General features: G+C 67.8%; 103 protein-coding genes, 1 pseudogene and 2 riboswitches. Of the genes and pseudogenes, 57 read left to right on the top strand and 47 right to left on the bottom strand.

Translation table 11 applies throughout. The features are described from left to right. A partial coding sequence (locus tag FFS08_RS15600) for an acetamidase/formamidase family protein (protein ID WP_212742027.1) occupies positions 1–1,296 on the top strand: 1,296 nt, incomplete at its 5' end. A 12-nt stretch (positions 1,297–1,308) separates the two neighbouring features. Here the strand turns inward: FFS08_RS15600 and ychF are convergent. After that, complete coding sequence (gene ychF / locus FFS08_RS15595; protein WP_137863181.1) at positions 1,309–2,406, bottom strand: redox-regulated ATPase YchF; 1,098 nt, start codon at positions 2,404–2,406, stop codon at positions 1,309–1,311. 124 nt (positions 2,407–2,530) lie between these two features. Here ychF and FFS08_RS15590 point away from each other — a divergent pair, with 124 nt between their 5' ends. The 3 genes from FFS08_RS15590 to FFS08_RS15580 all read left to right on the top strand — a co-directional run bounded on the left by FFS08_RS15590 (position 2,531) and on the right by FFS08_RS15580 (position 5,654). Continuing rightward, on the top strand, positions 2,531–3,103 hold the full coding sequence (locus FFS08_RS15590) for a hypothetical protein (protein WP_137863180.1): 573 nt from the start codon (positions 2,531–2,533) through the stop codon (positions 3,101–3,103). A gap of 236 nt (positions 3,104–3,339) precedes the next feature. After that, positions 3,340–4,362, top strand: coding sequence for a hypothetical protein (locus FFS08_RS15585; RefSeq protein WP_137863179.1), 1,023 nt, complete (start codon positions 3,340–3,342; stop codon positions 4,360–4,362). A 104-nt stretch (positions 4,363–4,466) separates the two neighbouring features. Then, positions 4,467–5,654 carry a JmjC domain-containing protein gene (locus FFS08_RS15580; RefSeq protein ID WP_137863178.1) on the top strand — a complete coding sequence of 396 codons (1,188 nt, stop codon included), beginning with the start codon at positions 4,467–4,469 and terminating at the stop codon, positions 5,652–5,654. Between the two features lie 344 nt (positions 5,655–5,998). On the opposite strand, the gene FFS08_RS15575 is transcribed toward FFS08_RS15580, so the two are convergent. The 6 genes from FFS08_RS15575 to FFS08_RS15550 all read right to left on the bottom strand — a co-directional run bounded on the left by FFS08_RS15575 (position 5,999) and on the right by FFS08_RS15550 (position 9,981). Then, positions 5,999–6,763 (bottom strand): hypothetical protein, encoded by a 765-nt coding sequence (locus FFS08_RS15575; protein ID WP_137863177.1) that lies wholly within the window; start codon positions 6,761–6,763, stop codon positions 5,999–6,001. Between the two features lie 13 nt (positions 6,764–6,776). Then, positions 6,777–7,346: an aminoacyl-tRNA hydrolase gene (gene pth / locus FFS08_RS15570; protein WP_137863176.1), complete on the bottom strand. Its 570-nt coding sequence runs from the start codon at positions 7,344–7,346 to the stop codon at positions 6,777–6,779. An 81-nt stretch (positions 7,347–7,427) separates the two neighbouring features. Further along, the gene (locus FFS08_RS15565) at positions 7,428–8,045 is read right to left on the bottom strand and encodes a 50S ribosomal protein L25/general stress protein Ctc (protein ID WP_137863175.1); all 618 of its coding nucleotides are present in this window, start codon (positions 8,043–8,045) and stop codon (positions 7,428–7,430) included. Between the two features lie 147 nt (positions 8,046–8,192). Beyond that, a complete protein-coding gene (locus tag FFS08_RS15560) occupies positions 8,193–8,675 on the bottom strand; it encodes an SRPBCC family protein (RefSeq protein WP_137863174.1) in 483 nt (160 codons plus the stop codon). Next, entirely contained in the window at positions 8,672–9,004 is a 333-nt protein-coding gene (locus FFS08_RS15555) for an ArsR/SmtB family transcription factor (protein ID WP_137863173.1), read from the bottom strand. Before FFS08_RS15555 ends, FFS08_RS15560 begins: the two co-directional genes overlap by 4 nt. A 92-nt stretch (positions 9,005–9,096) precedes the next feature. Next, positions 9,097–9,981 (bottom strand): TraB/GumN family protein, encoded by an 885-nt coding sequence (locus FFS08_RS15550; RefSeq protein ID WP_249341113.1) that lies wholly within the window; start codon positions 9,979–9,981, stop codon positions 9,097–9,099. 151 nt (positions 9,982–10,132) lie between these two features. On the opposite strand from FFS08_RS15550, the gene FFS08_RS15545 reads away from it, so the two are divergent. The 5 genes from FFS08_RS15545 to FFS08_RS15525 all read left to right on the top strand — a co-directional run bounded on the left by FFS08_RS15545 (position 10,133) and on the right by FFS08_RS15525 (position 16,935). Then, positions 10,133–10,999 carry a glycine--tRNA ligase subunit alpha gene (locus tag FFS08_RS15545; protein WP_137863190.1) on the top strand — a complete coding sequence of 289 codons (867 nt, stop codon included), beginning with the start codon at positions 10,133–10,135 and terminating at the stop codon, positions 10,997–10,999. Continuing rightward, the gene (gene glyS / locus FFS08_RS15540; RefSeq protein WP_137863171.1) at positions 10,996–13,155 is read left to right on the top strand and encodes a glycine--tRNA ligase subunit beta; all 2,160 of its coding nucleotides are present in this window, start codon (positions 10,996–10,998) and stop codon (positions 13,153–13,155) included. The genes FFS08_RS15545 and glyS overlap by 4 nt, the downstream gene beginning before the upstream one ends. Continuing rightward, on the top strand, positions 13,152–13,625 hold the full coding sequence (locus FFS08_RS15535) for a hypothetical protein (RefSeq protein ID WP_137863170.1): 474 nt from the start codon (positions 13,152–13,154) through the stop codon (positions 13,623–13,625). The genes glyS and FFS08_RS15535 overlap by 4 nt, the downstream gene beginning before the upstream one ends. 137 nt (positions 13,626–13,762) lie before the next feature. Beyond that, positions 13,763–16,426, top strand: a complete 2,664-nt coding sequence (gene ppdK / locus FFS08_RS15530) for a pyruvate, phosphate dikinase (RefSeq protein WP_137863169.1) — start codon at positions 13,763–13,765, stop codon at positions 16,424–16,426. Continuing rightward, positions 16,423–16,935 carry a hypothetical protein gene (locus FFS08_RS15525; protein WP_249341112.1) on the top strand — a complete coding sequence of 171 codons (513 nt, stop codon included), beginning with the start codon at positions 16,423–16,425 and terminating at the stop codon, positions 16,933–16,935. Before ppdK ends, FFS08_RS15525 begins: the two co-directional genes overlap by 4 nt. Positions 16,936–17,017: 82 nt before the next feature. Here FFS08_RS15525 and FFS08_RS15520 read toward each other — a convergent pair whose 3' ends face one another. The 9 genes from FFS08_RS15520 to FFS08_RS15480 form a co-directional block, all read right to left on the bottom strand. Next, complete coding sequence (locus FFS08_RS15520; protein WP_137863168.1) at positions 17,018–17,533, bottom strand: helix-hairpin-helix domain-containing protein; 516 nt, start codon at positions 17,531–17,533, stop codon at positions 17,018–17,020. Between the two features lie 12 nt (positions 17,534–17,545). After that, positions 17,546–18,073, bottom strand: a complete 528-nt coding sequence (locus FFS08_RS15515; RefSeq protein ID WP_137863167.1) for a hypothetical protein — start codon at positions 18,071–18,073, stop codon at positions 17,546–17,548. Between the two features lie 66 nt (positions 18,074–18,139). Beyond that, the gene (locus tag FFS08_RS15510; RefSeq protein WP_137863166.1) at positions 18,140–19,144 is read right to left on the bottom strand and encodes a type II secretion system F family protein; all 1,005 of its coding nucleotides are present in this window, start codon (positions 19,142–19,144) and stop codon (positions 18,140–18,142) included. A 4-nt stretch (positions 19,145–19,148) separates the two neighbouring features. Next, positions 19,149–20,129 (bottom strand): type II secretion system F family protein, encoded by a 981-nt coding sequence (locus FFS08_RS15505; RefSeq protein WP_137863165.1) that lies wholly within the window; start codon positions 20,127–20,129, stop codon positions 19,149–19,151. A gap of 51 nt (positions 20,130–20,180) precedes the next feature. Beyond that, the gene (locus FFS08_RS15500; RefSeq protein WP_137863164.1) at positions 20,181–21,473 is read right to left on the bottom strand and encodes a CpaE/TadZ family protein; all 1,293 of its coding nucleotides are present in this window, start codon (positions 21,471–21,473) and stop codon (positions 20,181–20,183) included. Next, a complete protein-coding gene (locus FFS08_RS15495; RefSeq protein ID WP_331483265.1) occupies positions 21,470–22,093 on the bottom strand; it encodes a CpaD family pilus assembly protein in 624 nt (207 codons plus the stop codon). Before FFS08_RS15495 ends, FFS08_RS15500 begins: the two co-directional genes overlap by 4 nt. 28 nt (positions 22,094–22,121) lie before the next feature. Continuing rightward, positions 22,122–23,843 (bottom strand): type II and III secretion system protein family protein, encoded by a 1,722-nt coding sequence (locus tag FFS08_RS15490; RefSeq protein WP_137863162.1) that lies wholly within the window; start codon positions 23,841–23,843, stop codon positions 22,122–22,124. Between the two features lies 1 nt (position 23,844). Beyond that, a complete protein-coding gene (gene cpaB, locus FFS08_RS15485; RefSeq protein WP_137863161.1) occupies positions 23,845–24,879 on the bottom strand; it encodes a Flp pilus assembly protein CpaB in 1,035 nt (344 codons plus the stop codon). Positions 24,880–24,940: 61 nt separating this feature from the next. Continuing rightward, complete coding sequence (locus FFS08_RS15480) at positions 24,941–25,414, bottom strand: A24 family peptidase (RefSeq protein WP_137863160.1); 474 nt, start codon at positions 25,412–25,414, stop codon at positions 24,941–24,943. 50 nt (positions 25,415–25,464) lie between these two features. On the opposite strand from FFS08_RS15480, the gene FFS08_RS15475 reads away from it, so the two are divergent. The 3 genes from FFS08_RS15475 to FFS08_RS15465 are packed head-to-tail and all read left to right on the top strand — an operon-like array spanning position 25,465 to position 27,696. Next, positions 25,465–26,409 carry an alpha/beta fold hydrolase gene (locus FFS08_RS15475; RefSeq protein WP_137863159.1) on the top strand — a complete coding sequence of 315 codons (945 nt, stop codon included), beginning with the start codon at positions 25,465–25,467 and terminating at the stop codon, positions 26,407–26,409. Beyond that, positions 26,409–27,488, top strand: a complete 1,080-nt coding sequence (locus FFS08_RS15470) for an NAD(P)/FAD-dependent oxidoreductase (RefSeq protein ID WP_137863158.1) — start codon at positions 26,409–26,411, stop codon at positions 27,486–27,488. Before FFS08_RS15475 ends, FFS08_RS15470 begins: the two co-directional genes overlap by 1 nt. 34 nt (positions 27,489–27,522) lie before the next feature. Beyond that, positions 27,523–27,696, top strand: a complete 174-nt coding sequence (locus tag FFS08_RS15465) for a YegP family protein (RefSeq protein WP_137863157.1) — start codon at positions 27,523–27,525, stop codon at positions 27,694–27,696. A gap of 466 nt (positions 27,697–28,162) precedes the next feature. On the opposite strand, the gene manD is transcribed toward FFS08_RS15465, so the two are convergent. Then, positions 28,163–29,374 (bottom strand): D-mannonate dehydratase ManD, encoded by a 1,212-nt coding sequence (gene manD, locus FFS08_RS15460; RefSeq protein WP_137863156.1) that lies wholly within the window; start codon positions 29,372–29,374, stop codon positions 28,163–28,165. Positions 29,375–29,461: 87 nt separating this feature from the next. Here manD and FFS08_RS15455 point away from each other — a divergent pair, with 87 nt between their 5' ends. The 4 genes from FFS08_RS15455 to FFS08_RS15440 all read left to right on the top strand — a co-directional run bounded on the left by FFS08_RS15455 (position 29,462) and on the right by FFS08_RS15440 (position 36,807). Next, positions 29,462–30,232, top strand: a complete 771-nt coding sequence (locus tag FFS08_RS15455; RefSeq protein ID WP_137863155.1) for a FadR/GntR family transcriptional regulator — start codon at positions 29,462–29,464, stop codon at positions 30,230–30,232. A gap of 367 nt (positions 30,233–30,599) precedes the next feature. Continuing rightward, the gene (locus FFS08_RS15450) at positions 30,600–32,480 is read left to right on the top strand and encodes a hypothetical protein (protein ID WP_212742026.1); all 1,881 of its coding nucleotides are present in this window, start codon (positions 30,600–30,602) and stop codon (positions 32,478–32,480) included. A 116-nt stretch (positions 32,481–32,596) separates the two neighbouring features. Beyond that, positions 32,597–35,503 (top strand): TonB-dependent receptor, encoded by a 2,907-nt coding sequence (locus FFS08_RS15445; protein WP_137863154.1) that lies wholly within the window; start codon positions 32,597–32,599, stop codon positions 35,501–35,503. A 197-nt stretch (positions 35,504–35,700) separates the two neighbouring features. Beyond that, positions 35,701–36,807 carry an alginate lyase family protein gene (locus FFS08_RS15440; RefSeq protein ID WP_171012637.1) on the top strand — a complete coding sequence of 369 codons (1,107 nt, stop codon included), beginning with the start codon at positions 35,701–35,703 and terminating at the stop codon, positions 36,805–36,807. A gap of 39 nt (positions 36,808–36,846) precedes the next feature. Here FFS08_RS15440 and FFS08_RS15435 read toward each other — a convergent pair whose 3' ends face one another. Both FFS08_RS15435 and FFS08_RS15430 read right to left on the bottom strand, forming a co-directional pair. Then, complete coding sequence (locus tag FFS08_RS15435; RefSeq protein ID WP_137863152.1) at positions 36,847–37,788, bottom strand: DUF4861 family protein; 942 nt, start codon at positions 37,786–37,788, stop codon at positions 36,847–36,849. A gap of 9 nt (positions 37,789–37,797) precedes the next feature. Next, positions 37,798–38,973, bottom strand: a complete 1,176-nt coding sequence (locus tag FFS08_RS15430) for a glycoside hydrolase family 88/105 protein (RefSeq protein WP_249341111.1) — start codon at positions 38,971–38,973, stop codon at positions 37,798–37,800. A 187-nt stretch (positions 38,974–39,160) separates the two neighbouring features. Between FFS08_RS15430 and FFS08_RS15425 the strand changes: the two genes are divergently transcribed. Together FFS08_RS15425 and FFS08_RS15420 are read left to right on the top strand one after the other, a co-directional pair. Continuing rightward, positions 39,161–39,583 (top strand): acyl-CoA thioesterase, encoded by a 423-nt coding sequence (locus FFS08_RS15425; RefSeq protein WP_137863151.1) that lies wholly within the window; start codon positions 39,161–39,163, stop codon positions 39,581–39,583. 41 nt (positions 39,584–39,624) lie between these two features. Beyond that, on the top strand, positions 39,625–39,978 hold the full coding sequence (locus FFS08_RS15420; RefSeq protein WP_137863150.1) for an STAS/SEC14 domain-containing protein: 354 nt from the start codon (positions 39,625–39,627) through the stop codon (positions 39,976–39,978). A gap of 63 nt (positions 39,979–40,041) precedes the next feature. On the opposite strand, the gene FFS08_RS15415 is transcribed toward FFS08_RS15420, so the two are convergent. Next, the gene (locus FFS08_RS15415) at positions 40,042–40,812 is read right to left on the bottom strand and encodes an alpha/beta hydrolase (RefSeq protein WP_137863149.1); all 771 of its coding nucleotides are present in this window, start codon (positions 40,810–40,812) and stop codon (positions 40,042–40,044) included. A gap of 146 nt (positions 40,813–40,958) precedes the next feature. Between FFS08_RS15415 and FFS08_RS15410 the strand changes: the two genes are divergently transcribed. The 16 genes from FFS08_RS15410 to FFS08_RS15335 all read left to right on the top strand — a co-directional run bounded on the left by FFS08_RS15410 (position 40,959) and on the right by FFS08_RS15335 (position 54,606). Next, the gene (locus FFS08_RS15410; RefSeq protein ID WP_137863148.1) at positions 40,959–41,408 is read left to right on the top strand and encodes a MarR family winged helix-turn-helix transcriptional regulator; all 450 of its coding nucleotides are present in this window, start codon (positions 40,959–40,961) and stop codon (positions 41,406–41,408) included. A gap of 136 nt (positions 41,409–41,544) precedes the next feature. Beyond that, complete coding sequence (locus FFS08_RS24245; protein WP_137863147.1) at positions 41,545–41,877, top strand: winged helix-turn-helix domain-containing protein; 333 nt, start codon at positions 41,545–41,547, stop codon at positions 41,875–41,877. Positions 41,878–41,991: 114 nt separating this feature from the next. Beyond that, positions 41,992–42,600 carry an outer membrane protein gene (locus FFS08_RS15400; protein WP_137863146.1) on the top strand — a complete coding sequence of 203 codons (609 nt, stop codon included), beginning with the start codon at positions 41,992–41,994 and terminating at the stop codon, positions 42,598–42,600. Positions 42,601–42,782: 182 nt separating this feature from the next. Then, on the top strand, positions 42,783–43,448 hold the full coding sequence (locus FFS08_RS15395; RefSeq protein WP_212742025.1) for a response regulator transcription factor: 666 nt from the start codon (positions 42,783–42,785) through the stop codon (positions 43,446–43,448). Next, positions 43,445–44,782, top strand: coding sequence for a sensor histidine kinase (locus FFS08_RS15390; RefSeq protein WP_137863144.1), 1,338 nt, complete (start codon positions 43,445–43,447; stop codon positions 44,780–44,782). Before FFS08_RS15395 ends, FFS08_RS15390 begins: the two co-directional genes overlap by 4 nt. A gap of 56 nt (positions 44,783–44,838) precedes the next feature. Further along, a complete protein-coding gene (locus tag FFS08_RS15385; protein WP_137863143.1) occupies positions 44,839–45,222 on the top strand; it encodes a hypothetical protein in 384 nt (127 codons plus the stop codon). 82 nt (positions 45,223–45,304) lie between these two features. Further along, a complete protein-coding gene (locus tag FFS08_RS15380; protein ID WP_137863142.1) occupies positions 45,305–45,760 on the top strand; it encodes a BA14K family protein in 456 nt (151 codons plus the stop codon). A gap of 24 nt (positions 45,761–45,784) precedes the next feature. After that, entirely contained in the window at positions 45,785–46,456 is a 672-nt protein-coding gene (locus tag FFS08_RS15375) for a TapB family protein (RefSeq protein ID WP_137863141.1), read from the top strand. Between the two features lie 100 nt (positions 46,457–46,556). Next, positions 46,557–47,540, top strand: coding sequence for a polysaccharide deacetylase family protein (locus tag FFS08_RS15370; RefSeq protein ID WP_137863140.1), 984 nt, complete (start codon positions 46,557–46,559; stop codon positions 47,538–47,540). After that, the gene (locus tag FFS08_RS15365) at positions 47,537–48,091 is read left to right on the top strand and encodes a GNAT family N-acetyltransferase (RefSeq protein WP_249341110.1); all 555 of its coding nucleotides are present in this window, start codon (positions 47,537–47,539) and stop codon (positions 48,089–48,091) included. Before FFS08_RS15370 ends, FFS08_RS15365 begins: the two co-directional genes overlap by 4 nt. Then, positions 48,091–49,239, top strand: coding sequence for a serine hydrolase domain-containing protein (locus FFS08_RS15360; protein ID WP_171012636.1), 1,149 nt, complete (start codon positions 48,091–48,093; stop codon positions 49,237–49,239). The genes FFS08_RS15365 and FFS08_RS15360 overlap by 1 nt, the downstream gene beginning before the upstream one ends. An 11-nt stretch (positions 49,240–49,250) precedes the next feature. Further along, entirely contained in the window at positions 49,251–50,447 is a 1,197-nt protein-coding gene (locus FFS08_RS15355; RefSeq protein ID WP_171012635.1) for a serine hydrolase domain-containing protein, read from the top strand. A 380-nt stretch (positions 50,448–50,827) separates the two neighbouring features. After that, on the top strand, positions 50,828–51,634 hold the full coding sequence (locus FFS08_RS15350) for an alpha/beta fold hydrolase (protein ID WP_137863136.1): 807 nt from the start codon (positions 50,828–50,830) through the stop codon (positions 51,632–51,634). Further along, a complete protein-coding gene (locus FFS08_RS15345; RefSeq protein ID WP_137863135.1) occupies positions 51,634–52,815 on the top strand; it encodes a lipid-transfer protein in 1,182 nt (393 codons plus the stop codon). Before FFS08_RS15350 ends, FFS08_RS15345 begins: the two co-directional genes overlap by 1 nt. Then, positions 52,815–53,642, top strand: a complete 828-nt coding sequence (locus FFS08_RS15340; protein ID WP_171012634.1) for an SDR family NAD(P)-dependent oxidoreductase — start codon at positions 52,815–52,817, stop codon at positions 53,640–53,642. The genes FFS08_RS15345 and FFS08_RS15340 overlap by 1 nt, the downstream gene beginning before the upstream one ends. 13 nt (positions 53,643–53,655) lie before the next feature. Beyond that, a complete protein-coding gene (locus FFS08_RS15335) occupies positions 53,656–54,606 on the top strand; it encodes an alpha/beta hydrolase (RefSeq protein ID WP_137863133.1) in 951 nt (316 codons plus the stop codon). A 329-nt stretch (positions 54,607–54,935) separates the two neighbouring features. On the opposite strand, the gene FFS08_RS15330 is transcribed toward FFS08_RS15335, so the two are convergent. The 3 genes from FFS08_RS15330 to FFS08_RS15320 form a co-directional block, all read right to left on the bottom strand. Then, positions 54,936–56,294: an MFS transporter gene (locus tag FFS08_RS15330; protein WP_171012633.1), complete on the bottom strand. Its 1,359-nt coding sequence runs from the start codon at positions 56,292–56,294 to the stop codon at positions 54,936–54,938. A 61-nt stretch (positions 56,295–56,355) separates the two neighbouring features. After that, complete coding sequence (locus tag FFS08_RS15325) at positions 56,356–57,315, bottom strand: CE1 family esterase (protein ID WP_137863131.1); 960 nt, start codon at positions 57,313–57,315, stop codon at positions 56,356–56,358. A gap of 49 nt (positions 57,316–57,364) precedes the next feature. Next, the gene (locus FFS08_RS15320; protein WP_137863130.1) at positions 57,365–57,700 is read right to left on the bottom strand and encodes a hypothetical protein; all 336 of its coding nucleotides are present in this window, start codon (positions 57,698–57,700) and stop codon (positions 57,365–57,367) included. A 155-nt stretch (positions 57,701–57,855) separates the two neighbouring features. Here FFS08_RS15320 and FFS08_RS15315 point away from each other — a divergent pair, with 155 nt between their 5' ends. From FFS08_RS15315 to FFS08_RS15295, 5 genes are all read left to right on the top strand, one after another. After that, positions 57,856–59,496, top strand: a complete 1,641-nt coding sequence (locus FFS08_RS15315; protein WP_137863129.1) for an AMP-binding protein — start codon at positions 57,856–57,858, stop codon at positions 59,494–59,496. 105 nt (positions 59,497–59,601) lie between these two features. Then, entirely contained in the window at positions 59,602–61,809 is a 2,208-nt protein-coding gene (locus FFS08_RS15310) for a TonB-dependent receptor (RefSeq protein ID WP_137863128.1), read from the top strand. 143 nt (positions 61,810–61,952) lie between these two features. Further along, positions 61,953–62,651, top strand: a complete 699-nt coding sequence (locus FFS08_RS15305; RefSeq protein ID WP_137863127.1) for a TetR/AcrR family transcriptional regulator — start codon at positions 61,953–61,955, stop codon at positions 62,649–62,651. A gap of 140 nt (positions 62,652–62,791) precedes the next feature. Continuing rightward, the gene (locus FFS08_RS15300; protein ID WP_137863126.1) at positions 62,792–65,245 is read left to right on the top strand and encodes a beta-mannosidase; all 2,454 of its coding nucleotides are present in this window, start codon (positions 62,792–62,794) and stop codon (positions 65,243–65,245) included. Next, complete coding sequence (locus FFS08_RS15295) at positions 65,245–66,453, top strand: serine hydrolase domain-containing protein (RefSeq protein ID WP_137863125.1); 1,209 nt, start codon at positions 65,245–65,247, stop codon at positions 66,451–66,453. The genes FFS08_RS15300 and FFS08_RS15295 overlap by 1 nt, the downstream gene beginning before the upstream one ends. Before the next feature lie 29 nt (positions 66,454–66,482). Here the strand turns inward: FFS08_RS15295 and rnhA are convergent, their stop codons facing one another. From rnhA to ispH, 3 genes are all read right to left on the bottom strand, one after another. Next, positions 66,483–66,920, bottom strand: coding sequence for a ribonuclease HI (gene rnhA, locus FFS08_RS15290; RefSeq protein WP_137863124.1), 438 nt, complete (start codon positions 66,918–66,920; stop codon positions 66,483–66,485). Further along, positions 66,920–67,888: a homoserine kinase gene (gene thrB / locus FFS08_RS15285; protein ID WP_137863186.1), complete on the bottom strand. Its 969-nt coding sequence runs from the start codon at positions 67,886–67,888 to the stop codon at positions 66,920–66,922. The genes rnhA and thrB overlap by 1 nt, the downstream gene beginning before the upstream one ends. 99 nt (positions 67,889–67,987) lie before the next feature. Further along, entirely contained in the window at positions 67,988–68,941 is a 954-nt protein-coding gene (gene ispH, locus FFS08_RS15280; RefSeq protein WP_137863123.1) for a 4-hydroxy-3-methylbut-2-enyl diphosphate reductase, read from the bottom strand. Between the two features lie 107 nt (positions 68,942–69,048). On the opposite strand from ispH, the gene FFS08_RS15275 reads away from it, so the two are divergent. From FFS08_RS15275 to FFS08_RS15250, 6 genes are all read left to right on the top strand, one after another. Further along, positions 69,049–69,696: a hypothetical protein gene (locus FFS08_RS15275; protein WP_171012632.1), complete on the top strand. Its 648-nt coding sequence runs from the start codon at positions 69,049–69,051 to the stop codon at positions 69,694–69,696. 83 nt (positions 69,697–69,779) lie between these two features. Further along, positions 69,780–69,872, top strand: a riboswitch (glycine riboswitch). Between the two features lies 1 nt (position 69,873). Continuing rightward, positions 69,874–69,963, top strand: a riboswitch (glycine riboswitch). A 68-nt stretch (positions 69,964–70,031) separates the two neighbouring features. After that, positions 70,032–71,195 carry a glycine cleavage system aminomethyltransferase GcvT gene (gene gcvT, locus FFS08_RS15270; protein WP_137863122.1) on the top strand — a complete coding sequence of 388 codons (1,164 nt, stop codon included), beginning with the start codon at positions 70,032–70,034 and terminating at the stop codon, positions 71,193–71,195. Then, entirely contained in the window at positions 71,195–71,566 is a 372-nt protein-coding gene (gcvH, locus tag FFS08_RS15265) for a glycine cleavage system protein GcvH (protein WP_137863121.1), read from the top strand. Before gcvT ends, gcvH begins: the two co-directional genes overlap by 1 nt. 161 nt (positions 71,567–71,727) lie before the next feature. Then, positions 71,728–73,086 carry an aminomethyl-transferring glycine dehydrogenase subunit GcvPA gene (gcvPA, locus tag FFS08_RS15260; RefSeq protein ID WP_137863120.1) on the top strand — a complete coding sequence of 453 codons (1,359 nt, stop codon included), beginning with the start codon at positions 71,728–71,730 and terminating at the stop codon, positions 73,084–73,086. Then, the gene (gene gcvPB, locus FFS08_RS15255) at positions 73,083–74,657 is read left to right on the top strand and encodes an aminomethyl-transferring glycine dehydrogenase subunit GcvPB (RefSeq protein ID WP_137863119.1); all 1,575 of its coding nucleotides are present in this window, start codon (positions 73,083–73,085) and stop codon (positions 74,655–74,657) included. Before gcvPA ends, gcvPB begins: the two co-directional genes overlap by 4 nt. Positions 74,658–75,008: 351 nt before the next feature. Next, positions 75,009–75,353, top strand: a complete 345-nt coding sequence (locus FFS08_RS15250; RefSeq protein WP_137863118.1) for a phage tail protein — start codon at positions 75,009–75,011, stop codon at positions 75,351–75,353. A 38-nt stretch (positions 75,354–75,391) separates the two neighbouring features. On the opposite strand, the gene FFS08_RS15245 is transcribed toward FFS08_RS15250, so the two are convergent. Further along, positions 75,392–75,865, bottom strand: a complete 474-nt coding sequence (locus tag FFS08_RS15245; protein ID WP_137863117.1) for a methyltransferase family protein — start codon at positions 75,863–75,865, stop codon at positions 75,392–75,394. A gap of 132 nt (positions 75,866–75,997) precedes the next feature. Here FFS08_RS15245 and FFS08_RS15240 point away from each other — a divergent pair, with 132 nt between their 5' ends. Both FFS08_RS15240 and FFS08_RS15235 read left to right on the top strand, forming a co-directional pair. After that, positions 75,998–76,516: a CcdC protein domain-containing protein gene (locus tag FFS08_RS15240; RefSeq protein ID WP_137863116.1), complete on the top strand. Its 519-nt coding sequence runs from the start codon at positions 75,998–76,000 to the stop codon at positions 76,514–76,516. Beyond that, a complete protein-coding gene (locus FFS08_RS15235) occupies positions 76,513–77,094 on the top strand; it encodes a DUF938 domain-containing protein (protein ID WP_137863115.1) in 582 nt (193 codons plus the stop codon). The genes FFS08_RS15240 and FFS08_RS15235 overlap by 4 nt, the downstream gene beginning before the upstream one ends. Positions 77,095–77,408: 314 nt before the next feature. Here FFS08_RS15235 and FFS08_RS15230 read toward each other — a convergent pair whose 3' ends face one another. Then, positions 77,409–78,317: a DMT family transporter gene (locus FFS08_RS15230; RefSeq protein WP_137863114.1), complete on the bottom strand. Its 909-nt coding sequence runs from the start codon at positions 78,315–78,317 to the stop codon at positions 77,409–77,411. A gap of 39 nt (positions 78,318–78,356) precedes the next feature. Continuing rightward, positions 78,357–79,016 carry a hypothetical protein gene (locus FFS08_RS15225; RefSeq protein ID WP_137863113.1) on the bottom strand — a complete coding sequence of 220 codons (660 nt, stop codon included), beginning with the start codon at positions 79,014–79,016 and terminating at the stop codon, positions 78,357–78,359. Positions 79,017–79,221: 205 nt separating this feature from the next. Between FFS08_RS15225 and FFS08_RS15220 the strand changes: the two genes are divergently transcribed. After that, positions 79,222–80,757, top strand: a complete 1,536-nt coding sequence (locus tag FFS08_RS15220; RefSeq protein WP_137863112.1) for an aminoacyl--tRNA ligase-related protein — start codon at positions 79,222–79,224, stop codon at positions 80,755–80,757. A gap of 60 nt (positions 80,758–80,817) precedes the next feature. Further along, a complete protein-coding gene (locus tag FFS08_RS15215) occupies positions 80,818–81,420 on the top strand; it encodes a TIGR02466 family protein (RefSeq protein WP_137863111.1) in 603 nt (200 codons plus the stop codon). A gap of 117 nt (positions 81,421–81,537) precedes the next feature. Here the strand turns inward: FFS08_RS15215 and FFS08_RS23560 are convergent, their stop codons facing one another. The 3 genes from FFS08_RS23560 to glpD are packed head-to-tail and all read right to left on the bottom strand — an operon-like array spanning position 81,538 to position 83,707. After that, a complete protein-coding gene (locus FFS08_RS23560) occupies positions 81,538–81,870 on the bottom strand; it encodes a PilZ domain-containing protein (protein WP_171012631.1) in 333 nt (110 codons plus the stop codon). 59 nt (positions 81,871–81,929) lie between these two features. Further along, positions 81,930–82,259 (bottom strand): hypothetical protein, encoded by a 330-nt coding sequence (locus FFS08_RS23555; RefSeq protein WP_171012630.1) that lies wholly within the window; start codon positions 82,257–82,259, stop codon positions 81,930–81,932. Then, positions 82,256–83,707: a glycerol-3-phosphate dehydrogenase gene (gene glpD, locus FFS08_RS15205; protein WP_137863109.1), complete on the bottom strand. Its 1,452-nt coding sequence runs from the start codon at positions 83,705–83,707 to the stop codon at positions 82,256–82,258. Before glpD ends, FFS08_RS23555 begins: the two co-directional genes overlap by 4 nt. A 54-nt stretch (positions 83,708–83,761) precedes the next feature. On the opposite strand from glpD, the gene rnr reads away from it, so the two are divergent. Together rnr and FFS08_RS15195 are read left to right on the top strand one after the other, a co-directional pair. Beyond that, positions 83,762–85,993: a ribonuclease R gene (gene rnr, locus FFS08_RS15200; RefSeq protein ID WP_137863108.1), complete on the top strand. Its 2,232-nt coding sequence runs from the start codon at positions 83,762–83,764 to the stop codon at positions 85,991–85,993. 142 nt (positions 85,994–86,135) lie between these two features. After that, on the top strand, positions 86,136–86,453 hold the full coding sequence (locus tag FFS08_RS15195; protein ID WP_137863107.1) for a hypothetical protein: 318 nt from the start codon (positions 86,136–86,138) through the stop codon (positions 86,451–86,453). On the opposite strand, the gene FFS08_RS15190 is transcribed toward FFS08_RS15195, so the two are convergent. Together FFS08_RS15190 and FFS08_RS15185 are read right to left on the bottom strand one after the other, a co-directional pair. Beyond that, positions 86,454–87,623 (bottom strand): saccharopine dehydrogenase family protein, encoded by a 1,170-nt coding sequence (locus FFS08_RS15190; RefSeq protein ID WP_137863106.1) that lies wholly within the window; start codon positions 87,621–87,623, stop codon positions 86,454–86,456. Positions 87,624–87,817: 194 nt separating this feature from the next. Continuing rightward, positions 87,818–88,255, bottom strand: coding sequence for a MarR family winged helix-turn-helix transcriptional regulator (locus FFS08_RS15185; RefSeq protein WP_137863105.1), 438 nt, complete (start codon positions 88,253–88,255; stop codon positions 87,818–87,820). A gap of 139 nt (positions 88,256–88,394) precedes the next feature. Here FFS08_RS15185 and FFS08_RS15180 point away from each other — a divergent pair, with 139 nt between their 5' ends. After that, positions 88,395–88,820, top strand: coding sequence for an organic hydroperoxide resistance protein (locus FFS08_RS15180; protein WP_137863104.1), 426 nt, complete (start codon positions 88,395–88,397; stop codon positions 88,818–88,820). Positions 88,821–89,192: 372 nt separating this feature from the next. Here the strand turns inward: FFS08_RS15180 and FFS08_RS15175 are convergent, their stop codons facing one another. Together FFS08_RS15175 and FFS08_RS15170 are read right to left on the bottom strand one after the other, a co-directional pair. Continuing rightward, positions 89,193–90,884 carry a carbamoyltransferase family protein gene (locus FFS08_RS15175; RefSeq protein ID WP_137863103.1) on the bottom strand — a complete coding sequence of 564 codons (1,692 nt, stop codon included), beginning with the start codon at positions 90,882–90,884 and terminating at the stop codon, positions 89,193–89,195. A gap of 100 nt (positions 90,885–90,984) precedes the next feature. Beyond that, positions 90,985–92,784, bottom strand: a complete 1,800-nt coding sequence (locus FFS08_RS15170; protein ID WP_137863102.1) for an ABC transporter transmembrane domain-containing protein — start codon at positions 92,782–92,784, stop codon at positions 90,985–90,987. A gap of 272 nt (positions 92,785–93,056) precedes the next feature. Here FFS08_RS15170 and FFS08_RS15165 point away from each other — a divergent pair, with 272 nt between their 5' ends. After that, positions 93,057–94,304, top strand: coding sequence for a polyhydroxyalkanoate depolymerase (locus FFS08_RS15165; RefSeq protein WP_137863101.1), 1,248 nt, complete (start codon positions 93,057–93,059; stop codon positions 94,302–94,304). A gap of 41 nt (positions 94,305–94,345) precedes the next feature. On the opposite strand, the gene FFS08_RS15160 is transcribed toward FFS08_RS15165, so the two are convergent. Together FFS08_RS15160 and FFS08_RS15155 are read right to left on the bottom strand one after the other, a co-directional pair. Continuing rightward, on the bottom strand, positions 94,346–94,798 hold the full coding sequence (locus FFS08_RS15160) for a YkvA family protein (protein WP_331483263.1): 453 nt from the start codon (positions 94,796–94,798) through the stop codon (positions 94,346–94,348). 35 nt (positions 94,799–94,833) lie between these two features. Then, the gene (locus tag FFS08_RS15155) at positions 94,834–95,784 is read right to left on the bottom strand and encodes a glucokinase (protein ID WP_137863100.1); all 951 of its coding nucleotides are present in this window, start codon (positions 95,782–95,784) and stop codon (positions 94,834–94,836) included. A gap of 242 nt (positions 95,785–96,026) precedes the next feature. Between FFS08_RS15155 and FFS08_RS15150 the strand changes: the two genes are divergently transcribed. Next, entirely contained in the window at positions 96,027–96,506 is a 480-nt protein-coding gene (locus FFS08_RS15150; RefSeq protein ID WP_137863099.1) for a hypothetical protein, read from the top strand. A gap of 341 nt (positions 96,507–96,847) precedes the next feature. Here FFS08_RS15150 and FFS08_RS15145 read toward each other — a convergent pair whose 3' ends face one another. The 3 genes from FFS08_RS15145 to FFS08_RS15135 form a co-directional block, all read right to left on the bottom strand. Then, complete coding sequence (locus tag FFS08_RS15145; protein WP_137863098.1) at positions 96,848–98,026, bottom strand: acetyl-CoA C-acyltransferase; 1,179 nt, start codon at positions 98,024–98,026, stop codon at positions 96,848–96,850. A 24-nt stretch (positions 98,027–98,050) separates the two neighbouring features. Beyond that, a complete protein-coding gene (locus FFS08_RS15140) occupies positions 98,051–98,500 on the bottom strand; it encodes a MaoC family dehydratase (RefSeq protein ID WP_137863183.1) in 450 nt (149 codons plus the stop codon). A gap of 178 nt (positions 98,501–98,678) precedes the next feature. Further along, complete coding sequence (locus FFS08_RS15135; protein WP_137863097.1) at positions 98,679–99,290, bottom strand: helix-turn-helix transcriptional regulator; 612 nt, start codon at positions 99,288–99,290, stop codon at positions 98,679–98,681. 102 nt (positions 99,291–99,392) lie between these two features. On the opposite strand from FFS08_RS15135, the gene FFS08_RS15130 reads away from it, so the two are divergent. Then, the gene (locus FFS08_RS15130) at positions 99,393–99,875 is read left to right on the top strand and encodes a hypothetical protein (protein ID WP_137863096.1); all 483 of its coding nucleotides are present in this window, start codon (positions 99,393–99,395) and stop codon (positions 99,873–99,875) included. 4 nt (positions 99,876–99,879) lie between these two features. Here the strand turns inward: FFS08_RS15130 and FFS08_RS15125 are convergent, their stop codons facing one another. From FFS08_RS15125 to FFS08_RS23550, 6 genes are read right to left on the bottom strand one after another with little or no spacing between them, the layout of a single operon-like run. Beyond that, positions 99,880–100,257: a VOC family protein gene (locus FFS08_RS15125; RefSeq protein WP_078103511.1), complete on the bottom strand. Its 378-nt coding sequence runs from the start codon at positions 100,255–100,257 to the stop codon at positions 99,880–99,882. 16 nt (positions 100,258–100,273) lie between these two features. Further along, positions 100,274–101,422, bottom strand: coding sequence for a mechanosensitive ion channel family protein (locus FFS08_RS15120; protein ID WP_137863095.1), 1,149 nt, complete (start codon positions 101,420–101,422; stop codon positions 100,274–100,276). Next, entirely contained in the window at positions 101,419–102,450 is a 1,032-nt protein-coding gene (locus tag FFS08_RS15115) for a DNA topoisomerase IB (RefSeq protein WP_249341109.1), read from the bottom strand. The genes FFS08_RS15120 and FFS08_RS15115 overlap by 4 nt, the downstream gene beginning before the upstream one ends. A gap of 59 nt (positions 102,451–102,509) precedes the next feature. After that, positions 102,510–103,568 carry an acyltransferase family protein gene (locus FFS08_RS15110; protein ID WP_249341108.1) on the bottom strand — a complete coding sequence of 353 codons (1,059 nt, stop codon included), beginning with the start codon at positions 103,566–103,568 and terminating at the stop codon, positions 102,510–102,512. A gap of 41 nt (positions 103,569–103,609) precedes the next feature. Continuing rightward, positions 103,610–104,962 carry a putative O-glycosylation ligase, exosortase A system-associated gene (locus FFS08_RS15105; protein ID WP_137863093.1) on the bottom strand — a complete coding sequence of 451 codons (1,353 nt, stop codon included), beginning with the start codon at positions 104,960–104,962 and terminating at the stop codon, positions 103,610–103,612. Beyond that, entirely contained in the window at positions 104,955–105,107 is a 153-nt protein-coding gene (locus tag FFS08_RS23550; protein WP_171012629.1) for a hypothetical protein, read from the bottom strand. The genes FFS08_RS15105 and FFS08_RS23550 overlap by 8 nt, the downstream gene beginning before the upstream one ends. Before the next feature lie 87 nt (positions 105,108–105,194). Here FFS08_RS23550 and FFS08_RS15100 point away from each other — a divergent pair, with 87 nt between their 5' ends. Together FFS08_RS15100 and FFS08_RS15095 are read left to right on the top strand one after the other, a co-directional pair. Further along, positions 105,195–106,439 (top strand): TIGR04063 family PEP-CTERM/XrtA system glycosyltransferase, encoded by a 1,245-nt coding sequence (locus FFS08_RS15100; RefSeq protein ID WP_137863092.1) that lies wholly within the window; start codon positions 105,195–105,197, stop codon positions 106,437–106,439. Further along, positions 106,436–106,940 (top strand): annotated as a pseudogene (locus FFS08_RS15095) (hypothetical protein); the annotation flags it as partial. The gene FFS08_RS15100 and the pseudogene FFS08_RS15095, both read left to right, overlap by 4 nt.

Genomic DNA, 106,940 nt, shown 5'->3' with positions numbered 1-106,940 from the left:
GCGCTGGCATGCGCGGCGCCGATGGCGGCACAGGCGCAGACGGCGCAGCTTGCCGGGCGCTGGATCGTCACCGTCGACTATTTCGGCACGCCGACCATCTGGACGCTCGACATCGCGCAGGACGGCAACCGGATCAGCGGCGACCTGACCGGCGACGTGCTCACCGGCACGGTAAAGGGCAACGAGATCCGCTTCCTCGCCAAGGACAAGGTGGGCGGATCGGAGGACGTGACTGCCCGGCTCGCGAACGGGCGGATCGCCGGCGAGATGATCCTGATCGACGGCGCGGAGCAGGCACGCATGCCGCATCGCCTCAGCTTCACCGCCGAGCGCGCGCCGCAGCCGAGCGGCGGGCCGCCGCGCCGGCATGAATTCGTCCCCGAGCGCTTCTATCGCGAGTTCTCGGCGTTCAATCCGCCGGTGCTGCACGTCAATCCGGGTGACACGATCCACACCGCGACGATCGACGCCGCCGGCATCGACGCCAAGGGCGTGCGCCGCGCCGCGCCCGGCAACCCGCAGACCGGGCCCTTCTATATCGACGGCGCCATGCCCGGCGACACCCTGGTCGTGCGCATCCGCCGGCTCCGGCTCAACCGCGACACGGCGATCAGCACCAACGGTATGACCGAGCGCGGGCAGGACGCACGCACCGCGGTGCGCATGGCCGGGCTCGGCAAGCCGGTCACCTGGCGGCTCGACCGCGACAAGGGCATCGCCACGCCCGAGGCGCCGGGCGATGCGCTCAAGGGCTATTGGGTGCCGGTCCGGCCGATGCTGGGCGGCATCGGCGTGGCGGTCGATCCGAGCTCCGCCGCGCCCGGATCGGGCGATGTCGGCCGGTTCGGCGGCAACATGGACTTCAACGAGATGGGCGAGGGGACGACCGTCTACTTCCCCGTCGCCGTGCCGGGCGCCTTGCTCTATTTCGGCGACGGCCATGCGCTGCAGGGCGATGGCGAGACCACCGGCGACGCGCTCGAGACTTCGATGGACGTGGAGGTCGAAGTCGACCTGGTCCGCGGCAAGCGTGCCGGCCAGGTCCGCATCGAAACGCCGACCCATATCGTCGCGATCGGCCTGGACGGCTCGCTCGACGCGTCGTTCCGCAGCGCCTCTTCGAGCATGTTCGCCTGGCTCGCCGCGGACTATGGCCTTGCCCCGGCGGACATCGCGCAGATCTTCGGCACTGCCGCCGAATATCGGGTGAGCGCGGTGCCGGGCCGCGCCGCGGGGATCGTGCTGAAGATCCCCAAGGCGCGCCTTGCCACGCTGCCGGGTGCCCCGAAGCCGTGAGGCCGGGCGGCCTCAGCTGTGCAGGAAGTGCATCACGTCGCCGTCCTTGACGACATAGGCCTTGCCCTCGGCGCGCAGCTTGCCCGCTTCGCGCGCCCGTGCTTCGCCGCCCAGCGCGACATAATCGTCGTACGCGATCGTCTCGGCGCGGATGAAGCCCTTCTCGAAGTCGCTGTGGATCACGCCCGCCGCCTCGGGCGCGCTGGCGCCGGCATGCACGGTCCAGGCACGCGCCTCCTTGGGGCCGACGGTGAAGAAGGTCAGCAGGTGGAGCAGCTTGTAGCCGGCGCGGATCACGCGGGCGAGGCCGGTCTCCTCCAGCCCCAGCTCGGCCAGGAACTCGCCGCGATCCTCCACCGGCATGGTCGCGATCTCGGCCTCGATCGCCGCCGAGACGACCACCGCCTCGGCGCCTTCGGCCCCGGCCTTCTCGAACACCCGGGCCGAGAAGGCGTTGCCGTTTGCCGCATCTTCCTCGTTGACGTTGCACACGTAGAGGACGGGCTTGGAAGTGAGCAGCTGCGCCTGGCGGAAGATGCGCTCCTCGTCCACGTCCTTGGGCTGGGTCAGCCGCGCCGGCTTGCCGTCGCGCAGCAGGTCGAGCGCCTGGCCGAGCACGCTGGCCGCCGCCTTGGCCTCCTTGTCGCCCTGCGCCGCCTTCTTCTGGAAATTGGGCACTCGCTTCTCGAGGCTTTCGAGGTCCGAGAGCATCAGCTCGGTCTCCACCGTCTCGGCATCGGCAATCGGATCGACCTTGTTGTCGACGTGCTGGATGTCGTCATTCTCGAAGCAGCGCAGCACGTGGACGATCGCGTCCACCTCGCGGATGTTGCCGAGGAACTGGTTGCCCAGGCCCTCGCCCTTGCTGGCGCCGCGCACCAGCCCGGCGATGTCGACGAAGCCCAGCTGCGTCTCGATGATCTTCTGCGAGCTCGCGATCTCGGCAAGCTTGGTCAGCCGCGCGTCCGGCACCGCGACGTTGCCGACGTTCGGCTCGATCGTGCAGAAGGGATAATTGGCCGCCTGCGCCGCCGCCGTCTCGGTCAGTGCGTTGAAGAGCGTGGACTTGCCGACGTTCGGAAGCCCGACGATGCCGCAGCGGAAACCCATGTGAAGCCTGTTCCAATGTATTGGGAAAGGCGCCCCGATAGAGGCAAAGCGCCGCTTTTGCCAGCGCGTTGACTTGGGAAAGCTGCGTGGCAGAGTGCCGCGGCAAAGAGAGGGGAGAGAAGCAATGATCCGTATCGGGAACCTCGCCGCGGCCGGCCTGGTGCTCGCGCTCGGCCTTTCGGCCTGCGACGACAGTGCCGCCAACAAGAAGGCGAACGAGGAAGCCGCCGCCCGCGCCGCCAATGCCGAGAAGGCGCAGAAGCTCAAGGACAGCGTCGAGCATAATTTCGACTGCCTCGCGGCGCTGCGCTGGCAGAAGGCGGCAATCACCGCCGCCGCGGGCGACGCCAAGCTGTACGAGGATTTCTATCGCGGGAAGCTGGAGACGGCGCTCGGCGACCAGACCCTGCCGGCGGGCGAGGACGGCGCCCCGGCGCTGTCGAAGGCGACCATCCAGCAATATGCCGACTGGGCCTATCCGAAGACGGTCGAGGCCAAGTTCCGCGCGGGCAAGGACGCCAATGGCGACGGCACGCTCTCTGACGTCGAGCGCAGCGGCCGCGGATTCAACACGGTCGGCCAGTGCGTCCAGTTCGTCGCCGAGATGGGCCAGGGGCCGCTGGCGGGCAAGGACAAGGTGGCGCGCATGTTCAAGATCGAGGCGCTCCGCAAGTCGCTGAAGGACAAGGAGGCCTGATCCGCGCTGCGGCCGCCCGTGGCTCTCCGGCGACTGGCGGTTGCGGGTTGCGGCCCGCCGCTCCGTCCCCGCGAGGGAAGCAAGGGGGAACCGCGAGGCGCGGTTTCGCCTTCCCAGGCCCTCAAAACGCCGTATTGGAGCGGGATTAGCCGGTCCGCCCGGCTTGACTGAGGGCCGTTCATCTGGGGTACAGGGGTGAGCCCTTTCGGTGCCCGCGTGTATTTGAGGAGCAGGGAATGATTCGCCGTCACATGTTCATGAGCGCGCTCGTCGCGACGGTTGCGCTGTCGGGCTGCGGTGGCGGCAAGGGCTCCAGCGCCACGCCGACCCCGACCGGTACGCCCACCCCGACGCCGACCGCGTCGCCCACCTATGCGGCCTTCCCGCTGGCCGGCCCGGCCGAGTTCAACACTTATAATGCCGCGATCAGCTACACCGGCGATCCGAGCAGCGGCGCGGTCACTCTCGGCGCGGCCAGCACCGAAGCGTTGATCCCGACGCCGGCGGCCCGCGTGCGCCTCGCCACCGACACGGCGGTCGCCACCGGCACCTATGTGATGCGCGAGAATACCGAGGAGTCGCGCTTCTGCGTGCCGACCGGCCAGACCTGCACTTCGACCCTGGTCACCCCCTCGGCAGTGGGCAATCCCGAATTCATCTTCCGCACCAACGACGCGACCACCGCCGGCAAGTTCGCCCAGGTCGAGTTCCTGAACAATGTCGTCAAGGACACCTCGACCAACACCGCAGCGCTGGCGCTGAGCCGGGTGAGCTATGCCAATTGGTGGCGCGGCGATTCGACCACCGGCCAGAAGCGCCTCACCTATACCGCTTGGGGTTATCCGACCACTTATGCCGACATGCCGACCACCGGCACCGTCAGCTACGGCACGCTGACCGTCACCGGGCGCCTGGTGAGTGTCGTCGGCGCCACCACCACGGTCAACCAGGTCACCGGCGCGGTGCTCATGAGCACCAACTTTGCCACCGGCGCCGTCACCATGACGCTGACGCTGTCGACGATCCCGGCCGGCGGCGGCGCGGCAGTCACCTACGGCACCTTCACGGCCCAGGGCGCAATCCCGGTCGGCCAGAACCAGTGGACCGGCAGCTTCGTCACCGGCAGCCCGCTCTCGGGCACGCTGGCGGGCGGCTTCTTCGGCTCGCAGGGCGAGCAGGCCGGCGTGGTCTTCTCGGCCACCGGCACCTTCGGCGGCGCCCAGCAGAGCCTGATCGGCGTGGTCGTCGGCAAGAAGTAAGCCTTTACCGGGCAACCTTCGCGCGGCGCCGCTTCCCCTCGGGGAGGCGGCGCCGTTCGTTTGCGGGATCGACAAGCGCCGCCCGCTGCCGCTAGCGTGGACCGGTGGACCTTGCCGAGCTGATCGCGCCGCTGGCGCCCGAGCAATTCCTTGCCGACCATTGGGGGCGCAGGCCGGTCCATATTCCCGCGCCGCCGGGGAGCGACCGGCAGGCCGTGATCGGTTGGGCGCGGCTCAACCAGCTGCTCGCCGTGCGGACCCATTGGGGGCCCGAGCACATCAAGCTGCTGCTGAACAGCGCCCCGGTCTCGCCCGATTTCTACATGGACCAGGTGCCCGGCCGCGGCGGCATGCGCCGGCTCGCCGATCCCGCCAAGGTCGAGATGTTCCTGGCGATGGGCGCCAGTCTGGTCGCCGATGCGGTGGAGGAAGTCGCTCCCGAGATCCGCGCGCTCACCGATGCGCTGGCCCGGCGGTTCGCGGCGCGAGTGGAAGCGAATCTCTATTGCTCGTTCCAGGGGGTGCAGGCCTTTGCCTCGCATTGCGATCTGCACGAGGTATTCGCGATCCACTGCGTCGGCGAGAAGCGCTGGCGGATCTACGCCAACCGTGCCGAGAATCCGCTCGCGCCGCTGGAAGGCGACGATGCCCAGGCACGGATCGATGCCGCCAAGGGGCCGGTGCTGATGGACGTCACGCTGCGGCCCGGCGACGTGCTCTACATCCCGCGCGGCTATTTCCACGATGCATTGGCGAGTTCCGCCGAATCGCTCCACCTGACGATCGGCATCGCGCCGCATTCGGGCAAGCTGTTGTTCGAGCTGCTGGAGGAGATGGCGATCCGCGAGCCGGCCTTCCGCGCCTATCTTGCCGATGCGCGCGAAGGCGGCGGTGCGGCGCTTGCGGACCAGCTCGCGTCGCTGGGCGCGCGGCTTTCCGAACTGGCGCGCAGCCGGGCGCTGCTCGAGGAAGTGGCGGTCCGGCAGCGGCGGCTCGCCGCGCCGGGCCGGGTGCTGGCGTTGCCCGAGCGGCCGCTGCTCGATTTCTATGCGCGCACCGATCGCGCCGGCACGGTTGCCTGGCTCGATAAGGGCGCGGTGCTGCGAGCCGGCGGCGGCGAGCAGGCGCTTGGTCCCGTCGCCGACGCGGCGGAATATGTGCTCGATCGCCCGGCGGTGAGCGCGCAGGAGGTGCGGGCCCGCTTTGCCCATCATCCGGCGGACGAGGTGGACGCGCTGCTTGCGCTGCTCATCCGGCTGGGGCTGGTTCAGCCCTATCGGCCGGCGCTCTAGGTTGAGAACCCAAACAAGTATCTGATTTTCCGCCATCATCCCGGCCTTTAGCCGGGATCCCGCTCCTTCCTCCGCCGGCAAGGCAGCGGGACCCCGGCGCAAGGCCGGGGTGGCGATGGAAGGAATATGAGTCCTCAACCTAGGGCCCCAGGTTGGGGACTCATATTCCTTCAATCGTCATCCCCGCGCAGGCGGGGATCCGGAGTTATGCGTGGAGCGGGTGCGGCACGTCCTGCCCTCTTCGGACAGCGTTCGCATGATGGCGCCGGTATCCCCTGCTACCCTGGACCCCCGCCTGCGCGGGGATGGCGGAGGAAAATCAGATACTTGTTTGGGTTCTCGACCTAGCGGCCCGCGCCGCAGCTCGGCACACGCTCCGCTCCGGCATCGGCGGCACCCGGGCCGTCCTCGAGCCGGAAGGACAAGGGGCGTAGGTTCGGGTTGGCAGCCACCGCTGCAGCGAGATCCTGCTGTGATGCCGGCCACCAGCCTTCGAATGCGACACCCATGCCGCGCAAGGTTCCGGCGGAGGGGATGAAGAAGGACATGCGCGTCATGAACGCGGAGCGGATCGCGCTGCGGGGCGGCACGTCGGTGGTATAGCAGATGGGAACCACCTTGCGCATCGGGACGAGCAGTAGCGCGGCCGGCAGCCCCGCGCGGGCATAGAAATGCTTCTCCTCACCCGCCAGGCCGGCATATTCCGCCGCCAGATCGTCTCTGCCCGATGCGTGGAGCAGCGCCTCGCGCGCCGTCGCGGTCCCGTGGAAGCCGATGATCGCGTAGGGCTCTACGATCCTCCGCGTCGCCGGCGCGAACACGAAATGCGCGCAGGCGGAGAGGCAGGCGCCCCGAACCACCACGGTCAGCCCCCTTTCGCGCACGATACTGCCCAGCGCGATTGCGGAGGCGATCTCGCCGCCCGGGCTGTTCACCACCAGCGTCTTGGTGTCGGCGGTGATGACCTGGCGCAGGCGCGCGACGCCAGCGTCGTTGATCGCGCCCTCGATCGTGACGCTGTCCTGGCTCGGTATCGACGATGGGCTCTGGCCGGCACCGCAGGCCACCAGCGTGGCCAGGCCCGACGCCAGCAATGTCGGTCGTTTCATATGAGTCCCCAACCTAGTCCTGCAGCCGCAGCGCCACGTCGCTCATGAACCGCGCATCGTCGCCCGCCGCCAGCCAGGGCGCCTCCGCGGCGATCGCGCCGAGCATGTCGGTCAGCGGCTCGATCTCGCTCTTGGCATAATTGCCCAGCACATAGCCGTGCACGCGGTCCTTGTGCCCGGGATGGCCGATGCCGATGCGCACGCGGCGGAAATCGGGGCCGATATGCTTGTCGGTCGAGCGCAGGCCGTTATGCCCCGCGGTGCCGCCGCCGGTCTTCACCTTCACCTTCATCGGCACCAGGTCGAGCTCGTCGTGGAAGAGAGTCACGTCGGCGGGGGCGAGCTTGTAGAAGTCCATCGCCGCGCGCACCGAGCGTCCGCTCTCGTTCATGAACGTGCCGGGCTTGAGCAGCAGCACCTTCTGGTCGCCCACCCGGCCTTCGCGCACCCAGCCCTGGAACTGCTTCTTCTCCGCCGAGAAGCCATAGGTCACGGCGATGGCGTCCACCGCCATGAAGCCCACATTGTGCCGGTGCATCGCATATTGCGGGCCCGGATTGCCCAGGCCTACCCAGAGCTGCATCGCATGTTCCTGAAAACGAAAATCGCCCCCGCACCTAGGATGCGGAGGCGATTTTTTGAACCCGCAAGTTCGGAGGCGGGATTACTCGCCTTCGCCCTCGGCCGCAGCCTCGGTCTGGGTCGTGTCGCCTTCGCTCGACTTGAGCGCCGACGGGGCAACCACGGTCGCGATGGTGAAGTCGCGGTCGGTGATCGCGGGGGTCGCGCCCTTGGGCAGGGTCACCGCCGAGATGTGCAGCGAGTCGCCGACCTCGAGGCCCTTGAGCGAGATCTTGATCTCGTCGGGGATCTCGGCCGCGTCGACCACCAGTTCCAGCTCGTGGCGGACGACGTTCAGCACGCCGCCGCGCTTGATGCCGGGGGCGTCTTCCTCGTCGGTGAAGACGATCGGCACATTCACGTGCACGGTCGCGTGCTCGCTGATGCGCAGGAAGTCGGCATGGACCGGACGATCGGAGACGGGGTCGAACGCCACGTCCTTGGGCAGGGTGCGCTCGCCGCCGATCATCACGACCGAATTGAAGAAGTGCCCGGTCATGAGCAGCTTCGTCAGTTCACGCTCGGAGACGTGGATGCTCTTGGGATCCTGCTTGTTGCCGTAGATCACGGCGGGGACGCGGCCTTCACGACGAAGCGAACGGGAGGCTCCCTTGCCAACCTGCTCGCGCGTCTCGGCCGACAGCGTAAGCGTATCGCTCATGTGTCGTTCCAATCGCTAAAGTTAGTTCGATCCGGCCAGGCCTCCAGGGATGACCCTGGCACGGAAGGCGCGCGCATAGCGGGGGACGGGTGGAAAAGCAAGGCGAGGATACTCCCTCTCCCCGCAAGCGGAGAGCGGGAGAATCACTCACGCCAGTTCCGGCAGCACCGCCTCGAGCTTCTCGAAGCTCTGGCTCCAGCCTTCCTTCATGCCCGCCAGTGCCGGCAGCAGTTCCTCGCTCGCCTGGAGCACCACCGTGGTCATGTGCATGTGCGTGCCGCCGCCGGGGGCGTCGGTGAAGGCCATGGTGGTGCGGTGCTCGATGCCCCAGCTGCCGTCCGGCGCACCGAAGGCGCGAAGAACCATGACCAGACGATCCGGACGGTCCACCACTTCATATTCGCCGTGCACTTCGTTGATGCCATAGGGCTCGGGCCCGCGCATATCGAGGCGGATCCTGCCGCCCGGCCGCGCCTCGCTCTCGGCGAAGGGTACGTCGAAATGATGCGGGCCCCACCAGCGGGCGAGATGCTCGGCCTTGGTCATGCAGTCGAACACCAGGGTGCGCGGCGCGGCGAAGGTGCGGTCGATCGTCACTTCATAGCCGACACCGATTTCGGTCGTGGTCATTTGCTCTCTCCATTCTTCTGCAGTTCGTTGAGATAGGCGTCCAGGCCGTCGAACTTGGCGTCCCAGAAGCGGCGATATTCGGCGATCCAGTCGCTCGCGGCCTTGAGCGCGGCGGGCTCGAGCCTGGCCGGGCGCTGCTGGGCGACGCGGCTGCGCGAGATCAGGCCCGCATGTTCCAGCACTTTCAGATGCTTGGTCACCGCCGGCCCGCTCATCGCGAAGGGCTGGGCGATCTCGCCCACCGAAGCCTCGCCCAGCGCCAGCCGCGCCAGTATCGCGCGGCGAGTGGGGTCGGCCAGGGCGGCGAAGGTGTTGCTCAGGGGGTCCATTTATCTAACTCATCAGTTATATAACTGTATAGTTAGATAAAGCTTGGGGCGAAGTCAAGATCGAGCATACTTCGCGCCCTTCGCGGTCTGGTTCAGTAGGCTACACGCTCGACCTTGAGCCCGCGCTTGGCCAGTTCGGCCTGCACGCTCTCGCTGCCCGCCAGATGCCCGGCGCCCACCGCGACGAACACGGTGCCGGGCTGCTGCATCCGCCTGGAGATCCAATCGGCCCAGTTGCGGTTGCGGTCGACCAGCAGCGCCTGGGTCACCTCGGGCGCGTCGGCCATGTCGGCATTGACCAGCCGGGCCAGCCCGTCGGCATCGCCCTGGCGCCAGGCGGCGACTGCCTGGTCGATCTTGCTGCCTGCCTTGGGCAGGTCGTCGATCGTCTCCATCAGCAGCTTGCGCTGGGCGGGGAGGGGCAGGGTGTCGAAATAGCCGAGCTGCTGGCGCGCGGTCTCCAGTCCCTCGATCTTCTTGCCCGCGGCCTTGGCGGCGTTGGTCAGGGTCAGCTCGGCGCCCTGCTTGTCGTCATAGCCGAGCCGGCGGAGCGGCATCACCGAGAGCAGCGTCGCGGCCAGCCAGGGCTCGGCGCGGTCGAGCGAATCGGGCGCCATGCCATATTCGGGCAGCGCCGCGCGCATCCGGGCCGCCTCCGCCGGCGGCAGCTGCTCGGGCAGGGGCGGCCCGCCCTGCGCGGTGCCGAGCTCGGCGACGATCTTCTGCATCTCGGCATCGGGCGGCATCACCAGCTCGAGCACCAGCGTGTCCGAGGCATCGAACGCCCGTTTCACGCCGCCGTCGAACCAGTGGAGCCCCGGCTTCAGCACATGGACGGTGCCGAACAGATAGATGGTGGTGTCGGCGTCCTTGACCACCCAGAGCGCGGGCCGGGCCTGCTCGGCCGGGGCGGGCGGCTTCTGCCCGCAGCCCCAGAGCGCGAGGGCGAGCAGGGCCGGCAGCAGGCGGCGGATCATGGGATGCATGAGCCGAGCAGACCCGATGCCCCCGGCCAAGTCAACGGCGGTGCAGCATTGACCGTCAGGAGAGGAAACGTCAAAGCGCGGCTCTATAGTCTATACAAGATATTCAGAAGGTCCCGTGGCAGAGCCTCTCAGCTTCCAGCGCATGATCCTCACGCTCCATGATTATTGGGCGGACAGGGGCTGCGTGATCCTCCAGCCCTATGACATGCGCATGGGCGCGGGTACCTTCCACCCGGCGACGACCTTGCGCGCCCTCGGCCCCGAGCCGTGGAACGCCGCCTTCGTCCAGCCCTGCCGCCGCCCGACCGACGGCCGCTATGGCGAGAACCCGAACCGGCTCCAGCATTACTACCAGTATCAGGTGATCCTGAAGCCGAGCCCGCCCGACCTGCAGAACCTGTATCTGGGCTCGCTGGCGGCGATCGGCATCGACTTCACCCGGCACGATATCCGCTTCGTCGAGGACGATTGGGAGAGCCCGACGCTGGGCGCCTGGGGCCTGGGCTGGGAAGTCTGGTGCGACGGCATGGAAGTCACCCAGTTCACTTATTTCCAGCAGATGGGCGGTTTCGACTGCAAGCCGGTCGCCGGCGAGCTCACCTATGGGCTCGAGCGGCTGGCGATGTACATCCAGAACAAGGACAGCGTCTATGACCTCGCCTTCAACGAGGCAGGCGTGACTTATGGCGACGTGTTTCTCGAGAACGAGAAGCAGATGTCGAAGTACAACTTCGAAGTCGCCGACACCGACACCTTGTTCGAGGGCTTCCGCAAGGCAGTGGCCGAGTGCGAGAACTGCCTGGCCAACAACGTGCCCATTGCCGCCTATGAGCAGGCGATCGAGGCCAGCCATCTGTTCAACCTGCTCCAGGCCCGCGGCGTGATCTCCGTCGCCGAGCGCCAGGCCTATATCGGCCGCGTGCGCGACCTGGCCAAGGGCAGCTGCGAAGCGTGGATCGCGCACATGACGCCCGCCTGGAACGCCAAATACCCGGAGTGGACGGTATGAGCGAAGACTTCCTCCTGGAGCTGCGCTCGGAAGAGATTCCCGCCCGCATGCAGGAAAAGGCGCGCGCCGATCTGGCGTCGCTGTTCGAGGCGCGGCTGAAGGCGCTCAACCTGCCGTTCTCCGCAATCGAGAGCTACGCCACGCCGCGCCGGTTGGTGCTGATCGTCCGCGGCGTCGCCGAGATGACGGCGGCGGCGAGCGAGGAGCGCAAGGGCCCCCGCGCCGACGCACCCGCCCAGGCGATCGAGGGCTTTCTGCGCTCGACCGGCCTCACGCGCGAAGAACTGGTCGAGCGCGACGACGGCAAGGGCAACAAGATCCTCTTTGCAGTGATCGACCGTCCCGGCATCGTCGCCGGATCGGTGCTCGCCAGCGCGATCAGCCATGTGATCACCGCCTTCCCGTGGCCCAAGTCGATGCGCTGGGGCGCCGCTTCGGAATCGACCGAGAGCCTGCGCTGGGTGCGCCCGCTCCAGGGCATCATCGCGCTGCTCGGCGACAAGCTCGTGCCGGTCGAAGTCGCGGGCGTGAAGAGCGCCTCGGTCACCGTCGGCCACCGCTTCCACCATCCGGGCGGGATCACGATCGGCTCGGCGGCCGATTACATCGAGAAGCTGCGCGCCTGCCATGTGATCGTCGACGGTGCCGAGCGCCGCGCGATCATCGCGGTCGGCGCCAAGCTGGCCGCGCAGAAGGCCGGCCTGACGCTGATCGAGGACGAGGGGCTGCTCTACGAGAATGCCGGCCTCACCGAATGGCCGATGCCGCTGCTCGGCCGCTTCGATCCGGCGTTCCTCGACGTGCCGCCCGAGGTGATCCAGCTCACCGCGCGGGTGAACCAGAAATATTTCGTCTGCCGCGACGGCGCGGGCAGGCTCGCCAATGCGTTCGTCTGCGTGGCGAACATCGACGCGGCCGATGGCGGCGCGAAGATCGTCGAGGGCAACCAGAAGGTCCTCGCCGCGCGGCTGAGCGATGCGCGCTTCTTCTACGAGACCGATCGCAAGATCCGGCTCGAGGACCTGACCCCCAAGCTCGGGAAGATCGTCTTCCACGAGAAGCTGGGCACGGTGGCCGACAAGGTCGACCGCGTTGCCAAGCTGGCGCGCTGGCTGGCGGAAGAGGGAGTGGTCAAGGCCGATCCGGACCAGGCCGAGCGCGCCGCGCGCCTCGCCAAGGCGGACCTGGTCACCGGCATGGTCGGCGAGTTCCCCGAGCTCCAGGGCCTGATGGGCGGCTATTATGCCGCGGCCCAGGGCGAGCCGGCGGCGGTCGCAGAGGCGATCCGCGATCACTACAAGCCGGTCGGGCAGGGGGATGAGGTTCCGACGGCACCGGTGACGGTGGCAGTGTCGCTGGCGGACAAGCTGGATACGCTGGCATCGTTTTTCTACATCGACGAGAAACCGACCGGATCGCGCGATCCCTTTGCATTGCGCAGGGCGGCGTTGGGCGTGATCCGTTTGGTGACTGAGGAAGCGCTTCGGTTAAACCTTTTGCTCGTCGTCAAGAAGCTGGAACAATATGTCGAACTTTCCGTGGAAAAGGCGGAAGGCGAGCGCATTTCTAAGCTCAAAGCGGCAGCTGGTGTTGATCCTGAAACTTTGGTGATCACGGTTGGCCCGGCGTCCCAAATTGCTGCGGAGCTTCTCGACTTCTTCGCCGACCGCCTCAAGGTCCAGCAGAAGGAAGCCGGCGTCCGGCACGACCTGATCGACGCGGTGTTCGCCCTGGGCGGCGAGGACGATCTCGTCCGGCTGCTCGCTCGGGTGAAGGCGCTCCAGTCCTTCGTCACGTCGGAAGACGGCAGGAACCTGCTGGCCGGCTACAAGCGCGCCGCCAATATCCTCAAGAAGGAGAATTGGGTCCCCGGCGAAGTCGCGGACACCGGCATCTACGAGGCCGAGCCCGCCGAGGCCGATCTGCGCGCGGCGCTCGATGCCGCCGAGCCCGCCGCCCAAGGCGCGATCGACGCCGAGGATTTCGAAGGCGCGATGGCCGCGCTCGCCTCGCTGCGCGCGCCGATCGACCGCTTCTTCGACGACGTCACCGTCAACGATTCCGACGAGCAGAAGCGCAACGCGCGCCTCGCCCTGCTCGCCCGCATCCGCGACGCCGTGAACAACGTCGCGGACTTCTCAAGGATCGAGGGATGACCGGGGGCGGAGAGGGGCTGCCGGTTTCGCCGGCGCTGTTCTTCGCCCTGTTCGCCGTCGTTTTCCCCTTCTTCTGGCTCGCGGTCATCGCCTTGATCGCGAACCTGGGATGGCGCCGGGTCGCCTGCGCCTATCCCGCCGCTTCCGATCCACCCTTGTCGGCGCGACGCTGGCGCTTCGTCTCGCTCAACATCGGCGGGTCGATGCGCTCGCCCAATTACGGCTCCTCGGTCGAGGCCTGGACTTCGGAATCGGGCTTCTGGTTGCGCCCTTTCCTGCCCTTCCGTCCCTTCCATCCGACGATCTTCGTGCCGTGGCCGCAGGTGCGGTCGGTCGAGCGCGAGCGCAGGCTGGTGGGTGAGCGGGTGCGGGTGAAGCTGGCGGGCGAAGTGCCGGACCTGCTGTTCGTCGGCGCGCTTGGCCGCGCGCTGCTCGATCGCCTGCGGAACGGAGCGAAGGATGCTCTGTAATCCAGGTCAGGTAACCGGTGTCTTCGGGACTTGTCCCCAATCATAGCAAATCTTGCCTTCTGACAACGTAGTCAGCGGCTTTCCCCTTGTTCGCACCTGCGGTAGGCGCCTGTGCCAAGTCGTGAGAAGGGACGTGGATGACGCAATATGTGTACCGCTTCGGCGGGAATGTGTCGGACGGGGGCAAGGGTGACAAGAACCTGCTCGGCGGCAAGGGCGCCAACCTCGATGGCATGGCCTCGATCGGCCTGCCGGTTCCCCCGGGCTTCACGATCAGCACGCCGATGTGCGCGGTCTATTACGACCAGGGCGAAACCTTCCCCGAAAGCGTGAAGGCCGAAGTCGCGGGCGGCATCGCCCATATCGAGGGCATCACCGGCAAGAAGTTCGGCGACGCCTCCGATCCGCTGCTCGTCTCGGTCCGCTCGGGCGCGCGCGTGTCGATGCCGGGCATGATGGACACGGTGCTCAACCTCGGCCTCAACGATGCCACGGTCGAGGGCCTCGCCGCCACCAGCGGCGACGCGCGCTTCGCCTGGGACAGCTATCGCCGCTTCATCCAGATGTATTCCGACGTGGTGCTCGGGCTCGATCACGGCCGCTTCGAGGAAGCGCTGGAGATCGCCAAGGAGGATCGCGGCTATAATCTCGACACCGAGCTTTCGGCCAGGGACTGGCAGGCGCTGGTCGCCGAGTACAAGGCGCTGGTCGAGGAACTGTGGGGCAAGCCCTTCCCGCAGGAGGTGCACGACCAGCTCTGGGGCGCGATCGGCGCGGTGTTCGGCTCGTGGCAGTCCGAGCGCGCCAAGGTCTATCGCCGCCTGAACGACATCCCCGGCGACTGGGGCACTGCGGTCAACGTCCAGGCGATGGTGTTCGGCAACATGGGCGACACCTCGGCGACGGGCGTGGCCTTCACCCGCGATCCGTCGACCGGCGAGAACGCCTATTATGGCGAGTTCCTGATCAACGCCCAGGGCGAGGACGTCGTCGCCGGCATCCGCACGCCGCAGTACCTGACCCGGGCCGCCCGCGAGAGGGCCGGCGCCAGGCCCGCCTCGATGGAAGAGGCGATGCCCGAAGTCTATGCGCAGCTCGCGGCCGTCTTCGAGACACTCGAGAAGCATTATCGCGACATGCAGGACATCGAGTTCACCGTCGAGCGCGGCAAGCTCTGGATGCTCCAAACGCGTTCGGGCAAGCGCACCGCCAAGGCGGCGCTCAAGATCGCGGTCGACATGGCGAGCGAGGGGCTGATCACCGAGGAGGAGGCGATCCTGCGCGTCGATCCGGCGGCGCTCGACCAGCTGCTCCACCCGACGCTCGATCCGGCGGCGCCGCGCGACGTGATCACCAAGGGCCTGCCCGCTTCGCCGGGCGCGGCTTCGGGCAAGGTGGTGTTCGACGCCGATACCGCCGAGAAATGGGCGGCGGCGAACGAGGCGGTGATCCTCGTCCGCGTCGAGACCAGCCCCGAGGACATTCACGGCATGCACGCGGCGCGCGGCATCCTCACTGCGCGCGGCGGCATGACCAGCCATGCCGCGGTGGTGGCGCGCGGCATGGGCCGACCCTGCGTCTCCGGCGCCGGCACGCTGGCGATCAACGCGCGCGAGAAGCTGTTCCGCGTCGGCACTCGCGAGGTTCGCGAGGGCGATCTTGTCACCATCGACGGCGCGACCGGCGAAGTGATGCTGGGCGCCGTGCCCACCGTGCAGCCCGAGCTGGCGGGCGATTTCGGCACACTGATGGTCTGGGCCGATGCCAAGCGCCGCCTGAAGGTGCGCACCAATGCCGAGACGCCGCTCGATTGCCGCACCGCGCGCGATTTCGGTGCCGAGGGCATCGGCCTGTGCCGTACCGAGCACATGTTCTTCGAACAGTCGCGCATCACTGCGGTGCGCGAGATGATCCTCGCCGCCGACGAGGCGGGGCGCCGCGCCGCGCTCGAGAAGCTGCTGCCCGAGCAGCGCAGCGATTTCGTCGAGATCTTCGAAGTGATGGCTGGGCTGCCCTGCACGATCCGCCTGCTCGATCCGCCGCTGCACGAGTTCCTGCCGCACGAGGAAGCCGAGTTCGCTGAAGTGGCGGCGGCGGCCGGCCTCGACGTCGAGACGCTCAAGCGCCGCGCGGCCGAGCTGCACGAGTTCAACCCGATGCTCGGCCATCGCGGCTGCCGCCTGGGCGTGACCTATCCCGAGATCTACGAGATGCAGGCGCGCGCGATCTTCGAGGCGGCCTGCATCGTCGCGGAGAATAGCGGTGAGGCGCCGATCCCGGAGGTGATGATCCCGCTGGTCGCCACAAGGCGCGAGCTCGAGCTGATGAAGAATGTGGTCGACAAGGCCGCGCGCGACGTGTTCGCCGAGCAGGACCGGACGATCGACTATCTGGTCGGCACGATGATCGAGCTGCCGCGGGCGGCGCTGCGCGCGGGCGAGATCGCCGAGGTCGGCGCCTTCTTCTCCTTCGGCACCAACGACCTGACCCAGACCACGCTCGGCGTCTCGCGCGACGATGCGGCCAAGTTCCTCACCACTTATGTAGAGAAGGGCATCTACGCCAAGGATCCGTTCGTGAGCCTCGATGTCGAGGGCGTGGGCGAGCTGATCGCGATCGCCGCCGAGCGGGGCCGCGCGACGCGGCCCGACATCAAGCTCGGCATCTGCGGCGAGCATGGCGGCGATCCGGCCAGCATCGCCTTTTGCGAGGAGACCCGGCTCGATTATGTCTCGGCCTCGCCCTATCGCGTGCCGATCGCCCGGCTGGCAGCAGCGCAGGCGGCGCTGCGCAAGGGGTGATTCTCGCAGGGCTGCTGCTGGCACAGGCGGACCCGGGGGAATCGCTCCGCCAGGAACTGCGCTCTGCACACAGTGCGACCGCAGTGCTCCAGCGCCGCTGCGCCACGCCGATCCGCGCGGTGGTGGATCGGACCGTGGCAAGGGGGCCCACGCCCGAGCAGCGGGCGCATCTTGCCGTCGGCCCGGCAGATCCGGTGGTCTATCGCAGCGTCGCGTTGAAATGCGGCGACCTGTCGCTGTCGATCGCCGAGAACTGGTATGTGCCCGCGCGGCTCACACCCGAGATGAACGCGGCGCTGGCTGGCGATACCCCCTTCGGGGCCGCGATCCGCCCGCTCGCCCCCAGCCGGCGCACGCTCGGCATCGCGACGCAAGGCGAGGACGCCACGGTCGCGCCCTATGTCCTGCGCCAGCGCGCGCTGGTGATCGGCGGCAATGGCCGGCCGCTCGCCGAAGTGGTGGAGAACTATACGCCGGAGCTGATCGGGCTGCCGGTGCGCAAGCCCTGACGCTTCCGATCCGTCATCCCCGCAAAGGCCGGGATGACGACGGAAGGGGCGGGGTGAGGGAAGGCGAATATGAGCCCCCTACCTAGCCGAACTTCTCCGCATGCTCGCGTTCGTTGCCGGCGCGCAGCAGCGCCGCCTGCTCGCGCCAGCCCTGCTCGGCGATGGTGCCGGCCGGTACGCCCAGCCGCTGCTCGAGCGCGGCCTCGTCGTCGGGGGCCATCTTTTCGATCTCGCGATAGGTCTTGATGCCCAGCTCGTTGAGCCGCTTTTCGCGCGCCTCGTCGATGCCCTTGACCCGTGCGAGATTGTCGCGGCCCCAGCCGAACCAGCCCCGCCAGCCGCCACCCGGCGCCTCGTCGGCTGCAACCGGCGCGGCAGGGGCGGACACCTGGCTGCGCGCCGCCTTCAACTCGGCCTGGAGGGCGTGGAGGCGCCCTTCGGCCTCGTCGCGGTAGCGGGCATGCTCGAGTTCCTCGTCCTGGTAGCGCTCGCGCCACTTGGTACCGCCCGAGCGGCTGGCAAGGCCGAGGAACCAGCCGCCGACCAGAGTCAGCCCCAGCGCCGCGAACTGCGTCGCGGTCTCGAAAGGAAGCGCCATGGTCTCGGCCGCCTAGTGCGTGTGCTCGGGGTGCGCCGGTTCGGCCTGCTCGGCCGGCGTGTCATGCACCGGCTCGGCCGGGGCAGGCTCGGAAGCAGGCTCCGCGTGCGCCGTCTCCGCGTGCGCCGTCTCCACATGCGCCGTCTCCGCATGCGCCGGCGCCTGCACGGCTTCGGCATGCTCCTCCACCGCATGGGTGACGGCGGCGCCGGCAACCGCGCCGGCGACGGCGGCAGCCGCCACGGTGGTGGTCGAATGGCCTTCGGGCTCGGCGGCGGGCGCCGGAGTTGCGACGGGTGCGGGCGGGGCGGCCTTCAGCCGGGTATTTTCGGCTTCCAGGTCGCGGATGCGGCGCGCGGCCTCGCGCAGGTCGCTCTCCGCACGGTCGCGATAACCGGCATTCTCGGTTTCCGCTTCCTCGAGGCGCGCGCGCCATTTGCGGCCGCCGCCATGGCTGGCGAGCCCCAGGAACCAGCCGGCGATCAGCGTAAGGCCCAAGCCCGCGAGCTGCGTGATCGTCTGGAACGGCAAATCATGCATCGAGTCGACCTCCCCTTAGTCTGGCGGGAAGCTATCCCGACCGGAGGGGCCGCGCCACCGGAAAGGTTAAGGACCCTTCGAGATCAGCGCATCGTTGATCGAGCAGGCCGCCGGCCCGAGGATCACGACGAACAGCACCGGCAGGATGAACAGGATCAGTGGCACGGTCATGATCGCGGGCAGGCGCGCGGCCTTTTCCTCGGCGCGCATCATGCGCTCGTTGCGGAATTCGGCCGAGAGCACGCGCAGCGCCGAGGCGAGTGGCGTGCCGTATTTCTCGGTCTGGATCATGGTGGTGACGACGCCGCGGATCGAATCCAGGTCGATGCGCTCCGCCAGATTCTCGAAGGCCTGGCGGCGATCGGTGAGGAAGCCCAGCTCGATCGCGGTGAGCTGGAATTCCTCGCCCAGCTCGGGATAGGCCTTGCCCAGTTCCTTGGCGACGCGGTGGAAGGCCGCGTCGACGGTGAGTCCCGCTTCGGCACAGATCACGAGCAGGTCGAGCGCGTCGGGCAGGCCCTTGCGGATCGCCGCGCTGCGCTTCTGGATCTTGTTCTTCAGATAGAGATCCGGAAATTTATAGGCGAGGATGAAGCTGCCGGCGACCAGGCCATAGGCCTTGATCGGGCTCCAGTCGGCGAAGAGGCTGGTGCCGTAGACCAGATAGAGCACCGGCCCGCCGATCACGATCGGCAGCACCAGCCGGCCGAAGATCACCGCGACCGCGAACTCCTTGCGGCGGATGCCGGCCTGCAACAGCTTGGTCTGCGCCTGCTTGACCTGGCTGTCCTGCAGCACCTTCATCGAGGAGAGCAGCGAGCGGATGCGATCGGTGGTCTCGTTCTTCTGGACCAGCTTGGCGCGGCGCTTGGACGTGGAGGCGGTGATGCCTGCCTTCAGCTGTTCGCGGCGCTCGTTGAGCGACTTGACTCGCTTCGCCATCGGATCGCGCACGGTGGTGGCGGCATAGATCGCCAGCAGCACCGCGAAGGCGGCGACGGCCGACAGGATCGTCGCCACCCAGATGACATCGACGCCGAGCAGCGTGGGGCCGGAGGGAGGAGGAGTCATCGCGTCAGATCTCGAAATTGACCATCTTGGCCATGATGAAGGCGCCGATGCCCATCCAGAGCAGGCCGCCGGCGCCGGCGATCATCAGGCGCTGGTCCGCGAAGAAATTGGCCATGTAGTTGTTGTTGATGAACCAGACGAGCGCGAAGACGATGAAGGGCAGCGCGCCGACGATCAGCGCCGAAGCCTTGGATTCCGATGACATCGCCTTGATCTTGAGCTTCATCTGCGCGCGCTTGCGCAGCACGTCGGCCAGGTTGGCCAGCGTCTCGGCCAGGTTGCCGCCGGTCTCGCGCTGGATCTGGATGGTGATGGTGAAGAACTGGAATTCGGGCGTGCCGAGCCGGTCGGCGGTTTCCTGCAGCGCGGCGTCGAGCGACTTGCCGATCTTCATCTTGTCGCTCACCGCGCGGAATTCCTCGCCGACCGGGCCGTCGACTTCCTGGCCGACCACGCCCATCGTCTCGGTGATCGGCAGGCCCGAGCGCAGGCCGCGCACCAGCAGCTCGATTGCGTCGGGGAACTTGGCGGTGAACCGGGCGACGCGGCGCTTGATGAAGAAGCCGACGACGAAGTGCGGCAGGCCGACGCCCAGGAACAGGCCGAAGGCCAGCCCCAGCAGGATCGGCAGGCCCTGGAGCATGATCAGCGCGGCGGGCACCAGCGTGAGGCCGGCACTGACCATCATGTACTGGCCGAGCGTCCAGGGCTTCCCCGTCATGCTGAGCCGCTTCTGGAGCAGCGCCGGATTGGGCAGGAAGCGCGCGGCGGTGACGTCCATCCGCGTGGCGCGGGCAGCCGCGACGCGGCGCATCTGGGCTTCCATCGCATTGGCGCCCACCGCGCTCACGACATGGCGTTCGCGCATCGACTTGACGCGGCGCGCGCCGGCGCGCTCGGCCGAGGGGCCCGAAAAGGCGAGCACCATCAGCGCGAGCACCACGAAGGTGCCTCCAGCGAGCATCAATACCGGCAGCATGTCCACGCCGCACCAACTCCGCTTGACCGATCCTGGCGCAGCCTAGCCGCGCAATGGTTACTTCTTTGCCTTGACCGGCATCTTCGCCTTGAACTTGTCGAGCAGCGAGCCGCCGCCCCTGGGCTTGTCGCCCTTGCCCTTCGCCTTGCCGGCACCGGCTTCATCGGCACCCGAATCGGCGATGCCGGCGATGCGCTGGGCGAGGTCCGCAAGCGGGGCGACGCCCTTGTTGCCCTTGCCCACTTCGGCGAGCGGCTTGCCCAGCTTGGCCGATTGCGAGGCCAGCTTGGCATCGAAGGGCAGCAGGAAATCGATCCTGCGCTCGATCGAGCCTTCAAAGTCCTTGCGGCTGATCTCGATCACCGCCGCCTGCTGGATCTTGTTGGCGACCACGATCACCTGGGTCTGCGGCGCGTTCGACTTGAACCAGCTGAGGATGCGGATCGCGTCGCGCGCGGACGCCAGCGTCAGCTCGGTCACCAGCACGGCCACCTGCACGTCGGTGATCAGGTGCGGATGGTTGACCAGCATCGAGCGCGGCAGGTCGACCACGGTGCACTCGAAGGCGGTGCGGATCTCTTCCTGCAGCTGATAGAAGGCGGCGCCGTCGGTCATGATCGGCGAGTGGATCGGCGCTTCGGCGCTGAGCACGGCGAGACGATCCGAAGCGCGCACCATCGCGCGCTCGATGAACAGCCCGTCGATGCGGCTGGGATTCTCGATCGCGTCGGTCAGGCCGCGGCCGGGCTCGAGGTCGAGCGCGAGCGCGCCGGTGCCGAAGTGCACGTCGAGGTCGAGCAGCGCCGTCGTGCGGCCCTGGCGCTCGCCCAGCAGCCAGGCGAGCGACGTGGCGAGCGTCGAGGCGCCGGCGCCGCCGCGCGTGCCGATCACCGCCACCGCGCAATGCGGGCGATCGGTGCCGGTCTCGGCCTGCTTGGGCGCGTTGAGCGCGGCCTGCGCCTGGGCGAAGGCATCGCGCAGCGCATCCGGGTTCAACGGCTTGAGCAGATAGTCGTGGATGCCGCTCGCGACGAGGTCGCGATACAGGCGCACGTCGTTCACCTGGCCCGATGCGATCACGATCGTGCCCGGCTCGCAGACTTCGGCGAGCGCGTTGATGTCGTTGAGGGGGTCGCCGCTCTCGGAAAGGTCGACGAACAGGATGTTCGGGCTCGCCGACACCGACAGGGTCTGGACTGCGTTGCGCAGCCCGCCCTTGTTGACCTTTTCCGGCGACCAGCCCAGCTCGACGGCGATCGGGCGCAGGATCTCCGCCGTCGTCTCGTCGCAGACGAACGCAACGAACGGATCGCGATGCCCGGCGCGGGCGGGATTGAATGGTGCGTTCACTTGGGGCTCCCCGAACCGGCGTCGACCTTGCCGCCACTACCCGAGGGCACCGCCGCGCGCAGCGCGCCGATGGCCTTGGAGGAGGTGACCGGATCGGCGGTCGGCGAACCCGCGACGCCACGGACGAGGTCGGCCGGATCCGCGATCATCGCGGCAAGATTGCTGTTGGTGGCGCAGCCATAGTTCGAGCTGGTGCTCGCCTCGAACGTATATTCGGCGGGGCGCGAATTGTCCGGGCAGCCCGGCACCTTGGCGGCCATCCGGGTAACCACCACGCGAACCGTGCCCGGGGCGATCTGGCCGGCGGTGACCGGCGCGCGATCGGCGAGGATCAGGCCGTAGCGGCCGGCCTCGGCGGCGATTTCGTCGCGGCCGGTGGCGCCGGCGGCGCCGTCGTCGATCGCGACCCGGTCGCCGTAGCGCAGGCTCATCGCCGACATCCAGCCGGCGAGACGCCGGCTCTCGCCCGGTGCCAGGCCATAGCCCGCCGTCTGCAGGTCGAGCACATAGTCGTTGCGCTGGACGATCGGCTGGTGGACCGATTCCACGCCGCCATTATAGGTCCCGCAGCCGGCGAGCAGCAGCGCCGGGACGAGCAGGGGAGTGAAGCGCGGAAGCACGGGCGATCTCCTCGTCAGTCGCATCGGGTCAGAAGCCGAAGCCGGGGGCCGCGGAGCCGCCCTTCTTCTGCTTGCGGTTGGGTTGCGGCGCGGGCGCCGTCTGCACGGGCGCGGCCGGCTGGCCGGCGGGCGCGGGCGAATAGGCGCCGACCGAGGGCTGGCCGTCCGCCGGTGCCATGCTCGGCTTGGGGCGCTCGCCATTCTTGTCGCGGCTGGACAGGGCGCCCATGAAGATGCGGTCGAAGTCGTTCGGCGCCTTGTAGCCGTCGGTCGGCAGGACGATCTGGTTGGCGTTGACCGGCTTCACCAGATAGGGGGTGATCACGATCACCAGCTCGGTCTCGTTGCGCTGGAAGCCGTTCGAGCGGAACAGCGCGCCCAGGATCGGCACGTCGCCCAGGCCCGGCGTCTTGGTGATCGAATTGTTCTGCGAATTCTGCAGCAGCCCGCCGACCACCATGCTCTCGCCCGAGCCGAGCTCGACCGTGGTTTCGCTGCGGCGCGTGCTGAGCGCGGGGATGGTGACGCCGTTGAGCTGCACCGCACCGGCCGAAGTCAGCTGCGACACTTCGGGGCGCACGCGCAGCGAGATGCGGCCATCGGCGAGCACCGTCGGGGTGAAGGCCAGGCTGATGCCATATTGCTTGTATTCCACCGTGGTGGTGCCCAGGCCCTGCGCGACCGGAATCGGAATCTCGCCGCCGGCGAGGAAGTTCGCGGTCTCTCCCGACTGGGCGGTGAGGTTCGGGTTGGCCAGTGTGGTCACCTGGCCGATCGTCTCGCCGAGATCGATCGCCGAGAGCACGTCGAGGCCGAACAGCTTGCCGGCCAGGCCCATGGTGGCATTGTCCGAGCCGCGGGTGATGTCGGCCAGGCCGCTGGCGCGCGGATTCACGAACCGGCCCGTCGAGGGATCATAGGCGCCGGTGATGGTGACGCCGTTCTGCGTCATCGTCGCGGTCGGATATTTGGCGAGGTCCGTCGCCGAGAACGAGCCCGGGCTGCGGCCCTGGGCCAGGCCGAACTGGAAGCCGCCGGTCGGGTCCTTGGTGGTGAAGTTCACGCCGATGTTCTTGACGAAGCTGCGGCTCACCTCGGCGAACTTCACCTGCAGCTGCACCTGGAGCGGGGTGGCGGTCCTCAGCCGGTTGATCACTGCGATCTTGAGCTGCGCATTGGCATCGTTGACGTTGACGCCCGGGTTGAGCAGGCCGGTGACCAGGCGTTGCGCCTGCTCGCTGTCCTGCGGCGACTTCACCGTGCCGTTGATCACCGCGATCTGGCCGACGGTGGTCACCTGGATGTCCGCATCGGGCATGGCGACCTTCACCATGCGGTCGATCGACGTGATGTTCTGCGCCACGCGGACATTGGTGGCAAAGACCACCGCGCCCGAGGCGCTGGTCGCAAACACCGTCGCCTCGCCGAAATCCTTGCCGAACAGATGGATCTGGCGCGGATTGTTCACATAGACGTCGGCGACGGACGGATTGGAGGTCCAGACGTTGGCGACATTGGCGGGCAGCGTGATCAGCTCGCCCTGGCCGGTCGAAAGCAGGATCTCGCTGGCCGGCCGCTGGGAGCCGGGGGGCAGGTTGGCGATGCCCACATTCGCGCGGTTCGGGTTGGCACGGGCCGGATTGGGGCGCTTGGCCTTGCCGGTCTGGGCGAAGCCGGTCGCCGGCGCGCCGACCAGTGCGGTCGACACGATCGCTGCGAGCGAGCGCCTCAGAAGAAGCTTGCGTGTCATCTCAGTTCCTGCCCCCCAGAGCAACGGCGGTCTCGGCATTGCCGCGAACGATGGTCACGACCGGACCGCGCGGAGTCGCGGCGCCGGGATAGCCTTGCGCGGGCGCGGCGCCGGGTGCGCCGGAGACGCCCGCGGGGCCCATGTCGTGCAGCTTGGCCGGCACGGTGCTGCGCTGGAAGCGCGACACATCGGCGCCGGTGGCGAAGGTGGTCGCGCCGTCCTGCGGCGCCCGTGCCACCTTGGCGATCATTTCCTTTTCCTTCTTCGGATCGCTCGGCACTTCGACATCGCCGTTCGCGATCGCGTCCTCGAGCTCGCCCTGATTGTCGGCGATCGAGCGCAGCGAAAGCGAGAGCGTGCCGATGGTCTGGGCCACTGCGATCTTCTCGGCGATCTTGGGCGTCGCCTCGACCGTGACGGTCGAATAGGTGTTGACGATCGTATTGCCCTTGTCGTCGGTCTGCTTGTCGGTCTTCTGGTCGGTGGCGAGCACGCGCAGGTTGCGCAGCACCGTCTCCGACGCCTTGAGCGCGGGTCCGTCGCCGCCGCCGCTCACCGACTGGGTGAGGATCAGGTCGATGCGGTCGCCCGGGAAGACGAAGCCGGCGACTGCGCTCTGGGTCGAGACGGGCACGGTCACCGCGCGCATGCCGGCGCCGAGCGCGGCGGCCAGGAAGCCGCGGTCGCCGGGCTTGACCAGGGCGCCCTGGGTAACCGGCTGGCCAGCGGGGATCGGGAAGCGCACGACGGTGCCGACCAGCTTGGCCGGATCCGATTCGCTCCGCACATAATAGGCGCCCTCGACCAGCTCCTTGGGCCAGGGGCGGAATTCCAGCGACTGGGCGTCGAGGATGGTGCCCACCGGCAGCTCGCGCTTGGCGACGAGCACTTCGGTGGTGTTCTGCGGCTGGACCGCCGCCGGCACGGCACCGGCCTGGGGCGCGGGCGCGCCGCTCATCAGGTTGCGCGCCATGAACGCGGTGATGGCCGCCACGACGAGCGCGCCGACGAGCAGGATCAGCTTGCGTGCATCCATTTCGCTATTCCCAAGCCTTCTCAAAAACGCGGGCGTTTGTGGTTGCGCCAGCGTTAATTATTCATCCGAACTGGTTAAAAATCGGTTCGCGGAGAACCAGCAGCGCCGCGATCGCGATGGCGACGCCATAGGGGATCTCCAGCGGTCCCCCCGCGCCCCGGCGAAACCAGCGCTCGATCACCATGACGAGCGTGACTCCGCCGCCGATCAGCGACATCAGCACGAGCATCCACACCAGCGGCTGCACCGGCAGCCACAGGGCGAGCGCGCCGATCATCTTCACATCGCCGCCGCCCATCTGCCCCAGCGCGAAGGCGCCGACGAAGAAGGCGAAGACCAGCGCGGCCAATCCCGCCTGCATCGCCACGTCCGGCCACAGCGCCAGCCCGTTCGCCCACCACCAGAGCGGCGCCATCAATGCGATGGCGGCGTTCTTCCAGTCGGCGATCTCGCGCGAGCGCGCATCCTGGATGCCCGCCGAGACGAGCAGCAGCGCAAGTGCCACGAGCAGCAAAGTGACGACCCATTCCCCCATATGAGCCAAAGTCCTAGACGGGACGGCTTATCAAAACGTAACCAAGCCCAATGCGTGAAAACCCGGATATCCGCCGCACCATTCCCGCAGGGGCCAAGGTGCATCGCTGGACGGCCCCCGACGGCTGGCAGCTGCGCGCCTTCGCCTGGCCCGCCGAGACCGCGACGCCGCGCGGTTCGATCCTGTTCCAGGGCGGGCGGGGCGACATCTTCGAGAAGTATCTCGAGGCCTTCCACCATTGGCACGACCAGGGCTGGACGATCACGTCGTTCGACTGGCGCGGCCAGGGCGGATCGGGCCGGCTGACGGCGGCGGCCAATTGCGGCGACATCGACAGCTTCGACAGCTTCATTGCCGATCTGCGCGCCTTTTACCTCGACTGGGAAGCCGCGACGCCGGGCCCGCACGTGGTGATGGGCCATTCGATGGGCGGCCATCTGGTGCTGCGCGGGCTGGTCGAGGGCGCGATCCGCCCCGATGCCGCGGTGATCGTCGCGCCGATGCTGGGCGTGAAGAGCGCGCTGGGGCCGTTTGCCGAGCGCGCCGCGCGCATCCTGGGGGGATTGGGGGACGGCACCCGGCCCGCCTGGAAGAGCAACGAGAAGCCCTATACCACCGAAACCCGCGCCAACCTGCTCACCCATGATCCCGATCGCTATGCCGACGAGATCTGGTGGCAGCAGCACGATCCCGCGATCGTCACCGGCCCGCCGAGCTGGCGCTGGCTGATCCAGGCGTTCAAGTCGATGCGCGAGCTGGCGGGCAACCCGAAGCTTCGGAAGATGCCGGTGCCGGTGCTCGCCCTCGTCGCCAAGGCGGACGGCCTGGTCGATGCGAAGGCGGCGCTCCGGATCGTGCCGAAGCTTCCCGATGCCCGCATCGTCAGCTTCGGCAAGGAAAGCGCGCATGAGATTCTGCGCGAGGAAGACCGGGTCCGCAATCGCGCGATCGGCGAGATCGACCTGTTCCTCGCCGCGCGCGCCCAGCGGCGCTGATGGCGCATGATGTAGCGATCGTGGGAGCCGGCATCGCCGGCGCCAGCCTCGCGGCCGAGCTCGCCCCCCATGCGCGCGTGCTGCTGCTCGAGGCGGAGGTGCGCGCCGGCTATCACGCCACGGGCCGATCCGCCGCCTTCTGGTCGGAAAGCTATGGCGGGCCGGCCGTCCAGCCGCTCACCACGGCCTCGGGCGCGATGCTGCGTCCCTATCTGGAGCCGATGGGCTCGCTTCATGTCGGCCGGGCGGACGAGGCGGCGGCGATCGATGCCTTTATCGCCGAGTTCGCGGGGACGGGGGTGGCGCTGCACCCGGTCGATCCCCGGGCGAGGATACCGGGCCTGCGCCCCGAATGGACGCTCGGCGTGTTCGAGCCGAGCTGCGAATATATCGATGTCGGCGGCCTGCACGGCGACATGCTCGCCGCCGCGAAGCGGGCCGGGGCGGAATTGCTGACCGATGCGGGCCTCCTATCCGCGCGGCGCGCGGATGGCGGGTGGAAGCTTGAGACCCGGGCCGGCCCCTTCGATGCCGCGATCCTGGTGAATGCGGCGGGTGCCTGGGCCGATCCGGTAGCGGAGATGGCGGGGGCGAAGCCGCTTGGCATCCGGCCCTATCGCCGCACGATCATGCAGCTGAAGACCGATCCCGCGCCCGCGCCGGGCAGCCCGATGGTCGCGCATATCGGCGGCAGCTTCTATTGGAAGCCGGAAGCGGGCGGGCGGATCTGGCTGAGCCCCCATGACGAAATCGCGACGCCGCCTTGCGACGCCCGGCCCGAGGATATCGACGTCGCCACCGCGATCGACCGGTTCGAGCATGTCGTCGACTGGCGCGTCGAAAAGCTCGAGCACAAATGGGCGGGCCTGCGCACCTTCGCCCCCGATCGCCTGCCGGTCTATGGCTTCGATGCGGGCGCGCCGGGCTTCTTCTGGTGCGCCGGCCAGGGCGGCTTCGGCATCCAGACGGCGCCGGCCGCGGCGAAGCTCGCCGCGGCGCTGCTGCTTGGCGTTTCGCCCGATCCGGCCGTGGCGGCTATTGACCCGGAGGTCTATTCGCCCGCACGTTTCGCAAGCTAACGCGAGTTAGCCGTTCGAGTTCGGGAGAAAGCCAATGGCACACAAGTTCGTGATCGAGCAGAACAAGGCCGGCGAATATGTCGCGAAGTTCAAATACAACAGCGAAGTGATCTTCTGGACCGAGGGCTATTCGAGCAAGGCGAACGCGAAGAACGCGATCGAGTCGATCCTGAAGAACGGCCCCGGGGCACCGGTCGACGAAGGCTGAAGCGATCTTTCCCTCTCCCGCAAGCGAGGGAGGGACTTTGCTAGGGTCAAGACTCGTTCAGCAAACCTTGTCATCCCCGCGCAGGCGGGGATCCAGGGTAGTGCGGGATATCGATGCCATCCCGCGAACGCCGTCCGGAAAGGACGGGGCCTGCCACCCTCGCTCCGCGCTTGGCCCTGGATCCCCGCCTGCGCGGGGATGACGAAAGAAATCAAGGCCTTGATCGAGGTTTGGCCCTAGCTCCTTGCAATGTAGGATTTCGCCTGCTCGGCCGGCGTGGTCGGGTGCAATGCCCGACCGCTCTTTGCCTCGTTGGGGAAATAGGATCACGCGCCCGCAATCATGTTGCGAGATGGGGCGCGTTCCCGGGAAAATAGGGAAAATAGCGCGCCGAAAACCCCGCGCTTGGCCGAACTTCGGCGAGTCGCCGGTCGCGCGCCGTAGGGAGCTTGCCCGGCGCCCCGGCTCACCAGTTGAACATCGTCCCGTCTTCCAGCCGGTTCACCGGCAGATAGGCGCGCTTATATTCGTACTTCGCCGCCAGCGCCTCGTCGATGTCGACGCCCAGGCCCGGCTTGTCGCCCGGATGCATCAGCCCGTTGCCGAAGCGATAGGCATGCGGGAAGACGGCATCGGTCTCCTCCGAATGGCGCATATATTCCTGGATGCCGAAATTGGGGATCGAGAGGCCGAAGTGCAGCGCGGCCGCCATGCATACCGGCGACAGGTCGGTCGCGCCGTGGCAGCCGGTGCGCACCTGGTAGAGATCGGCGAGCGCCGCCACCCGGCGCAGATGGGTGATGCCGCCGGCATGCACCACGGTCGCGCGGATATAGTCGATCAGCTGCTCTTCGATCAGCTGCTTGGCATCCCAGATCGAATTGAAGATCTCGCCCACCGCCAGCGGCGTAGTGGTGTGCTGACGGATCAGGCGGAAGGCGGCCTGGTTCTCGGCGGGCGTCGCGTCCTCGAGCCAGAACAGGCGATAGGGCTCCAGGTCCTTGCCCAGTCGCCCGGCCTCGATCGGGGTGAGGCGATGGTGGACGTCATGGAGCAGATGGATGTCCCAGCCCAGCGCGTCGCGCGCCTTCTGGAACAGCTCGGGCACGAAGCGCATGTACTTGGCCGTGCTCCACTGCGATTCCTCGGGCAGCGATCCCTTGGCCGGCTCGTAATAAAAGCGCTCGCCCGACACGCCATAGGTCGTCGCCATGCCCGGCACGCCGGACTGGAGGCGCACGGCGCGATAGCCCTGCTCCAGATATTCCTGCGCGCGCTCGATGGTTTCCGCGATATCGCTACCATTGGCATGGCCATAGACCATGCAGCCTTCGCGCGCCGCACCGCCGAGCAACTGGTAGACCGGCATGCCGGCCAGCTTGCCCTTGATGTCCCACAGCGCCATGTCGACCGCCGCGATCGCAGTCATCGTCACCGGGCCGCGGCGCCAATAGGCGCCCTTGTAGAGATACTGCCAGATGTCCTCGATGCTGTGCGCATCGCGGCCGACAAGGCACGGAATCACGTGGTCCGTCAGGTAGCTGGCCACCGCCAGCTCGCGCCCGTTCAGCGTCGCGTCGCCAAGGCCGTAGACGCCCTCGTCGGTCTCGATCTTCAGCGTTACGAAGTTGCGGCCGGGGCGCGTCACGATGACGCGGGCGGCAGTGATACGTGGCAAAACGAAACCCCCTGGAGTGGTCAGGCCAATATCCACTTGTATGACCTATCGTGTCAACCTACGAGGTAGTGTAACGATGAGGGTGCGATGAAGATTACCGGCAACAAGCTCTACCAGCGGGTGGCCGCCTCGATCACCGATGCGATCGAGGCCGGGCGCTGGTCGCCGGGCAGCCGCCTGCCGGGCGAGCGCGATCTGGCCGAGGAGTATAAGGTCAGCCGGCCGACGATCCGCGAGGCGATGATCGCGCTCGAGATGAAGGGCTGGATCGAGGCGCGGCACGGCTCGGGCCTCTATGTCACCCGCCGCGATCACGGCAGCGGCGAGCGTGCCGATGCGCTCAATTTCGATGTGGGTGCCTTCGACCTGACCGAAGCGCGCATCCTGTTCGAAGGCGAGGCGGTGGCCCTGGCCGCAGTCTCGATCACCGACGAGCAGATCGAGGAGCTCGAAGCGATATTGCACGACATGGGGGCCGATGATTCGGACGAGCCCGCCGTGATGGATGCCGATCACCGCTTCCACCTTGCCATTGCCAACGCCACCGGCAATGCCGCGATCCGCAGCGTGGTCGAGTATCTCTGGGATCTGCGCACCAAGTCGCCGCTTGCCGCCAACATGTTCGCGCGCGCCAAGCGGGGCGGCATCACGCCGCGGGTGGAGGAGCATCGTCCGATCCTCGATTCGCTCAAGGCACGCGATCCGCATGCCGCCCGCAATGCGATGCGCCTCCATCTGCGCGGCGTGGTCGACGATCTGCTCGAAGCCACCGAGCTCGAGGCGATGGAGCGCGCCCGCAGCGAGATCGACGCGCGCCGGAACAGCGTCGCCCAGCGGCTCAAGATCGGTTCGGCCTGAGGCCGGGCCTCTCCCGCTTGGCTTGGGGTGAGGCCTCGATCAAGATCTTGATTTCTTTCGTCATCTCCGGGCAGGCTGGGATCCAGGGCCAAGCGCGGAGCAGGTGTGGCAGATCTCGTCCTCTCCGGACGGTGTTCGCACGGTGATGCCGATATCCCGCATTACCCTGGATCCCCGCTTTCGCGGGGATGACGCGGTTCGCTGAATGAGACCTCACCCCGGGCGGTAGGCGGTGCGCGGTGTCGTGCGGCTAGGCCCCGCCCGCCGGCGTCCGCTTCGACGCGGGCCACGCATAGATTTGGCGGCGATGTGGCTTGACACCGATTACCGTGACATGGAAATTGGCCTGACCAAAAGGAGAGGCCAATTGAAGAATCGCTCGCGCGCGCTGTTCGGCGCCGCCTGTCTCGCGTCGCTCGCAAGCCCGGCTGCCGCTGCCGCGCAGGAGGCCGCGCCGGCACCGCACGGCCCCGTCTACGTCACTGCGCCGTCGATGGATGCGACGATCGAGGATCGGCTGATGCCGCAGCTGGCGGGCCTGCTCCACCAGCTGCTGCGCGAGAAGCGTGGCATGCGGCTCGACGGCGTGCCGGTGTTCGACAGCGGCGACAAGTTCCTCCCCGGCAAGATCGCTTCCGGCCTGTCCTATCTGCTTCTCGACACCCCTCGCGGCGATCCGCGCCTGGCCGAATATCTCGCCGGCTATCGTGAGATCGCGGACCTCACGATCGACGACCCCAACGACACCTGGGGCATCTATTATTACATCTCCGCTCTCCATGCGCTGAAGCAGGCCGGGCTGCTCGAAGCGGCGGTGCGCCCGGACACGCTCGCGCGCCTCCGCCAGCGTCTCGACTGGCGCAGCTTCGTCGACGTGCGGTCGCTCGACCTGCTGCACGGCCTGCCGAACAATTATTACGGCGTCGCCTTCAGCGTCGCGCGGCTGCGCTATCTGCTCGGTTGGGAGGACGAGGTGGGGTCCAAGGCGCTGCTCGAGCGGATGATTGCGCATTACCGCATCTATTCGGGCAAATATGGCTTTGCCGACGAGACCGACGGACATGGCCGCTTCGATCGCTACTCGGTGCTGCTGATCGGCGAAATCGCCCAGCGCTTCATCGAGACGGGCATGACGCCCACCCCGGAAGTGAAGGCCTGGCTGCGCAGGTCCGCCGAACTGATGCTGGCGCGCGCGACGCTCACCGGCGAGGGCTGGGAATATGGCCGAAGCATCGGCACTTATGGCGAGACGGCGCTTCTTGAAGTGCTGACCGCTGCCGCCAGGCTCGGCGTACTTGCTCCGCGGGAACGCGACATGGCCTATGCGCTCTCCAGCCGGATCGCCGCGCGCTACGCCGATTTCTGGCTCGATCCCGCGACCGGCTCGGTGAATTTGTGGGATCGGGGCCGGCGTACCGACGGCTATCGTGGCAAGCACCGGATCCTCGGCGAGAATCTGAGCCTGGCGCGGCAGTACATCTACACCAACGCACTATGGAACGCCCTGGGTTACAAGCGAGCCGCACCGTCGCCCGACTATGCGGCGTGGCTGAAGACGCTGCCGGCCGTCCGCTTCACCTGGTTCGCGCGGGGCGAGCATGATCGTGCGCTGCTCACGCTGCGCGATCGCGGCCATGTCATCGGCCTGCCCATCATCAACGGCGCCGAAGACCAGCACATGCACAATCCCTATTTTCCGATCCCGTTCGCGGGCGGGATGCTCCAGGGATCGGCGGATGCGAGCTTCCCCCAGCTGACGCCGCGCTTCGCGCTCGCCGATGGCGGCATGCTGATGCCGCTGGCCTGGTTCCGCGGCATCACCTGGCAGCGCCGGGGCGATCGCACGATCGTCAGCTGGCGACAGGACGCGATGGACCGGATGGGCGGCAACGCGCCGGTCGTCGACAAGCGCATCACCGTAAGCACGCGCTACGAGTTCGCGCCGGGCAGGATAACGCGCACGGATGTCTATCGCGCCGCCGCACCCGTCGACCTTGCCGGCGTCGCGCTCGAGTTCGCCGGCTTCTCGGGCGATCCGCGCAGCGTCGGGCCCGGCGCCGTGGCGTTCGGGGCAGGGGAAGTGACCGGCTTCTCGGCCACGGGCTATGACGGCTGCACGGCCGGTCCGGCAACGGGAGGGGAATATCGCGCGCCCAGCGGGGCCTTCGCCTCGCTGGTCCGCTGCACGCTGGCGGCAAGGCGGCTTGCCGCACCGCTCACCCTGACCTGGTCGCTAAGCTACAAGTGACGGCCGTTACGATCCGGGGCATCCGCGCTGGCCAATTGGGTTGACACCGGTGCCAAATTGGCCTTACCAAGCCATCTGACCCGAAAACGGGCGTAATATACTGACGGGGAGATTCCATGCCTGGGACTGTTTTTTCCGCTTTCGGACGCAACTCGCTGCGCCTGGCGTTGCTGGCATCCGCCTGTGCGGTGATGCCGGCCCATGCGCAGACCGCCGAGGCTGCGCCCGAGTCCGCCCAGGCGGACAATGCGGCGCCCCAGGATGCGGAACAGGCCATCATCGTCACCGGCGCGCGCGCGGAGCAGCGCAGCTCGATCGACGTGAAGCGCAATGCCGATGTGGTGCTCGACGGCATCGTCAACGACGAGATCGGCGCCCTGCCGGACAACAGCGTGGGTGATACGCTGGAGCGCATCACCGGCGTCTCGGCCGATCGCTTCAAGGGCAATGCCAACGAGCTCTCGGTGCGCGGCCTCGGCCCGACGCTCAGCTTCTCCACCTTCAACGGCCGCGAAGTCTCGACTGCAGGCCTGGACCGCTCCGTCGCCTTCCAGCAATTCCCCTCGGAGCTGGTCAACGGCGTCATCGTCTACAAGACCCAGCGCGCCGACTTCCTCGAAGGTGGCATCGGCGGCGTGATCGAGCTGCGCTCGATGCGCCCGCTCGATTATGGCAAGTCGCGCTTCCAGGCGGAGATCCGCGGCTCGTACCTGCCCAAGGACGATGCGATCATCGGCCGCAACGGCCTGGGCTATCGCGCCAATGCCAGCCTGGTGAAGCAGTTCCGCACCGGCATCGGCGAGATCGGCATCGCGATCGGCTATCAGCGCCAGGACGTCGCGGCGCCGGAGGACTATTACAACGGCAACTCGGCCTTCGTGCCGTGCAACACCTCGGCGAACAACGGCACGGCGATCGCCGGCCAGGGCGCCACGGTCAATTGCCAGATGGGCGGCGCGCCGCGCAGCGGCGAGACGATCGGCGCCACTTACTATACCACCCAGTCGCGCAGCTTCCGCCAGCAGAACACGCAGGAACTGCGCAACGCAGTGATCGGCGCGCTCCAGTGGCGCCCGGCGCCCAATCTCGACATCTCGATCGATGGCCAATGGTCGAAGCGCGAATCGACGGAGGACCGCAACATCCTCGCGATCGCCGAGGGCCTGCGCGGCGTGAAGCCGATCCTCATCGGCGACGGCACCAACGGCTTCAGCAAGGGCGCGCTGATCAAGTACAGCGGCAATTCGAACATCGAGAACCAGCTCGAGCTGCGCGAGCGCAACGAGACCTACAAGGGCGGCGGCGCCACCGTCACCTGGAAGCCGGGCAATTTCGTGATCACCGGCGATGCCAGCTTCTCGGATTCGCACCGCACCGAGACGCAGAAGGCCACCCGCATGCGCTCCACCACGCGCGTCGGCTATGAGCTGGATTATTCGGAAAGCCCGATCGTCCCGCGCGTCACCTTCTTCAATTTCGACGTCAACGATCCGGCCGCCTTCGGGGCAAACGCGAACACCGCGGTCTATGCGCGCAATCGCTTCGTCACCGATCGCAAGGACGATATCTGGGCCGGCCGGCTCGACGGCGAATATCGCTTCGCCGATGGCGGCTTCATCAAGTCGATCAAGGCGGGCGGCCGCTATTCGGAGCACCAGCGCACGCTGGACAACAATCGCAACAACGATTTCAACACGATCCTGCCCTATGGCGGCATGACCGTCGCGCAGATCATCGGCAACGCCAACGCCAATTGCCGGCGCGGCTTTCCCGCCACGGAATATTTCCCGACCACCAACACCAACCTGACCAGTTGGGCGACCTTCGACAATCAGTGCCTCTACCGGGCCTTTACCGGCTCGGATGCGCTGCCGCTGCCGGCGGAGAGCCGCGATCCCAGCGACATCGACGTGACCGAGAAGATCACCGCCGCCTATGCGATGGCCAGCTTCGGCGGCGACCTTGGCGACACGCCGTTCAGCGGCAATATCGGCCTGCGCTATGTGAAGACCAGCATCACTTCGCTTGGCTATCGCCTGCCGTACAAGGTGACGATCGACAGCACGTCGGACAACTATACCGTCGCGGCCGATCCCAGCGGCACGATCCAGACGGATACGCTGAAGGGCGAATATCAATATTGGCTGCCCAGCCTCAACCTGGCCTTCGACCTGTCGAGCAAGATCAAGCTGCGCGCCGCCGGCTATCGCGCCCTGTCGCGCTCGCCGATCGAGAGCTTCGGCGCGGGTATCGCGCTCAATCCCCAGGCTGCCGGCACGGGTGCGGCCAACATCATCCTGAACCCGACCAGCGGCAATCCGAACCTGAAGCCGATGCGTGCCTGGAATGCGGATCTCAGCCTGGAATTCTATCCGAGCCGCGATACGCTCTTCTCGATCGCGGGCTATTACAAATGGCTGCGCGGCTCGGTGATCTCGCGCTCGGCAGGCATCCCGACGACGATCGCCATCACGACGGTGGTCGATGGCGGGGCGCCCAGCCAGGCGAACTACAATGTCAACGTGATCGCGCCGGCGAATGATCCCGAGCTGCGTCACCTCTACGGCGTGGAATTCACCGGCAGCCACAACTTCTCGTGGCTGCCCGGCATCCTGAGCGGGTTCGGCGTCAACGGCTCGCTCAACATCGCCCTGGCGAACTTCGAATATCCGGACACGTCGACGCTGGCGCTCTATCTCGATCCGGAGAACCTGATCGGCCTCTCCAAATATGTCGCCAACGGCACGGTCTATTGGGAGCGCAAGGGCTTCTCGCTGCGCGCGATGTATCGCTACCGCTCGCATTATTTCAAGCCGAACAGCGGCACGAATCGCGGCGTGCAGGATGCAGGCTATCTGAACCTGTCGGCCCAGTATGACCTGACCAGGAACGTCCAGATCAAGCTCCAGGCGCTCAACGTCACCAACACCAAGGACGTGTTCTACAAGGGCGGCTACGACTCGATCGCCGAGGTGAGCGAGAGCGGCCCGCAATATTATTTCGGCGTCCGGATCCGCTACTGAGCACGCGAAAGGAACATCCGATGCGCCGCAGCTCCTCTGTTCTCCTCGTCCTGGCTGCGGCGCTTGCGCCGCAGGCTGCCTCCCATGCCGGGATCGCCTCCCCTGGCCTAGATACCCAGCAGCCGGTCTGCGCCGGCGCGGAAGGATATTCCGCGTCGTTCGACGGACGCAGGACCTTTTTCTTGGCGCCGGACGCGATGATGCGGCTCAAGGCCGCAATCCAGACCGATCCGGCGGTGAAGGCGGCCTATGACGGGCTGATCGCGCGTGCCGAGGCGGCGATGAAGCGGCCGCTCTACACGGTGGTCGACAAGCGCACGATCCCGCCTTCGCGCGATCGGCACGACTATATCAGCCTCGCGCCCTATTGGTGGCCGGATCCCGGCAAGCCGGGCGGCCTGCCCTATATGCGCAAGGACGGCGAGATCAATCCGGACCGCAACACCGACAAGTTCGACGTCAGCGACCTGGAGGGCATGAGCTCGGACGTCGAGACGCTGAGCCTCGCTTATTATTTCTCCGACAATCCGCGCTATGCCGGGCGTGCGGCCAGCCTGGTGCGCACCTGGTTCCTCAATCCCGAAACGCGGATGAACCCCAATATGAACTATGCCCAGGCCGTGCCGGGGCGCGAGGAGGGCCGCGCCGAGGGCGTGCTCGATACCTCGCGGCTCGAGCGGGTGGTCGACGGCATCGGGCTGATCGGTCCTTCGGCGAAGCTCGCGCCCGAGGAGCAGAAAAGCCTGGAGAAATGGTTCTCCGACTATCTCGACTGGATGCAGACGAGCAAGAACGGCAAGGCGGAGAATGCGGCCAAGAACAACCACGGCATGTGGTTCGATGCCCAGACCGCGCAGTTCGCCTTGTTCGCCCGGCGCCCCGAGATGACCAGGGCAGTGGCGGAGGCCTTTAGCAGGAAGCGCATCTCGCCGCAGATCACGCCCGAAGGCAAGCTGCCGCTCGAGCTCGCCCGCACCCGCAGCCTCCATTATTCGATCTACGCGCTGCTCGCCGCCTATGACGTGGCCGAGATGGGCAAGTGCGTGGGCGTGGACGTGTGGAACTATGCCGATGGCGGCAGGAGCCTGAAGGGCGCCACCGATTTCCTGAAGCCCTATTATCGCAAGGTCGATAGCTGGCCGATGCCCGAGCTGCGCCCGCTGGCGGGCGAGCTGGACGAATTGTTGCGCCGCGCGAACCGGGCATGGGGCGATGCCTATCCGGTGGCGAAGGATACCGAGCTCAAGCGGTATTTCGGCAACGGCTCGGGCGTGAGCGAACCGAATGCCAATAGCGGGAACTGACCCGGATCCTCCCCGGAAGGGGAGGACCCGCCGAGAGCTTCACTTCGCCGGGCAGGTCTTTTGCGCCGTCGTCGCCACGAAGGGCTGGCGCGCCAGTTCGGCCGCCGTGTCGTCCAGCCATTTGCGGAATTCGCGCTCGGTCTTGGGCGCGCCCGGTTCCTCCACCCATGCGGCGCCAAAGGCGTAGCGGATGTTCCGCGGGTCGCAGAACTGCACATAGAGCGACTTGCCGTCGCTCCCCGTCGCGGCGGCTTCGTCGGCGGGATAGAACAAGGCGATGCCCAGATCGTCCCCGGCCAGGCTCTGCCGGCCCCAGGTGGCGAAATAACGCCACTTGCCGCGCTTCGGGCTCTCGATCCTGGTCATGCCGTCGTGCAGCGTCAGCCCGGCGATCATCGCCGGCACCTTGCCGCTCACCCGCGCCTCGACATTGGTGAGGCGCGAACCCGCGAAGATCCGATAGGTGGTGGAGAGATCCGCCGGGCCGCCATCGCCCGGGAAGCCGGTGTTGGTCACCAGCACCGTCGCCGAGCGATCGGTGTTGAACACCCGCGCGCTGATCTTCGCCTTGCCCAGCTGCGTCGCCGCGCCGCCGCGCAGCACGCCGATGCCGCCCATGCCGAGCGACTGGTCGACCTGGAAGATGTCCTGCCCCCAGGGGGCCATCGAATGATAGTCGTCCTTGCCCATGCCGATCGTCGGCAGCACGTTGCCGGGCAGCTTCTTGCCGTAGATATCCGGCACGTTGCGCTCGTCGAGATACAGGCGATAGGCGATCTTGTCGCTCTCCCAGCCCGGGCCCTCCATGGCGATCAGCCCGTCATGGATCTTGTGGTCCGCGGGCACGTCGATCCGCTCGACCAGCTTGTAGCTGCCATCGGCCTGGCGGACGTTGAGCGTCGCCAGCGGGGCGGGCGGGGCGCTGTCCTGCCCAGCTGCGACCAGCAAGGGGGCGGCGAGGAGCCAGAGGGCGTGCTTCATGCTTCTTCCTTACCTCGTCAGATCATAGACCGCGGCGCCGGCGAGCAGATAGGCGCCGGTGCCGTAGAATTGGGCGTCCTCGGCCTTCACCACATCGGGCCGGTCGCTCACCTGCTGTACCCAGCCCAGCATGCCGTTCGGCTGAACGGCGTGCTCGAGCGCTGCCCAGCCCTTGGTCACGGCCGGGAGATAGGTCTTGCGATCGAGCAGGCCGGCCTTGATTCCCCAGGCCATGCCATGGACGTAGAAGCCGGTGCCGCTGGATTCGTCCTGCGAACGATCGGGGTCGGCAAGCAGCGAGGGGGGCCAATAGCCATTGCCGCGCTGGAGCGTCACCAGCTTTGCGGCCATCTCCTTGAACAGCTTGATGTAATAGGGGCGGCGCGGATCGCTGGCCGGGATTTCGGGGATCATTCGGGCCAGGCCGGAGAACACCCAGCCATTGCCGCGGCTCCAGAACAGCTTCTCGCCATGCGCGCCGCGCTGGTCGAAGAAGCGGCTGTCGCGGAAATAGAGATGCTCGCCCTTGTCGAACAGATAATCGGTGGTCGCGCGATATTCCCGGTCGGCGAAGGCGGCGTAGCGCGCGTCCTTCGTATCCTTGCTCAGGGCCCAGAGCGTGGGCGGCGCCATGAACAGGGCATCGCACCAGCACCAGCGGGTGGTGCAGCTCGGGTCGCCCTTGCCGGGCTCGGGTGCGATGAACAGCAGGTCGTTGGTCTTGGGCGCGGCGAGGATCCGGTCGAAATTCGCGCGCATCGGGGCGAGCGCCGCCGCGCCGGCGCCCTTGCGTGCCGCCCAGATCCAGGCCGCGCCGATGATGTGGTCGTCGGCGTGATAGAGCCGATCGCCAAGCTTCCAGCCTTCCTCGCGCCCCTTCGAGAAGATCGCGTCCTTGTAGCGCACGCCTTGAGAGCGATCGGCGAGGTGCGTGAGCGCCACCCAGAAGGTCGCCTGCTGCCAGTCGCGCGCGCGCTTGGTGCTCGGGCGGGCGGCGGGCATATAGCCGAGATCGTCCATATGGGTCAGCTGCCAGTCGGCGACACGCTCCATCGACGTCATCACCTGCGCGCGGCTCGGCAGCGCGATTGCAGTCGCGGCGGCCGGCGCCGCTGCCTGGGCCATGCCGCCCATGCTGGCGGCGAGCGCCGCTCCGGTCAGGGCGGCGGCGAGCGTCAGTTTCATCGGATCTCCTTTGCTACCGCTGTCACCGCGATATGGCCGGACGATGTTTGCCTGTCGTGTCCAAGTCAAGTGGTAAGGCCAATTTGGTGGCGTTCGCATGCGGGCGGGTGACGCTACGGCAACGGCGGTTCCGGTGAAAGCAGCGGTTTTCAGGGGATTTTAGTCGCTTCGAAACCCGATTCGCACTATGTTGCAAATCATGTCCGGCACCGCGCTTCCCTATGAGTTCCCGATCGACGTCGCCCAGGACGACATCGACTTCATGGGGCATGTGAACAACGCCTCCTATCTGAAGTGGGTGCAGGAGGCGGTGATCAGCCATTGGCAGGCGCTGGCACCGGTCGAAGCGGTGGCCGAGCATCTCTGGGTCGCGCTCAAGCATGAGATCACCTATCGCAAGCCGGCCTTTCTCGAAGATGACGTCGTCGCGACCGTGCTGCTCGAAAAGGTCCAGGGGGCACGCGCTTTCTACGAGACGGTGATCCGCCGGGGCGGGGAAGTGCTGGCCGAAGTCAAGTCGAGCTGGTGCTGCCTCGACGCCGAGACGCTCCGCCCGGCGCGGCTGGCGCGCGAGGTCATCGACAGGTTCTTCGTGAAGACCGAGGAGTGACGGCGACCAGCCGTTAACCTTTGGCTGCGAGAGCGGCGGCCATGTACCGGGTGGCCTTTCGTAAAGACCTGAATCTGCTGGATATCGAGTGGCTCGCAATGTTCGAGCCCGATCGGGTGGGCGATTATGCCCGCAAGCTGCGCGATCAGTTCGATGCCGAGGGTTTCGTGCCCGGCTACCTCCTGCGCATGGATATGCGTTGCAGCGGTGTGCAGGCGCAGGAAGCGGTGCGCGCCTTCCGCCGCCACTTTGCCGGCTTCCCCCAGGCGAGCCGTATCGCGGTCGTCACTGAAAGTGCGATCACGCGGATGCAGGTGCGCCGCGAGATGACCCAACCCTATCTGCGCATCTTCGAGCGCGCGGAGAGCGCGCTTACCTGGCTGCTGCGCCGCTGATGCGCCGAGCGCCGGACCTCGATCGAGGCCCGGCGCCCGGGGATTGCCGGGGGAGGGCAGGGCTCAGCGGGCGCCCTTTGCGGCGTCCTCGATGATCGCGGCGACGGCGGCCGGCTTCGAGACATAGACGGCGTGGCTGCCCGCGACTTCGCTCACATGAGCCTTGGCCCGTGCCGCCATCGCGCGCTGCGCCACCGGCGGGATCATATGGTCGTCGCTGGCGACCAGATACCAGCTCGGCTTCACGCGCCAGGCGGGGACGGTCACCGTACCCTGCAGCGCCTCGACACCCCAGGGCACCTGCGAGTCCGCCATGAACCGGGCGACATCGGGCTGCACATCGGCAGCGAAGGACGCGGCGAACTTGGCCTTGTCGAGGAAGAGATAGCCGTCCTGGGGCGGCAGGATCGGCGGCACGGAAGCGCCGGGGGCGGGGTTGGCGATCAGCGAGGAAACCGACTCGCCCTTGTCCGGCGCGAAGGCGGCGATGTAGACGACACCGGCGACCTTGGGATCGGTACCTGCTTCGGACACGACCACGCCGCCATAGCTGTGGCCGACCAGGATCACCTGGCCCTTGGCGGCGGCGATCGCGCGCTTGGTCACCGCGACGTCGTCGGCGAGCGAGTTGGTCGGGTTCTGGACGATGGTGACGTCATAGCCGTCCTTCTTCAGGATCTTGTAGACATCCATCCAGCCGGAGCCGTCGACGAACCCGCCATGCACGAGCACGACGGACCTGACGGGGGCGGCGGCCTTTTCCTGGGCCGAGGCGGGCGCCGCACCGAGAGCGAGGGTGGCAGCGGCGGCGAGCAGCATCTTGGACTTGGTCATCTTGGGTCTCCTTTCAAGTGATTTGCGCGATATTATTTATCGCGATAATCATTTTCTAGGCCCACTCACATCCTCTTGTCCAGCATAAATTTATCGCGATATGTATTTCCGTCGTAAGTTCATGATTCGGAAGCGAGGTTTTTGCGATGAATGCCCCCGGCGAGCCGTTGCCGCTCGATGCGCAGCTCTGTTTCTCGCTCTATTCCGCTTCGATCGCGATCAACCGGCTCTACAAGCCGATGCTCGATTCGCTGGGCGTGACCTATCCGCAATATCTGGTGCTGAGCACGCTATGGGAACGCGACGGCCAGACGATCTCGGCCATTGCCGAGCGGCTCGCGCTCGAGCCGAGCACGATAACCCCGCTCATGAAGCGGCTCGAGGCCGCGGGGTTCGTCGCGCGGCGGCGCAATCCGGAAGACGAGCGTCAGGTGCAGGTATTCCTGAATCCCCCGGGCCGGGAGTTGCGGAGCCGCGCTTCGTGCCTCACCGACGCGTTGCTCGCCAATTCGAAGCTGAGCGTGCCCCAGATGATCGCGCTCAACGACCAGGTCCGGCGGTTGCGCGCGGCGCTGACGGGGGAGGATGCGGGCTAGTACGCCGGGGGCATTGCAAGGTTCGCGCAACCTTCGAGGGCAATCCGTGCAGGCCGATCCGGCGGATGGTGATGCGTATGTATGAATTGCGTCTTTCTGGCTTCCCGGCGCCACGCTCGTCATCCTTGTCGATCGCATGCGCCGCGTCCGGGCGCGCAGCGCGCTTGCCGTCGTGATGCTGACTGCGCGGAGCGACGAGGTCGAGCGTGTCATCGGCCTGGAGCTCGGCGCCGACGACTATCTGGCGAAGCCCTGCTTTCCTTGCGAGTTGCTGATGCACGGCGGCGACACGGTCTCCACCAAGGATGCCCTGTGCCTGGGGGTGCTGGGGCGCTCCCGCCATGCCTGTGACCGGAGCATCGACGTCCATATGAGCAACCTGCGGCTGAAGCTCGATCGCGCGACCGGGCGCAACATCGGCATCGAGACGGTTCGCGGTGTCGGATATCGGCTGCGCCTCGATGGATAGCCCGGGTGGCATCCCACCCGGCGAGGCCGCGCAATGCTGCGGCAAGGTTGTCCGCCCACCCCGATGCAGGACTGCCGGTAGGGTGGTTTCCAATGAGACCGGAAGGACAATTCGATGAAGCGTATCTGTGTACTGATCGGCGCCTTGGCGGCCATTCCCGAAACTGCCTTGGCGCAATCGGGAGGCGATGCGACGTTTGGCGGGGTCAAGGTCGGAGTTTCGGTCGACTATCGTTGGCACGAAGGGGATTATTCCCTGCCGCGGATCGCTTCGCGCATCGACCAGAGCAAGGGCGGCATCGGCTATCGCGGGCATGTCGGCTATGACGCGCAGATCGGCGACATGCTGGTGATCGGCGCCGAGGCGGGGATCGGCAAGGGCGGCAAGACTCTCACTGCCGCGAGCCCCACGGGCGATTATGCGCTGAAGCCGGGCTGGACCTGGGACGTGTCGGGCCGAGCAGGTGTCCTGCCCGCGCCGAACGTCCTGCTGTACGGCCGGGCGGGCTATAGCTGGCTGCGCGTGCGCGAGACGACCGATTTCCGCGCGGCCAATCTCAAGGACATCGACAGCAGCGTGACGGAGAAGGGCTTCCTGTGGGGCGGCGGCGTCGAGGCCGGAGTCATGCCGGGGGTGTATGCGCGCGCGGAATATAATCGCGCCAACTATCGTGACGGGCTGAAGACTTCGAAGGTCCAGCTGGGCCTTTCCATCGGCTTCTGAGTGCCCCGAGGGTGGACGGCCGAGGGGCGTCCGCTCTCAAACCGAGGACGGGCGGCCATGCGGCCGTCCGTCCTCACCCATCCCGGTGCCAGGACATTGCCTTGGCGTCCGGCGGCTTCGATGGCAGACCCGGCGCATCGCGGGGAGGCCCGGCAGAGGCAGGATGAGGCGTAGTGCGTATATTGCTGGTCGAGGATGAGGCCGAGATGGCGGGCGCCATGAGGACGGTCCTGGAACGCGAAGGCTATGTCGTCGATCACGTCGCCGGCCTTGCGGATCTACGCGAAGCCGCGCGGCTCGCGAACAGCGATGTTGTCCTGCTTGACCGTGCGCTCCCCGACGGAGACGGCGTCGAAGCGATCCCGGAGCTGCGGCAGTGCATTCCCGGCATCCCGGTGATCGTGATAACGGCCCGCGCCGAGGTGGAGGATCGCGTCTCCGGCCTTGATCTCGGGGCCGACGATTACCTCGCCAAGCCCTTCGCGATGGAGGAACTCCTCGCGCGCATCCGCGCGATCCGGCGGCGGCCGGCGGCGCTGCCCCTTCATGAGGTGCAGGTCGGCGAGCTGGTCTACGACATGTCGCACGACGAAGCGGTGGTGCGCGGGGAGCGCCTCGATCTGCCGCGGCGCGAATTGCGCGTGCTCGCGGCACTGATGCGGCGGCGGGGGCGAACGGTGCTGCGCACCGCACTCGAGGATGCCGTCTACGGCTTCGACGACGAGATCCAGTCGAACACGCTCGATTCGCACATCTCGCGTCTGCGCAGGCGGCTTTCCGAAGCCGATGCCGAAGTCGAGATCCACACCATCCGCGGTGTCGGCTATCTGCTGCGGCATTGCCCATGAGGGTGTCCCGGCCGGTATCGCTCAAGCGCCAGCTGATCGTCCGGCTGCTCGCCTTCCAGATTACGATCCTGCTGCTCTTCAGCGCGGCGCTGGTCGCCTATCTCATCCGCGCCGACGAGGGCGGCGCGCTGATCGATCCGGAGTTCACCGAAGTGGCGGCACGCGCGATCGAGCGCGGCGCCGACGGCCGGCTTCGGCTGGCGGAGACGCAGGAACTCGCGGCCCTGCGGGCGACCACTCCCGGCCTGTGGTTCGTTGCACGCAGCGATCACGGCGAACTGATCGCATTCGGCGATGTGCCCTCGCTCTACCGGCCGATCGCGCGCAACCTCGATCGCATCACCTTCGCCGACATCCGGGACACGTCGCCGCCGTTCCGCGACATTGCCGTGGTGCGCCGCGCATCCGGGCCGGCGGGCGCGTTTACCGTGATCGGCAAGGGCGGGCTGTTCAGCATGACCTTCGTCGTGCTCTTCCTGTCGAACCTGATGATGATCCCGGTGCTGAGCCTGTTGGCGGTGATCACCGTCGTCGTCACGCCGCTGATCATCCGGCGCGCGTTCCGGCGGCTCTCCATCGCCGCCCGGCAAGCGGGGCGGATAGACATCGACCGGCGCGGCGCCCGGCTGTCGCCCGAGGGGCTGCCGGCGGAGGTGGTGCCGTTGGTCGAGTCCATGAACGGCGCGCTCCGGCGGCTCGACGAAGGCTATGACCGGCAGCAGCGCTTCATCGTCGACGCGGCGCACGAGCTGCGGACTCCCATTGCGATATTGCAGGCCAAGATCGAGGCTTCGGCCGACATCCCGCTGGCATCGCGCCTGCAGCGCGACGTCGCCCGCCTGGCCACGCTGGCGGAGCAATTGCTCGATCTGCAGAGGCTCGAACGCATTGCTCCGCTTCGCGACGGCGTGGACCTGGGCCATATCGCGCGCGGCGTCGCCGCCGATATCGCGCCGCTGGTGATCACCGGCGGCGGCGACCTGGAAGTCGCCGATCTGGGCGGCCGGCCGGTGCGGGGGGATCCCGCCGCGATCGAGCGCGTGCTTGCGAACCTCATCCAGAACGCCGTCGATCATGGCGGGCGGAACGTGACCTTGCGCATCGAGGGAGCGTCCATCGAAGTCGAGGATGACGGCCCCGGCATTCCGCAGGGAGAACGCGACCGCGTGTTCGATCCCTTCCACCGGCTGCGCGCGCGCGGCACCGGCTCGGGCCTTGGGCTGAATCTGGTCCGCCAGGTCATGACCTTGCACGGCGGCGCGGCGCTGGCGCTGGAGGCGCCGGCCGGCGGAACGATCATGCGGCTCGAATTTGTCGAGAGCGCGCAAGGTTGACGCAAGCTTCAGGCGGGAGATCCGCAACCGAATGATCAAGGTTCCGGAGGTTGCGCATGCCATTCCGTCTCTTCGCCCCCGGTCTCCGGGGAGCCGCACAGGGAGCCTGCTGGCTCGCATTGGCGGCGGCATTGCAGGGTTGCTCGGCGGACATCATGCGCGGCTATGTCGGGCGCCCGCCCGAGGCAGTGATGGCCCGGTACGGCCCGCCGGTCGACATTCGCGATCTCCCCGACGGGCGCCGCGCCTATCAATGGATGGAAGTCGAGACCTCGACCAGCGGCGGCACCACGACAACCACCTATGAAGGGGGGCGGCGGCGGACCGAATATTCGCCGACGACGACCGAGGAGAAGCGCTGCTTCTACACCTTCTATGCCCATCGCACTTCGCAGGGCTGGCGGATCGACAGCTATGGCAATCCCGAGCTCGGCTGCTGAGCCGGCGGCGCCAGACTGGCGCAATGTCCACCTGCTTTGATCGCCACGCGTCCGGCAAGGGCGTGTGTCGAGGAGTGAGTGGATGATGGCGAGACTCGGCCGAACGGCCCTGGCGCTTGGCGCGGCCGCCTATCTGGCGGCGGCCTTGCCCGCTGCCGGGCTGCCGGCAGGCGCGCAGCAGGAGCGCCGCGGCGACTGGCAGGACGATGGCGGGTGGGACCGATCCGGCTGCGACCGGCGCGACGGCCGGGACCGCATCCGGTGCGAACGAGACCAGGCGCGGTGGGAGCGCGAGCGCGAGGATCGCTGGCGGCGCGAAGCGGAACGCAAGCGGCGCGACGACGCCCGGGCCAAGGGCGTCGCCGCCGGCGTCATCGGGACCGCGCTGGTCGGCGGGCTGATCGTCGCGCTCGCCAGCGACGGCAAGAAGAAAAAGGCCCGCGAGCGCGCGCGCTACTGCATCGAGCGCTATGGCAATTACGACGAGCGCAGCGACACCTATCGCGCGCGCGACGGCAACAGCTATCCCTGCATCTGACCCCCCGACGAGACGGAGACCGCGATGTCCCTCCTGCTTCTGGCTGCGGCGCTGGGCGCGGCCGCCCGCCCCGGCGCGCCCGTGGACTGTGCCGGCTATTATTACTTCGCCGACGGCCGCCGGATCGAGACCGTCACCCTGGATGCGCAAGGGGCCGTCAAGAACCGCAAGCTGATGACCGTGCGTGCGGGGCAGGTCACACCGCGATCGGCCACGGCCCAGCTCACCACCCGCAGCCTCGACACCCGGGAGCCCGCAGCCACCAGCGAGGCGCGCTGCGAAAATGGCGATCTGCTGCTCGATCTCACCGGCAGCCTGCCCAGCCAGAAGGAGGCGCTCTCGTCGCGCCGGCCGGTGCTGCTCCGCTATCCCGCCGGCATGCGGGTGGGCGATACCCTTGAATCGCGGGTGGATTTCGATCTCGACGGCGAGACCAAGGGCAAGGCGATGAAGGTCCGGTTCAGCCTGGCGGATCGCCGGGTGCAGGCCCTTTCCGCGATCGACACGCCGCAGGGCCGCCGGCAGGCGTTCGTCATCCGCTCGACCCTCAACATTTCCTTCCGCTTGATCGGGATCGCGATTCCAATGCGTTACGAGCTGGTGGAGTTCTTCGTGCCCGGGCTGGGCGTGATGCGCACCGCAGCCGAGGAGAAGGGCAGGACCGTCGAGCGGTCGACGGTCCGCTTCCTGAACTGAACCAGCCTGGTATCGACGCAATGTTCACGCAATCCTGGCGCCGGACGGGGCGCTGGGCCGGCCCGTGCGGGAGGTGGGGAATGACGGACGGAATATATCCATGAGAACCCATTCGCAGCGCTGGAGAAGCGGCGTGCTGGCGGCGATGCTGGCGCTTGCGGCGGCACCCGCCGCCCAGGCCCAGCAGCAAGCCGCTCCGCCCGCCGCGGAGCGCCGCGTGGCGATCACTTTCGACGATCTGCCCTATGTGCACGCATCGACGCAGCAAAGGGACGGGAAGCGCTCGGCCGCCGACGCCAACCGCGCCATCGTGGCGGCACTGAAGCGGCAGCGGGTGCCGGCGACCGGCTTCGTCACCGAGCAGCACGTGCGCGCGCTGGGCGAAGCGGGCCCCGAACTGCTGCGCGAGTGGAATCGCGGCCTGCTGGAACTCGGCAATCACGGCGCCACCCATGCCGACAGCAACGGCCTGGACGCCGACGGCATCGGCCGCGAAGTGATTGACGGCGAGGCGACGATCCGGCCGATGGCCGAGGCCGCCGGTCGCAAGCTCAAATTCTTCCGCTTCCCCTATAATCATGTCGGCGACACGGTGGAGAAGCGGCAGGCGGCGGAAGCGCTGCTCGCCAGCCATGGCTACCGGCTGGCCGCCGCGACGATCGATACCTCCGACTATGTGTTCGACCAGGCCTATGAGCGCGCGCTCGCAAAGGCGGACGACTGGGCGCGCCGGCGCATCGAGGAAGCCTATCTCGAGCACAGCCGGACGCAGATCGCCTATTATGCCGGGCTCGATCGCACCGTGCTGGGATATGAGCCGCCCGCGATCCTGCTGCTGCATCTCAACCGGCTGAACGCGGCGACGCTGGACCGGCTGTTGCGCCTGCTCCGCCAGCAGGGCTATCGCTTTGTCTCGCTGGACGAGGCGCAGGCAGATCCTGCCTATCGCGAGTCGCCCCGCGTCGCGACCAAATATGGGCCGATGTGGGGATATCGCTGGGCGAAGGAGCGCCAGGTCAAGGTCGACGGCAGCAAGGAGCAGGAGCCGCCCGCATGGGTGGCACGCTATGCGGAGGGCAAGTGAAGCCTCAAGACGCACCACCGAACCAGGCCGCGACGCTCCATACCGCCCGGCTGACGCTGCGGCCGGCGCGCCCGGAAGACCTCGTCGCGATGCACGCGATACTGGGTGACCCCGTGGCGACGGCCTATTGGTCGCATCCGCCGCATTCCCGCATCGCGGAATCGGAGGAATGGCTGGCGGCCATGCGCGGCATCCCCTGCGGCGAGGGCGAGGATTTCATCGTCGAGCAGGACGGCGTGGTGATCGGCAAGGCCGGCTTCTACCGCTTCCCCGAGATCGGCCTGATCCTGCATCCGCGAAGCTGGGGCCTTGGTTTCGCGACGGAGGCGCTGCGCGCAGTGCTCGCGCGCGGGTTCGAAGTGCATGGGCTGCCGACGGTGATCGCCGATGTCGATCCGCGCAACACCGCGTGCCTGCGCTTGCTGGACCGGCTCGGCTTCCGCGAAACCGGAAGGCGCGAGCGCACCCTGCTCGTTGGCGCGGAATGGTGCGACAGCGTCGATCTGGAGCTGGAGCGCGACGCCTTCCTGATGGCACAGCGGCTGGCCTGATGCTGCGCATGCTGTTGCCCGGATTGCTGCTGCTGTCGGCCGGCTGCACGGCGACCACCGCCCTGTCGCATCGCCGGGATGCCGCGGCGGGCTATCTCCGCGCCACCGGCGCTCCGGGGGTGGTGATCGGGTGGAGCGAGGGCGAAGGACGTCCGCGGATCATCGCGGCCGGCACCGCCAGCCTTGCCACCGGCGTGCCGGTTAACCGGCGCACGGTCTTCCACATGGCATCGGTGACCAAGCCGCTCGTCGCCACGGCGATCCTGCAGCTCGCCGCGCAGGGACGGCTCGACCTGGATGCATCGCCGGCCCGCTATCTGCCCTATTTCCATCTCGCCGATCCCCGCTTCGCGCACGTCACGATCCGCCAGATGCTCAACCACACATCGGGGCTGCCCGATGTCGAGGATTATGAATGGGAGCATCCGCAGACCGCGGACGATGCGCTGGAGCGCTGGGTGCGCGGCCTCTCCGGCCTGAAGCTGGTGCGCGATCCCGGCACGGGGGTGGAATACAGCAACATCGCCTATGACGTACTCGGCGACGTGATCGCCAAGGCCAGCGGCATGCCGTTCGAGCGCTATATGCGCCGGCATCTGCTGGCGCCGCTCGGCATGCGCCACAGCTCGCTGCTCCTCGCCGATGTCGATCGGCGCCGCCTCTCCGCGCCGCACATGATGGCAGCCGGGCAGGCGCAGGTGAGCGCAGTCTTTCCCTATAACCGCGTCCATGCCGGCAGCTCGACACTCTATGCCGATGTCGACGACATGCTGCGCTGGGCGCGCTATTGGGCGGCGGCTCCGGGGCGGAGCGGGCCGCGGCTGCTCTCGGATGCCGGCATCGCGGCGATGCTGCGGCCCAGTGCCGCCATCGACCGCCCGGACCGGGCGCAGTGGCGGCCGGTGATCGGCCTGGGCTGGCTCCTGCTGGCGGTCGAGGGGCGCACCATCGCCTTCCACATGGGGCAGGATGTAGGGTTCACCACCGGGATGATGGTCGAGCCGGGCACCGGCCGGGCAGTGGTCGCGATGAGCAACATCGCCACCGAAGCGGCGGGCGAGCGGATGTTCGACTTGTGCCTGACGATGCTGACCGCGATGCGGGCACCGCTGCCGGCCACACGGTCCGGCCCCTATTCCGGCAGATGAGGCGCAGCGACATGAGACATTGGACGGCCAGGCGGATGATTCCCGCCCTCGCACTTGCCGGCTTAGCCGCCCAGCCCGTGGCCGCGCGGGACGTGACACCGGCGGCGGCGAAGCTCGATGCGGCGATGGCGCGGTGGATGCCGGATATCGTGCGGGCGGAGAAGATCGGGGGCATCGGCATCGCCGTGGTCCGCGACGGCCGCCTGATCTGGTCCGGCCACTATGGCGAGCAGGCGCCGGGCGTGCCGATCGGCGCGGACACCGCGTTCAACACCGCGTCGATCGCCAAGACAGTGACGGCGGAGACTCTGCTCGCGCTGGCGGCGGCGCACCGGATCGATCTGGACGAGCCGATCGGCGGCTATGTCCGCTCCCCCGGTCTCGACGGCGATCCGCGTTACAAGCTGCTCACCACGCGCATCCTGCTCGCGCATCGCTCCGGCTTGCGCAACTGGGCCGACGACTATCCCGACGGCAAGCTCGCCTTCGATTGGGAACCCGGGGCGCGCTATCGCTATTCGGGCGCCGGGATCGAGCTCGCCGCCCGCTACGCCCAGGCAAAGACCGGCATGACGCTGCGGGCGCTGAGCGCGGAAACGCTGCTGCGCCCCTGGGGCATCGCGCATATGGCGGTGGGCGAGTTGCCGGGCTGGACCACGGGCCGCCTGGCGCTGCCCGTCGGGGCGGACGGCCGCTTCCTCGACCTCGCATCGCTCTATCCTGGGCTTCGCGAGGGCGCGGGGCTGGGGGCCGCCTATGACCTGATCGCGACGCCCGACGCCTATGGCGCCTTTCTCGAACGGCTGATCGCCGCGTCGCAGGCGAAGTCGGAGACGCGCGGCATTCGCGAGGGAATCGTGACGTCGCTTGCCGGCGACGAGCGCTATGGTTGCGAGGTACGCTTCACGCGGCGCTGCCCGGATCGCTACGGCTATGCCTTTGGATGGCAGGTGCAGCGCTATGGCCGCCACACCGTGCTCCAGCATACCGGCAACGACGAGGGCGAGACCGATCTGGTCTATTTCTCGCCTGACCGGCGCACGGGCGCGGCCATCTTCGTCAACGGCGCGAACGGATGGGTGCCGATCGTCCGTGTGCTCGAGATCATCGGCGACGAGCCGGAACTCGCCGGCTATTTCCGCGGCCTGGTCGAAAAGCTGCTGCATCGTCGCCTCGAGCCCTTGCCACGAAAGGCTGGTGCGGGCTGATCGCCCGACAATATCCGTAACTATCCTTAATCCCGTAACGCGATATCATCGCCATATCGATGATATCGCGAACAGTAAATCATGTGTGACTGAAAGATATATTGAAGAACATCTTTTCAGAAAATTTAATTTTTGCTTTCAAAGAATTTACGCACAGCGAGCATGTCGTGTCGGCGCGAAGGTGGACTTCTGATCCGGCCGAACGAGCCCCGAGGCGCTGGCCGATTGCAATTCCGTGCAGTGTCTCCTTGACCCCGGGGCGGCCCCTGCGGGTCGCCTCTTTTGCGTAAATTAATTGATTCATGAATGAAGATTGACAGGCCTGGGCCGGTCATGCTGTGTCGTCGCATGCGGCGCAGAGACCGCTCGGGAGAGAAGACGTGCCATTCGTTCAGAGCAACGGCGCAAGCATCCATTGGGAAGCGGAGGGCAGCGGCACGCCGGTGCTGCTGATCATGGGCCATCTCTACAGTTCGCGGATGTGGTATCCGCTGCTGCCGGCGCTGACGAAGCGCCATCGCGCGATCTGGTTCGACAATCGCGGCACCGGCGGGAGCGATACCACGCCCGGCGTCACGATCGCGCAGTTCGCCGCCGATGCGCTGGCGGTGCTGGAGGCGGCCGGCGAGACGGGCGCGCATGTCTATGGCGTCTCGATGGGCGGCGGCATCGCGGCCGAGTTCGCGATGGCATATCCCGAGCGCACCCGCTCGGTGACGCTCGGCTGCACCATGCTCAAGACCGAGCAGACCGAGATCAAGGGCGCCCAGAAGCTGATCTACCGCCTGCCGCGCTGGCTGGTCCGGGCGATGTTCAAGCGGGCCAAGCCGGAGGCCTATGGCAGCGCCGCCCCGCGCGACGCGGCGCTGCACGACATCGGCGTGCTCTCCAGGGACCGCTTCACCATGGCCGGCGTGCGCGCCCAGGCCCAGGCGATCGCGGCCTATGCCACCACGCGCGAGCGGGCGCGGCAGCGGTTGACCATGCCGGTGCTCGTGCTGCACGGCGACGAGGACAAGGCCGTGCCGGTCGAGAAGGGGCGCGAGCTGCACGCGATGCTGCCCCACAGCAGATATGTCGAGTTCAAGGGCGCCGGGCACAATTACCTGGTCGCGAACAACGAAGCGTCGACCAGCGCTTTCCTCGATTTCATCGACGGCGTCGATGCCGCCGGGGGGGCCGCGTGATGCCGCGCGCGCGCATCGCCGGCGTCGGCATGATCCCCTTCACCAAGCCCGGTCGGAGCGAGGATTGGGACGTGATGGCCGAGCAGGCGATCCGCCTGGCGCTCGCGGATGCGGGGATCGAATATCGGCACGTCCAGCAGGCCTATGCTGGCTATGTCTATGCCGATTCCACCGCCGGCCAGTCGGCGCTCTACCGGGTGGGCTGCACCGGCATCCCGGTCGTCAACGTCAACAACAACTGCTCCACCGGATCGACGGCGCTGTTCCTGGCGCGCCAGGCGATCGAGAGCGGCGTCGCCGAGTGCGTGCTGGCCTTCGGCTTCGAACAGATGCTGCCGGGCGCGCTCGGGGCGGTGTTCACGGATCGCAAGCGCTCGCTCGACCATCATCTGAGCCGCCAGGACGCGCTGCTCGGCCGGGACGAGGGCGCGCCGCTGGTCGCGCAGCAGTTCGGCGGCGCGGGCCTCGATTATCAGAGCCGGTACGGCGCGCCCGATGACGTGTTCGGCATGATCGCCGTCAAGGCGCGCGCGCATGCTGCGAACAACCCGCTGGCGCTGTTCCGCGACCCGCTGACGCTCGACGAAGTGATGGCGTCCACGCATCTCCATGGGCCGCTCACCCGCTTCCAGGCCTGCCCGCCCACTTGCGGCGCGGCGGCGGCGGTGCTCGTCTCGCCGGCCTTTGCGGCGAGGCACGGGCTCGACGCGGGCGTGGAGATCGTCGCCCAGGCGATGACCACCGACTATGCGGAGACCTTCGCGACCGGATCGATGATGAGCGTCGTCGGCTATGAGATGACGCGCGAGGCGGCGCGCAAGGCCTATGACCAGGCCGGCATCGGGCCCGACGACATCCAGGCGATCGAGCTGCACGACTGCTTCACCGCCAACGAGCTGATCAGCTACGAGGCGCTCGGCCTGTGCGCGGAAGGCGGGGCGGAGGCCTATATCCGCGACGGCGGCAACAGCTATGGCGGCCGCCACGTGACCAACCCCTCGGGCGGGCTGCTCTCCAAGGGCCATCCGCTCGGCGCCACCGGCCTTGCCCAATGCCATGAGCTGGTCCAGCAACTGCGCGGCGCCGCGGACAGGCGCCAGGTCGAGGACATGCGCTTCGGGTTGCAGCACAATCTCGGCCTGGGCGGTGCCTGCGTGGTGACGCTCTACGGCCGCGCCTGATGCGCGCGCTCGAAGGCAAGGTCGCGATCGTCACGGGATCGGGGCGGGGGATCGGCCGGGCAGTCGCGCTGAAGCTGGCGTCGCAGGGCGCGGCGGTGGTGGTCAACGATCTCGACGCGGCGCCCGCGCTGGCGGTGATCGAGGAGATTCGCGGCGTCGGCGGGCGGGCGATCGCCTGCAACGGCAGCGTCACCGCGCCCGATTTCGGGGAGCGCATCGTCCAGGCCGCGCTCGACGGGCTTGGCGGGCTCGACATCATCGTCAACAATGCCGGCTACACCCGCGACGGCGTGATCCACAAGCAGAGCGACGAGCAGTTCCAGGCGATGCTCGACGTGCACGTCACCGCGCCGTTCCGCATCCTGCGCGCCGCCGCCGAGCCGTTGCGGGCGATGGCCAAGGCGGAAGCGGCGGAGGGGCGCGAAGTGATCCGCAAGGTGGTCAACATCTCGTCGATCTCGGGCGTCAACGGCAATGCCGGCCAGGTCAACTATGCCTCGGCCAAGTCCGCCGTGATCGGCATGACCAGGACGCTCGCCAAGGAATGGGGCCGCCTGAAGGTCTGCGTGAACTGCGTCGCCTTCGGCTTCATCGAGACGCGGCTGAACCTGCCCGGCGACCATCCCGATGCCCGGGCGGAGATCGAGGGCCGGCAGCTCCGGTTCGGCGTGCCCGCCGGCTTCCGCGAAGCCGTGACCGCGCAGATCCCGCTCGGCCGCCCCGGCACGCCCGAGGAAGCGGCGGGCGGCGTCTATTTCTTCTGTGCGCCGGAAAGCGACTATGTCAGTGGGCAGACCCTGCTCGTCGCCGGCGGGCTGGGAAACTGATGGGAGCAAGAGCATGACCGGAACGCGCCACCTCGTCGATCCGGAGCTGCTCGACCTGCTCGAACTCTGGCCGGCGGTTACGCTGGACGAGAGCCTGTTGCCGATGATGCGCGCGCCGGGAAGGATCCCGCTGGGCGAAGTCGAGAATCCGGAGCGCGTCGACAAGCGGGAACTGGCTGCACCCGGTCGCGACGGCGCTCCCGACGTGCCGATGCTGCTCTATCGGCCCGCGGGGAGCGCGGGCACGGTGCTGCCCTGCATCTATCACATCCATGGCGGCGGCTATGTCGGCGGCGCGGCGGTGACGCTGGAGCCGGTCCACCGGCACATGGTCGAAATACTGGGCTGCGCACTGGTCAGCGTCGATTACCGGCTAGCGCCCGAGACGCCGTTCCCGGGGCCGCTCGAGGATTGCTATGCCGGTCTCGCCTGGCTCCATGCGCATGCGGCCGAGCTCGAGATCGATCCGGCCCGGATCGGCATTCGCGGCGAAAGCGCCGGCGGCGGGCTGGCCGCCGCGCTGGCGCTGCTGGTGCGCGATCGCGGCGATTTCACCGTCGCCTTCCAGCAGCTCGTCTATCCGATGCTCGACGACCGGACCTGCACGGCCGAGCCCAATCCCCATGCCGGCGAGTTCATCTGGAATTCGGGCAGCAATCGCTTCGGCTGGCGCAGCTATCTGGGGACCGAGCCGGGCGGGGAGGGCATCTCGCCCTATGCCGCCGCGGCGCGTGCGGAGGACCTGGCCGGCCTGCCGCCCGCCTTTCTCTCCTCGGGCACGCTCGATCTCTTCATCGATGAGGACCTGGCCTATGCCGCGCGCCTGATCCGGGCGGGCGTGCCCACCGAGCTGCACGTCTATCCGGGCGGCTTCCACGGCTTCAACGTCCACAAGACGGCGGGCGTGTCGGCCCGTTCCAACCGCGATGCCGATGACTGGCTGAAGCGGCATCTATTTCCCTGATTCCCCTCCCTGCCAGGGAGGCGTCAGGCCGGATCGGCGTTTGCAATTCCAGAAGGGCGGCTCGCGAGAAACGTCCGTCACCCCGGAACAAGTCGGATCATACTCTCCTTCGTCATCCCCGCGCAGGCGGGGACCCAGGGTTTCTCTGCCGTATCCCTCGTGACTCTGGATCCCCGCCTGCGCGGGGATGACGGTTGTTGGACCATCCCTACTGCCGACACCGAACCGGCGCCTTCGACATCGCGATCGTGAAGCCGATCGGCGTGCAGATGCCCCTCTCCGGGGAGGGGCATGTCGTCCTTCGACACGCGCAGATGCGGCGCACGACTTCATGCCGCGGCCGGGATCATCTTCGCGTTCGGATCGAGCGCGACTTCCTGCGGTGCGTTGCGCATCGCGATCCAGAAGCCGGCCAGCGACATCGCGCCGGTCACCACGCCCATGATCGCCACCGCTTCGCCCAGGCCCCATTTGCCCGTGCTGAAGGTCGAGAGCCAGACGACGAGCGGCGGGGCGACGCCCGCGCCGACCATCGTGCCGGCGATCTTCATGCCCGCCAGCGTCACGGCGCGGTCCTCGTTCGGGATCAGCACCGCGATCGCCGCCGAGGAGACCAGATTGACGATCGTCCCGCCCACCAGCAGCGCGAACAGCGTCCAGGCAAAGCCGGTGACGGTCGGCATGATCGAAAAGGCGCCTGCCGGAATGGTCAGCGCCGTTGCGATCGCAGCGGGCAGCAGGATGGCGCCGCGCATCTTGAGCTTGCCCGCCGCGTCCGCGGCGAAGCCGCCGATGATCGATCCGATGATGCCCGATCCCAGGATCACGCCACCCACCCAGCCGCCGAACGAACCGGGCGCCTGACCATATTGGCGGATGAGCAGCGATCCCATCCAGATCGCCGCCGCGCCCTCGGCCATGCCGCCGGTCAACTGCCCGGCGAGCAGCGGGCCCAGGAACTTGCGACGCCGCCAGAAGGCGTCCATCGCCAGGCGCAGCGAAACGCTGGTCTGCTCCACTTCGTAGCGCGGCGGCTCCTTGATGAGGAAGAGCGGCAGCACCGCGAGCGCCGCGCCGACGCCCACCAGCAGATGGACTTCGCGCCACGGCGTCATGCCGAGCAGGCCGGCACCCGGATGGCTGGTCAGATAGCCGAACAGCGAGCCGCCGATCGCAAACGCCGCCGCCGCGCCGGCCCAGGCGCCGATCGACACCAGCAGCATCGAGCGTCCGCGACGATCGGGCATGCAGACATCGGCGAGGAGGGAGATCAGCACCGGGAACGCCGTGCCCGCGCCGATTCCGGCAATCAGCCGCGCGGCGAACAGCCCGGCGAAGTTCGGGGCAAAGGCCGTCCCGATCGTCCCGATCGCCCAGAAGGAGGCGAGAATGATCAGCAGGCGCGTGCGCGTGCTGTGATCCACCAGCCAGGCGATCGGCAGCGACAGCAGCGCGATCGGGATCGCGGTCGCCCCGCCCGCGAGCAGGCCGATGTCGAGATCGGTGAGGTGCAACTCGGCCTTCACCGCTTCCTGCAAGGGGCTGAGCAGCCCGCCCACAGTCAGCGCGGAGAACAGCGTGAGCGTCAGCAGCCAGATGACGCCCCATTTGGTCGGGCGGATCGCGGCCGAGGGCGGCGCGGAGGGTGAGGCATCGGCCGCATCGGCCGCGTCGGTCGGTTGGAGCACGATCGTTCCTTTGGTCGGCGATCGGCTGCCGGGCGACGCGCGCCGCCCGGCAGCGCGTCGGTCAGAGGTTGAAGAAATGGTCCCAGATATAGGGGGCGACGTCGATCGGCGCCTTGTCGGGATTGCTGCCCAGCTCGGTATAGCCGTTGTAGAGGACGTGCCCGCCGTTCGCGATCGACACCAGCCCGGTGCGCACGCCGCCGTTGCAGTTGCGATATTCCTCGAACCGCGAACCGGCATAATGCGAGCCATCGGGAAGCTGCTCGCGAGACAGGTCGTCGCTGCAGCCCAGGATCCGCTTCCAGGCGGCGAGGCTGGCGCGCGCGCCCTGCACGCCCAGCGGAATGCCGGCCAGGTCGTTGGGCAGTCCCAGCGGCGCGGTGTTGCCGTCATAGCTGATCGTCGTGTCGGCGGTGCCGGCGATTTCCCACATGCCGATCGGCCGGGCCGGGCTGCACGTCTCGCGGTTGAGCGGATAGGAGACCGAGACCGCGGCGCGGATCAGGTCCGCCGCTTCGCAGGCCATGCGTTGCGCCATGCCGCCGCCGTTCGAGATGCCGGTCACGAACACGCGGTCGCCGTCGATATTGGCATAGGCCTTCATCGCGGTGATGATCGCGCGGTTGAAGCTGACGTCGTCGATGTTGAGCGCGTCGCCCAGGAAGCAGCAGCCATAGGCGTTCCACGACAGGCTCACGCCGTTCGGCCAGACGGCGATGAAGCCGCGCCTGTCGGATTCGGCGAGCTGGCCGGACCATTGCCGCTCGTTGCTCGCGTCCTTGCTGAAGCCGTGGAAGTCGAGCAGCAGCGGCACGGCCTGGCGGCCGGTATAGCTGGCGGGAACATGCACCAGATAGTTGCGCAGCAGCCCCTTGTGCAGCGTCGTGATCGAATAGTCCCCGGGGGTGAAGCAGATGCCCGTGCAGGGCGCCGCTGCCGCGGGGCTGGCGAAGCATGCCGTGGCGAATGCCAGAAGCAGCGCGGCCCAAGACAGCCGGAAACGCGAAAGACGTGCCTTCATTGCAGTTTCTCCTCTCCTGTTGGTTCTGTTCTTCCTTCCGTCGCCCGGCTCAGCGCGGGGGCGGTGGCGGTAGCGGCTTCAGCCCGCCATCGTCCTTGAGCTCGGCGGGAAGCGGGGGATCGGTGAAGTCCTTGCGCACCTGCATCTTCGCGGGCGGTGCCTGTGCCGGCGCGGTGGGCGCCGCGCTCGGCAGTCGCTCGATGTGATCGGCGGTGCGCAATGGCGCGGAGGTGACGGGCGCGGGGGCCGGCGTGGCGGCGGTACGCGGCGGCACGATCACCGCGCCCGCTTCCGGCTCGCTCCGGTCGCAACCGGCGAGTGCGAGCATCAGCAGCCAGGGCATGGCGCTTCGGCGCGCGGCGAGGCGCGGTCGTCCAGCCTTCATCGGCACTCTCCCATCGGCGCCGTGTTTCCGGCGCTCGCAGGCTGCATATCAGCGCACAAGCAAATTCACTAGAAAATAAATGAAGATTGACAGGCGATCGGAGCCGGTGCCATCCAAGGGGAGAGAAAAAGACACAGGTTTTGGAGAGCGTTGGCATGCATGAGGGGCAGCTCCGGGCGGGGGGTGCGCGGGAACTGGAGCGGTTGCAGCCCTATGAGCTGACGCTCGACAAGTTCCTCGCCCACGCCGCCAAATGGCATCCGCAGGGGCAGGTGGTCACCGGCGGCGGGGCTGGCGGCCCGGTTGCGCGGATCGACTATGCGGCGTTGCGGGAGCGCAGCAACTTGCTCTCCGGTGCCTTCGCGGCGCTCGGCATCGCGCGCGGCGACCGCATCGCCACCCTCGCCTGGAACAGCCAGGGCCATATGGAATGCTGGTATGCGGCGTTCGGCATGGGGGTGAGCTGCCACACGCTCAACCCGCGCCTGGGCGTCGCGCAGCTTGCCGACATGGGGCGTAAGGCGGGCGACCGGCTGCTCGCCGCCAGCCCCGATCAGGGCGCGGTGGTCGAGGAACTGGTGCGGCTGTGCCCGGGCATCGCGCAGGTGCTGATCCTGGACGAGCCCGGCGCCGATTTCCCGCTGCCCGATTGCGGCGCGGTGCCGGTGCGGACGCAGCAGGAGTTGCTCGCCGAGCATGGCAAGGCGCTGGAATGGGGCGGCTTTTCCGAGCGCGAGGAAGCGGGCCTCTGCTTCACCTCGGGCACGACCGGCGCGCCCAAGGGCGTGCCCTATAGCCATCGCTGCAACTATCTGGTCACGCTCTCGCTGCTGCAGAGCGATGTGATGGGGATCAATGCGGGCGATTCAATCCTCGCCGCCGTGCCGATGTTCCACGCCAATGGCTGGGGCCTGCCCTTCGCTGCGCCGGCTTCGGGGGCGCGGCTGGTGTTTTCGGGCCGCCACAATGACGGCGCCAGCCTGGCCGCGCTGATCCGCAGCGAAGGTGTCACGCTGGCGGTGGGCGTGCCGACCGTGTGGCTCGGGCTGATCGAGCATCTCGAGCAGACTGGCACGGCGCTGCCCTCGCTCCGGCGCGTGCTGCTCGGCGGCTCGGGCGTGCCCCAGGCGCTGATCGACCGGATCGAGGCACGCCTGGGCGTCCGCGTCCAGACCAGTTGGGGCATGACCGAGCTCGCGCCGCTCGGCACGGTGACTCCGCCGGGGAATGCCGGCCGGGCCAGCATCGCCGGCCGCCCGCCGCTGGGCGTCGACCTGCGGCTGGTCGATGCCGAGGGCGGCGAGCTTGCGGCGCAGCGCGGCGTGGAGGGGCATCTCCAGGTCCGCGGATCGGGCACCGTCCATTGCTATTTCGGCCAGGAAACTCCGGCGACCGACGCCCAGGGCTGGTTCGACACCGGCGATCTCGCGACGATCGACGCCGAGGGCAATCTCGCGATCACCGGCCGGGCCAAGGACCTGATCAAGTCGGGCGGCGAATGGATCAACCCGGGCGAGATCGAAGCGATCGTCGGCGGCCTGCCGGGCGTCTCGCTGGTCGCAGTGATCGGGCGGGCGCATGCCAAATGGACCGAGCGCCCGGTGCTGGTGATCGAAGCGGAGGGGCAGGGCGCGACCGACGCGGAGATCCGCGCCGCGCTCGACGGCGCCGTCCCGCGCTGGTGGATGCCCGATGCGATCGAGCGGGTGGAGTGCATGCCGCTCGCGATGACCGGCAAGATCGACAAGCAGGCGCTGCGCCGCCGCTTCGGGACGGATCCCGCCGCGGCTGCCTGATTATGATCTTGATTTATGAATCAATGAATGTTCAACTTGATTCGTGAGTCAGTAAGTTGAGTCGCAACGCCACCTCGCAAAGAGGGGCGCTCTTGGGAGGATAGCATGAAGGCCTTTTGCTGGCTGACGGTTTCTGCCGTCGCATTGATGAGCGCGGGCGCCGCGCAGGCGCAGACCGCCGCCACCACCACCGATCCCGCGCCGGCCGCCCAGGCGGATGCGCCCGTCGACCATTCGAACGAGATCGTCGTCACTGCCGAGCGCCGCTCGACCAGCCTGCAGCGCACCGGCGTCGCCGCCACGGTGCTGACCGGCGACGATCTGGTGAAGAAGAGCGTCAACGGCGTCGAGCAGCTCCAGTTCGCCACGCCCTCGCTCACCGTCAACACCACCGGCCAGGGCAATGCGTTCAACATCCGCGGCATCGGCAAGACCGAGCAGACCAGCGCCATCGGTGTCGGCGTCGTCACCTATCGCGACGGCGTCGCCACGCTGCCGGGCTATTTCCAGTCCGAGCCCTATTACGACATCGCCAGCGTCGAGGTGCTGCGCGGCCCGCAGGGCACGTTCGCGGGCGGCAACGCCACTGGCGGCGCGGTGTTCATCACCGAAGTGAACCCGTCGACCGACATGGTGAAGGGCTATGCGCTCGCCCAGTACGGCAACTATAACGACATCAAGCTCCAGGGCGCGGTCAACCTGCCGGCGAGCGACACGCTGGCATTCCGCTTCGCCGGCAACATGGAGCGCCGCGACACCTTCTACAATGTGAGCGGTCCCTGGACCGGCAACCCCGGCAACCGCCGCGACTATAGCGGTCGCGCCAGCATGCTCTGGCAGCCCAACGCGAACTTCCGCGTGCTGCTGAAGGGCGACTATAACAACATCGAATATGGCGGCCTGCCCGCCGGCCCGGCGACCGCCACCGGCGATCCGCTCAACGTCGCCAACAACACCTATCTGAACGGGCGCGACGAGTTCGGCCGCATCGTGCTCAACATGGCCTATACCACCGATGGCGGCGTGACCCTGCGCTCGATCAGCGGCTATCAGCGCGGCACCACCCAGATCGACTATGACTCCGACGGCACCGCCAACGCGCCCAGCCTGGCCGCGCCGCAGACGGCGTTCCACGACAAGATCAGCGAGGAGATCTGGTCGCAGGAATTCAACATCGTCTCGCCCGACACCGGCCCCTTCACCTGGGTGCTCGGCGGCTATTGGCAGAGCGACAAGATCATCATTCCCAAGGGCGGCTATTTCAGCGACGTGACGCCCAACCTGTTCCCGGTGCTGATCGACGTGGCGATCGAAGGCACCAATCCCAAGACCGCGCTCGCTGCGTTCGGCCAGGTCGGCTACGAGCTGACCAAGGGGCTGCAGCTCACCGTCGGCGCGCGCTGGTCGCGCACCACGTCGCGCAACGACGCGGTGTCGACCACGCCGCAATATCCGCCGCTCCAGCTCGCCCAGCACGACTTCACTGCCGACAAGAAGCTGAACGGCAAGGTGGCGCTAAACTGGACGGTCGACGCCAGCAACTTCCTCTATGCCTTTGTCGCGACGGGCAGCAAGGCGGGCGGGCTCAACGGCCCGAACCTGGTCGGCGCGCCGCCCCGCGCCTTCGCCGCCGAGGACGTGACCGACTACGAGATCGGCTGGAAGGGCACCTTCATGGGCGGCCGCCTGCGCACGCAGCTCGGCGGCTATTACAACGAATACAAGGGCTTCCAGGTCAACATCGTCGATCCGACGACGCCCAGCATCTCGTCGATCTACAATGTGCCCGGCAAGACCAAGCTCTATGGCGTCGAATTCTCGGCCCAGGGCAATTTCGATGCCTTCTCGTTCGACCTGTCGGGCTCGGTCTCGAATTCGGAGCTCGGCAACTTCCATGCCGCCGATTCCCGGCTCGGCGCGGCGCCCGCCGTCTGCAACCCGGCGACCGGCCCGACCACGGCACGCTGCCTCGACCTGACCGGCAACGAGCAGGCCTATGCGCCGAAGTTCACGCTGAGCGCCGGCGCGCAATATGCCATCGCGCTGGGCGGCGACGCGACGCTGACTCCGCGCGTGGACTATGCGCATATCGGTGCGGTGTGGGGCACGCTGTTCCAGAACGTCGCCCGCGGCGACCGGATCGGCGCACGCGACATCGTCAACGCGCAATTGACGCTCGCAACCGGGCCCTGGTCGATCGCCGCCTATTCGACCAACCTGACCGACGAGCATTATGTCGCGGCGATCAACGGCAATCGCCGCCTTGCCGGCGCGCCGCGCCAATATGGCCTGCGCGTCAGCCGCACCTTCTGATCCCGTGCCCGCGGGCCGGCACCGGCCGGTCCGCGGGGCGGCATTTGCATCCGGGACCAAGATAGACAAAAGCCATGGATCAGGCGGGCCTTTCTTCTTCGGCAATTGCTGGCGGCAGGGGCGCGTCGATCGATGGAGCGACAATGACCGAAGCCAAGCCCAAGCGGCGCACCAAGGCGCAGCAGCGCGCCGAGACGCTGGAAGTGATCCTCGACGCGGCGGAATATCTCTTCTCGCAGCGCGGGCTCTATGGCGTGACGCTGAAGGACGTGGCGCAGCAGGCGGACGTCCACACCTCGCTCCTCCATTATTATTTCGACGACAAGAAGGCGATGTTCGATGCCGTCTTCGCCCGCCGCGCCCATGTGACGGCGGACAAGCGCATGGCGGCGCTCGATCGCTATGCCGGCGAATGCAGGGGCAAGCCGACGGTGGAGGGGGCGCTGCGCGCGTTCCTCGACACCGATCTCGATCTCTATATCCAGGGCGGGGAGGGCTGGCGCAACTTCGCCGGCCTGGGCGCCCAGGTGGCGATGGCGCCGGTCTGGGGCGCCAAGCTGTTCGACGAGCATTTCGATCCGGTGGTGCTCAAGCTGATCGGGCTGCTCAAGCAGGCGCTGCCGGAGTGCCCGGAAGAGGATATTTTCTGGGGCTATCACTTCGTCACCGGCGCGCTGGTGATGACCCTGGCCCGCACCGGCCGCATCGACCAGCTGTCCCAGGGGCTGTGCAAGTCCGAGGATTTCCCCGCGGTGAAGGCGCGCATGGCGCGTTTCCTGGCGTTCGGCTTCGAAGGCATCTGTCGCGACCGGGCCGAGGCCCGGGCGGCGGCGGCCGGCTGATCCCCATGGGGCTCCCCGTTCGCGCCCGTTGTCGCCGAGCGAGGATGGCGGCGCCGACGAATGCGGATGTTCTTGTGATGTGAACGCGGAGGCGTTCGCCGCCCGATCGGCGCGCGCCCGGAATTGAAGAGGGCTGGATCATGAGCGAATTCGTCAGTGCCTGGCGGATACGGGATTTTGCGCCCGGCGAAGGCGGGCCCGCCGGCGCCGCGCAGGGGCGGGGCGCGGGCTGGATCCCCGCCGATGCGCCCGGCGACACCTATCGCGCGCTGATCGAGGCGGGCCGGCTCGCCGATCCCTATGCCGGGCGGAACGAGGCAGCCGCGGCCTGGGTGCGCGACCGCGAATGGTGGTGGCATGCGCGGATCGAGATCGGCGGCGATGCCGTGCTGGTGTTCGAAGGTCTCGACACCTTTGCCGACATCCATCTGGACGGCGTGCCGATCGGCAGCGCCGACAACATGTTCCGCAGCTGGCGCTTCGACCTGTCCGGGCACGCGCCCGGCACGCACGATCTCGCCATCCGCTTCCACCCCACCGCCGCGAAGGTCGCCGGCGCGCCGCTGCCCGTCTGGCCGGTCTTCACCGATCGGATCAGCCGCTCGCGCCGCACGCTGATGCGCAAGGCGCAGTTCGGCTGGGGCTGGGACTGGGGGCCCGACCTGCCGACCGTCGGCATCTGGAAGCCGGTGCGGATCGAGCCCCGGCGCGCGGCGACGCTCCGCAGCCTGAACTTCACGACGCGCTCGATCGCGGGGGCGGCGGAAGTCACGGTCGATCTCGATCTCTCCAGGCCTGTCGACATCGCCGTCGAACTGCTCGATCCCGCGGGCATTCCCGTCGCCGCCGCGTCCCGGCGGGGCTCGGGCCCGGTCGCGATGACGGTGCCCGACCCCCAGCTCTGGTGGACTGCCGAGCTGGGCGGACAGCCGCTCTACACGCTGGTCGCGACCAGCGACGGGCGGGTGATCCGCCACCGCGTCGGCATCCGCACCATCGCGATCGACCAGTCGCCGGATCCCGACGAGCCGGGCGCCAGCTTCTTCCGCTTCGTGCTCAACGGCGTCCCGATCTTTGCCAAGGGCGCCAACTGGGTGCCCGCGAGTTCCTTCGTCGGCGCGATCCCCGATGCCGCCTATCGCGACCTGCTCGAGCGCGCGGTCGGCGCCAATATGAACATGATTCGCGTCTGGGGCGGGGGCATCTACGAGCACGACATCTTCTATGCGGAGTGCGACCGGCTCGGCCTGCTGGTGTGGCAGGATTTCATGTTCGCCTGCGCGCCCTATCCGGACGACGATCCCGCCTTTGTCGAGAATGTCCGCGCCGAAGTGGTCGAGCAGGTGTCGCGCCTGCGCCACCATGCCTGCCTGGCGCTGTGGTGCGGCAACAACGAGAATCAGGGTATCCAGTTCTTCGCCGACCACGCTGCCGGCACTGCCGCCCCGCTGGCCGGGCTGAAATTCTACGACGAACTGATTCCCGACATTCTCGCCGATCTCGATCCCGCCACGCCCTATTGGCCGAGCAGCCCCTGGGGCGGCCCGAGCCCCAATTCCATGCGCGGCGGCGACGTCCACAACTGGACGGTGTGGCACGGCATTCCGCTGGTGCCGGACACCGATGCGATGGGCAGCAACGACAGCTCGCCCGAGGGCGTCGCCTTCACCCGCTATGCCGAGGACATGGCCCGCTTCGTCAGCGAGTTCGGCATCCAGGGCGCGCCCGATATCGGCACGCTCGAGCGCTGGATGGCGCCCGAGGACCTGGTGCTGGGCAGCCAGGGGTTTCTCGATCGGATCAAGGACGTGGCCGACAAGGCGAGCGCGATGATGGCGCCGGTCACCGGCCTGCCGGCGACGCTTGCCGATTATGTCGACTTCACCATGCTCACCCAGGCCGAGGGGCTGAAGTTCGGCATCGAGCATTATCGCCGCCGCAAGCCGCATTGTTCGGGCGCGCTGATCTGGCAGCACAATGATTGCTGGCCCTGCGTCAGCTGGAGCCTGATCGACCATGACGGTGTCGCCAAATCGGCATGGTACACCACCCGCCGCGCCTTCGCGCCCGTGCTGGCGTCGTTCCGGCTGGACGGCGAGGTCGCGGAGCTGTGGATCACCAATGACCGGCTCGCGCCGGTTCGCGACACCGCCGTCATCGCGCTGGCGCGGCTGGCCGGCGGCGCCGAGCGGGAGGAGCGGGTGCCGTTCGAAGCGGCGGCGAATGGCAGCGCCTGTATCTGGCGGGGCCCTGCCGCGCATTCCGTGGCGCATGCCCTGACGGTGCGCAGTGCCGGCGGGGCATTCCCCGCGAACCGGACGCTCCTTGCGCCGGTGAAGGATCTGGCGCTGGCGCCCGATCCCGGGCTGCGGGTGCGCTGCGAGCCGATGGGCGCCGGGCTGCGCCTCGGCATCGCGGCGGAACGCTATGCGCTGGCCGTCCGGCTCCGCTCGGACGATCCGGCGCTGCGTTTCAGCGACAATCATTTCGACCTGGCGGGAGGCGAGGAGAGCATCGTCACGGTCACGCGCGCCGGCGGCGGCGAAATACACCCCGAGGCGATCCAGGTCTCCAGTTGGAACGGGCGCAGTTGATGGAGCGGGTTGCCCCGGAACAGGTCGGCCTCGCCGCCAGCGGGCTCGATGCCGTCGATGCCGCGATACAGGCGCGGATCGACGCGGGCATCGTCGCAGGCGCGGTCACGCTCACGCTGCGCCATGGCCGGATCGCGCGCATCCGCAGCCTGGGCCTGGACGACATCGAAGCGGGCACGCCGCTAGCCGAGGACGCGATCTTCCGCATCTTCTCGATGACCAAGCCGATTACCGCCACGGCGATGATGATCCTGCGCGACCAGGGCTTGTGGCGGCCCGAGGATCCCATCGCGCGCCACCTCCCCGAACTGGCCGATCTCCAGGTGCTGGCGGGGGAGGATGGCCGCGTCGCGCCCGATCACTCGCCGACCATGGCCGAGCTGATGACGCACCGCGCCGGCTTCGCCTATGGCCTGCCGCTCGGCGAGCCGAAGGACCGGATCGAGGCGCTGTACCGGCAGGCGCGCATCCTCGGCGCTGCGGACCTGGACGAGATGGTCGCCCGGCTGGCGACGGTGCCGCTCGCGCACCAGCCGGGGACCTTGTGGCGCTACAGCCTGTCGATGGACGTGCAGGGGGCGATCATCGAGCGGCTGAGCGGCCAGCGCCTGGCCGATTTCATGCGTACGCGAATCTTTGCGCCGCTGGGCATGGCCGATACCGCCTTCTTCGTGCCGCCCGAGAAGCGCCACCGCCTCGCCCACCTCTATTTCAAGCCGCTGGACGGGGCCCTGGAGAAGCTCGCGGTCAATCCGATGCGGCCGGATCCGGAGTGCGAGCCCGGCCTCGCCATGGGGGGCGCCGGGCTCTATTCGACGGCGCTCGACTATGCCCGTTATGCGCAGATGCTGCTGAACGGCGGAACGCTGGCGGGGCGCCGGATCGTCAGCGCCGCGGGGGTGCGCGAACAGATGACCAACCGCCTGCCCGATGCGCTGCTTGAGACGCGCTTCGTCGCCGGGCACCAGAAGTTCCGGCCCGGCTTCGGCTATGGCTATAACGGCGTGGTTTTCACCGATCCCGCCCTTGCCGGGGTGCCGGTGGGGCGCGGGACCTATCATTGGGACGGCGCCGCGGGCACCTGGTTCTGGGTCGATCCCGAGAATGATCTCGCGTTCGTGGGGATGATACAGCTCCTGTCCTATGGAGCGCCGCCGCTGCAGGAGATCACCCAGACGCTGATGGCGGGGGCGCTCGGCGCTACCTGACGCCGCGGGAACGGGGCCGCCGCCGGCCCTCAGGCGGCGATCGCGGCGTCGCTGGCCAGCTTGTCGGCGCGCTCGTTGTCGGGATGGCCGGCATGGCCCTTCACCCACACCCATTCCACGCGGTGCGGTTTCGCGGCAGCGAGCAGTTCCTGCCACAGGTCGGCATTCTTCACCGGCTTCTTGTCGGCGGTCTTCCAGCCGTTCTTCAGCCAGCCATGGATCCACTTGGTCAGGCCGTCCATCACATAGCGGCTGTCGGTGGAGAGCGTCACGCGGCAGGGGCGCTTGAGCGCGTTCAGCCCCTGGATCGCCGCCATCAGCTCCATGCGGTTGTTGGTGGTGTGCTTCTCGCCGCCGGAAAGTTCCTTCTCGACGCCGCCCATACGCAGCACCACGCCCCAGCCGCCCTTGCCCGGGTTGCCCTTGCACGCGCCATCGGTGGCGATCTCGACATGTTGCAATTCCATCAGACGAGCGTCCTTAGACGCTCTCCGAGGGCGCTGTCATAGGTTTTCACGCGCCGCCAGAAGGCGAGGGGGTCCTTGCGCGTCACCAGCGCGTCCGCGGGGGTGTTGAGCCAGTCCCAGGCGCGCGACAAGGTGAACCGGATGCACGATCCGACCGCACAGACATCGAACTGGGTGCGTTCATGGCCACTCAGGGGGAAATGCTTCGCATAGCCGGCGATCAGCGCATCCCCGACCGTCCGGTCGAACTGCCGCCCCGCCGCGTCGAAGGCCCAGGCGGTGTGCGCGACGGCGAGGTCGTAGATGCGCAGGTCGGTGCAGGCGAAGTAAAAGTCGATCAGGCCGGTCACCCGCTCGCCGAGCATCAGGACATTGTCGGGGAACAGATCGGCATGGATGGCGCAGCGGTCCAGCCCGTCCTCGGTCCAGGCCGACAGCGTGGCGTCGAGCGCGAAGCCGATATCGTCGTAGAGGCCCGGCGTGATTTCATCGAGGCTCTTGCCGCAGCGCGCGAACAGCGGCGCCCATGTCCCGGCGCCCATCGAATTGGGGCGGTCGAGCGGAAAGTCGCGGACGGCGGCGTGCATCCGGCCCATCGCGTCGCCCGCGGCGTGCGCCTGGGCCGGCATGGGGTGCGAGACCGATACGCCCGAGAGAAACTGGATCAGGCAGGCCGGGCGGCCTTCCAGTTCGTGGATCAGCGTGCCGGAACGGTCGGGCACTGCCGGCGGCACCGGCAGGCCGCGATCCGCCAGATGCTCGAGCAGCGCCATGAAATAGGGCAGGTCGCCAGCCGCCACGCGCTTCTCATAGAGCGTCAGGATGAAGCGGCTCTTCGTCGTGTCGACCAGATAGTTGGAATTCTCCACGCCCTCGGCAATGCCCTTGGCCGAGACCAGCTCGCCAACGTCGAACTTGTCGAGGAACGCGCCGAGCGCCTCTGCCGAAACCTGCGTATAGACCGCCACACGTCCCCCTTCGTCATCCCCGCGAACGGGGCGACCCATCTCCTGCCCCATCTCCTGCCGGCGCCCCGCGCACAACCGCAGTTGTGCTTGGGGCGTGCATCAGGCGGCTTCCAGCCCGCGCGGCAGCTTGAAGGTGACGTCCTCGGGCACCGTCTCGACTTCGCGCTCATGCACTTCGAAGCGCTCGGAAAGCTTGTCGACCAGCTCGCGGACCAGCAGTTCGGGGGCCGATGCGCCCGCGCTGACGCCGACGGTGCCCACGCCGGCGAACCAGTCCCAGTCCACATCCTCGGCGCGCTGGATCAGATAGGCGGTGGTGCCCTGGCGTTCGGCCACTTCGACGAGGCGGAGCGAGTTGGACGAGTTGAGGCCGCCGATGATCAGCACCAGATCGACCGACGACGCGATCGCCTTCACTGCGCCCTGGCGGTTGGTGGTCGCGTAGCAGATGTCGTTCGGCCCGGGCGCGAGGATTTCCGGGAACCGGCGCCTGAGCACCGCCAGCGTCGCCGCGGTATCGTCCACCGAGAGCGTGGTCTGGGTCAGGAAGGCGAGGTTGCCCGGATCGGAGGCCTGCACCGCCTCGGCATCGGCCGGCGTCTCCACCAGCGTCATCGATCCTGCCGGGACCTGGCCGAAGGTGCCGATCACTTCCGGATGGCCGGCATGGCCGATGAACAATATGTGCCGCCCGGCAGCGACCAGCCGCTCGGCCTGGCGATGGACCTTGGAGACGAGCGGGCAGGTGGCGTCGAGATATTCGAGGCCGCGCTCCTCCGCCTTGGCCGGCACCGCCTTGGGCACGCCGTGGGCGGAGAAGACCACCGGCACGTCGTCGGGCACCTGGTCGAGCTCCTCGACGAAGATCGCGCCCTTCGCCTTCAGGCTGTCGACGACATATTTGTTGTGGACGATCTCGTGGCGCACATAGACGGGGGCGCCGTACTTCTCGATCGCCAGCTCGACGATGCGAATGGCACGGTCGACGCCGGCGCAGAAGCCGCGGGGCGCTGCGATGAGCAGCTCGAGATAGGGTTTTACAGGGTCTGCCATAGTTCCGCCTCGCACCTACGCGATTGCTTGCGCGGGCTCAACGCGGTTCCTATGGTGCGCGCCGTTTTGGACCCCTCTGGTCCCGTGTGTTTGAAAGGGTTTCCGTCTTGGTCCGCAAGCTCGCCGTTTTCGCTCTGATCCCGCTCGCGCTCGGCGCCTGCAGCCGCACCGGCGAAATCGATGCCAATGGCGGCGGCGCCGGCGTCACGGCGGTGCGCTCCGCCTGCCCGCACGTCGCGATTCCCGCCGGCACGGGGGACATGACGATCTTCAACCCGGCGAACAGCCGCGAGGCGAGCGCGATCGACGTCAATGCGGTGATGACCAACGTCACCTCGACTTGCGACGATGCCGGCCCGCAAGTCGTCACCACGGTCAATTTCGACGTGCTGGCGCGTCGCCAGAGCGCCGATGGCGCGCGCGACGTGAGCTTCCCCTATTTCGTGACGGTGGTACGCGGCGGCACTTCGGTGGTCGCCAAGCGGATCAACCGCGTCACCGTCCATTTCGAGCCGGGCCAGCTGCGTGCGCAGACCAGCGGCACCGCCACCACTTATGTCGACCGCAGCGCGGCGACGCTGCCGGACGAGGTTCGCAAGCGCCTCACCGAGAAGCGCAAGGCCGGCGAGCAGGCGGCGGCGATGGACCCGCTGGCCGATCCCTCGATCCGCGGCGCGGTGCTTTCCGCCACGTTCGAGGCGCTGGTCGGCTTCCAGCTGACCGAGGACCAGCTGAAGTACAACGTCACTCGGTAACGCTTCTTCCCCTCCGTGGAAGGGAGGGGGAGTTTCTCCGATTGACTCGAATCGAGGGTGCGGCCAAGGCTGCGCATCGTCGATAGGCACGCGCGGGAGAGCGGTGATCCCCGGATCACCCGCCGAAGGAGCAACCGCCCCGGAATCTCTCAGGCACAAGGGACCGCGCGGGCACGACACTCTGGAAAGCGGACGCGGCCCGGCCACGTCCCACCGAAGGGGTAAGCCAGGCATCTGGCGAAAGCTCTCAGGTTCCGTGACAGAGGGGGCGATGGAATGGTGCGCGAGGGTTCCGCGCCGTGCCGTCGATTTCCTCTCGAATCCGGAGTGCCGCGATGAGCCAGCAAGTCCAGGACCAGCCCCTTGGCGGCGATCCCGAAGGCGGGGAGGGCGAGATCGAGCTGCGCAAGCTCCCGCTCGACCAGTGGCACCGGAACCGGGGCGGCCGCATGGTGCCCTTCGCCGGCTATGAGATGCCCGTCCAATATGAAGGCATCATGGCCGAGCATATCTGGGTGCGCGAGCATGCCGGGCTGTTCGACGTCAGCCATATGGGCCAGCTGACCTTCACGGGCGAAGGCGTCGAGGCTGCGCTCGAGGCGCTGATGCCGGCCGACATCCAGGCGGCGAAGCTCTCCCACCCGGTCTATTCGCTGCTGATGGCCGAGAATGGCGGCATCCTCGACGACCTGATGCTGACTCGCCTTGCCGACGGCGAAGTCTATATGGTGGTCAACGGCGCCTGCAAATGGGACGACATCGCCCATTTCCGCGAGTTCCTGCCCGACGAGATCGGCATGAACCATATGGAGGATCATGCCCTGCTCGCGCTCCAGGGCCCCGAGGCGGCGGCCGCGCTGGAGCGGGTGATCCCCGGGGTCTCCGACCTCGTCTTCATGCAGGGCGCGCCCTTCCAGTGGCAGGGCCATGCGCTGTGGGTCAGCCGCTCGGGCTATACCGGCGAGGACGGCTTCGAGCTCTCCGTGCCCGTCGAGGGCGCCGAGGCGCTGGCCGATGCGATCACCGTCCAGCCCGAAGTGAAGCCGATCGGCCTGGGTGCTCGCGATTCGCTGCGCCTGGAGGCCGACCTGCCGCTCTACGGCCATGATCTCGATACCGAGACCACCCCGGTGGCGGCCGCGCTCGGCTTCGCGCTGAAGAAGCGTCGCCGCGAGGAAGGCGGCTTCCCCGGCCATGCACGCATCATGATCGAGCGCGAGAACGGCTCGATCCTCAAGCGCGTCGGCCTGGTCGTCGAAGGGCGCCAGCCGGTCCGCGAGGGCGGCATCGTCCTCGATGCGGACGGCAACGAAGTCGGCAAGGTCACGAGCGGCGGCTTCGCGCCGACGCTGCAGCAGCCGATCGCCATGGCCTATGTGCCGGCAGCCAGCGCCGAGCCCGGCACGAAGATCACCCTTGCCCAGCGCGGCAAGATCCATTCGGCGGAGGTCGTGAAGATGCCCTTCGTCCCCCATCGTTACGTCAGAAAGGGAGCCTGATGAGCCGCTATTTCACCGAGGACCATGAGTGGGTCGACGTCGACGGCGACACCGCCACCGTCGGCATCACCGAATATGCCCAGAGCCAGCTTGGCGACATCGTGTTCGTCGAAGTGCCGGACGAGGGCAAGCAGGTGTCGAAGGGCGACGATGCCGCCGTCGTCGAGTCGGTCAAGGCTGCCTCGGACGTCTATGCGCCGGTCTCGGGCACGGTGATCGAGGGCAATACCGAACTCGCCGACAACCCCGCGCTGGTCAACGAGGATCCCGAGGGCGAAGGCTGGTTCTTCAAGCTCACGCTCAGCGACGCCACCGAGCTGGAGAGCCTGATGAACGACAGCGCCTATCAGGAATACGTCTCGAAGCTCTGACGATACTCCCCTCCCTGCAAGGGAGGGGGCGGGGGTGGGTTGCGAGCGCAGCGAGCGTCTCCTGCCACCTCCCGAGATAGCGACGCCGGAGGCATCGAGCCTCCGTCGCCGCCAACCCACCCCTTGCCCCTCCCTTGCAGGGAGGGGTGGAGAAGAGTTGAATGCGCTACCTGCCCCTTACCCAGCCCGATCGCGAGGCGATGCTCGGCGTCGTCGGCGCCAGGTCGATCGACGACCTCTTCGCCGATGTGCCCGCCAGCGCGGTGCTCGACGGCCCGATCGCCGGCTTGCCGATGCATGCCAGCGAACTTGCCGTCGAACGCCACATGACCAGGCTGGCGGCGAAGAACCTGGCGGCGGGGGCGGCGCCCTTCTTCCTCGGCGCCGGCGCCTATCGCCATCACGTGCCGGCGAGCGTCGATCATATCATCCAGCGCGGCGAGTTCCTCACCGCCTACACGCCCTATCAGCCGGAAATCGCGCAGGGCACGCTGCAGATGATGTTCGAGTTCCAGTCGCAGATCGCGCGGCTGCTCGGCTGCGACGTGGCGAATGCTTCGATGTACGACGGCTCGACGGCGTGCTGGGAAGCGATCACCATGGCCCGCCGCGTCACCAAGCGCGGCAAGGCGATCCTCTCGGGCGGCCTGCACCCGCATTATGTCTCGGTCGCCGAGACCATGGCCAAGTTCACCGGCGACCAGCTCGTCACCGCGCTGCCGACGCTGTCGCCGACCCCGGACACCGATGACCTGATCGCCCGGATCGACGACGACACCAGCTGCGTCGTGGTCCAGTATCCCGACATTCTCGGCCGCATCGCCGACCTCTCCAAGCTCGCCGAGGCCGCGCATGCGAAGAAGGCGCTGCTCGTCGCCGTGGTGACGGAGCCCGTCGCGCTCGGCGCGATCAAGGCGCCGGGCGAGATGGGCGCGGACATCGTGGTGGGCGAAGGCCAGTCGCTCGGCGTCGGCCTGCAGTTCGGCGGGCCCTATGTCGGCCTGTTCGCCTGTTCGGAGAAGCTGGTCCGCCAGATGCCGGGGCGCCTTTGCGGCGAGACCGTCGATGCCGAGGGCAAGCGCGGCTATGTGCTGACGCTCAGCACCCGCGAGCAGCATATCCGCCGCGAGAAGGCGACTTCCAACATCTGCACCAGCTCGGTGCTCTGCGCGCTCGCCATGTCGGTGCACATGACCCTGCTCGGCGAGAAGGGTCTGCGCCAGCTCGCCGCGATCAACCATGCCGGCGCTTCCGCCGCAGCCGATCGCCTGGCCCAGGTGCCGGGCGTCGAGCTGGTCACTCCGACATTCTTCAACGAGTTCACGCTGAAGCTGTCGAAGGAAGCCCGCCCGGTCGTGCGCCAGCTCGCCGACAAGGGCATCCTTGCCGGCGTGTCGCTCGGCCGCCTCTATCCAGGCGCCGAGGATCTGGCCAATGGCCTGATCGTCGCGGTCACCGAAACCACCACCCAGGAGGACGTCGAGACGCTTGCCTCCGCGCTTCAGGAGGTGCTGGCATGAGCACGATCAACCAGTCCGGCTGGCGCCCCACCACTCCGGAAGCGGGCGAGGCCGGCGATCTTTCGACCTTCACCGGCAACCGCGCGCTGATGCTCGAGGAGCCGCTCATCTTCGAGATCGGCTCGTCCGAGACTACCGGCGTCGATTTCGGCGAAGCGCCCCGGGGGACCTCGCGTCTCGGCGGGCTCGAGCGTTCGGGCGAGATCGGTCTGCCCGGCCTGTCCGAGCCGGAGACGGTGCGCCACTATACGCGCCTCAGCCGTCAGAACTATGCGATCGACCTGGGCCTGTTCCCGCTCGGCTCGTGCACGATGAAGCACAATCCGCGCCTCAACGAGCGGATGGCGCGCCTGCCGGGCTTCGCCGACATCCACCCGCTCGCGCCCGTAGACACGGTGCAGGGCGCGCTTGAGGTGATCGACCAGCTCGCCCACTGGCTGATCACGCTCACCGGCATGCAGGCCGTGGCGATGAGCCCCAAGGCCGGCGCGCATGGCGAGCTGTGCGGCATCCTCGCGATTCGTTCGGCGCTCGATGCGCAGGGCCAGCAGGACCGCAAGATCCTGCTCGTGCCGACCAGCGCGCACGGCACCAACCCGGCCACCGCCGCCTTTGCCGGCTTTTCGGTCGAGGACATTCCTGCCACCGAGGACGGCCGCGTCGACCTGGAGGCGCTCAAGGCGCGGCTGGGGCCGGACATCGCCGGGGTGATGATCACCAATCCCAACACCTGCGGCCTGTTCGAGCGCGACATGAAGGCGATCTCGGACGCGGTGCACGCGGCGGGCGGTTACGTCTATTGCGACGGCGCGAATTTCAACGCGATCGTCGGCCGGGTGCGCCCGGGCGATCTCGGCGTCGATGCGATGCACATCAACTTGCACAAGACCTTCTCGACTCCGCATGGCGGCGGCGGCCCGGGCTCGGGCCCGGTCGTGCTGTCGGCGGCGCTGGCGCCCTATGCGCCGCTGCCGTTCGTCGAGAAGCAGGGCGACAAGTTCCATCTGGTCGAGGAAGAGACCGCGGGCGAGCATCATGCCGGTACCTTCGGGCGCATGACCGCCTTCAACGGCCAGATGGGCATGTTCACCCGCGCGCTCACCTATATCCTCAGCCACGGCGCCGACGGCCTGCGCCAGGTCGCCGAGGATTCGGTGCTCAACGCCAATTATATCCTGCGCTCGATGGAGGACGTGCTCGACGCGCCCTTCGCCAAGTTCGGGCCGTGCATGCACGAGGCGATCTTCAGCGACAGGGGCCTGCCCGAGGGCCTGTCGACGATCGACATCGCCAAGGGGCTGATCGACGAGGGCTACCACCCGATGACGGTCTATTTCCCGCTTGTCGTCCATGGCGCGATGCTGGTGGAGCCGACCGAGACCGAGAGCAAGGCGACGCTCGACCAGTTCATCGGCGCGTTCCGCAGCGTGGCCGCCCGCGCGAAGAACGGCGATCCGACGATCCGCACCGCGCCGCACTTCGCGCCGCGCCGCCGCCTCGACGAGACGCTCGCCGCGCGCAAGCCGGTGCTGGCGTGGAAGGCGCCGGCCAAGGCCGAAGCGGCGGAGTAGGTTCGCCAAGTTCCCCTCCCTGGAAGGGGAGGGGCATTCCCTGCCGTCATCCCCGCGCAGGCGGAGATCCAGGGCCAAGCGTGGGGCGAGGGTGGCGGGTTCTGCCCTTTCCGGACGGCGTTCGCGTGATGGCGCCGATATTCCGCACTACCCTGGATCCCCGTCTGCGCGGGGATGACGATTGAGGGAATATGAGTTCGCCATCCTGAGGGCCGCCCCTGGCACGCGCTGCGGTGCGGGCGCAGTTGCTCGGTCGCCCGGCGCCGATAGCCCCGGAACCGTTCAAATGCGGTTTGCCCCGTCGGATGCCGCCGGGCAGAGCGCGCCGGAATCGACAAAGGGGGATCCGACATGAAGACCGCGCTGCTCGCCGCCGCCATCGCCACCGCCACCGCCACCGCCACGCCTTTCGCGCCGATGCCGGCTTATGCGAGCAACGATCCCCTGGTCGGCGAGATCATGCTCTTTCCGGTCCGCTACTGCCCCGATGGCTGGGTCGATGCCGATGGCCGGATCCTGCCGGTGCGCGGCAATGAAGTGCTCTTCATGCTGCTCGGCAACAGCTATGGCGGCGACGGCAGGACGAACTTCGCGCTGCCCGATCTGCGCAAGGCCCTTCCTGCCGTGGCGACCGACAACGACAAATATCTGCGTTACTGCATCGCGGTGCGCGGCGATTTTCCGCGGCGGCCCTGAGTGGCGGGCCTGAGCGCTGAGCCGGAGGGCCGCGGCGCTCAGATCCAGCGGCGGACCGCCGACTTGTAGCTGAGATAGCGCGCGCCGAACTTGCCGGCGAGATAGCTTTCCTCGCGCTCGATCACTTCGCGCTGGATCACGATGATCAGCGGGATGAGCAGGAGCAGGGCGACCAGGCTGTTCATCCAGATCGACACGCCCGCATAGGCCAGCGCCATGCCGAAATACATCGGGTTGCGCGACCAGCGATAGACGCCCTCGGTGACGAGCGCGGTCGAGCGCTTCCACGGCTTGGGATCGGTGCCCGCTGCCCGGAACAGCCCCACTGCGGAAAGCATGATTCCCACGCCGAGCAGCGTCGCCAGCGAGCCCAGGCCGCGCTCGGTCGCATGGTTGAGCGGCAGGCCGGGGCTGCCCAGCAGCTTGCCCAGCGCCAGCCCCACCACCAGCGTGCCGACAAAGGCGGCCGGCGGCGCGAACTTCACCCCCGCGCTATCGTGATCGACGTCCATGAACCCTCCGGGCGCCCTGATGGACCGGCGTGGCCGCATGCGCAATCCTCTTGCCTTTGCCAACCAGTTCGGCTGGCATAGATAGTGTATTACTTGTATACGTCACTTGCAAGTTTCCCGGGGGTCCCATCGATGCACGCACAGCCCATCCATCCCAATCCGCTCTACCAGCTGATCCCGATCGCGATCATCCTCGTCGTGCTGGCGCTGCGCTTTCGCCGCCTCACCCGCGAACGGCCGCTGCGCATCGAGCGGCTGTGGATCGTGCCGGCCCTCTATCTGGCGATCACGGCCTTCACTTTCTGGAACATCCCGCCCGCGCCGATGACCTGGGCGATTGCCACCGCTGCGCTGCTCGCTGGCGCGGCGCTGGGCTGGCAGCGCGGCCGGATGATGCAGATCACGGTGAATCCGGAGACGCACGAGATCTCGCAACGCGGCTCGCTGGCCGCGATGGCGTTCATCCTCGCGCTCGTCCTGATCCGCTCGCTCGCCCGGAACGCCGATGCGCTGGGCATTCCCGGCATGCATTTCGACGTGATGGCGATGACCGACGTGCTGATCGCCTTCGCGCTCGGCATGCTGACGCTGCAGCGCGTGGAGATGTTCCTGCGCGCCCGCCGCCTGCTCGGGCAGGCGCGCGCGGCGTGAGGCGCCACGCCCCCGCCACCGAGCGGAACCGCGATCCGATCGCGGCGGTGCTGGCGGAGGAACTGCCCGTTTCCGGTCTGGTGCTCGAGGTCGCGAGCGGCAGCGGCGAGCATTGCGCCTATTTCGCCGCCCGCTTTCCCGGCCTTGCCTGGCAGCCGAGCGATCCCGATGCGCAAGCACTGGCCTCGATCGCGGACTGGTGCGCGGGGCTGGCCAATGTCCGGCCGCCGCTGGCGATCGATGCGGCGATGGGCGGCTTTCCGGCGGCGGATGCGATCCTGTGCGTCAACATGGTCCATATCAGCCCCTGGGAAGCGACGCTCGGGCTGCTCGCCGGGGCGGGCAGGGTGCTGGCTCCGGGCGCGCCACTGATCCTCTATGGCCCCTATCGCCGCGAAGGGGTGGAGACGGCGCCGTCGAACGAGGCGTTCGAGCTGTGGCTCAAGGAGAAGGACGCGCGCTTCGGGCTGCGCTTCGTGGAAGCCGTGAGCGCGGCCGCCGCGCCGCATGGGCTGGCGCTCGAACGTCTGGTCGAGATGCCGGCGAACAATCTGATGCTGGTGTATCGGCGCGGCTGAGGTCGCGCCTCAATCAGCAAACCCCGTCATCCCCGCGCAGGCGGGGATCCAGGGTAGCGCAGGATATCGATGCCATCACGCGAGCGCTCCCCGGAGAGTGCAGGGCTTGGCCGCGCGCAATCCTCCCTTGGCCCTGGATCCTCGCCTGCGCGGGGATGACGAAATGAATCAAGGTCTTGATCAAGGTTTGACCCTAGGCCGGGGGCTCATATTCTTCCCGCGTCACCCTGGCCTTGAGCCGGGGTGATGAGGAGAAATCGGATACTGGCTTGCGTCCTCATCCCAGCGCCCCTCTCCTTTCCGGGGAGCGGAATCTACACCGGCTCCATCTCCGCGCTGGTGGCCGCGGGACCCAGGCCGCGCTTGCGCTCGCGCCACACGATGTACAGCCCGCTGGCGATGATCACCGGCGCGCCGAGCCAGGTCCAGGCGCTGGGCCACATGCCGAAGATCGCCCAGCCATAGAGCGTGCCCCAGATCAGGCTCGAATAGTCCATCGGCACCACTGCGCTCACTGGCGCGTGCTTCACCGATCCGGTCAGCGCCAGCTGGCCGACGCCGCCGATCAGCCCGATGCCGATCAGGATCGCCCAGGTGGCCGGGTCATGCGCCTTGAGCTGGAATGCATAGGGGATCGCCAGCACCGGCACGGACAGGACCGAGAACCAGAACACCGTCGTTCCCGTCGCCTCGGTCTTGCCGATCTGCCGCAACAGGATCGCGACGATCGCCACGAACAGCGCGGCGAGCAGGCCCACCATCGCCCCGAACGCCGGGATGTGCGCGCTCCCCGGCTGCGCGACGATCAGCACGCCGGCGAAGCCCGCGATCACCGCGCCCCAGCGATGCCGGCCGGTCGGCTCCTTGAGCAGCACCGCGCCCAGGATCGTCGCGAAGATCGGCACGGTGAACTGGAAAGTCACCGCCTCGGCCAGCGGCAGCAGCAGCACCGCGCCGAAAGTGAAGACCATGCCGGTCAGCCCCACCGCGGTGCGCGAGACATGCGCGCCGAAGCGCTGCGTGCGGACCGAGCCAAGGCCGCCCGGCCCGGCCGCGACCCAGGCGGTCACCAGCGGCACGGCCCAGAGTTGGCGGTGGAACATCGTCTCCACCAGCCCGGCGCCGCGCATCTCGGCCAGCTTGATCAGCGCCGACATGGTCGCGAGGCAGGCAACTGCGAACAGGCGCAGCAAGATGCCCTTCAATATGTGATCGCCCTGCACCCCGGCGCCTTTGCGGCACGGGGGCCCCGGCGGCAAGCCTCAGTCGCCTGCCGCCAGCATGCGCGGATAGGTTTGCTCGAACGCCTCTGCCGGCAGGGCGGCCGCCGCCTTGAGCGCGGCGAGCCCCTGGTCACAGCCGGCCGGCTTTGCCGCCGCCGGCCCGATCGCTCGGCCGACCGGGTGGTCGCGGGCCGCAGCGGCGGCTTCCCAGATCGCGACATTCTGCGCGAGATACAGTTCGCGCAGCCCCGGCGCATACCAGCCGGCATCGTCGGCCGGGTCGGCGAAATAGGCGGCGCACCGCTCGGGTGAAGTCGCGGCCAGCTTCTCGGCCAGGGCGATCTCCGCGGCCAGATAGGCGCGCAGCCGGGGCCCCGGTGCCTGGACCAGGCCGGCGCGGTGACGCTGCGTCGCCTCGCTCACGAACGCGCCGGCCACCTGCTGGATGTCCTGTGGCCCGCCGCCTGCCCGCGCGCGCTCGACGACTGCCTGTTTCAGCGCTTCGAATTCGGCGGGGAAGGTCCGCTTGATCGTCCGGCTCAGCGCGCCGCCGGGCTCGTCGGCGAGCAGCTCGCGCTCCACCGAAGCGGGATCGGTGAGTGGGCTCCGCGGGCCGGTACGCGGCAGCTGGGTGACCGTCATCGCCACCAGTCCGATCACCACCACGGCGATCGCCACGATCCGCCACCGTCGCCGCATTCCAGCTTCCTCCCAATTGTCCGCCCCAATTCCTGACCGAACCACCCCGGTGCTGGCAATGCAGGATTTTCGGTGCCGGTGCCTGGATCGGGCAGGGCGCTCGCGCACGCATGTGGCGAGTCAACGGAGTCAATGAATCGCTCGACCGTCGGGTTGCGCATCGGCTCGCTTGCGGCGGCCCGGCCACGCATTTAGAGGCACAACCATGATCAAGCATGCGCTCAACGTCACCCGCGAAGCCAATTTCGCCGAATGGTATCAGACCGTCATCACCGAGGCCGACATGGCCGAGGAGAGCGGCGTGCGCGGCTGCATGGTCATCCGGCCATGGGGCTATGGCATCTGGGAGCGGATCCAGCGCCTGCTCGACGATCGCATCAAGGCGGCGGGTTACGACAACACCTATTTCCCGCTGTTCATCCCGCTCTCCTATTTCGAGAAGGAGGCCGATCACGTCGAGGGTTTCGCCAAGGAGATGGCGGTCGTCACCCATCACCGGCTGATCGCCGACGGGAAGGGCGGGCTGATGCCCGATCCGTCCGCGAAGCTGGAAGAGCCGCTGATCGTGCGGCCGACGTCCGAAACGGTGATCGGCGCCGCGTTCAGCCGCTGGGTCCAGTCGTGGCGCGACTTGCCGGTGCAGATCAACCAATGGGCGAACGTCGTCCGCTGGGAGATGCGCACGCGCATGTTCCTGCGCACCAGCGAATTCCTCTGGCAGGAGGGCCATGCGGCCTATGCCAGCGCCGAGCAGGCGCGCGAGGAGACGCTGAAGGCGCTCGAAATCTATCGCAGCTTCGCCGAGGATTGCGCGGCGATGCCGGTGGTGGCGGGCGAGAAGCCGGAGAATGAGCGCTTCCCCGGTGCGGTCTCGACCTACAGCATCGAGGCGATGATGCAGGACGGCAAGGCGCTCCAGGCGGGCACCAGCCATTTCCTCGGCACCACCTTCTCCTCGGCGCAGGACATCAAGTTCCAGAATTCGGAGGGCCAGCAGGAGCTTGCCCAGACGATCAGCTGGGGCATGTCGACGCGGATGATCGGCGGGGTGATCATGATGCATGGCGACGATGACGGGATCCGCGTGCCGCCGCGCATCGCGCCCTGGCAGGTCGTGATCGTGCCGATGCTGCGCGACACCGACGAGGACGCCGCGCTGATCGAGTATTGCAAGGGCTTGCAGCAGGAGCTGGCCGGGCAATATGCGTTCGGCGAACCGGTCCGCGCGCTGCTCGACCTGCGCGCGGCCAAGGCAGTCACCAAGCGCTGGGGCTGGATCAAGAAGGGCGCGCCGCTCGTTATCGAGGTCGGCGGGCGCGACATGGCCGGGGGCAATGTCTCGGTCACCGTCCGCACCGATCTGTACCGCGAGGACGGCAAGCTCAATTCGGCCGTGGTCGCGCGCGACGCCTTCCTCGCCGATGCGGTCGGCCAGCTCGAAGCGGTGCAGAAGGCGCTGTTCGCAGAGGCCAAGGCACGCACCGAAGCGAACATCGTCCGCAACGTCGCCGACTTCGCCGGGCTCGAAGCCTATTTCGAGGGCGCGGGCAAGTTCCCCGGCTGGGTCGAAGTCGAGTGGGCCAGGCCGAGCGGCGCCGATCTCGACAAGGTGGTCGAGCGGCTGAAGGCGTTGAAGCTAACCTTCCGCAACGTGCCGAACGGCGCGGCGCCGGCTACCGGCACCTGCATCTTCACCGGTGCGCCCGCGGTGGAGCGCATCCTGGTGGCGCGTGCGTATTGAGCTTCCGCCCCGTGCCCCGACCGTCATTCCGATGAGGGCGGGGATGACGGGCTAGTGGCCATGCGCATGCTCTTCTCGACGCCGCTCTACGAGCAGCCGCTCGGCGATCCCGACCTGCTGGAGGCGCTGGAGCAATCCTGCCTCCAGCTTGCCGAGGACGACATGGCCGGCCGCCGCTGGTGCCGCGAGCATGAATATCGCGGCTATACCAGCTATGCCTCGCTCGACGACCTGCCGATCCGCGACCCCAATTTCGCCGACCTGAAGCGCCTGCTCGACAAGCATGTCGCGCAGTTCGCCAAGGCCTGCGCCTTCGATCTGGGGGGCAGGAAGCTCAAGCTCGACAGCCTCTGGGTCAACGTGCTCGACGGCAAGGGCGGGCATGGTGCGCACATCCATCCGCACAGCGTCGTCTCGGGCACGCTCTACGTCTCGCTGCCCAAGGGCGCGCGGGGCCTGAAGCTCGAAGACCCCCGCCACGCAATGATGATGGCCGCACCGCCGCGCCGCGAGGATGCGCCTGAGGAATTGCAGGGCTTCGTCGAGATCCTGCCCGAGCCCGGCACGGTGCTGCTCTGGGAAAGCTGGCTGCGCCACGAGGTCCCGCCCGGATCGGGCAAGGCGCGGCGGATCAGCATCAGCTTCAACTATCGCTGGGGATAGATGTGGTTGCTCTTGCGTCCTCCTTCGCGGGGATGACGGAGGCGCTTGCTATGCAGGATTTCCTCTGTTCCCCTCGGTCGGTCCGGATCATCCGGCCGCTCCCTTCACTGTGAGAATTCAGCGGATCACCAGGGTCAGCTGCCGCACCAGGCTCCGCTCGATGGGGTCGTCGAACCGGCAGCCGATATGCGCGCCGTCGTTCCAGACGATGGTCGCCGGCACCGGCAGGTCGTCCCGCAGGCTGAGCCATACCTTGTCGCCTTCGCCGTGCGGCGCCGTGCAGGCGAGGCGGCAGCCATAGACCGAGAGGTCGTGGAGCATCGCCTCCACCGGCTTGTTGCCGCGCTTGGTGACGGTGGCGCGCGTGACCAGGATGCGGTGGCGCGTTGCCGCGCGCTGCTCGACGAGCGCCGGTGTCACGGCCCGATACTGGGAGAATTTGGTCGCCATTCTCTCTCCGCCCCGGCGCGCACCCTGCCTCGGACGATTTAACAAGCACTTAAGGGAAGTCAGCGATACCGGGCCAATACCAGATTGCGGGCGTGGGTGACCGTTACCATTTGCATCACGCCGTCCCGCTGCGGTTTCCGGGCACAGACCCGGAAGTCGCCATAGACGCTGGCGTCGAACAGATTGCCGACCGGCTTCCAGAGCTTGCGGACATTGGCCGGCAGCCGATCGAGCGCCAGGTCTTCGTCGACGTCGATGCCGAGGATGCGCTTCGTGCCGACCACCCAGATGCGCAGCGCCGGGTTGCCGTTGGCAGCGAACATCCGCCCATGCACGATCCGGCATTGCGGCTGCAGGGCAAGCGCGATCGCGGCGAGCGTGGCGATCATCCCTGCTCCTTCAGCACGGCTTCCACCCTGGCCGCCAGCTCGGGTCCGGCGTGCAGCCCCAGCTTGCTCCGCCGCCACAGCACGTCCTCGGCGGTGCGGGCCCATTCCTGGTCGCGCATCCAGCGTATCTCGGTAGCGGTTAGCCCGGCGCCCAGATCCTCGCCCAGCTCGGTCCGGTCGCGCAGCATGTCGGCCAGGCTGCAGCCATAGGCATGCGCCATCCGCTCGGCCCGGGCATCGCCCAGGAACGGCCAGCGCGTCTTGGCGGTGGCGACGAATCTGTCGAAATCGGCGATGGCTCCGCCGGGGAAGACGCGGGCGCGCGTCACCGGCTCGATCTTCGCGCCCAGCACCGGGCCGATCTTCGCCAGCGCTTCCTCGGCCAGTGCCCGCGCCGTGGTGATCTTGCCGCCGAAGATCGAGAGCAGGGGCGGCCCGTCCCCGTCGAGTTCGAGCGCATAGTCGCGCGTCACCGACTGAGCCCGGGCGGCGCCGTCGTCGTGCAGCGGCCGCACGCCGGACCAGCTCCAGACGATGTCGGCGGGCACGGTCTGGCGCGTGAAATAGCGGTTCACCGCCTCGCAGAGATAGGTCCGCTCCTCCGGCGAGCACGCCGCATCCTCGGGCCGCTCGACCGGGATGTCGGTGGTGCCGATCTCGGTGAAGCCGTCTTCATAGGGAATGGCGAAGACGATCCGCCGGTCGGGCTGCTGGAGGATATAGGCATGGTCGCCCTCGAACAGCCTGGGCACCACGATATGGCTGCCCTTGATCAGCCGGATCCGCGAATGATTAGCAATAGCCAGCTTGTCGAGGAGGTGCCGCACCCAGGGGCCGGCCGCGTTGACCAGCCCGCGCGCCTCGACGGTGCGGCCGTCGGAGAGCTCGGCGCGCCAGGCCCCGCCTTCGCGCCGGGCGGCCAGCAGCTCGGTCCGCGTCGCGATCTCGGCGCCGTGATGCGCGGCGTCGAGCGCATTGGCCAAAGTGAGGCGGGCATCGTCCACCCGGCAATCCGAATAGACGAAGCCGCGATGGGTACCGGCCAGCGGATCGGTGAACGCCTTGTCCCTGGCGTGCAGGCTCCGCGAGCGGGGCAGGGTGGAATTGCCGCCCACCGCCAGCGCATCGTAGAGATAGAGGCCGAGCCGGACCATCCACCAGGGCCGCACCGCATGGGCATGGGGTAGCACGAAGGTGAGCGGGCGAATCAGGTGCGGCGCCGCCTCGAGCAGCCGTTCGCGCTCGTGCAGCGCCTCGCGGACCAGGCGGAACTCGTAGCTTTCGAGATAGCGCAGTCCGCCATGGATCAGCTTGGTCGAGGCCGAGCTCGTATGGCTGGCCAGGTCATCCTTCTCGACGAGCAGTACCGTGAGGCCGAGCAACGCGGCTTCGCGGGCGATCGCGCACCCGTTGATCCCGCCGCCGGCGATGAGCAGGTCATAAGCCACGCCGCGAGGTTACGGCGTTGGCAGTTGCTCCGCGAGTCCCTATCTTGCGGGCCAATGGCAAAAACCAAAATCAAAGCAGGGCTGCCCACACGGCAGCAGATTCTCGATTTCATCACCAATTCCGACACCCCGGCCGGCAAGCGCGAGATCGCCAAGGCCTTCGGGTTGCACGGCCAGGACAAGATCCTCCTCAAGGCCCTGCTCAAGGACATGAGCGACGAGGGGCTGATCGACGTCGCCCCCGGCCGCGCCTTTCACAAGATGGGCGGCGTTCCCAAGGTCACCGTGCTGCGCGTCACCGACGCGGACGGCGACACCACCTGGGCGGTACCCGAGCGCTGGGAGGCCGAAGGCGTGCCCGTGCCGCGCCTGCGCGTCCGCGAAGCGCGCGGCAAGCGCTCGGCGCTGGCGATCGGCGACCGCATCCTCGCGCGCACCGAAGAGGCCGGCAACGGCTGGATCGCGCATCCGATGAAGAAGCTCGCCCGCGGCGAGGAACTGATGCTCGGGGTGCTCAAGGACGAGGCCGGGCGGCTCTGGCTGCAGGGCGTGGAGAAGAAGGAGCGGCGCAACTGGCCGGTCTCCGATGCCGGCGGCGCCGAGCCCGGCGATCTCGTCCTCGCCGAGAAGGCGGGCCGGCCGCCGCGAATCACGGCCAAGGTGGTCGAGGTGCTGGGCGATCCCTTCGCGCCGCGCAGCTTCTCGCTGATCGCGATCCACCGGCACTCGATTCCCAATATCTTCTCGCAGGATCTGCTCGACGAGGCCGAGCGCGTCTCCCGCCTCGATCTCGGCAAGCGCGAGGACCTTCGCCACCTGCCGATCGTCGCGATCGACCCGGCCGATGCGCGCGACCATGACGACGCGGTCTGGGCAGCGCCCGACGACGATCCGAAGAACGATGGCGGCTGGAAGGCGGTGGTCGCGATCGCCGACGTGTCCTTCTATGTCCGCCCCGGCTCGGAGCTGGACCGCGAGGCGCGCAAGCGCGGCAACTCGGTGTATTTCCCCGACCGGGTCGTGCCGATGCTGCCCGAGATCCTCTCGGCGGAAGTCTGCTCGCTCAAGCAGGGCGAGGACCGGGCCGCTCTCGCCTGCCATCTTCAGATCGGCAGGCATGGCGAGCTGAAGAGCTGGCGCTTCACCCGCGCGGTGGTCAGCATCGCGGCGAACATCGCCTATGAGGACGCCCAGGCGGCGATCGACGGCAAGCTCGAGCATCCGCTGACCGAGGCGGCGCTCAGGCCGCTCTGGGGCTGCTGGGCTGCGCTCAACAAGGCGCGCGACAAGCGCGAGCCGCTCGACCTCGACTTGCCCGAGCGGCGGATCATGCTTGACGAGATGGGGCGCATCCTCTCCGTGGCGCCGCGCGAGCGGCTCGACGCGCACAAGCTGATCGAGGACTATATGATCGCGGCGAACGTCGCCGCCGCCAAGGCGCTGGAGGCGAAGAAGGCGCCGGTGATGTACCGCATCCACGAGCCGCCGGCTCGCGAAAAGCTCGTCGCGCTGCGCGAATATCTCAAGACCTTCGGCGTGGAGTTCGCGCTGGGCCAGGTGATCAAGCCGGCCACGTTCAACCGCATCCTCGAGCGGGTGGGAGAGAGCGACTTCCGCGAGCAGGTGATGCAGCAGGTGCTGCGGACCCAGACCCAGGCCTATTATGGCCCCGCCAACCACGGCCATTTCGGCCTGTCGCTGGGCAGCTATGCGCACTTCACGTCGCCGATCCGCCGCTATGCCGATCTGATCGTCCATCGCGCGCTGGTCGAAGCCTATGCCCTGGGCCCCGGCGGGCTGACGGCCGAGGAAGCCGCGGGGATGGAGCGGATCGGTGAGAGCATCTCCAGCCTGGAGCGTCGGGCGATGGAAGCCGAGCGCGAGACGATCGACCGCTATGTCGCCGCCTATCTCGCCAACCATGTCGGCGAAGTGCTCGAGGCGCGGATCACCGGGGTGCAGAGCTTCGGCTTCTTCGCCACGGTGGACGGCGTCGGCGGCGACGGGCTGGTCGCGGCGCGGGACCTGGGCACCGAATATTTCCGCTATGACGAAGCCGGCCAGCGGCTGGTGGGCGACGAGAGCGGCGAGGAGTTCACGCTCGGCCAGCGGCTCCAGCTCCGGCTGGTGGAGGCCAACCCGGTTTCCGGCGCGCTCCGCTTCGAGCTGCCCGATGGCAAGGGCTCGGCGGGACCGTCCGCCTTTGCGAAGGAGCGCGGCAGGGGACGCCCCCGTCCGATCAAGCGGCGCGGTCGCCCGGCCAATATCCGTCACAAGAGCCGCTGACCCGGGGGCGATTGAACCGGCGGGCGAGGGGGATTATGCTGGGGCGTTCGTATTCCGGGGGAAACGACCCGATGCCGACGCCCGTCCTCTTGGTCCCGGCCCGCGCCGTCGCACCGGCATGGGGCAGGCCCGGGACGTCCCGATGACGTTCAAATCCCATGCACCGGTCTCCATCAGCGCAATGGCCATGCGCGCGCGGCGGCGGATCCGCGCGCATTTCTTCGCCCAGCATGCGGTGACCGCCGAAGAGGCGGTCTCCTTCGTCCCCCAGGACCGGATCGAGCGGACCCAGTTCGAGCGCATGCGCGGCGCCGGCATCGTCCATGAAGCGGAAGCGGGGCGCTACTGGTTCGACCTCGCCGCCTTCCGCAGGCAGCTCGACCGCACCCGGGCGATCATGGTTCCGGTGGTGATCGTCCTCTGCCTCGCCATCGCCGGGGTGGCCATGCTGTTCTACTGATCAGTCGACCGTGAAGCTGAGCCCCGCATGCGCCTCCAGCCGCTTGGCCAGCGGCGCGGCCATCAGCGCGCCCGCCGTCCAGATGCCGCCCTTGCCCGCGGTCGGCACATCTTCGATCAGGCAGAGCGCGCTCTCGGCGATCATCTTGCTCGTCGAGCCATAGCCGGGATCCCGGTCGCCCTTCACCGTGGCGGAGATGCGCTGTCCGTCGGGCATCTCCGCCACAAAGGCCAGGTCGTAGAAGCCGGTCTCGCGCTCCTCCTTGCTCGGGCCCTCGCCCGGCGCCGGCCCCTTGTCCGCCGCCATCGGATTGATCTTGGCCATCGCCTCGGCCGCGGCCTTGCCGATCTCGCCAAGGCCGGGAACGACCAGCATCTCGTCATATTGGAAGTCCGCGCCATAGGGCTGGCCGGCCAGGAAGTTCGAACGATGGACGTTCTTGGTGTTGATCACCGCCATCATGAAGGGTGCGACCCAGGCGTCGACCGCCTCGTCATGATAGGGGACCATGCCGTTCGGCTGGGCCGGGCCCGCGAAGCCCGGGGTGAGCGCGAAGGGATCGATCATCAGCTTGAGGATCGCCGGATCCCTGGCCGCCGCGGCCATCGAGGCCTTGCCGCTGGCGAAGGTGCCGCCCGAGAAAGTGCCCTTCATTGCCCGCACCCGGCCCTTCACGCGCGGCGCCGGCTTGCCGAAACGGGCGATCGCCGCCTGCTGCACCGTCCACACGCCGAGATCGAACGGGATCGAATCGAAGCCGCAGGAAAAGACGATGCGCGCGCCGCTGGCCCTGGCGGCCGCTTCGTACTTGCGGATCATCTGGCCCATCCAGGCCGGCTCGCCGCACAGGTCGACATAGGCGGTGCCGGTCTCGACACAGGCGGCGAGCAGCGCCTCGCCATGGAGCTGATAGGGGCCGACGGTGGTGATCACCACCGTGGCGCGGGCGGCCATCGCCTTGAGGCCGGCGGGATCATCGGCATTGGCGGTGAGCAGCGGCGTGGATGCCGGCGCGCCGATCGCGTCGCGGACTTCCTGCAGCTTGGTGAGCGAGCGCCCGGCCATCGCCCATTTCGCGTCCGGATAGCGCGCCGCGAAATATTCGGCGACGAGGCGGCCGGTGAAGCCGGTGGCGCCATAGACGATGATATCGAATTCGCGGTCTGCCATCTGCCCGTTTCCTGCTCCTCGATGCTCAACCGACCGGTTGAACGATTCATTGACTCTGTTGACGCTCCCCTTCGTATGCGTGGGAGAGCCGCTGCTTGCTTATGGTCCGAAGCAACATGCCTCGGGGCGGTTGCCAGTGAAGCAGAGGAAGTCCTGCATTGGAAGAGGCGGTATGGTAATCGAGCGCCATCGGATCAGCCGTTCGTCTCGCGCAGCGCGTTCCACAGGGTCTTCACGTCGCGGTTGAGCCCGCCCAGCCGCTCGCCGGTCAGGCCCGAGCGGACAAGCAGCTCCTCGGCGAGGCAGCCGCATTCCTCGCGCATGTGGCGCCCGCGATCGGTGAGGCGCACCTGGACCTGGCGCTCGTCGCGGGGATTGCGCTCCCGCGTGACGAACCCCGCTGCCTCGAGCCGCTTCACCAGTGGCGTGACCGTGCTCGATTCGAGCGCGAGACGTTCGGCGATAGCGCCGACGGTGCGGCCGTCCTGCTCCCACAAGGCGTGAAGAACGAGATATTGCGGATAGGTGATGCCGAGCCGGTCGAGCATCGGCTTGTAGGCGCGGGTGATCGCCATGCTGGTGGCGTAGAGCGAGAAGCAGAGCTGATCGTCCAGGGGCATTGCGGCAGGCATGTTCGTCTCCTTGGCCGGGCCAATATCATCAAAATCGATATCGCGATAACGAATTCGCTGGACAAGGCCCGACTCGTGCATTAGTCGAATGATATCGCGATAAATGATATCGCAGACTTTATATCCGAGGAGATCGAGCATGTCGGTTGACGTAAAGTACAGCACCCGCGCCACGGCCACCGGCGGCCGCGACGGCGAGGCCCGCAGCGAGGACGGGCGCTTCGTCGCCAGGCTCTCGACGCCGAAGGAACTGGGCGGTGCCGGCGGCGAGGGGACCAATCCCGAGCAGCTGTTCGCGGCGGGCTATTCGGCCTGCTTCATCGGCGCGCTGAAGGTTGCGGGCATGCAGCTCAAGATCAAGGTCCCGGCCGAGACGAGCGTGACCGCGACGGTGGGCATCGGCCCGCGCGCGGCGGGCGGGTTCGGCATTGCCGCCGATCTGGAAGTCAGCCTGCCGGGCGTGGAGCGCGCCGATGCCGAGAAGCTCGTCCAGGCCGCGCACCAGATCTGCCCCTATTCGAACGCGACTCGCAACAACATCGATGTGGGCCTGACGGTCGCCTGACGTTCTGCCGTCGGCTCGCGGGATGCGGAACTCCGCATTCCTGCGGGTCGCGGCGGGATGGATGACATCCGGTATCGACCGTCGCCGTCCGGGTGCCTCCGTCCCATGAAACAAGACCTATCCAATAGCCGTCATTCCCGCGCAGGCGGGAACCCGGAGCCAGGCGCGACGCAGGCGTGGCGAAGTCCCGGCTCTCCGGACAGCGTTCGCGTGGGGGCGTCGATATCGGGTCCTACCCTGGATCCCCGCCTGCGCGGGGATGACGGGATTGGCTGAACGAGCCTTAGGTTGAGAACCCAAACAAGTATCTGATTTTCCGTCGTCATCCCCGCGCAGGCGGGGATGACGATTGAAGGAATATGAGTCCCCAACCTAGCCCTGTCCGCCCCGCTTGCGCACCAGCACGTCCTGCAGGACCAGCGCGTCGAGCGCCGTCTCGGCGAACAGCGCCACTGCTTCCTCGGGGCGCTCGACCATCGGCATGCCGCGCCGGTTGAAGCTGGTGTTGAGCAGCACCGGGATGCCGGTCTGGGCGTGGAATGCTTCGAGCAGCGCCGCGAAGCCCGGGTTCCAGCCGCGCTCCACCGTCTGGACACGGGCTGTGCCGTCCACATGGGTGACGTTGCGCAGCGTATCGCCCAGTTCGGCGCGGCTGCGGTCGACCAGGATCATGTACGGACTGTCGCGCCCGGATTCGAAGCAGCGTGCTGCATGCTCCGGCAGCACGGCGGGGGCGAAGGGGCGGAAATCCTCGCGGAACTTGATGTTGGCGTTGATATGGTCGCCCATGCCCGGCCAGCCCGGATGGGCGAGGATCGAGCGGCGGCCGAGCGCGCGGGGGCCGAATTCGCTGCCGTCCCGGAACCAGCCGACCGTCTTGCCCTGGGCGAGCAGCGCGGCGACCTGCGCGGCGAGCGCTTCGGGCCGGGTGATTTCCCAATCCTCGGGCGCATCGGCCAGGGCAGTGTCGATCGCCGCGGGGCCATAGCTACGGCCGAAACAGGTGCCGCCGTCATGCGGCACCTTGTCGCGGCCGAGCAGCTCGATCCAGCCATGATAGGCGCAGCCGAGCGCGATGCCGTTGTCGCCGGCAGCGGGCTCGACATAGAGCTGGCGGACCACCCGGTCGTCGAGCAGCCTGGCATTGGCGACGGCGTTGAGCGCGACGCCGCCGGCATAGCAGACGCGGTCCTCGGGAAAGCGGGCGAGCCGGTCGCGGAACAGCGCGGCGATCGCCGCCTCCACTTCGCGCTGTGCCCAGAAGGCGATGTCGGCATAATGCTGGAAGTCTGCGCGAAAGGCTTCGTAGCTGGAGGCCGGGCGATCGAGCGCGGCCTGCCAGGCCTCTGTGACGAAGATGCGGCCGTCGCGGACCTCGAAGGCCGGCCTGCCCACTGCGCCGGGGCGCCCATAGGGGGCCAGGCCCATCAGCTTGCCGACATCGTCGAGATTGCCGAAGACATGGTGGCTCACCGCCGAATAGAAGCCGCCGATCGAGTGGCGGGTGGCCTGCATGCGCAGGCTGCCGGCGCTGTTGTCGAGCGGGCTGAAGTCCTTGACGAGCGGCGTCATGCGGCGGCCGTCGAACCGGTAGAAACTGTCCTTCTCGCACCACATCGGCGCGTCGGCACCGGTCAGGTCGTCGGGCAGGGCGGCGCCGGCCAGGTCGGTGCACTGGGCGAGCGGGCTGCCGCAGCCGTCGACCACCAGGATCGCACAGGCATCGAACGGGCTGGTGCCGGCGGCGCTCCAGGCATGGGCGAGGTGGTGGGAGATGGTGGCGATCGGCGGATGGGCGCTGTCCGCGAACAGGCGGGGCCCCTGGAAGCGGGCGCGTGGCGGCACGTCGAAATTGGCGGACTGGACGACAAGGGCGAGATCCGCGAGGCCGATCCCCTCGGCATCCAGGCAATAGCGGATCGCCGCGCTGTCGTTGCCGCCGTCATGCTTGCGGCGGGTGAGCCGCTCCTTCTCGATGCCGACCGCGACCTTGCCGTCCTTCAGCAGCACCGCCGAGCCATTGTGCGATAGCCCCGTGCCGAGGACGTAAACCGGCTCTTCCATCGCTGCCCCAACCCCTCACCCGGCGCGAATGAAGCAGAGCGGGCGCCGCGTGGGAAGCGGGGTTCGGTCCGCAGCGGGGCTTTGCCGCGCCGGGTTCGCCTCAGGCGTCGTGGAACTGCAGCGCGGCCAGCCGGGCGTAGAGGCCGCCCCTGGCGACCAGTTCGGCATGGCTGCCGGTCTCGACGATGCGGCCTTCCTCCATCACGATGATCCGCCCGGCGGCGCGCACGGTGGCGAGGCGATGGGCGATGACGAGCGTGGTGCGGTTCTCCATCAGCCGCTCGAGCGCGTCCTGGACGAGGCGCTCGCTCTCGGCGTCGAGCGCGGAGGTCGCTTCGTCGAGCAGCAGGATCGGGGCGTCGCGCAGGAGCGCCCGGGCGATCGCCACTCGCTGGCGCTGCCCGCCCGAAAGGCGCGCGCCGCCTTCCCCGAGGAAGGTGTCCAGTCCCTGGGGCAGGTCGCGCAGGAAGTCGGCGGCGTTGGCGGCTTCGGCAGCGGCCCAGATCTGCGCGTCGGTCGCGTCCCAGGCGCCGTAGCGCAGATTGTCGCGCGCCGAGGCGCCGAAGATCACCGTCTCCTGCGGCACCATCGCCATGCGTGCGCGGACCTCGGCGGGGTCGGCGGCGCGGACGGGCACGCCGTCGACACGGACTTCGCCGGCATCGGGATCGTAGAAGCGCTGGAGCAGTTGGAAGAGCGTTGACTTGCCGGCACCCGAGGGGCCGACCACCGCCACTGTTTCGCCGGGGCGGACCTCGAGCGAGAAATCGGCGAGCGCGGCGACTTCGGGGCGGGTGGGATAGCGGAAGGTAACGCGATCGAAGGCGAGCGCGCCCCGCGGCGGCTGGGGAAGCGGCACGGGGCTGGCGGGCGCGGCGATGTCCGGCGCCTCGTGGAGCAGTTCGGCAAGGCGGCTGGCGGCGCCCGAGGCGCGCAACAGGTCGCCATAGACTTCGGTGAGCGCGCCGAACGAGCCCGTGACGAGGCCGGCGGTTAGGACGAAGGCCATGATCGAGCCGCCCGAGAGCCGGCCGGCGGCGACATCGGCCACCGCCGCCCAGACGATCAGCGTGATCGCGGTGAACAGCGAGCCGATCACCAGCGCCGTCATGATCGCGCGCAGGCCGAAGCGGCGCTTGCCCGCCTCGAAGGTGCGGGTGACGGCGCCCTGGAAACGCTCGGCCTCGCGCTGCTCCTGGCCGAATGCCTGGACGATGCGCATCGCGCCCAGCGTCTCGGCGGCGATCGCGCCGACATCGGCCACCCGGTCCTGGCTGGTGCGCGAGAATTGCCGGACGCGGCTGCCCAGCCAGACGATCGGCAGGATGGTGACCGGGATGCCGACGACCAGATAGGCGGCGATCTTGGGCGCGAGCGCGAAGAGATAGATGACGCCCCCGGCACCGGTGAGCAGGTTCCTGAGCGCGATCGAGACAGTGGAGCCGACCACCTGCTCGACGATCGCGGTGTCCGCGGTGAGGCGCGAGGCGATCTCGGAGGGGCGGTTCTCCTCGAACCATTTGGGTGGGAGGCGCAGCAGGTTGCGATGCACCGCCATGCGCAGGTCGGCGACAGTGCGCTCGGCCAGCCAGGAGACGAAATAGAAGCGGACCGCGGTGAAGGCCGCCAGCGCGACGACGACGAGCAGCAGCCCCTGGAAATAGATGCCGATCCGGCTGGTGTCCGCCCCGGCCGCGAAGCCATGGTCGACGATCTTCTGGAAGGTGCGGGGAATCAGCAGCGTCGTCAGCGATGAGCCGACCAGTGCGACGATCGCGACCAGCAGCTGGAGCGGATAGCGCCGCGTAAAGCCCCACACGACCAGGAGATTGGAGATCCTGCGCCGCTGCGGCCCATCGGACGGAGGAAGCGCGGGCGCAGGCGGGACGGGTTCGGCCATGGGCGGCGGACTAGCGCGATTGGAGGAAGAGGGGAACCGTCCTTTGCCGGGACCAGCCGCGCGAAGACTTGCAAGAATTCCGGGATGGCGGGTTAGTCGTGTGCGCAGAGGGGGTTAGCCGGATGCGGGCAGCGATTTCGTGGCTGTGGTACGGGAATGGGGCATCGTTCCGTCGCATTACGGCCTTGGCCGGCGTTGCGCCGCAGCACGGCTCGCCTATAACGCTAACATAGCCGCCGCCGTTACGGGGAGGGGACGGCGGAAGGGACGCAATGCTGTACGACGCTTATGAGATTCAGCGCTCGCTTCTCGCAGGTGCGAGCGCGCTGGCCAATTTTTCCGCAGGGCTGCTGAACAATCCGGCCAATCCGTTCGCCTATTTCGGCGGCGGACCGGTGCTCGCCTCGGCGCTTGAAGTGTTCGCCCATGCCTCCGCCCCGCGCGGCAAGCCGGAATTCGCGCTCGATCGCACGACGATCGACGGCCGGCAGGTCGAGGTCCATGAGGAAGTCGTGCTGCGCAAGCCCTTCGGCCAGCTCAAGCGCTTCGTGCGTACCAATGAAGATGGAACGGAGGTGGAAGGCGGGCCGAAGCTGCTGATCGTCGCGCCGATGTCCGGCCATTATGCCACGCTGCTGCGCGGCACGGTCGAGCGGATGCTGCCCGTGGCGGACGTCTACATCACCGACTGGCGCGACGCGAAGCTGGTGTCGCTCGCCCATGGCCGCTTCGACCTGGACGACTATATCGATTATCTGGTCGAGTTCCTCGCCTTTATCGGCAAGGACGGCGATCCGCGGCCGCATGTGCTGGCGGTGTGCCAGCCCTCGGTGCCGGCCTATGCCGCCGTCGCGGTGATGAGCGCCGACGGCCATCCGAACCGCCCGGCGACGCTCACCATGATGGGCGGCCCGATCGACACGCGCGAGGCGCCGACCGCCGTCAACACGCTCGCCACCGAGCGGCCGTTCAGCTGGTTCGAGCAGAATGTCATCGCGACCGTGCCGATGAGCTATGCCGGTGCGGGGCGGAAAGTCTATCCGGGCTTCCTGCAACTCGCGGGCTTCATGACGATGAACCTCGGCAACCACATGATCTCGCACTGGGAGATGTTCAAGCACCTCGTCCAGGGCGACGACGAGAGCGCCGAGGCGACGATGAAGTTCTACGAGGAATATCGCTCGGTCTGCGACATGACCGCGGAATTCTACCTCCAGACGATCGACACGGTGTTCCAGGCGCATGCGTTGCCCAAGGGCGAAATGACGCATCGCGGGCGCAAGGTGGATCCGGCGGCGATCCGCGACGTCGCGATCCTCGCCATCGAGGGCGAGAAGGACGACATCTCGGGCATCGGCCAGACCCGGGCGGCGCTGACCATCGCCACCGCGCTGCCCGATGCGATGAAGCACTATCATCTCGCAGAGGGCGTGGGCCATTACGGCATCTTCAACGGCTCCAAATGGCGTAACCGCATCGCGCCGATCCTGGAGCAGTGGATGGCGGCGCATCCGCGCTGAGCGCGCTGCGGCTCCCCTCCCTGGCAGGGAGGGGAATCGACTCAGTTATATTCGCTGGTCGCGACCACGCTCCAGATCAGCCAGGCGACGCCCGCCCAGATCGCCAGGATGAGCAGCACGCCGGGCCAGCTGATCGGGCGCTGCGTCTCGATCTCGGCGCGGGCGCGATGCTCGGCGAAGAGCGCGGGCGGGATCAGCTTCTCGAACAGCCATATGCCGATCGGAATGACGATCGCATCGTCGACCAGGCCGAGGACCGGAATGAAGTCCGGGATCAGGTCGATCGGCGACAGCGCATAGGCGGCGACCAGCACGCCCACCAGCTTGGCGAGCAGGGGTGTGCGCGGATCGCGCACCGCGAACCAGACGGCATGCGCTTCGGTGCGGATGCGATGTGCGAGCGAGGGGCCGGCCATGGCCCTGGGGTGGCGCCGCGAAGGCAGGTGGTCAAGCCCAACGGATTCGGGCCGGACCCGTTCGGCGGTGTCGGCCATGTTGTTCCCCTCGGGATCATGCCGAAGAAAACCGGTCAGGCGTTCCCATAGGCCGCCGCCGCGCCGATCAGCTCGAGATCGTTGCGGTTGACCAGCGCCACCGGCACTTCGGCGAGCTGGCGGCGGAACACTGCCTTGCTCTCCATCCGGCGGCGGAAGCCCGGGTCCATGAGATGGGAATGGAGGGCGCGGCTGATCGCGCCGGTGAGATAGACGCCGTCCCACGCACCGAAGGCGAGCGCGAGATCCCCGGCAAAACTGCCGAGATGCTCGACGAACATGCGCACCACCGCCGCCGCGACCGGATCGCGCGCGGTGTTGCGGGTGACGTCCTCGGGCGCGGCGAGCCTGGAGCCGCCCGACAGGGCCTCATAGGCGAGGCACAGGCCGGGCGCGCTGACCAGCGTCTCCACGTCGAGCGCATGGCCGCGCACCCGGCAGAATTCGGCGAACTTGCGCTCGTCCGCCGTCTCCGGCGCGAAGGCGATGTGCCCGGCCTCGCTCTGCACGGGGACGAGCCGCCCGCCCGCGCTGATCAATGCGGCGACGCCGAGCCCGGTGCCCGTGCCGATCACGACATAATTGCCGCCGGGCTCGACCGCGCGCGGCGGCGGACCGTGCAGCGCGGTGAAGGCGCCGGGCGGAAGCGTGGTGAGCGCCAGCGCATTGGCGGCGCATTCGTTGAGTGCGCGCGGAGGCGCGCGCAACACTGCCTCGACGCCGGATAGCGAGATGTACCAGCGACTGCCGGTCAGGTTGATCAGGTCGCCGCGTGCCGCGCCGGCCACCGCCAGCACGCTTGGCAATCGCGCATCCCGCAGGCCCAGGCCGGTCAGATAGGAGACCAGTGCGCTGGTGAAGGTGGGGTGCTCGCTGGTCGAGAAACGGCGGATGTCGCGCGGGGCGGGCCCCGCATCGCCTCCGGTCAGTCCGAATCGCACCGATTGGCGGCCGATATCGGCCACCAACGCCAAGCCTTCGCCCATCGACGCACCCCCTGTGTGGTCGGCCCCGCTTTGCGGGGTCCGGATACTGTTATCGCTAACAAGTGCCTTGAGAGCAACAAGATTGCGATTGGCAGCGTTGTCAGGGAATAAAGCGAACAAGGTCGTTCGTGCAAGCGGCATTGTTACAAGTGGATTTACAGTGTTACACGGGGAGTTACAGCGGGACTGCCCGGCGGGTTCCGGCATATCCTCCCTGCGGTTCGACAATGTTGGAGAGAGGGATGAAGCTGTTTTTCGGGATATTGCTGGCGGCGGGTCTCGGGCAGATCGCGCCGGCCCTCGCGCAGACCGCCGCGCCGTCGCCGCTGCTGGGCAGCTGGGCGGTCGATCTCGAGCGCCTGCCAATACCGCCCGAGGCGCGGCCGAAAAGCGTGACGATCAGCTATGCCGATGTGGGCGGCGGCAAGTGGCGGACCAATGTCGACATCGTGGGCAAGGATTATGAGAACCACACCGCCGGCACCTACACGCCCGACGGCACGCCCTATGTCGTGGAGGGCAGTCCCGAGGCGGACATCGCCGCGGTGCAGCTGCCGGCGCCCAACGTGCTGGTGATGGTGCTGGGCAAGGGCGGCATCCCCGCCTCGACCCGGATCTATACCGTCGCGCCGGACGGGAAGACGATGATCGAGACCGCCGGCTATATCGGCGAAGGCGGCAAGCCGGTGATGCGGACGAACTATTTCAAGCGGATCCGGTAGACATATCCATTACGGGGCAGTCTCGCCGCACGCGATCGCTCAGGATGTAGGGTTGCCGTGGCGGCAATCCCGCCGCCGCACCAACGGAGACAGCACAATGAGCCTTGCAGGCTTGTGTCTGATCCTTGCAGCGCTGTTCGCGTTCGCGACCCTGATCCTCAAGGTCGTGGAAGTGGCGCGCTCCAAGTAAGCACGACGGGAGGGGCTCGGCCTGCCAGCCGGGCCCCGAACGATTTGGGCCCCGGTCGCTGCCACGACCGAGGCCCATATCAACGGGACAAGCCCAATGAGTCTTGCGAGACCCTTGTAATCCCGCAGGCGTCAATTTTCAATGACTCTGCTCACAGCACCTCGAACAGCCCGGCCGCGCCCATGCCGCCGCCGATGCACATCGTCACGACGACATATTTGGCGCCGCGGCGCTTGCCTTCGATCAGCGCATGGCCGGTCATGCGGGCGCCGCTCATGCCATAGGGGTGGCCGATCGAGATCGCGCCGCCGTTCACGTTGAGCAGCTCGCTCGGAATGCCGAGCTGGTCCTGGCAATAGAGCACCTGCACCGCGAAAGCCTCGTTCAGCTCCCACAGGCCGATATCGTCCATCTTGAGGTTGTAGCGCTCGAGCAGCTTCGGGATCGCGAAGACCGGGCCGATGCCCATCTCGTCCGGCTTGGTGCCGGCGACGGCCATGCCGACATAGCGCCCAAGCGGTTGCAGGCCACGCTTCTCCGCGACCTTCTCCTCCATCAGCACGCTGGCCGACGAACCGTCGGACAGCTGCGAGGCGTTGCCGGCGGTGACGGTGCCGTTCGGCAGCACCGGCTGGAGCGAAGCCAGGCCCTCGGCGGTCGTCTCGGGGCGATTGCCCTCGTCCTTGGCGAGGGTGATCTCCTTCTGGGAGACTTCCTTGGTCTCCTTGTTGACGACGTTCATCGTCGCGGTGACCGGCACGATCTCGTCGTCGAACTTGCCCGCGGCCTGGGCAGCGGCGGTGCGCTGCTGCGACTGGAGGGCATAGGCGTCGCAACGGTCGCGGCCAATGCCGTAGCGGGCGGCGACGACTTCGGCGGTCTGCAGCATCGGCATGTAGATGTCGCCGTGCATCGCGAGCAACTCGCGATCGGGCTCGACGCGCATTGCCGGGGTCTGGACCAGGCTGATGGATTCGACGCCGCCGCCAATGGCAATGTCCATGTTGTCGACGATGATTTCCTTGGCGGCCGTGGCGATCGCCATCAGGCCCGAGGCGCACTGGCGATCGACCGACATGCCGGCGACGGTGACGGGCAGGCCGGCACGCAGCAGTGCGGTGCGGGCGATGTTGCCGGCGGTGCTGCCCTGCTGGAGCGCGGCACCGAACACGACGTCCTGCACTTCCGCCGGATCGATCCCGGCGCGCTCGACCGCGGCCTTGATCGAATGGGCGCCGAGCGTCGGCGCCGGCGTAGCGTTGAACGCGCCGCGATAGGCGCGGCCGATGCCGGTGCGGGCGGTGGAGACGATGACTGCGGAGCGAGACATGGGATTTTCCTTCTCTTGGACTTCTCAGACGTAGATGAGCGCGATCCACTCGGCGATCAGCGCGGGCTTTTGCTCGCCCTCGATCTCGAGGGTATATTCCTGGACCTGTTCCCATATGCCGGGCTTGCGCTCGGTGAAGTTCAGCAGCTTGAAACGGCCGCGGACGCGCTTGCCCGAACGTACCGGTTGCAGGAAGCGGACCTTGTTGCCGCCATAGTTCACGCCCATCTTCGCGCCTGCAATCGCCGGCGCATCGGTGCGGGCGGCCAGCATCGGCATCAGCGAGAGCGACAGGAAGCCGTGCGCGATCGTGCCGCCGAACGGCGTCTGGGCGGCGCGGACGGGATCGACATGGATGAACTGGTGGTCGCCGGTCGCCTCGGCGAACTGGTCGATCATCGCCTGGGTGACTTCCACCCAGTCGGAGATGCGCTCGGTGCCGATGCTTTCGGCCATTTGCTGCACCGTGATCATAGCCAAGATAGCGGTCCTCTCCCCAATTCCGCGCTCATCTAGGGGCGGGGTGGGGCTTCCCGCAAGCCTCGGCCGACCGGAAATTTGAAAGATGGGGCTGACGTAGCGTCGGCTGGAGGCAGGGGCTGCGGGTACGGCACGGGTTTTCCGAACCCGATATTCGAAAATGGCCGGCGACTCAGGCGGGGCCGCCGGCGAGCGGCTTGTTGCCGCGCTTCTCCAGATCGGCGAGCAGCACTTCGATCGCCCAGGTGCAGGCAGCGGCCGCCTCGGCGCCGTCCATGTCCCATTGGTCGCGCATCTCGCGCCAGGCGAAGCCGCTGCCCAGATATTGGAACATCGCGATCGCGCGGGTGCGATCGGGCTCGGCGAGCGCCTCGACCCGGGGGGTGAGCATCGCGCGAAAGGCGGCGACGCGTTCCTCCTTCATCACGTTGCGGATCGCGCGGCCCTCGGCGCTGGCCATCACCACCGTCATCGCGTCTGCCTTGTCGTCGAAATTGGCGAAGCGCGAAGCGACGCCGCCGACGAATTCGTCGAGGGTCTTCGATATGCCGCCGGCGGGGCCGATGCGCGCCCAGGCCGCCGCGCGCAGCGCCGCCTGATCCGGACAATAGCGATAGACGGTGCGGCGCGAAATGCCCGCGCGTTTCGCGACCAGATCATGGTTGAGCCGGTCCCCCTCTGCCATCAGCGCCAGGATCGCATCGTCGATCTTCGCGCGGGTGTGGGCATTGTCGGGGCCTTCGGGCCTGGCCGGATCGGCGAGCAGGAAATTCCGTTTGGACATGCCGATCCCATAGCTGCGGCACAAAAAGTGTCAAATACGCATTGACACAAATTGTGCCATGCGTATTGTGTAGATAATACACGGTTTCCAGGGAGTGTGCAGATGTTGTTCCATGTTTCGATCGACGCGGACGATCCGCGGCATGTCGCCGCAGTGATCGCCGAGCTGTGGGGCGGAGTGGCGCTGCCCTTTCCGCCGGTGATCGCGGGCAGCTGGATGGCGATGGCGGGCGACGACCGCCGCACCACGGTGGAAGTCTATCCGCGGGGCACCGAACTGGTGGAGGCCGAGGGCGATGCCGATGCGGTGGGCGTGATCGGCGGCAACGGCGCACGCTCGGCCACGCATCTCGCCATCGCGACGGACAAGGGCGTGGAGGATGTGCTGGCGCTGGCCAAGCGCGAAGGCTGGCCGGTCAAATATCGCAAGCGCGGCGGCGTGTTCGGCGTGCTCGAGCTGTGGGTCGAGGGCAGCCGGATGATCGAAGTGCTGACGCCCGAGATGCAGGCCGAATACCGGGCCGGGCTGACCGTGGAGAATTGGCGGGGCTTTCTGAGTGCGGCCGGGATGGCGCCTGCCGCCTGAGCGCTCAGCCGCCGCTGTTGGCGTGGAGGATGTTGCCGTCCGGATCCTTGAACCAGATGGCGCGGAAGCCGCCGAGGATGTGGACGCCGTCCTCCACCCGGTCGAAGCCGTCGGGATATTCCTCCAGCTTCACGCCCTTCCCGCGCAGGGCGGCGGCGATCGCTTCCAGGTCGTCATGCACATCGAAGACCACGGCATTGGCCTGGTTGGTGCCGGCAAAGGCGCTGCGATAGACGTTGAGCAGCGTGGCACCGGTGCGCAGCACGAAGACCTCGCCATGATCGGCGGCGAGCGGCAGGCCGAGCGTCCCGGTGTAGAAGGCCTTGGCGATGGCGATGTCCCGGCAGGGGAGGATCGCGTGGCTGCTATGGTCCTTGAGCATGGTTTCCACTCCGGATTCAGGCCTTGGCCTCCTGCGGATAGGGCAGGACGAACTTGCCGTCGGGCGCGGCGGTGTAGCTGGTCTGGGTCGGATAGGGGATCGAGATCCCCTCGGCGGCGAACTTGCGCAGGATCGCGAACATGATCCTGTCGCGCACGATCTGGGCATGGGGCACGTCGTCGCCCTCGACGTCGAACTCGATCACGAAGTCGATCGAGCTGGCGCCGAAGCCCTCGGTGCTGGCGCGAGAAAGCGTGCCGCCGGCTTCCTCGACGATCGTCTTGAGCATCGCCGGCAGCGCCTCGAGCTTCTCGACCGGCGTTTCATAGGCGACGCCGATGGGCAGCCTGGTGCGGGTGTGATGGCGCAGCGACAGGTTCTCGATCAGCTTGTCGAGCAGCTGCTTGTTCGAGAAGATCAGCTCCTCGCCGACGAACGAGCGGATGCGGGTGCTCATCAGGCCGATCGACTGGACGGTGCCGCTGTTCTTGTCGAAGCGGATCTTGTCGCCGACGCGGAAGGGGCGATCGAACAATATCGTCAGCGCGGCGAACAGGTTGGCGAAGATGCCCTGCGCGGCGAGACCGATGGCGATGCCGCCGACGCCGAGACCGGCGATCAGGCCGGTGACGTTTACGCCGAGATTGCCGAGCACCATCACCGTTGCAATTGCGAAGAGCACCACGGTGATCAGGATGCGGATGATGCCGAGCGCGCTGGCGAGGCTCGAGCCGGGATAATTGTCGGCGCTCGTCCTGTTCTCGATCGCACCGAAGATCAGTTCGCGCAGCCAGATCGCGCATTGGAACACCGCCGAGATGGTGAAGAGGAACTCGACCGTCGTCTCCACCATGCGCGGCGGGCCGGCATAGCCGGTTACCAGCCGGATCGACGCCATCAGGATGAAGAAATTGCCGGTCTTGGCGACGGCGCGGCCGATGATCGCATACCAGTTGGCGACGCCCTCGCCCTTCTTGCACAGGCGCGCGCCCCAGCCCTTTATCGCCTGGAGCAGGAAGAACACCGCAATGGCGATGCCGGTGGCGATCAGGATCTGGAGCCAGTGCGACTGCGCCCATGTCCAGCTGTCGTCGGCGAAGGTCTGTGCCTGGATCTGAAGGTCCTCGCTCTGCGGGAATCCGGTGGCGGTGCGATTGGTGGTCATGCGGCCTTTCGGGGCTGTTGGTGCGCGGCGAGACCTTCGAGGAAGGCGATCAGGCCGCGTTCGTAACGATTGAGCCAGCGCGTCGCGCGGGGCAAGCGAAGTTCGGCATGCCAGCCCGCCTGGGCCTCGCGATCCCTGGCGAGATCGACCAGGGCGGGGTGGACATAGGCTTTGCGGGCGATGGCGGGGGTGTTGCCCAGCGCCTCGGTCACCGGCGCGAGCATCGCCTTGAGGCCGAGATGCCCGTCCGCGCCGGCCAGCGCGCGGAAAGCGAGCACGCTCGCGCCCCAGGTGCGGAAATGTTTGGCGGTGAAATCCTCCGCCATGGCCTCGCGGATATAGGCGTTGACGTCGGTCGAAGTGACCGGGTGCGCTTCGCCCGCATCGTCGAGCCAGCGGAACAGATGCTGCCCGGGCAGGTCCTGGCATCTCCTGACGAAGCGGCTGAGCGAGCCGTCGGTGATCGTCAGCACGCGCAGCCTGCCCGATTTGGCGCGGAACTGGAGGCGGAGCGTCTGGCCCTTCACCCGGGCGTGGCGCTTGCGCAGGGTGGTGGCGCCGAAGCTCTTGTTCGCCTGGGCATATTGCTCGTTGCCGACGCGGATGCTGCCGAGATCGAGCAGGCGGACCACGGCGGCGACGGCCTTTTCCTTGCACAGGCCGCGCCGGCGGAGATCGTGCGCCACCCTGGCGCGGAGTTTCGCCAGATGCTCGCCGAAATCGGCGCAGCGATCATATTTGGCCGCTTCCTGCGCTTCGCGGAACGCCGGATGGTAGCGATATTGCTTGCGGCCCCTTTCGTCCTGGCCGGTCGCCTGGATATGGCCGCGCGGATCGGGGCAGAACCAGGCGTTCGCATAGGCCGGGGGCAGGCCGATCCCGTTCAGCCGGTCGATCGCGTCGCGATCGGCGATGCGCCGGCCGTCCGCATCCCAATAGCCCCAGCCGCGGCGCACCTTGCGCCGGGTGATGCCGGGCTGCTGGTCGTCGACATAGACGATGTCGGCGCTGGAACTCGTTCCGGACAAGGGGCCTCCTCGCAATGCCCCGGTCAATGCGCGGCCTTTCGCTTCGTTCCGGACGCAGGCTAGGGCAGGGCGCGTTTCGGCGTGCCCCCGGGGAGCCTGGCGGCATTCACCCAGCGCTGCGCCGGGCGCTCGACCAGGTGATACAGCGCGACCGAGGCGAGCAGCACCAGCAGCAGGAAGCCGCCGAGCAGGGGCCAGGACAGGGCATGTTCGTTCTCGACAAAGGCAAGCTTGAAGGCGAACCAGAGGAGATAGTGGGAAAGATAGGTCGCGTAGCTGATCTCGCCCAGATAATGGATCCAGCGCGCTTCGAGTGGATTGCCGCGGCGCGCGGCAGTGAGCCCCAACGCCAGCAGCAGGGCGGCGAAGGCGGCGGGCGCCGCAAAGGTCTCGGGCAGGCCCAGTGCCCAGCCGGTGCCCAGGGCGAGCGCGAGCCCGAAGCTGGCCAGCGCGGGGATGCGCCAATGGTCGCGCCAGCGCAGCCACAGCGCAGCGATCGCGGTGCCGGCGGCGAACTCGATCAGGCACCGGACCAGGCCGATGCTGGTGATCTCCTGGCCGAGCGCCCAGGCGCCGCGGCTGGCGAATATCCCGTGGAGCATGCCGAGCAGCGCAGCGATGGCGGCGATCACCGCCCAGCTCGGCACGCGCCGCCAGTCGATCGCGAGGGCGAGCAGCGGGAACAGCAGATAGGCGGCGAATTCGCACGAGATCGACCAGGCGGGGATGTTCCAGGTGATGTCCTCGGTGAAACCCCAATTCTGGAGCAGCAGCAGGTGAAGCGGCAGCTCGTGCCAGGGAAAGTCGGCGCTGGCCCGGCCGGTGAGCTGGAGCGCGGCGGCAAGCGCTACGCCGAAGGCAAGCATCACGAGATGGAGCGGCCATACCCGGGCGACACGGCGCCGCAGAAAGCCCGGCACCGCGGCCAGTCCGCCGGCGCGGATGCGCTCGCTCCAGGTCATCCAGATGACGAAGCCCGAGAGCAGGAAGAAGAAGTCCACCGCCAGATAGCCCTTGGCGAGCAGGTGCATCTCCGGATCGGGCAGGCCCAATGCGAAGCGGATATGGAAGAACACGACGAACCAGGCCGCGATGCCGCGGACGCTGGTCAGCGCCATGAGCTCCCCCCTGGCTCGTTCCCCCCTGGCTTGCTCACCCGTCATGCCAGCGCCGGTCTTGCCTTGCGCAGCGGCCGCCAGCTCGCTTCCTCGCGCTTGCGGGCCATATAGGTGTCGAGCCCGATCTGGGCGCCGATCAGCATGTAGACGAAGGGCTGGAAGGCGATGGCGATGAAGGTGGCGCCGAGCATGTAGACGATGTGCGCCGTCTGCAGCGCCGAAGCGAGCGGGGCGACCCATTCCTGGCCGGGCTCGGGCTGCTTGTACCGCTGGCGCAGCACTTCCATGCGGAAGATGCCGAGCAGGTTGATCGTCAGCCACAGCGCCAGGCCGGGATAGCCCTGCTCGCCGAGCATCTCGAAATAGGCGCTGTGATAGGCGCGGGCCTTGTCCACCTCGAGGCTGCGGTCGACGGTCGCCTGGCCGGTGCCGTCGCTCTCCACCGCCACCTTCTCGTAGCGGATATGGTTCTGGCGATAGGCTTCGAACCCGCCGCCCATCGGATGGGTCTTGGCATAGTCCATGGTCCATTGCCACACGGCAAGGCGCGTGGAGGCCGAAGCGTCCGCCTTGTAGGTCTTGATCGTGCCCATGCGCTCGGTGAAGGCCGAGGGCAGGAATGGCACGGCGGCGAGGCCGAGACAGCCCAGCGCAGCCAGATAGACGAACTTGCGCTTGGTATCGCGCAGCATCAGCAGCGCGACCAGGCCGATGCAGAGCAGGCCGGTGCGCGTCGAGGTGCCGATCGGGATCAGCAGACAGGCGAAGATCAGCGCGATGCAGAAGGCCTTCACTTTCCAGTCGGGCGGGAAGATCGTGCCGAAGCGCATGAACCACACGATCAGCGGGACGATCGCGATCGCCACCGTGGAGATGGTCGAGCCTTCGTACAGGCCCGAATTATTGGCGACCATCAGGTTGAGCTCGCCATAGCCGCCGCCCGAGCCGAGCGTCTTGATCCCGCCGACGATGATGATCGAGGCGGCGGACAGGATCATGAAGAGTAGCAGGCTCTCGATGCGCAGCTTGGTGCGCAGGGTGAGCGGCAGGAAGGCGGCGAAGGCGAGCGCCTTCCACACCCAGTCCCATTTGTCCAAGGCCTCGACTTTGAAGTCGGCATTCTTGGTCGTGTAGAAGCAATAGGCGAGCAGGAGGACGATCATCAGCTGGCGCGGGGCGACCCGCACGTCCCGCTTGTCGTCGATTGCCAGCCAGCCGAGCACCGACAGGCCCACTGCGATCAGCGAGATCGGCACCGAATTGAGCAGGAGATAGGTGAGCCGCTGCGGTGAGACGATGTCGATATAGGCATAGACCAGCACGAAGATGAACGGCTTGCGGAAGCCCATCCCGAAAAAGGCCAGCAGGAAGGCGACGAAGACGAGATCACGCACCGGGCTTGCCCCATCGGCTGGGCTTGGCCTTGGACGGCTGGTCGCCGGGGCCGGGTTCGTGGTCGAGATCGGGGCGGCGCAGCAGCAGGAAGGCCGCGAGCAGCATCAGCCCGTGCGAGATCGCGAGCGATAGATTGTCGATCATGGGCCTGTCGGCGCTCCTGCTTGTCGGGCCGGTGTAGCGGGATGCGGTTGACGCGGCGTTAAGTGCTCGCATGGCATGGGATCCTCCATGCGGATCCTCCACATCCTCGATCATGGCTTGCCGCTCCACAGCGGTTATACATTTCGCACGCGCGCGATCCTGAAGGCGCAGATGGCGCGCGGCTGGGACGTCGCCGCGGTGACCAGCCCGCGCCATGGCAAGTTCGACACCGACGAGGAGACGATCGACGGCATCCGCTTCTATCGGACGCCGCGAGTCAATTCCGGGCCGCCGGTGATCGGTGAACTGCGCGAGGTCGCCGCATTCGCGCGGCGGATCGAAGCGGTGGCGCGCCAGTGGCGGCCCGATGTGCTGCACGCCCATTCGCCGGTGCTGGGCGCGATGGCGGCGCAGCGGGTGGCGGACCGGCTCGGCTTGCCGCTGGTCTACGAGATCCGCGCCTTCTGGGAAGACGCGGCCGTGGGCAATGGCACGGGGATCGAGGGCAGCTGGAAATACCGGGCGACGCGCTGGCTGGAGACGCGCGCGGTGCGCCGGGCCGATGCAGTGGCGGTGATCTGCGAGGGGCTGAAGAACGACCTGGTCGCCCGGGGCGGAATCGATCCGGACAAGATCATGATCTCGCCCAACGGCGTCGATCTGGGCCTGTTCGGCGAGCCGCTGCCATATGATACGGCACTGGCCGCCGAGCTGGGGATCCAGGGCGCCGAGACGATCGGCTTCATCGGTAGCTTCTACGATTATGAAGGCCTGGACGTGCTGATCGAGGCAATGCCGGCGCTGGTCGCCGCGCGGCCGAAGATGCATCTGGTGCTCGTCGGCGGCGGGCCGTGCGATGCGGCGCTGACGGCGCAGGCGGCGGCATCACCCGTCGCCGATCGCATCCATTTCGTCGGCCGGGTGCCGCACCAGCAGGTCGAGCGTTACTATAGCGTGATCGACGTGCTGGTCTATCCGCGCAAGCATATGCGCCTCACCGACCTGGTGACCCCGCTGAAGCCGCTCGAGGCGATGGCGCAGCGCCGGCTGGTCGCGGCATCGGACGTGGGCGGGCATCGCGAACTGATCCGCGACGGCGATACCGGGACCCTGTTCAGGCCGGACGACCCCGGGGCGCTCGCGGATGCCGTGGCGCGGCTGTTCGCCGAGCGCCACGGATGGGACGCGCGGCGGGAGCGCGGCCGGGCGTTTGTCGAGGCGGAGCGCAACTGGGCAACCAATGTCGGCCGTTATGACTCCGTTTACCAAAGACTCGCCAAAGTCGGGGCCATGGAAGACTCGTGGTCGCACACGCCCATGGTGAGCGCATGAACCTGCCGCTGGCGCCTTTGATCGCCGCGGTTGCGGGAGGGCTCGCTGCGCTCGGCGTGGCGATGATCCCCGTGCCCGCGCTCGAGGCGCTGGTGATGGATTCCGGGCTTCCTTCGATTCTCGCCGGGGCCGAGCCACCGCTGGGCGCCACTGCCCGGCTCGCGGTGGCACTGGGCACGGGGGTGTTCGTCGGCGCCTTCATGTGGCTCTCGGCCTTCATCCTGCTCGGCTCGCGCGGGCTGACCATCGGCGAGGTGGAGGACATCGCGGCCGATTCGGAAGCGGTGCCGCTGCCGGTGCTCCGCCGCGCCGATGCGCATCCCGACGCGCCGCCGCGCCCGCCGCTGCTCGCCACGCGCGACCTGGGCCGGCCGTTCCTCGAGATCCGCGCCGCCGCGCCCGCACCCGTCGAACCCGAGGACGAGCATATCGATTTCGACGCGATCTTCCCGCCGCGCGCCATCACACCTCCAAAGGCCCCCGAGCCAGCCGCCCCCGAGC

The organism is Sphingomonas sp. 1F27F7B, from assembly GCF_005503355.1.
Classification (GTDB): domain Bacteria; phylum Pseudomonadota; class Alphaproteobacteria; order Sphingomonadales; family Sphingomonadaceae; genus Sphingomonas.
The sequence above is the reverse complement of the archived record's forward strand: the minus strand, read 5'-3'. Positions and strand labels throughout refer to the sequence as shown.

Excerpts from the sequence above, each read along its gene's own strand:
- cpaB (WP_137863161.1), bottom strand. The coding sequence starts at position 24,879 with ATGGATGCACGCAAGCTGATCCTGCTCGTCGGCGCGCTCGTCGTGGCG.
- FFS08_RS15140 (WP_137863183.1), bottom strand. The coding sequence starts at position 98,500 with ATGATCACGGTGCAGCAAATGGCCGAAAGCATCGGCACCGAGCGCATC.
- gcvPA (WP_137863120.1), top strand. The coding sequence starts at position 71,728 with ATGCGCTACCTGCCCCTTACCCAGCCCGATCGCGAGGCGATGCTCGGC.
- FFS08_RS15435 (WP_137863152.1), bottom strand. The coding sequence starts at position 37,788 with ATGAAGCACGCCCTCTGGCTCCTCGCCGCCCCCTTGCTGGTCGCAGCT.
- FFS08_RS15380 (WP_137863142.1), top strand. The coding sequence starts at position 45,305 with ATGATGGCGAGACTCGGCCGAACGGCCCTGGCGCTTGGCGCGGCCGCC.
- rnhA (WP_137863124.1), bottom strand. The coding sequence starts at position 66,920 with ATGGAATTGCAACATGTCGAGATCGCCACCGATGGCGCGTGCAAGGGC.
- gcvT (WP_137863122.1), top strand. The coding sequence starts at position 70,032 with ATGAGCCAGCAAGTCCAGGACCAGCCCCTTGGCGGCGATCCCGAAGGC.
- rnr (WP_137863108.1), top strand. The coding sequence starts at position 83,762 with ATGGCAAAAACCAAAATCAAAGCAGGGCTGCCCACACGGCAGCAGATT.
- FFS08_RS15120 (WP_137863095.1), bottom strand. The coding sequence starts at position 101,422 with ATGACCACCAATCGCACCGCCACCGGATTCCCGCAGAGCGAGGACCTT.
- FFS08_RS15340 (WP_171012634.1), top strand. The coding sequence starts at position 52,815 with ATGCGCGCGCTCGAAGGCAAGGTCGCGATCGTCACGGGATCGGGGCGG.
- FFS08_RS15430 (WP_249341111.1), bottom strand. The coding sequence starts at position 38,973 with ATGAAACTGACGCTCGCCGCCGCCCTGACCGGAGCGGCGCTCGCCGCC.
- FFS08_RS15320 (WP_137863130.1), bottom strand. The coding sequence starts at position 57,700 with ATGAAGGCTGGACGACCGCGCCTCGCCGCGCGCCGAAGCGCCATGCCC.
- FFS08_RS15345 (WP_137863135.1), top strand. The coding sequence starts at position 51,634 with ATGCCGCGCGCGCGCATCGCCGGCGTCGGCATGATCCCCTTCACCAAG.
- FFS08_RS15310 (WP_137863128.1), top strand. The coding sequence starts at position 59,602 with ATGAAGGCCTTTTGCTGGCTGACGGTTTCTGCCGTCGCATTGATGAGC.
- FFS08_RS15385 (WP_137863143.1), top strand. The coding sequence starts at position 44,839 with ATGCCATTCCGTCTCTTCGCCCCCGGTCTCCGGGGAGCCGCACAGGGA.
- FFS08_RS23555 (WP_171012630.1), bottom strand. The coding sequence starts at position 82,259 with ATGATCGCCACGCTCGCCGCGATCGCGCTTGCCCTGCAGCCGCAATGC.
- FFS08_RS23560 (WP_171012631.1), bottom strand. The coding sequence starts at position 81,870 with ATGGCGACCAAATTCTCCCAGTATCGGGCCGTGACACCGGCGCTCGTC.
- FFS08_RS15170 (WP_137863102.1), bottom strand. The coding sequence starts at position 92,784 with ATGGCCGAACCCGTCCCGCCTGCGCCCGCGCTTCCTCCGTCCGATGGG.
- FFS08_RS15455 (WP_137863155.1), top strand. The coding sequence starts at position 29,462 with ATGAAGATTACCGGCAACAAGCTCTACCAGCGGGTGGCCGCCTCGATC.
- FFS08_RS15185 (WP_137863105.1), bottom strand. The coding sequence starts at position 88,255 with ATGCCTGCCGCAATGCCCCTGGACGATCAGCTCTGCTTCTCGCTCTAC.
- FFS08_RS15555 (WP_137863173.1), bottom strand. The coding sequence starts at position 9,004 with ATGGACCCCCTGAGCAACACCTTCGCCGCCCTGGCCGACCCCACTCGC.
- FFS08_RS15370 (WP_137863140.1), top strand. The coding sequence starts at position 46,557 with ATGAGAACCCATTCGCAGCGCTGGAGAAGCGGCGTGCTGGCGGCGATG.
- FFS08_RS15135 (WP_137863097.1), bottom strand. The coding sequence starts at position 99,290 with ATGTCCAAACGGAATTTCCTGCTCGCCGATCCGGCCAGGCCCGAAGGC.
- FFS08_RS15465 (WP_137863157.1), top strand. The coding sequence starts at position 27,523 with ATGGCACACAAGTTCGTGATCGAGCAGAACAAGGCCGGCGAATATGTC.
- gcvH (WP_137863121.1), top strand. The coding sequence starts at position 71,195 with ATGAGCCGCTATTTCACCGAGGACCATGAGTGGGTCGACGTCGACGGC.
- FFS08_RS15190 (WP_137863106.1), bottom strand. The coding sequence starts at position 87,623 with ATGGCAGACCGCGAATTCGATATCATCGTCTATGGCGCCACCGGCTTC.
- FFS08_RS15565 (WP_137863175.1), bottom strand. The coding sequence starts at position 8,045 with ATGAGCGATACGCTTACGCTGTCGGCCGAGACGCGCGAGCAGGTTGGC.
- FFS08_RS15480 (WP_137863160.1), bottom strand. The coding sequence starts at position 25,414 with ATGGGGGAATGGGTCGTCACTTTGCTGCTCGTGGCACTTGCGCTGCTG.
- FFS08_RS15305 (WP_137863127.1), top strand. The coding sequence starts at position 61,953 with ATGACCGAAGCCAAGCCCAAGCGGCGCACCAAGGCGCAGCAGCGCGCC.
- FFS08_RS15560 (WP_137863174.1), bottom strand. The coding sequence starts at position 8,675 with ATGACCACGACCGAAATCGGTGTCGGCTATGAAGTGACGATCGACCGC.
- FFS08_RS15250 (WP_137863118.1), top strand. The coding sequence starts at position 75,009 with ATGAAGACCGCGCTGCTCGCCGCCGCCATCGCCACCGCCACCGCCACC.
- FFS08_RS15490 (WP_137863162.1), bottom strand. The coding sequence starts at position 23,843 with ATGACACGCAAGCTTCTTCTGAGGCGCTCGCTCGCAGCGATCGTGTCG.
- FFS08_RS15375 (WP_137863141.1), top strand. The coding sequence starts at position 45,785 with ATGTCCCTCCTGCTTCTGGCTGCGGCGCTGGGCGCGGCCGCCCGCCCC.
- FFS08_RS15220 (WP_137863112.1), top strand. The coding sequence starts at position 79,222 with ATGATCAAGCATGCGCTCAACGTCACCCGCGAAGCCAATTTCGCCGAA.
- FFS08_RS15155 (WP_137863100.1), bottom strand. The coding sequence starts at position 95,784 with ATGGGCGAAGGCTTGGCGTTGGTGGCCGATATCGGCCGCCAATCGGTG.
- FFS08_RS15180 (WP_137863104.1), top strand. The coding sequence starts at position 88,395 with ATGTCGGTTGACGTAAAGTACAGCACCCGCGCCACGGCCACCGGCGGC.
- FFS08_RS15550 (WP_249341113.1), bottom strand. The coding sequence starts at position 9,981 with ATGATCCGCCGCCTGCTGCCGGCCCTGCTCGCCCTCGCGCTCTGGGGC.
- FFS08_RS15245 (WP_137863117.1), bottom strand. The coding sequence starts at position 75,865 with ATGGACGTCGATCACGATAGCGCGGGGGTGAAGTTCGCGCCGCCGGCC.
- FFS08_RS15470 (WP_137863158.1), top strand. The coding sequence starts at position 26,409 with ATGGCGCATGATGTAGCGATCGTGGGAGCCGGCATCGCCGGCGCCAGC.
- FFS08_RS15150 (WP_137863099.1), top strand. The coding sequence starts at position 96,027 with ATGAAGCTGTTTTTCGGGATATTGCTGGCGGCGGGTCTCGGGCAGATC.
- FFS08_RS15125 (WP_078103511.1), bottom strand. The coding sequence starts at position 100,257 with ATGCTCAAGGACCATAGCAGCCACGCGATCCTCCCCTGCCGGGACATC.
- FFS08_RS15130 (WP_137863096.1), top strand. The coding sequence starts at position 99,393 with ATGTTGTTCCATGTTTCGATCGACGCGGACGATCCGCGGCATGTCGCC.
- FFS08_RS15175 (WP_137863103.1), bottom strand. The coding sequence starts at position 90,884 with ATGGAAGAGCCGGTTTACGTCCTCGGCACGGGGCTATCGCACAATGGC.
- FFS08_RS15440 (WP_171012637.1), top strand. The coding sequence starts at position 35,701 with ATGATGCGGCTCAAGGCCGCAATCCAGACCGATCCGGCGGTGAAGGCG.
- FFS08_RS15545 (WP_137863190.1), top strand. The coding sequence starts at position 10,133 with ATGATCCTCACGCTCCATGATTATTGGGCGGACAGGGGCTGCGTGATC.
- FFS08_RS15515 (WP_137863167.1), bottom strand. The coding sequence starts at position 18,073 with ATGCATGATTTGCCGTTCCAGACGATCACGCAGCTCGCGGGCTTGGGC.
- ispH (WP_137863123.1), bottom strand. The coding sequence starts at position 68,941 with ATGGCAGACCCTGTAAAACCCTATCTCGAGCTGCTCATCGCAGCGCCC.
- FFS08_RS15355 (WP_171012635.1), top strand. The coding sequence starts at position 49,251 with ATGAGACATTGGACGGCCAGGCGGATGATTCCCGCCCTCGCACTTGCC.
- FFS08_RS15215 (WP_137863111.1), top strand. The coding sequence starts at position 80,818 with ATGCGCATGCTCTTCTCGACGCCGCTCTACGAGCAGCCGCTCGGCGAT.
- FFS08_RS15510 (WP_137863166.1), bottom strand. The coding sequence starts at position 19,144 with ATGACTCCTCCTCCCTCCGGCCCCACGCTGCTCGGCGTCGATGTCATC.
- pth (WP_137863176.1), bottom strand. The coding sequence starts at position 7,346 with ATGCAGCTCTGGGTAGGCCTGGGCAATCCGGGCCCGCAATATGCGATG.
- FFS08_RS15445 (WP_137863154.1), top strand. The coding sequence starts at position 32,597 with ATGCCTGGGACTGTTTTTTCCGCTTTCGGACGCAACTCGCTGCGCCTG.
- FFS08_RS15295 (WP_137863125.1), top strand. The coding sequence starts at position 65,245 with ATGGAGCGGGTTGCCCCGGAACAGGTCGGCCTCGCCGCCAGCGGGCTC.
- FFS08_RS15520 (WP_137863168.1), bottom strand. The coding sequence starts at position 17,533 with ATGGCGCTTCCTTTCGAGACCGCGACGCAGTTCGCGGCGCTGGGGCTG.
- FFS08_RS15400 (WP_137863146.1), top strand. The coding sequence starts at position 41,992 with ATGAAGCGTATCTGTGTACTGATCGGCGCCTTGGCGGCCATTCCCGAA.
- FFS08_RS15410 (WP_137863148.1), top strand. The coding sequence starts at position 40,959 with ATGAATGCCCCCGGCGAGCCGTTGCCGCTCGATGCGCAGCTCTGTTTC.
- FFS08_RS15110 (WP_249341108.1), bottom strand. The coding sequence starts at position 103,568 with ATGGCGCTGACCAGCGTCCGCGGCATCGCGGCCTGGTTCGTCGTGTTC.
- FFS08_RS15420 (WP_137863150.1), top strand. The coding sequence starts at position 39,625 with ATGTACCGGGTGGCCTTTCGTAAAGACCTGAATCTGCTGGATATCGAG.
- FFS08_RS15145 (WP_137863098.1), bottom strand. The coding sequence starts at position 98,026 with ATGTCTCGCTCCGCAGTCATCGTCTCCACCGCCCGCACCGGCATCGGC.
- ychF (WP_137863181.1), bottom strand. The coding sequence starts at position 2,406 with ATGGGTTTCCGCTGCGGCATCGTCGGGCTTCCGAACGTCGGCAAGTCC.
- FFS08_RS15160 (WP_331483263.1), bottom strand. The coding sequence starts at position 94,798 with ATGGCCGACACCGCCGAACGGGTCCGGCCCGAATCCGTTGGGCTTGAC.
- FFS08_RS15240 (WP_137863116.1), top strand. The coding sequence starts at position 75,998 with ATGCACGCACAGCCCATCCATCCCAATCCGCTCTACCAGCTGATCCCG.
- FFS08_RS15360 (WP_171012636.1), top strand. The coding sequence starts at position 48,091 with ATGCTGCGCATGCTGTTGCCCGGATTGCTGCTGCTGTCGGCCGGCTGC.
- FFS08_RS15590 (WP_137863180.1), top strand. The coding sequence starts at position 2,531 with ATGATCCGTATCGGGAACCTCGCCGCGGCCGGCCTGGTGCTCGCGCTC.
- FFS08_RS15315 (WP_137863129.1), top strand. The coding sequence starts at position 57,856 with ATGCATGAGGGGCAGCTCCGGGCGGGGGGTGCGCGGGAACTGGAGCGG.
- FFS08_RS15575 (WP_137863177.1), bottom strand. The coding sequence starts at position 6,763 with ATGAAACGACCGACATTGCTGGCGTCGGGCCTGGCCACGCTGGTGGCC.
- FFS08_RS15585 (WP_137863179.1), top strand. The coding sequence starts at position 3,340 with ATGATTCGCCGTCACATGTTCATGAGCGCGCTCGTCGCGACGGTTGCG.
- FFS08_RS15300 (WP_137863126.1), top strand. The coding sequence starts at position 62,792 with ATGAGCGAATTCGTCAGTGCCTGGCGGATACGGGATTTTGCGCCCGGC.
- FFS08_RS15325 (WP_137863131.1), bottom strand. The coding sequence starts at position 57,315 with ATGAAGGCACGTCTTTCGCGTTTCCGGCTGTCTTGGGCCGCGCTGCTT.
- FFS08_RS15225 (WP_137863113.1), bottom strand. The coding sequence starts at position 79,016 with ATGCGGCGACGGTGGCGGATCGTGGCGATCGCCGTGGTGGTGATCGGA.
- FFS08_RS15390 (WP_137863144.1), top strand. The coding sequence starts at position 43,445 with ATGAGGGTGTCCCGGCCGGTATCGCTCAAGCGCCAGCTGATCGTCCGG.
- glyS (WP_137863171.1), top strand. The coding sequence starts at position 10,996 with ATGAGCGAAGACTTCCTCCTGGAGCTGCGCTCGGAAGAGATTCCCGCC.
- FFS08_RS15535 (WP_137863170.1), top strand. The coding sequence starts at position 13,152 with ATGACCGGGGGCGGAGAGGGGCTGCCGGTTTCGCCGGCGCTGTTCTTC.
- FFS08_RS15475 (WP_137863159.1), top strand. The coding sequence starts at position 25,465 with ATGCGTGAAAACCCGGATATCCGCCGCACCATTCCCGCAGGGGCCAAG.
- FFS08_RS24245 (WP_137863147.1), top strand. The coding sequence starts at position 41,545 with ATGCGCCGCGTCCGGGCGCGCAGCGCGCTTGCCGTCGTGATGCTGACT.
- FFS08_RS15415 (WP_137863149.1), bottom strand. The coding sequence starts at position 40,812 with ATGACCAAGTCCAAGATGCTGCTCGCCGCCGCTGCCACCCTCGCTCTC.
- FFS08_RS23550 (WP_171012629.1), bottom strand. The coding sequence starts at position 105,107 with ATGATCGACAATCTATCGCTCGCGATCTCGCACGGGCTGATGCTGCTC.
- FFS08_RS15100 (WP_137863092.1), top strand. The coding sequence starts at position 105,195 with ATGCGGATCCTCCACATCCTCGATCATGGCTTGCCGCTCCACAGCGGT.
- FFS08_RS15165 (WP_137863101.1), top strand. The coding sequence starts at position 93,057 with ATGCTGTACGACGCTTATGAGATTCAGCGCTCGCTTCTCGCAGGTGCG.
- FFS08_RS15195 (WP_137863107.1), top strand. The coding sequence starts at position 86,136 with ATGACGTTCAAATCCCATGCACCGGTCTCCATCAGCGCAATGGCCATG.
- FFS08_RS15335 (WP_137863133.1), top strand. The coding sequence starts at position 53,656 with ATGACCGGAACGCGCCACCTCGTCGATCCGGAGCTGCTCGACCTGCTC.
- FFS08_RS15425 (WP_137863151.1), top strand. The coding sequence starts at position 39,161 with ATGTTGCAAATCATGTCCGGCACCGCGCTTCCCTATGAGTTCCCGATC.
- gcvPB (WP_137863119.1), top strand. The coding sequence starts at position 73,083 with ATGAGCACGATCAACCAGTCCGGCTGGCGCCCCACCACTCCGGAAGCG.
- ppdK (WP_137863169.1), top strand. The coding sequence starts at position 13,763 with ATGACGCAATATGTGTACCGCTTCGGCGGGAATGTGTCGGACGGGGGC.